The sequence below is a fragment of the Polaromonas sp. AET17H-212 genome, from assembly GCF_002379085.1.
Lineage (GTDB): Bacteria > Pseudomonadota > Gammaproteobacteria > Burkholderiales > Burkholderiaceae_C > Polaromonas.
Window position 1 is genome coordinate 57,672 of record NZ_NBZW01000009.1, and the last position, 81,171, is coordinate 138,842.

Annotated in this window: 70 protein-coding genes and 2 pseudogenes (1 of these 72 cut by a window edge); 37 read left to right on the forward strand and 35 right to left on the reverse strand. The window is 63.2% G+C overall.

The window, feature by feature from the left end:
- A protein-coding gene (locus tag B7G53_RS09335; RefSeq protein ID WP_096666894.1) for a CaiB/BaiF CoA transferase family protein crosses the window boundary here: on the forward strand, positions 1-1,080 show its 3' portion. Its footprint begins 63 nt before the window's first position; 1,080 of the gene's 1,143 nt are visible here — the last part of the coding sequence; its start codon lies off the left edge, out of view; it ends in the stop codon at positions 1,078-1,080.
- 387 nt (positions 1,081-1,467) lie between these two features.
- Here the strand turns inward: B7G53_RS09335 and B7G53_RS09345 are convergent.
- The 8 genes and pseudogenes from B7G53_RS09345 to B7G53_RS09380 form a co-directional block, all read right to left on the reverse strand.
- Positions 1,468-2,878: pseudogene (locus tag B7G53_RS09345) on the reverse strand (IS701 family transposase).
- 60 nt (positions 2,879-2,938) lie between these two features.
- Positions 2,939-3,700, reverse strand: a complete 762-nt coding sequence (locus B7G53_RS09350) for an IclR family transcriptional regulator (protein WP_096666896.1) — start codon at positions 3,698-3,700, stop codon at positions 2,939-2,941.
- A 268-nt stretch (positions 3,701-3,968) separates the two neighbouring features.
- Entirely contained in the window at positions 3,969-4,781 is an 813-nt protein-coding gene (locus tag B7G53_RS09355) for an alpha/beta fold hydrolase (protein WP_096666898.1), read from the reverse strand.
- Between the two features lie 44 nt (positions 4,782-4,825).
- The gene (locus B7G53_RS09360; protein ID WP_096666900.1) at positions 4,826-6,058 is read right to left on the reverse strand and encodes an acyl-CoA dehydrogenase family protein; all 1,233 of its coding nucleotides are present in this window, start codon (positions 6,056-6,058) and stop codon (positions 4,826-4,828) included.
- A gap of 16 nt (positions 6,059-6,074) precedes the next feature.
- Positions 6,075-6,476 carry a Zn-ribbon domain-containing OB-fold protein gene (locus tag B7G53_RS09365; protein WP_096667024.1) on the reverse strand — a complete coding sequence of 134 codons (402 nt, stop codon included), beginning with the start codon at positions 6,474-6,476 and terminating at the stop codon, positions 6,075-6,077.
- A gap of 5 nt (positions 6,477-6,481) precedes the next feature.
- Positions 6,482-7,651 (reverse strand): acetyl-CoA acetyltransferase, encoded by a 1,170-nt coding sequence (locus tag B7G53_RS09370; protein WP_096666902.1) that lies wholly within the window; start codon positions 7,649-7,651, stop codon positions 6,482-6,484.
- 20 nt (positions 7,652-7,671) lie between these two features.
- Positions 7,672-9,321 carry a cyclohexanecarboxylate-CoA ligase gene (locus B7G53_RS09375; RefSeq protein WP_096666904.1) on the reverse strand — a complete coding sequence of 550 codons (1,650 nt, stop codon included), beginning with the start codon at positions 9,319-9,321 and terminating at the stop codon, positions 7,672-7,674.
- 112 nt (positions 9,322-9,433) lie between these two features.
- A complete protein-coding gene (locus tag B7G53_RS09380; protein WP_096666905.1) occupies positions 9,434-9,919 on the reverse strand; it encodes a MaoC family dehydratase in 486 nt (161 codons plus the stop codon).
- Between the two features lie 128 nt (positions 9,920-10,047).
- On the opposite strand from B7G53_RS09380, the gene B7G53_RS09385 reads away from it, so the two are divergent.
- On the forward strand, positions 10,048-10,857 hold the full coding sequence (locus B7G53_RS09385; RefSeq protein WP_176491325.1) for an SDR family NAD(P)-dependent oxidoreductase: 810 nt from the start codon (positions 10,048-10,050) through the stop codon (positions 10,855-10,857).
- Positions 10,858-10,865: 8 nt separating this feature from the next.
- Here the strand turns inward: B7G53_RS09385 and B7G53_RS09390 are convergent, their stop codons facing one another.
- The 14 genes from B7G53_RS09390 to B7G53_RS09455 form a co-directional block, all read right to left on the reverse strand.
- The gene (locus B7G53_RS09390) at positions 10,866-12,374 is read right to left on the reverse strand and encodes an AMP-binding protein (RefSeq protein WP_096666909.1); all 1,509 of its coding nucleotides are present in this window, start codon (positions 12,372-12,374) and stop codon (positions 10,866-10,868) included.
- A 20-nt stretch (positions 12,375-12,394) separates the two neighbouring features.
- Complete coding sequence (locus B7G53_RS09395) at positions 12,395-13,261, reverse strand: alpha/beta fold hydrolase (RefSeq protein ID WP_096666911.1); 867 nt, start codon at positions 13,259-13,261, stop codon at positions 12,395-12,397.
- Positions 13,258-13,959, reverse strand: a complete 702-nt coding sequence (locus B7G53_RS09400; protein ID WP_096666913.1) for a transglutaminase-like domain-containing protein — start codon at positions 13,957-13,959, stop codon at positions 13,258-13,260. The genes B7G53_RS09395 and B7G53_RS09400 overlap by 4 nt, the downstream gene beginning before the upstream one ends.
- Position 13,960: 1 nt before the next feature.
- Positions 13,961-14,842 (reverse strand): SDR family oxidoreductase, encoded by an 882-nt coding sequence (locus B7G53_RS09405; protein ID WP_096666915.1) that lies wholly within the window; start codon positions 14,840-14,842, stop codon positions 13,961-13,963.
- Between the two features lie 24 nt (positions 14,843-14,866).
- On the reverse strand, positions 14,867-15,301 hold the full coding sequence (locus B7G53_RS09410; protein WP_096666917.1) for a PaaI family thioesterase: 435 nt from the start codon (positions 15,299-15,301) through the stop codon (positions 14,867-14,869).
- Positions 15,298-15,774, reverse strand: coding sequence for a PaaI family thioesterase (locus B7G53_RS09415; RefSeq protein WP_096666919.1), 477 nt, complete (start codon positions 15,772-15,774; stop codon positions 15,298-15,300). The genes B7G53_RS09410 and B7G53_RS09415 overlap by 4 nt, the downstream gene beginning before the upstream one ends.
- Positions 15,771-16,835 carry an MBL fold metallo-hydrolase gene (locus tag B7G53_RS09420; protein ID WP_096666921.1) on the reverse strand — a complete coding sequence of 355 codons (1,065 nt, stop codon included), beginning with the start codon at positions 16,833-16,835 and terminating at the stop codon, positions 15,771-15,773. The genes B7G53_RS09415 and B7G53_RS09420 overlap by 4 nt, the downstream gene beginning before the upstream one ends.
- A 2-nt stretch (positions 16,836-16,837) precedes the next feature.
- Positions 16,838-17,983 (reverse strand): acyl-CoA dehydrogenase family protein, encoded by a 1,146-nt coding sequence (locus B7G53_RS09425; RefSeq protein ID WP_096666923.1) that lies wholly within the window; start codon positions 17,981-17,983, stop codon positions 16,838-16,840.
- 89 nt (positions 17,984-18,072) lie between these two features.
- Positions 18,073-18,870 carry a crotonase/enoyl-CoA hydratase family protein gene (locus B7G53_RS09430; RefSeq protein ID WP_096666925.1) on the reverse strand — a complete coding sequence of 266 codons (798 nt, stop codon included), beginning with the start codon at positions 18,868-18,870 and terminating at the stop codon, positions 18,073-18,075.
- Between the two features lie 86 nt (positions 18,871-18,956).
- Positions 18,957-19,934, reverse strand: a complete 978-nt coding sequence (locus B7G53_RS09435; RefSeq protein ID WP_096666927.1) for a hydroxymethylglutaryl-CoA lyase — start codon at positions 19,932-19,934, stop codon at positions 18,957-18,959.
- 18 nt (positions 19,935-19,952) lie between these two features.
- Positions 19,953-21,950 carry an acetyl/propionyl/methylcrotonyl-CoA carboxylase subunit alpha gene (locus B7G53_RS09440; RefSeq protein WP_096666929.1) on the reverse strand — a complete coding sequence of 666 codons (1,998 nt, stop codon included), beginning with the start codon at positions 21,948-21,950 and terminating at the stop codon, positions 19,953-19,955.
- A gap of 66 nt (positions 21,951-22,016) precedes the next feature.
- The gene (locus tag B7G53_RS09445; protein WP_096666931.1) at positions 22,017-23,624 is read right to left on the reverse strand and encodes a carboxyl transferase domain-containing protein; all 1,608 of its coding nucleotides are present in this window, start codon (positions 23,622-23,624) and stop codon (positions 22,017-22,019) included.
- Between the two features lie 31 nt (positions 23,625-23,655).
- On the reverse strand, positions 23,656-24,447 hold the full coding sequence (locus tag B7G53_RS09450) for an enoyl-CoA hydratase/isomerase family protein (protein ID WP_096666933.1): 792 nt from the start codon (positions 24,445-24,447) through the stop codon (positions 23,656-23,658).
- Positions 24,444-25,610, reverse strand: a complete 1,167-nt coding sequence (locus B7G53_RS09455; protein ID WP_096667026.1) for an acyl-CoA dehydrogenase family protein — start codon at positions 25,608-25,610, stop codon at positions 24,444-24,446. Before B7G53_RS09455 ends, B7G53_RS09450 begins: the two co-directional genes overlap by 4 nt.
- Before the next feature lie 159 nt (positions 25,611-25,769).
- Between B7G53_RS09455 and B7G53_RS09460 the strand changes: the two genes are divergently transcribed.
- The 32 genes from B7G53_RS09460 (at position 25,770) to B7G53_RS09615 (ending at position 62,514) form a co-directional block, all read left to right on the forward strand.
- Positions 25,770-27,818 (forward strand): NADPH-dependent 2,4-dienoyl-CoA reductase, encoded by a 2,049-nt coding sequence (locus B7G53_RS09460; protein ID WP_096666935.1) that lies wholly within the window; start codon positions 25,770-25,772, stop codon positions 27,816-27,818.
- Positions 27,819-27,836: 18 nt separating this feature from the next.
- Positions 27,837-29,003: an acyl-CoA dehydrogenase family protein gene (locus B7G53_RS09465; protein WP_096666937.1), complete on the forward strand. Its 1,167-nt coding sequence runs from the start codon at positions 27,837-27,839 to the stop codon at positions 29,001-29,003.
- 93 nt (positions 29,004-29,096) lie between these two features.
- Positions 29,097-30,275: an acyl-CoA dehydrogenase family protein gene (locus B7G53_RS09470; RefSeq protein ID WP_096666939.1), complete on the forward strand. Its 1,179-nt coding sequence runs from the start codon at positions 29,097-29,099 to the stop codon at positions 30,273-30,275.
- A complete protein-coding gene (locus B7G53_RS09475) occupies positions 30,272-31,444 on the forward strand; it encodes an acyl-CoA dehydrogenase family protein (protein WP_096666941.1) in 1,173 nt (390 codons plus the stop codon). Before B7G53_RS09470 ends, B7G53_RS09475 begins: the two co-directional genes overlap by 4 nt.
- Positions 31,445-31,500: 56 nt before the next feature.
- Positions 31,501-32,421 (forward strand): SDR family oxidoreductase, encoded by a 921-nt coding sequence (locus tag B7G53_RS09480; protein ID WP_096666943.1) that lies wholly within the window; start codon positions 31,501-31,503, stop codon positions 32,419-32,421.
- Positions 32,422-32,519: 98 nt separating this feature from the next.
- Positions 32,520-33,377: a MaoC/PaaZ C-terminal domain-containing protein gene (locus B7G53_RS09485; RefSeq protein WP_096666945.1), complete on the forward strand. Its 858-nt coding sequence runs from the start codon at positions 32,520-32,522 to the stop codon at positions 33,375-33,377.
- A 63-nt stretch (positions 33,378-33,440) separates the two neighbouring features.
- Complete coding sequence (locus B7G53_RS09490; RefSeq protein WP_096666947.1) at positions 33,441-34,244, forward strand: enoyl-CoA hydratase/isomerase family protein; 804 nt, start codon at positions 33,441-33,443, stop codon at positions 34,242-34,244.
- Positions 34,245-34,262: 18 nt separating this feature from the next.
- Positions 34,263-35,429 carry an acyl-CoA dehydrogenase family protein gene (locus B7G53_RS09495; RefSeq protein ID WP_096666949.1) on the forward strand — a complete coding sequence of 389 codons (1,167 nt, stop codon included), beginning with the start codon at positions 34,263-34,265 and terminating at the stop codon, positions 35,427-35,429.
- An 8-nt stretch (positions 35,430-35,437) separates the two neighbouring features.
- Positions 35,438-36,655, forward strand: a complete 1,218-nt coding sequence (locus B7G53_RS09500) for a CaiB/BaiF CoA transferase family protein (RefSeq protein ID WP_096666951.1) — start codon at positions 35,438-35,440, stop codon at positions 36,653-36,655.
- A gap of 200 nt (positions 36,656-36,855) precedes the next feature.
- Entirely contained in the window at positions 36,856-37,653 is a 798-nt protein-coding gene (locus B7G53_RS09505; protein ID WP_096666953.1) for an ABC transporter ATP-binding protein, read from the forward strand.
- Positions 37,640-39,586: an AMP-dependent synthetase/ligase gene (locus B7G53_RS09510; RefSeq protein ID WP_096666955.1), complete on the forward strand. Its 1,947-nt coding sequence runs from the start codon at positions 37,640-37,642 to the stop codon at positions 39,584-39,586. Before B7G53_RS09505 ends, B7G53_RS09510 begins: the two co-directional genes overlap by 14 nt.
- A gap of 3 nt (positions 39,587-39,589) precedes the next feature.
- A complete protein-coding gene (locus tag B7G53_RS09515; RefSeq protein ID WP_096666957.1) occupies positions 39,590-40,477 on the forward strand; it encodes a branched-chain amino acid ABC transporter permease in 888 nt (295 codons plus the stop codon).
- A gap of 5 nt (positions 40,478-40,482) precedes the next feature.
- A complete protein-coding gene (locus B7G53_RS09520) occupies positions 40,483-41,556 on the forward strand; it encodes a branched-chain amino acid ABC transporter permease (protein WP_096666959.1) in 1,074 nt (357 codons plus the stop codon).
- Between the two features lie 49 nt (positions 41,557-41,605).
- Positions 41,606-42,421, forward strand: a complete 816-nt coding sequence (locus B7G53_RS09525) for an ABC transporter ATP-binding protein (protein ID WP_096667028.1) — start codon at positions 41,606-41,608, stop codon at positions 42,419-42,421.
- A 115-nt stretch (positions 42,422-42,536) separates the two neighbouring features.
- The gene (locus B7G53_RS09530) at positions 42,537-43,787 is read left to right on the forward strand and encodes an ABC transporter substrate-binding protein (protein ID WP_096666961.1); all 1,251 of its coding nucleotides are present in this window, start codon (positions 42,537-42,539) and stop codon (positions 43,785-43,787) included.
- 248 nt (positions 43,788-44,035) lie between these two features.
- Positions 44,036-44,833 carry an SDR family NAD(P)-dependent oxidoreductase gene (locus tag B7G53_RS09535; protein WP_096666963.1) on the forward strand — a complete coding sequence of 266 codons (798 nt, stop codon included), beginning with the start codon at positions 44,036-44,038 and terminating at the stop codon, positions 44,831-44,833.
- 59 nt (positions 44,834-44,892) lie between these two features.
- Positions 44,893-45,684: a 2-ketocyclohexanecarboxyl-CoA hydrolase gene (gene badI / locus B7G53_RS09540; RefSeq protein ID WP_096666965.1), complete on the forward strand. Its 792-nt coding sequence runs from the start codon at positions 44,893-44,895 to the stop codon at positions 45,682-45,684.
- Positions 45,685-45,795: 111 nt separating this feature from the next.
- Positions 45,796-46,428, forward strand: a complete 633-nt coding sequence (locus B7G53_RS09545) for a TetR/AcrR family transcriptional regulator (RefSeq protein WP_096666967.1) — start codon at positions 45,796-45,798, stop codon at positions 46,426-46,428.
- A gap of 144 nt (positions 46,429-46,572) precedes the next feature.
- Complete coding sequence (locus B7G53_RS09550; protein ID WP_096666969.1) at positions 46,573-47,082, forward strand: MaoC family dehydratase; 510 nt, start codon at positions 46,573-46,575, stop codon at positions 47,080-47,082.
- 58 nt (positions 47,083-47,140) lie between these two features.
- On the forward strand, positions 47,141-48,826 hold the full coding sequence (locus B7G53_RS09555) for an electron transfer flavoprotein-ubiquinone oxidoreductase (RefSeq protein WP_096666971.1): 1,686 nt from the start codon (positions 47,141-47,143) through the stop codon (positions 48,824-48,826).
- 425 nt (positions 48,827-49,251) lie between these two features.
- The gene (locus B7G53_RS09560) at positions 49,252-50,043 is read left to right on the forward strand and encodes an ABC transporter ATP-binding protein (RefSeq protein WP_096666973.1); all 792 of its coding nucleotides are present in this window, start codon (positions 49,252-49,254) and stop codon (positions 50,041-50,043) included.
- Positions 50,044-50,054: 11 nt separating this feature from the next.
- The gene (locus B7G53_RS09565; protein ID WP_096666975.1) at positions 50,055-50,837 is read left to right on the forward strand and encodes an ABC transporter ATP-binding protein; all 783 of its coding nucleotides are present in this window, start codon (positions 50,055-50,057) and stop codon (positions 50,835-50,837) included.
- Complete coding sequence (locus B7G53_RS09570; RefSeq protein WP_096666977.1) at positions 50,834-52,702, forward strand: AMP-dependent synthetase/ligase; 1,869 nt, start codon at positions 50,834-50,836, stop codon at positions 52,700-52,702. Before B7G53_RS09565 ends, B7G53_RS09570 begins: the two co-directional genes overlap by 4 nt.
- A complete protein-coding gene (locus B7G53_RS09575) occupies positions 52,702-53,574 on the forward strand; it encodes a branched-chain amino acid ABC transporter permease (RefSeq protein WP_096666978.1) in 873 nt (290 codons plus the stop codon). Before B7G53_RS09570 ends, B7G53_RS09575 begins: the two co-directional genes overlap by 1 nt.
- Positions 53,574-54,620, forward strand: coding sequence for a branched-chain amino acid ABC transporter permease (locus B7G53_RS09580; protein WP_096666980.1), 1,047 nt, complete (start codon positions 53,574-53,576; stop codon positions 54,618-54,620). Before B7G53_RS09575 ends, B7G53_RS09580 begins: the two co-directional genes overlap by 1 nt.
- A complete protein-coding gene (locus B7G53_RS09585) occupies positions 54,572-55,864 on the forward strand; it encodes an ABC transporter substrate-binding protein (RefSeq protein ID WP_255249958.1) in 1,293 nt (430 codons plus the stop codon). The genes B7G53_RS09580 and B7G53_RS09585 overlap by 49 nt, the downstream gene beginning before the upstream one ends.
- A gap of 55 nt (positions 55,865-55,919) precedes the next feature.
- On the forward strand, positions 55,920-57,128 hold the full coding sequence (locus B7G53_RS09590; RefSeq protein ID WP_096666985.1) for an ABC transporter substrate-binding protein: 1,209 nt from the start codon (positions 55,920-55,922) through the stop codon (positions 57,126-57,128).
- A 56-nt stretch (positions 57,129-57,184) separates the two neighbouring features.
- On the forward strand, positions 57,185-58,654 hold the full coding sequence (locus B7G53_RS09595) for an acetyl-CoA carboxylase biotin carboxylase subunit (RefSeq protein WP_096666987.1): 1,470 nt from the start codon (positions 57,185-57,187) through the stop codon (positions 58,652-58,654).
- 2 nt (positions 58,655-58,656) lie between these two features.
- The gene (locus B7G53_RS09600) at positions 58,657-59,157 is read left to right on the forward strand and encodes an acetyl-CoA carboxylase biotin carboxyl carrier protein subunit (RefSeq protein ID WP_205853031.1); all 501 of its coding nucleotides are present in this window, start codon (positions 58,657-58,659) and stop codon (positions 59,155-59,157) included.
- A 10-nt stretch (positions 59,158-59,167) separates the two neighbouring features.
- The gene (locus B7G53_RS09605) at positions 59,168-60,766 is read left to right on the forward strand and encodes an acyl-CoA carboxylase subunit beta (RefSeq protein WP_096666989.1); all 1,599 of its coding nucleotides are present in this window, start codon (positions 59,168-59,170) and stop codon (positions 60,764-60,766) included.
- 9 nt (positions 60,767-60,775) lie between these two features.
- A complete protein-coding gene (locus B7G53_RS09610) occupies positions 60,776-61,639 on the forward strand; it encodes an SDR family oxidoreductase (protein ID WP_096666991.1) in 864 nt (287 codons plus the stop codon).
- A complete protein-coding gene (locus B7G53_RS09615) occupies positions 61,636-62,514 on the forward strand; it encodes an SDR family oxidoreductase (protein ID WP_096666993.1) in 879 nt (292 codons plus the stop codon). Before B7G53_RS09610 ends, B7G53_RS09615 begins: the two co-directional genes overlap by 4 nt.
- Before the next feature lie 105 nt (positions 62,515-62,619).
- Here B7G53_RS09615 and B7G53_RS09620 read toward each other — a convergent pair whose 3' ends face one another.
- The 9 genes and pseudogenes from B7G53_RS09620 to panD all read right to left on the reverse strand — a co-directional run bounded on the left by B7G53_RS09620 (position 62,620) and on the right by panD (position 73,742).
- Complete coding sequence (locus B7G53_RS09620) at positions 62,620-62,958, reverse strand: hypothetical protein (RefSeq protein ID WP_141396314.1); 339 nt, start codon at positions 62,956-62,958, stop codon at positions 62,620-62,622.
- Between the two features lie 122 nt (positions 62,959-63,080).
- Positions 63,081-63,893, reverse strand: coding sequence for an ABC transporter ATP-binding protein (locus B7G53_RS09625; RefSeq protein WP_096666997.1), 813 nt, complete (start codon positions 63,891-63,893; stop codon positions 63,081-63,083).
- Between the two features lie 90 nt (positions 63,894-63,983).
- A complete protein-coding gene (locus tag B7G53_RS09630) occupies positions 63,984-67,088 on the reverse strand; it encodes a Tn3 family transposase (RefSeq protein WP_096666999.1) in 3,105 nt (1,034 codons plus the stop codon).
- A 232-nt stretch (positions 67,089-67,320) separates the two neighbouring features.
- Complete coding sequence (locus B7G53_RS09635; protein ID WP_096667001.1) at positions 67,321-68,637, reverse strand: site-specific integrase; 1,317 nt, start codon at positions 68,635-68,637, stop codon at positions 67,321-67,323.
- A 334-nt stretch (positions 68,638-68,971) separates the two neighbouring features.
- Positions 68,972-69,988 (reverse strand): biotin synthase BioB, encoded by a 1,017-nt coding sequence (gene bioB / locus B7G53_RS09640; RefSeq protein ID WP_096667031.1) that lies wholly within the window; start codon positions 69,986-69,988, stop codon positions 68,972-68,974.
- A gap of 111 nt (positions 69,989-70,099) precedes the next feature.
- Positions 70,100-71,320, reverse strand: a pseudogene (gene bioF / locus B7G53_RS09645) (8-amino-7-oxononanoate synthase); the annotation flags it as partial.
- Positions 71,311-71,997, reverse strand: coding sequence for a dethiobiotin synthase (gene bioD, locus B7G53_RS09650; RefSeq protein ID WP_096667003.1), 687 nt, complete (start codon positions 71,995-71,997; stop codon positions 71,311-71,313). The gene bioD and the pseudogene bioF, both read right to left, overlap by 10 nt.
- Entirely contained in the window at positions 71,994-73,328 is a 1,335-nt protein-coding gene (bioA, locus tag B7G53_RS09655) for an adenosylmethionine--8-amino-7-oxononanoate transaminase (protein ID WP_096667005.1), read from the reverse strand. Before bioA ends, bioD begins: the two co-directional genes overlap by 4 nt.
- A gap of 33 nt (positions 73,329-73,361) precedes the next feature.
- Positions 73,362-73,742 carry an aspartate 1-decarboxylase gene (panD, locus tag B7G53_RS09660; protein WP_096667007.1) on the reverse strand — a complete coding sequence of 127 codons (381 nt, stop codon included), beginning with the start codon at positions 73,740-73,742 and terminating at the stop codon, positions 73,362-73,364.
- Between the two features lie 369 nt (positions 73,743-74,111).
- On the opposite strand from panD, the gene nadC reads away from it, so the two are divergent.
- From nadC to B7G53_RS09675, 3 genes are read left to right on the forward strand one after another with little or no spacing between them, the layout of a single operon-like run.
- A complete protein-coding gene (nadC, locus tag B7G53_RS09665) occupies positions 74,112-74,981 on the forward strand; it encodes a carboxylating nicotinate-nucleotide diphosphorylase (RefSeq protein ID WP_096667009.1) in 870 nt (289 codons plus the stop codon).
- An 8-nt stretch (positions 74,982-74,989) separates the two neighbouring features.
- A complete protein-coding gene (nadA, locus tag B7G53_RS09670) occupies positions 74,990-76,108 on the forward strand; it encodes a quinolinate synthase NadA (RefSeq protein ID WP_096667011.1) in 1,119 nt (372 codons plus the stop codon).
- Positions 76,108-77,883, forward strand: a complete 1,776-nt coding sequence (locus B7G53_RS09675) for a chorismate-binding protein (protein ID WP_096667013.1) — start codon at positions 76,108-76,110, stop codon at positions 77,881-77,883. Before nadA ends, B7G53_RS09675 begins: the two co-directional genes overlap by 1 nt.
- Positions 77,884-77,893: 10 nt before the next feature.
- Here the strand turns inward: B7G53_RS09675 and nadB are convergent, their stop codons facing one another.
- The 4 genes from nadB to B7G53_RS09695 all read right to left on the reverse strand — a co-directional run.
- Positions 77,894-79,648: an L-aspartate oxidase gene (gene nadB / locus B7G53_RS09680; protein WP_096667015.1), complete on the reverse strand. Its 1,755-nt coding sequence runs from the start codon at positions 79,646-79,648 to the stop codon at positions 77,894-77,896.
- Positions 79,649-79,810: 162 nt separating this feature from the next.
- Positions 79,811-80,140, reverse strand: a complete 330-nt coding sequence (locus B7G53_RS09685; RefSeq protein WP_096667016.1) for a helix-turn-helix domain-containing protein — start codon at positions 80,138-80,140, stop codon at positions 79,811-79,813.
- Entirely contained in the window at positions 80,137-80,520 is a 384-nt protein-coding gene (locus B7G53_RS09690; RefSeq protein WP_096667018.1) for a type II toxin-antitoxin system RelE/ParE family toxin, read from the reverse strand. Before B7G53_RS09690 ends, B7G53_RS09685 begins: the two co-directional genes overlap by 4 nt.
- 279 nt (positions 80,521-80,799) lie before the next feature.
- Positions 80,800-81,171 (reverse strand): type II toxin-antitoxin system VapC family toxin (locus B7G53_RS09695; RefSeq protein ID WP_141396315.1); only part of this gene is annotated, 372 nt, incomplete at its 5' end.

Below are 81,171 nucleotides of genomic sequence, written 5' to 3' on the forward strand. Positions count from 1 at the left end.
GCTATGCTGCTGGCCGATCTCGGCGCGACCGTGATTCGCATCGACCGTCGCGAGCCGGTCGATCTCGGTATCAAGCGCCCGCTCAAATTCAATCTCCTGTTGCGCAATCGCAAGGCCATCGCGCTGGATCTGAAACAGCCGCGACACGTCGCGCTGGCGCTACGGTTGATCGACAAGGCCGATGCATTGATCGAAGGCTTCAGACCCGGCGTCACCGAACGCATGGGCCTGGGACCCGACATCTGCATCGCGCGCAATCCACGGCTGGTTTACGGCCGCATGACGGGCTGGGGCCAGGACGGGCCGCTGTCGCATGCTGCCGGCCACGATGTCAACTACATCGCACTGACCGGCGCGCTGCATGCCACGGGGCGCGCCGGTCAGCCGCCCACCGTGCCTGTCAATATCCTCGGCGACTATGCTGGCGGGTCGCTGTATCTCGCCTTCGGCATCCTCGCCGGCATCATCGAGGCACGCACCTCGGGCAAGGGCCAGGTGGTCGATGCCGCGATCATCGACGGCACGGCGCACCTACTGACCTCGTTCTACGGTCTACTGGGGATGGGATCGTTCCGCGAAGAACGCGGCACCAACATCGTCGACTCCGGCTCCTATTTCTACGAAGTCTACGAATGCGCCGACGGCAGGTGGGTCTCGGTAGGACCGATTGAAGGCCGCTTCCACGATGATCTACTCAAGAAACTCGGGATTGCCCCCGCCGAGATCGGCGCACAAATGAATCCGGACAACTGGCCCAGGGGCAAGGCAATCCTTGCGGCGAAGTTTAAAACCAGGACTCAGGCGCAATGGTGTGAACTTCTTGAGGGCAGCGACACCTGCTTCGCGCCGGTGCTTGCCATGTCGGAGGCGCCGCAACATCCACACATGAAGGCGCGCAATTCCTATGTCGAGGTCGACGGCGTCACCCAACCCGCCGCTGCACCACGATTTTCGCGCACACCGGCGGCAACACCCTTGCCGCCACAGGCGATCACTCCCGAAAACACCGACGCAGCCCTCGCCGACTGGCTGGACCAAGCGGCCATCGAGCAACTTCGCGCCGACGGTATCATCGTCTGACTATGGAACTGCGTTACACCCCGAAGAAATTGCACGGCGCGCGCCTTGGCGCGGACGAGCGAGGGTGTATTTCATCTGGTTCAGCGCGGAGGATCGGCATAGGGGGCAGCCGTTAGGCTGCGCCCCTGCCACACCACCCGGCATGCGGGTCCGCACCGGGCGGTTCGCGAAGTTGAGGTCATGTGAGTCTGGGTATGCCAATGCTGTCGAAGTAAGCCACTGTCAGCACGCGGTGTAAGTTGGATCGACTGCAGTGCCACCAACGCCTGCCCGCAGCAGCCACCCTCACGCAGTTGCGCTTCACTTCGCTCACTGTGGCCAGCTTGCGGGAGGACTTTCACCTCCAAGATAGCGCCCATGCTGGGCGCACTAATTTTACTGTGTCATTTAATTAATCTTCCCTGCTGTCGAAGGCAGCAAGGGCACCGTGGAAGGGTACGAGCCAGCAGTGCGCCGATACTATTCGCAAGCTCGTGATTGAGGATGGGACGTGGCGCTGCGTGCGCTGGGCTTCCCCGAGGCTTGTAATGCGTGGGTAGGGCAGGCACTTGGCGTTTGGCGCTGTTTTTTTTGCCCCCGACTTCATCGGGATGACTCAACCGCTGAGCGAGCAAGAAACCGTAGGCGGCAATGCTCAGGCTGGCGTGATGATGAAAGCCGCGCCAGCCCCGGCCCTCGTAGTGGCCCAGGCCGAGGTCCTGCTTGAGGTCCTGGTAGTCACGCTCGATACGCCAACGCATCTTGGCTTCAAACACCATGCGCTCCAGCGGTGTGTCCTCGGGCAGCGTCGACAGCCAGTACTTCAGCGGCTCGGCGTCCCCCTTGGGCCACTCGATGAGCAGCCACTCGGGTTCGCGCAGTTCCTCGCGCAGGTTGTCCCGGTGCGCTGCGCGCACCCGCACGCGGGCCAAGCGCGAATGCAGCTTGGCGTTCGTGCCTTCGCGCCAGGTGACGCTGTGCCAATGCTCGGGCCCAAGCTCCAGGGCGAGGTCCTTGATCGATTGCGGATGGTGTTGCGGCCAAGCGGCGCCGCCCAGACGCAGTCGCTTGGGCACTTGCCCGCGACCCCTGTAGGCTTGCGGCGGCAGAGGCTCGCGTCCGGACGGCCAGACCGTCACACTGCCGCTCACGCCCACCACATAGCGCAGGTCCAACTCGCTCAGGCGTTCTCGAAACGCCGTGTCCACGCCGTAGCCGGCATCGGCCAGCACGCAGTGCCGGGGCGCACCCTGGCCCATCAAATGCTCGATCTGCTGGAGCGCGATCTGCGGTTTGGTCGCAAACTGCAGTGCCTCGGGAACGCCGACCTTGGCGCGTCGCGCCGAATCGTCGGCCCACTCCTTGGGCAGGTACAACTGCGAGGCCACCGGCACGCTGGCCGCCTCGCTCGCCAGCGACACGCTCACCGCCACCTGGCAGTTGTCTTGCTTGCCCAGCATCCCGCAGTACTGGCGCGCCACGCCCACCGAATGCCGGCCCTGCTTGGGGAACCCCGTGTCGTCGATGATCCACCAGCCGCCGCCCGCGAAGTCCATCAGCGGCACGACCCATTGGCACACGCGCAGCAGCATCTGCTCGTCCGACCAAGCTGCATCGGCCACGAAGTGGTTCAGCGACTGGTGCCGCGAGCGCACCTTCAGCGGCTCCACCAGCGCGGCCATGGGCTCCACGCTCTTGCGCTGCAGCGGCGACATCAGCCCGGTGCAGTACCCCCGCGCAGTCCGGCGTGCCGGTCGGCATGGCCCAGCCCTTCGCTCAGATGGGCCATGTAGCGATCAAACTCTTGCAGTTCGTCCATCACGGCCCGCCTTTCACTTGAAGATGCTTGGATAATGCCTTGATTTATAACACAGTAAAACTAGGTCCGCTGCGCGCCCGAGGCGTCGGCGGCGACTTCGATCACAGCTTTGCGCAGCGCCGGGAGTTCTGTCTGGAAGCGCGCTGCCGGCGCCCCAACCAGCAGCGCATGGGTGGCGGTGCCGTCCGCGCCAAACACCGGCGCCGCGATGCCCGCCGCACCGTCTACGGCTTCGCCCACGGTGATCGCAACCCCCGCCTTGCGGATCGCCCCCAGTTCGCGGCGCAGCGCAGCGCGGTCAGTCACCGTCTTCGATGTCAGCGCCTTGAGCTTGATCGACTTCAGGTAGTGCTCGCGCCACGCATCGTCCTGGAAAGCCAGCAGAACCCGGCCCGCGGCCGAAGGGTACAACAGGCGCGTGGTTCCCACCGGTACCGCGTAGCGTACGGCCTGCGGGCTTTCGACACATTCGACGTAGGTGACGATTTTCGCGTCGCGATCCAGCACCGCCAGAAACACGCTCTCCCGTGTGCGCGCGACCAATTCTTCCATGTAGGGGCGGATCAGCTTGGGGAACTGGCGCGCCGAAAGAATCTCTGAAGCCATCCGGAACACGGCTGTGCCGAGCGTGTAGCGAGCGGACGCATGATAGAGATAACCCATCGAAACCAAGGGTTTGAGCAAAAGAAGCAGGCTGCTCTTGGGCGCCTCCAAGGTGGTACTTAATTGGGCCAGGGTGAGCCCGTCGTCCGACTTGGCGATGGTCCCGAAGAGCCTCAACACTCGAGTGAGCGAGCGCGGTGAATAGACCTCTTGTTCCATGCTTTCCCGATGGTGTTGTTAAATGAAAATAAGGGCTGCAGGCCAACCAGCCCCGTACTGCAACTTCTCCTAAGCCGGACGAGCCGGAACCAAACAGGCAAAGCGAGGCCTCGATTGTACGCAAGCTTTTTGGACGCTCAACTCCCATGAGTATTGTGTCGGGAGTATTGAGGCTGGCCCCCCCCCAGGCGTGCGGCTCCCGCACTGATGGCTGCTCGTTAAAGCTGGCGCGCCAGTTCGCTGGCAAGCATTGGTTGTGCAGTGTCAGTCATCCGCCTGTGTCCCCGCTGCCAGCCAGGGCGCCGTGCCCAATGCGGCCGAGCAAGCGCTGCAGCATGCCAATCGTCTCGCCACGCGCACGCTGCTGCGGGTGGTGGCCGACGCCCGGCAATGCAGTCACCTCAAGCGGCATCAGTCCGTGGCGGAACAAGGAAATCGCGCTGGGCCGCCAGCCATATTCATCGTCATTACCGAACAACACGGAGACCGGGCAACGCACGGCAGCGATCTCGGCGCTCATATTCCATTGCAGTGCCTGCGGGCTGGCCCAGGGCTCGTACCAGCCCCAGAACATCGCATCGGTGCTGTCGCCATGGTGGCGCTGAAGTTTTTCACGCAAGCCGTCTTGCTCAAACGCGCGCCGCGCGCCGGCCATGGCATCCACCATGAACGGATCGATGGCCATGGTTGGCGAGCAGGCAAGAACGCCGCATACCAGCTCAGGATGCGCCGCCGCAGCCAGCACCGACATGGCTCCTCCATCACTGTGGCCGAACATCAACGCCTTGTGGATTCCGAAGTGGCGCAACACCTCGCCAAGCACTGGCCCCGCCTCTTCACGCCGGTAACTGGGCTCACGCCCACCCACCAGACTCTCGGATCGCCCATAACCATACCGGTCATAGGCCAGCACCGGCCAGCCGCTGGCTTCGACCAACACCTGAGGCAGGTCTTTCCAGGTGGTGATGCAGTCCAGCCCGCCGTGCATCATCACGATGGTCGGCTGCCCGTTGCCCACATCACCCCAGGTGGTGGCGGCCAGCCGATGGCCTCCCGCAAACAGTTCGTGTTCTTTCATCATGTCAATCTGTCTCCTGGTTGTGCCTTGCAGGGGATCGGCACAGCCTACAGGTCGGCCTGTCCTGTCAGCAGTTGGCGCGCGATGGTGCGGCGCTGGATTTCGCCCGTGCCGTCGGGGATGCGCATCACGCGGGCGAAGCGGTAGCCCTCTTCCAGGCGCAGTTCGTTGGTCAGGCCCATGCCGCCGTGGATCTGGATGCTGCGGTCCATGACGCGCCCGAGCATTTCGGTGGAGAAGGCCTTGACCATGCTGACCTGCGCGGTGGCACTCTGACCGTTGTCAATGCGCCAGGCACAGTTCTGGATCATGGTCTTGGCGGCGTAGATGTCCATGGCGCTGTCGGCCAGCATGAGCTGGATCGCCTGGTGCTCGGCAATCGGCACGCCAAAGGTTTTGCGCACCTTGGCATATTCCACCGCCTGGTCCAGCGCCCAGCGGGCCAAGCCCAGGCAGGATGCCGCCATGCCCATGCGCCCGGCGTTGACGCCGTCCATCGCCACCGCCAGACCGCGCCCGACCTCGCCGAGCCGGTGGTCGTCGCGCACGCGCACGCCGTCGAGCACGATGACGCCGGTGTCGCCGCCCAGGTGGCCCATGGTGTTGATGATGCGCGGCACCGAGAAGCCTGGCGCGCGCGTGTCGACGAAGAAACCGGTGACGCCACCCTTGTGGCGCGCCGCGGCTTCGGGGTCGGTCAGCGCAAACACCATGGCGTAATCGGCGTAGGGCGAGTTGGTGATCCACTGCTTGGTGCCGGTGAGCACCCATTCGTCACCGTCGCGCACGGCGCGGGTTTTCATGCCGAAGGCGTCCGAACCCGCATCGGGCTCGCTCAGGGCGAAACACAGGGTCTTGTCGCCGCTGGCGATGCCGTCGCGGTAGTGCGCAAAGATGTCCGGCTTGAGGTGCCGCAGCACCGGCGACAGACCGTTGGTGAAGGGCGACGGCAGCACCACCGTCTGCACCAGCGGCTGGGGCGGACCGACGCGATGGTTGAGCACCTCTTGCACATGGGCCATGACCTGCGCGCCCTGCCCGCCACCGCCCAGTTTTTCGTCGCCGAACAGGGTGTAAAAGCCCAGCTCGGCCGAGCGCTTGCGCACCTGCTGGCGCAAAGCCAGCGCTTCGGGCACATAGCGGCCGCTGGCGTCGAACAGGGTCCGCTCGCTGCCCAGCAAGTGATGGTGGCGCTGCTGCAGCGGCAGCACTTCGCGCTCGACGAAGCGCAGCACCGCCTCGGAAATCGCCACGGTGTCGGGATCGATGGTGAAGTCCATGCGGGAAGCCTCGTTGTTACAAGAGCCGGAACTTCGGCAGCGTGACCTCGTCGGTCACGTCGTCGTAGTGCACCGTCACGCGCTGGCCGATGCGCACCGCCTCGACATCGTCGGTGACGATGTTGGTCATCATGCGTGCGCCTTCGTCGAGGTCGATCACCGCCACCACGTAGGGGGTGTCGGCCTTGAAGGCCGGGCCGGCCGGCCGGCGCGCGATGGTGAAGCTGTAGATGGTGCCGGTGCCGCAGGCATCGACCCATTCGACGGCATCGGAATGGCAGTGCGGGCACAGGACGCGCGGATAAAAATGGTGCTTGCCGCAGTCGTGGCAGCGCTTGAGTGTCAGGCGATGCTGCTTCAGGGCATCCCAATAGGGGCGGCTTTCGCCATCGATGACGGGCAGGGGTTTGTCGTACATGGTGCTCACCGGGTGGAAAGGATGCAAGTGGCACCGCTGGAGAGCGTGCCGCCGGTGCCGTGGACCAACGCGGTCACGGCGTTCGCGATCTGGCGCGGGCCGCATTCGCCGCGCAACTGGCGCACCGCCTCGATCAGCAGGAAGATGCCGTACATGCCGGGGTGCGCGTAGGACAGACCGCCGCCGTTGGTGTTGAGCGGAAACGCCCCGCCCGGCGCGGTGCGCTGGTTGGCAACGAAGGCGCCGCCCTCGCCACGCTTGCAAAAGCCCAGCGCTTCGAGCGTCAGCAGCACGGTGATGGTGAACGAGTCATAGACCTCGACCACGTCGATGGCGTCATGCCGGATGCCCGCCATGGCAAAGGCGTCGCGGCCCGCCACTTCGGCAGCGGTCAGGTGCGCCAGATCGGGCATGGCGGCAATCGTCCAATGGGTGTGTGATTCGCCATAACCGCGCACATGCACCGGTTTGCGCCCCAGCGCCTTGGCGTGCTCCGCCGTGGTCATGACCACGGCGCCGCCGCCGTCGGTCACCAGGCAGATATCGAGCAGGTGCAGCGGGTCGGCGATCATCGGGCTCTTGAGCACGTCCTCGATCGACAGCGGGTCGCGCATGGTGGCCGCCGGGTTGAGCGCGGCCCACTGGCGCGTGGCCACCGCAATCTCGGCCAGTTGCCCGGAGGTGGTACCGTATTCGTGCATATGGCGCTTGGCCGCCATGGCGTAGCCGCCCACCGGCGTGGGCATGCCCCAGGGCGTTTCGTACTGCATGGTCAGCACCGCCGGACGCCCGGCCAGGTTGCGGCTCATCTCGCTCTTTTGCAGGCTACCGTAAGTAATCAGCGCCACCTCGCAGCGGCCAGCCTCGATGGCGGTGGCGGCATGCGCCACGTGCGCCTCGAAGGCCGAGCCGCCGATGTTGGTGCCGTCGACGAAGCGCGGCGTAATCCCCAGATACTCCGACAGCGTCACGGTCGGCAACTGGCCCGGACCGGGCACCCCCCACAGGCCGGCGGTCAGCAAACCATCGACTTCGCGCATGGCGATGCCGGCGTCCTTGAGAGCGTCGCGGGCGACCAGCGCCTGGGCCTGAAGGACCGACATGGGCGCAAGGACCTTGCCGTCCTTCAGTGGCAGGTCGGCAACGCCGACGATCACAGCTTCTCGTTTTGTCATCTCTTGAATTTTCCTGGTGTTCAAACGGTTTTGTACTGCTCGCGCGCCATTTCGCGCAGACGGAACTTCTGGATCTTGCCGCTCGGGGTGCGCGGGAAGTCTTCGACCGCGGCAAGGAACTCGGGCCAGTACTGCTTGGCCATCTGCTGCTCTTCGAAGAAACGTTTCATGTCGTCGAGCGTAAGGGTCTGCCCGGGCCGCAGCATCACGTAGGCCACCGCGCGCTCGCCCATTCGTGCGTCCGGCACGCCCACCACGGCGGCCACCTGGATCGCCGGGTGTTTGTGCAACAGCTGCTCAACCTCGATCACCGGCACGTTCTCGCCGCCCCGGATGATGATGTCCTTGGCCCGGCCGGTGATGCGCACGTAGCCATCGGCGTCAATGCGCGCCAGGTCGCCGGTCTTGAACCAGCCCTGCGCATCCATGTCGTAACGCTCGGGGCGCTTGAGGTAGCCCACAAAGTGGCTTGCCCCCCGGGATTGCAGCTCGCCCTCCTGGTCCACGCCCAGCGCCTGCCCTGCGGCATCGACGACGCGGATCTCCATGCCCGGCACCGACAAGCCGTCCGTGCCGAACACTTTTTCCGGCACATCCAGCAGTCGCGTGCCGGTGACCAGCAGATTCTCCGTCATGCCCCAGCCAGAGACAATGTGCGCCTTGAGTCGCTCGGTCGCGCTCTGCACGAGGGCGCGCGGAATCGGGGCGCCGGCCGAAATGAAGATGTCAAGCGTGGAAATATCGAAGCGCGGCAGCGCCGGGTGGTCGGTCAGGTCGGCCAGGAAGGGCGTGGCGGCCATCATGAAGTGCACGCCTTCGTCCTGGACCCGCGTCAGCGCCACCTGAGCGTCCCAGACGTCCTGCAACACCATTTTGGCGCCCAGCATCAAGGGCAGTTCCATGCCAATCAGGAAGCCGGTCTGGTGCGCCATCGGCGAGGGCATGAAGATCACATGCTCGCTGCTCAAGCCACAGCGTTTCACCCACTCGACGATGTTGGCGAAATGGGTGTTGGAGGTGTGCAAGGCGCCCTTGGGCTCACCGGTGGTGCCGGAGGTGTAGAGCAACTGCAGCACCTCGTCGGGGCGCATGCGGCGCTCGGCGAACAACTGTTCGGCATGGGGCGTTTCCTGCTCCCAGCGGCGCTCGATGAAGTGCTTCTCGAACGACATGTCGCCTTCGCCGCCGATCGCAAAGATATGCTTGAGCTGCGGCAGCGCCGGCTGAATTTCGCTCAGCATCGCGGCATGGTCAAACCCCCGAAACTCGCGCGGCACGATCATGACCTTCGATTCGGCCAGCCCGAGCATGAAGGTCAACTCGCGGTGGCGGAAGATCGGCATCACCGGGTTGGTGACCGCGCCGATGTGCAAACAAGCCAGGTGCAGCGCCACAAACTGCCACCAGTTGGGCAACTGGTAGGACACCACGTCGCCACGCTCCACGCCCAGCGCCGCCAGACCGAGCGCGATGCGTTTGGACAGGCGCAGCAGTTGCCGGTACGACAGGGTGCTCGCCTGCCCGGTCATGCTGTTGAGATCCGTCACGGCCACTTTGTCGAGGCGGCTGGGCGCGACTTCGTCCAGAAAATCGAGCAGCGTCTTGTCGTGCCAGTGGCCGCCCGCCCTGGCTTGTTGAACCAGTTGGGGGCTCAGTTGAGATTCGATCATGGTGTCTAGTCGTTGTATTGAAATGGAATGAACTTAGCCGTGCCGGATGGCTTGCGACCGGGTCTGGGATCAGCGTGCGCCCTGTCGCGCCCGCGAACTTGGACCATCAGGGTCACCGGGTACCGACCTCCCTGGGCAAAAAAGTAATGGTTTCAGTGAAGTCCACCAGGGTCTCGCCCCGCTGGTTGATGACTAGGTGCTGCAACTCCATCAGGGTATAGCCGCGCGATGTCACAGGCAAGAGGCGCGCCTCTCCTTCGACGTGAATCGTGTCGCCCGGAAACAGCGCGCCGCGCAGGCGTGCCTGTACGCCGGTCATACCGCCGAACGGGCCAACCTCGCGCCCTTCTAGAACCTGCTTGATGATGCCGGACACATAGGTCGCCAGCAGCCCCATACCGAGCGAGATGACCATCGGGCCGGGCGCAAAGCGACTGCGATGCGATCCGGTCATGTTCTCTCGGATGTACTCCATGTCGATAAAAAATGGTTCATGCAAGCCGACCACATTGACGAAGGTGACGATATCGGTTTCGGTGATGGTGCGTCGGTGCGTCTTGAAATGATGCGACTTGGCGCTGTCGGTCAGGTTGGCCATTTTGAAGTCCGGTGATTGATGGGTGGTGATGGATGAAAGTGCTTCTCTGCGGGCAATCCCTCTATCGGCCTGGCCCGCTGTTTTGACACAATCAGGTTTTTATGTCGTCTAGCGCAGGAGAACAGCGGATGAACCCAGCACCCTTGCCTGGCGGTCAACTTCAAGGCCAGATCGCCCTCGTCACCGGTGCCACGGCCTTCATCGGTCGTGCCATTGCGCTGGAGTTGGCGCGGCGCGGCGCGCACGTGATCGTCAACGGCCGCAATCCCGAAGCCGGACAGGCGGTGATCAACGAGATCGCTTCGAACGGCTACAGCGCCACGTTTGAACAAGCCGACCTGACCAATAGCGACGCGGTTCGTGCCATGGTGGATCGAGTTGCCGAGCGCCACGGTCGCCTTGACATCCTGGTGGCCAGCGGCGCAGGTGCCAGTGCCGATTCGCCGTCCTTTCGCCTTTTCAAGGAAATGAGCGACGGCGACTTCGACAACTACATCCGCGCCCACTGGCTCACCCGCGCGTTTGCGATCCAGGCGGCCGCGCGCGTCATGGCACTGCACGGCCGCGGCAAGATCGTTGCGGTGGGTACCGACGCGGGCCGCGTGGCCACGGTGGGCGAATCGTTCATTGGCGGCGCGACCGCCGGCATGATGCAGATGTGCCGCGTGCTGGCACGTGAGCTGGGGCGCGACGGCATTCGCGTCAACTCGGTGGCGATGAGCTACATCTGGGATGCCGAGCCGCGCTGGGGCCCGGGCTCGCCGGCGCTCGAAGGCGGCCATGGCACGGGCATGATCGAGAACCTGCGCAAGCGCATGCTGTTTCCAGTACATTGCCAGGACATCGCCAACGCGGCGGCGTTCTTTGCCGGACCGGAGTCCGATGCCATCACCGGCCAGACGCTCAGCGTCAACGGCGGTTTGAGCACACCGGGCTGACATGGCCATCAGGCCCCGCCGTGAGCGGCCTTGACGGCCGCGCGGTCAATGCTATCGGCACTGCCCAAGGGGAGTGCCGATACAAACACCACATGCTTGGGTTTCTTGTAGCGCGCGATGCGAGCGCCCACGAACTCGATCAGGTCCTCGGCACTCAATATGTGTCCCGCCTTCAGCACGCAGACGGCCTTGACCGCCTCGCCCCACTGAACGTCCGGCACACCGACGACCACCGCCTGCGCCAGCGCCGGGTGCTCCAGAATGGCCCGCTCGACTTCAGCCGGATAGACGTTCTCGCCACCCGGCTTGATCAATTCCTTGGCCGGTGAACGCCCGCTGTACCAGAGGTAGCCCTCGGCATCGATGCGCCCCATGTCGCCCGTGTGGTGCCAGCCGTTGCGCAGCGTGAAGGCGTTGTCTGCTTCGCAGCGCCAGTAGCCCTGGAACACCATCGGACCGCGCACCACGATCTCGCCGGTGGCGCCCACAGGCAGCGGACGGTCCAGCTCGTCCACCACCGCGACCGTGTTCAGCGCGGTGGGACGCCCGGCGCTGCCGGGGCACTCGTCAAACGGCGCCAGACTGACCGAGCCCGAGGTCTCGGTCTGGCCGTAGGCACTCCAGAAGGTCGCATGGGGACAGGTAATGCGCAATCGCGCGATGGTCTCGGGCACATCAATCCCCGACACCACACGCAGCCTGGCCAGTGCAGAGCCTTGGGCTGCGGCGGCGTCCAGCAGGGCGCCCAGCATCGGCGGGAAGGTGCCGATCAGGCTGCCCCCGTCCTCGTCGATATGTTTGACCAGACTGGGCGGATCGAAACGTGTCATCAGCAGCGTGGCGCCGCCCGCCTGCTGCGTGGCCAGCAGGAAGCCGATGGCGGCCACGTGAAACAGCGGCAAGACCCCCAGATTGACATCGGCCGGCGTCAGGCTCCAGGCCAGTTGCGTCTGCAGGCTGGCAGAGATCAGGCCGCGGTGCGAGAGCAGTGCGCCGCGCGGCCGCCCGCCCACGGCGGCGGTGTGGATAATGACGATCCCCTCATCGTCGTTCAGATCAGCGGGCGGCACGGTGGTGCGATCGAGATACAGGGCGCTGACCGCTTGCCACGGTGCCTGTGCTGCCCCCAGCGTGTAGCGCTGCATGCCGTCCAGCCCTTGCTGCGGCAACAGCGCCTTGAATTCATCGGCCACGATCAATACCCTGGGCGCCGCGTCCTCGATGACGTAGGCCACCTCCTCGGCCGACAGCCGCCAGTTGATCGGCACCACGATCGCGCCCAGTTGGGCGGCGGCGCCGAACAAATCGACATATTCCAGGCCGTTGGGGGCCAGTATCGCCAGCCGGTCGCCCTGGCCCACGCCCGCGGCCGCCAGACCAGCGGCCAGGCGCGCCGTGCGCTCGGCGTACTGGGCGTGCGTGACCCGCTGATCGCCGAACACCAAGGCGGTGTTCGATCCGTACAATCGCGCGTTGCGGTTGATGAGATCGTGCAAGGTAAAAGATCGCAAACCCATTTCATGCTCCTCGTTCAGGTTCAGGTCCCGCTCGCCGGGGCCTTCGCCGGCGGCATCACTTCGTGCAGAAAGTTCGCCACGCTGGCGACAAAGGCATCGTTGGCATCACCGGCAATCATGTGGCCGGCGCCCTTCAGATCGACAAATCGCGCGCGCGGCAAGGTTTGCACCAGGGCGCGCGCATCTTCTTCGCTGATCACGTCGCTGCGCTGGCCGCGCAGCAGCAAGGTGGGCGCCTGCAGACCGCGCAAGGCGCGCTCGTAACCGTCGGCGTCGCGCCGGTGGTTGTGGTTGGCCTCGCTCATAATGAGCGGATCCCAGTGCCAGTTCCAGCGGCCCTGCGCATTGAGGCGCAGGTTTTTCTTCAGGCCCTCGATGGGACCCTCCATCGGCCGGCCACGGTAGGCGGCGATGTGCTGTGCGGCCTCTTCGAGCGACGCAAAGCCATCGGGCCGCGCCCGCATGAAGCGCACGATGCGCTCGACACCGGCTTCTTCCATGCGCGGCGCGATGTCCACCAGCACCAGCGCGTTGATCGGCGGCGCATGTGGGCGCCCGATGGCGGCCATGCTGGTCAAGCCCCCCATGGAGGCGCCGACCACCGCCAGCGGCGTTCCCAGCTCGCGCCAGATGCGGCACATGGTGTCGGCCAGCGTCTCGATGCGGTAGTCGCCATCCGTGGCCCAGGCGCTATCGCCATGCCCCGGCAGGTCCAGCGCAACGGTGTACCAGCCGGCATCGCCCAGCACTTGCCCGGCCTTGCCCCAGGCATGGCGGGTTTGTCCGCCACCGTGCAGCAGCAGCACCGTCGGTGCGCCGACCGGGCCGTAGACATCGGCCACCAGGGAGCCGCCAGCAAAGCCGGAAAATTCCCGGCGCGCCATCATGATGGCTTACCCACCTCTTGCGCGAAGTCGGCACCATTGCCTGCAACCTGACCCCAGTCGGCGAAGCTCTTGTAGTGCTCGCGCCATGTGGCCAGCAGTTCCTCGCGCGGCAAGTCGGCGTAGGTGCCGTGGTCGTGCACGTATTCCATGTGCCGGCGGCCACTGACATCGAATTCATGGAAGACAGAATCGGCGCTGCCGTCGAACTCCAACGGCCGGATACCGGCCTTCTCGCACAAGGAACGGTTGAAGGCGGGCGTAGCCTTGAGCCATTGACCGTCAACCCACAGCTCGGTATAGCCGTGAAAGACGAACAAGTCGGTGCCCATCATGTCGTACAGCCGCTTGCTGGTCAGGTGGTTACGAACGTCGGCATAGCCCAGCCGTGCCGGCACGCCCAGGGCGCGGGCCGCCGCCGCCAGCAGCGCCGCCTTGGGCACGCAAAAGCCACGCCCAGCCTCAATCACGTGGCTGCCCTTCAAGCCCTCGACCGTGGTGTCAAAGTAGTAGGGGTCGTAGAGAAACTCGTCGCGCACGGCGTAATAGAGCTTGACCGCGATCTCGCGCGGCGTCATCGCGAGGTCGGCCACCCGGCGCGCGAACGCGATCACCGCCGGGTGATCGCTGTCCACATAGCGCCCAGGCGCAAGATAGCCCGACGGATCGTTCGAATTTGTGGTTTGCATGGTCACGTCCATATCATTGATCCTTGACGCTCAGGCACTTTGGCGGTTCGGCCAACGCAAAGCCGTTGAAGGGTTTGGACCGATCATGGGCCTGCAATTTCCAGGTCGGACGGGCATTGGGCACACCACCATCGACCCGAATGCAAGAACCAGTAATGAAAGCCGCCGCCTCGCACAGCAAAAATACAATCGCTGCCGAAATCTCGGCCTCGGTGCCATAGCGTTGCAGCGGCACCTTGGTTTTCAGGCTGCGCAGTTCGGCCTGCATCTCGGGGCTGTAGGTGTCAAAGCCGCTGCTGGCAATCCAGCCCGGCGCCACGGCATTGACCCGCACGCCGGCGCAGGCCCATTCGCAGGCCGCCGTCTCGGTGAACGACAGCATGCCGGCGCGCGCCGCGCCGCTGTGCGCCATGGTCGGCATGCCGCCCCAGATGTCGGCGATGATGTTGACGATGGCGCCGCCGTTCGATGCCATGGACTGGTTGAAGGCTTCGCGCGCCACCAGGAAGCCGCCGGTGAGGTTGCTGCGCACCACCGCATCCCAGCCCTTCAGGCTGATGTCCTTGACCGGCTGCGGGTACTGGCCGCCGGCATTGTTGACCAGGCCATCGATCTTGCCGTGGCGGGCGATCACGTCGGCGATCATGGCCTTGACGCCCGGCTCGTCCCGGATGTCACAGGCATGAATGCTGGCCTGGCCGCCAGCCTGCGTGATTTCAGTTTGCACCGCTTCCAGTTTTTCGACGCGGCGCCCAACCAGCGCCACGCTGGCGCCCAGGTTGGCCAGCTCGTGCGCGGTGCAGCGGCCGATGCCACTGCCACCACCGGTGACGATAACGGTTTGACCTGCAAACAGGCCAGGACGGAACACGGAACGGTAGGTTGGTTGAGACATGATGGATGTTTCCTTTCTGTGCCCTCAGGCTCGCAGCATGAAATTGCCGTGGCCAAGAGCGATGGGCTTATCGGGGCTGGATTGCCATGCCTGGATGCGCAGGTTCGCCACCCGCTGACCCTGCTTGACCATAACGACGTTGGCATAGGTGTCCTGCGGCCGGCCCGAGCGCAGGTAATCAATGTTGAAATCGATGGTCTTGGGCAAGTCCTGGCTGTCCATGTGCCACAGCAGGTAGAACAGTCCGGCGCACTCCAGAAACCCACCGGTGGCACCGCCATGCAGAGCCGGCAGGATGGGGTTGCCTATCAGTTTTTCCTGGAATGGCAAGACGCAGGTGAACTCCTCGCCCTTGACATCAATGCGCAAGTCCAGAAAACGTGCAAAGGGCACAGCCTGGATCACTTCGCTCCAGTCACCCTGCGCGCGCGCATGGTTAATTTGTTCGGTCCAGTTCATCGTGGCACCTCCTCGTTGCGCAATACCGGTCGCCCGGAAGTAAACATGTAAATGCCGACTGCGGTGGCTATTGGGTCGTCCGACGTGTCGTGGTAGGCAGCGCCGCGAACGAACGCCAGTTCTGCAGTCAGCTTGTAGCAAACGGCCCCCCCCAGAATCGCACGCCCGGGCGTGGCAGGCTTGAGGTAGTCGATGCGCAGGTCCAGCGTGGCCATCGGCCGCATCTCCGGCAGCTTGACGAAAATCGCGAATCCGAATGCGGCGTCGAGCAGCGCAGTGATCACTCCGCCATGCAAAACCCTGGTCTGCGGATCGCCCACCAGCGCTTCCTGGTACTCGACCTTGAGCACGCACCAGTCGGTGCACACCGCGTGCGGCAACACGCCCAGTTCGCGGTTGTACGGCGACACATGGGCGAACTTCTGCCATCGCTTGGCGATTTCTTCTTCGTTGATGGTGTGTGTTTCTGTCATCTCGATACATCTCCAGACAAGGTGAGGGTGGGCTCTTCGCCGGCCGCCGTCACCGGATACCAGCGGGTCGTCACGGCTGGCGTTTCTTCACGGAGCACATGGCCGGAGCGCTCCAGCCACAGCAGGTGCGCCAGGGTTTCGCCCATGGCCAGGTAAGCATGCAAGGGGTCGCTCTGCGCGCCATAAACGGCGTAGCCGAGTTCGGTGGCATTCATGCCCCCCGCGCCCAGACGCGCCGTGAACTTGCGCAGCGCCCGCTGGTGGTGCGCCACCAGTCCATGCGCGCGCTCGACCCCGGCGTGGTAGACACGGTGGTGGGCCGGCAATACGTATTCGATGTCCAGCGCGGCAATGGTGCGCAGGCTGTCCAGGTAACGTGGCAGCGGATCGATTTCGCCATAGGGCCAGACACCAATGTTGGGTGTGATGCGCTCGAGCAACTGGTCGCCCGTGAGCAGCAACTTCAGCCTGGGCTCGTACAAGCAAATTTGTGCAATGCTGTGGCCGCCAAGCACCAGCACGTCGAAAACATGATCGCCGATGTGCAGCGTCTGGCCGGCTTCGAGCGGTTCGACGCGCGTCGGCACGGCACAGGCCATGTTGCTTTGCAACACCCCGCCCACCACCTGCTGCGCGTCCTCCGGCGCCGCCCCATGGCGACGCATGAAGTCGATACAGTACGCGCGGTCGCCGGCGCTGACCACGTGCGTCTGCCGCGCCACCGCCACCTCTTCCTCGCGCATCAGGATCGGCGCCCCGGTGCGCTCGTGCAGCCACACCGCCAGCCCGAGGTGGTCGGGGTGGTGGTGCGAGACGAGGATGCGCGTCAAGCCAGCTGCCAGCGGACCTGCCAATGCGCGCAGCCACAAGGCCCGCGCCGCCTCGCAATCGGCACCAGTGTCGAACAGACACCAGCCCTCGCTTTCTCGAATCAGGTAAATGTTGACGTGGTCGATGCCGTAGTCCACCGGCAGCGTGAACATCAGAATGCCGGGCAGGACCTCCTTCAGAGGCAGCCCGACCAACCCGTCAATGGCTGAAGTAGCCGGGGAGGTGCCCATGTTCACAACCGTTTCGCCACTTCTTCGAGCATCACCTCGGTGGCACCACCGCCGATGGCCTGGACGCGGGCGTCGCGCACCATGCGCTCGATCGCGGCCTCGCGCATGTAGCCGAAGCCGCCGTGGAACTGCTGGCAGTCATAGACCACGTCGTTGACCAGCTCGCCGCACAGCGCCTTGACCATTGACACCTCCTTGACGCATTCGCGCCCCTGCGCGTCGAGCCAGGCGGCGTGGTAAACGAGCTGGCGGCCGGCCTCGACCTGCGCCGCGCGCATTGCCAGGCGCTGGCGGATGGCCTGCTTGTCCCACAGCGTGGCGCCGAAGGCCTTGCGCTCGCGCACATAGGCCAGCGTCAGCTCGATCGCGCGCGCGGCCTCGCCCATCATCTGCGCACCCAGCACCATGCGTTCGTTCTGGAAGTTGCGCATGATCTGGTAAAAGCCCTTGTTCTCGCCGCCCAGCAGGTTGGCCGCCGGGATGCGACAGTTCTCGAACACCAGCTCGGCGGTGTCGCTGCACAGCCAGCCGCTCTTGTTGAGCGCGCGCCCGACACGAAAACCCGGCGTGCCCTTATCGACGATGAAGATCGAAATGCCGCGCGAGCCCTTGGCCGTCGGGTCGGTCTTGGCGGCGACGAAATACACATCGCCATGCACGCCGTTGGTGATGAACATCTTGCTGCCGTTGAGCACCCAGTGGTCACCGTCGCGCACCGCGCGGGTGCGGATGCCGGCCACGTCGGAGCCTGCATCGGGCTCGGTGACCGCCACGGCGCAAATCTTCTCGCCGCGGATGATGGTGGGCAGGTAGCGCTCGAGCTGTTCTGGCGTGCCAAAGTTGGCCAGGTGCGGCGAGGCCATGTCGGTATGCACCATCACCGTCACGGCAAAGCCGCCGTAGGTGGAGCGGCCGAGTTCTTCGGCCAGGATCGCGCTGTACACCGTGTCGAGCTTGGAGCCGCCGTGTTGCTCGGCGTAGCGCACGCCGAGGTAGCCGAGCTCACCCATTTTGCGCAGCACCGCGCGCGGCACCATGCCTTCCTCTTCCCATGGCGCTGCCTGTGGCACCACCTCCTGCTCGACAAAGCGGCGCAGGTTGTCCCGGAACTGTCGGTGCTGCTCGTCAAAATAAATCGGTTCGTTCATTACAGGTCCTTGGAGTCCATCACCACCATCAGATTGCCGGCGCGCGCTGCATTGTCAGGGTCTGCAGAACTGAGGCATTGCCGCTTGCCTCACGGCTGCCGCCAGGAGGGCGGCCTCTTGGCGAAGAAGGCGGCGATACCTTCGCGCCCTTCTTCGGTTTCCCAAGCATCGGCCAGCTTGTCGGCGGCATAGATCATGTTGGTGGCCAGATCGTGCGAGTTTGCATAGGCGACCAGTTTCTTGGTCGCGGCCACCGCACCAGGCGCGCACTGCAACAGGTCGGCCAGTTCACGCTCGACCGCTGCATCCAGCTGGTCGGCCGCTACCACTTCGGACACCAGGCCCAGACGCTTCGCCTCAAGCGCATCCATGCGCCGCCCGGTAAGGAAAGTGCGCCGCGCGTTCGCCTCGCCCATGCGCGCGACCACATAGGGTGCGATGTTGGCCGGCAACAAGCCCAGCCGCACCTCGGTCAGCGAGTAAACGCCGCTGTCCACCGCGATGGCGATGTCGCAGACCGAAATCATGCCGACACCGCCGCCATAGGCGGGGCCGTTAACGCGTCCGATCAGCGGCATCGGCAGGTCGTTGAGTGCGCGCAGCATAAGAGCTAGATCGGCGCTCTCGGCCACGCGTTCGGCGCGCGTCTTTAACATGTTCTGCTGCATCCAGCCGAGGTCGCCGCCGGCGCAGAAAGTCTTCCCGACGCCGGTGAGCACCACCGCGCGCACAGCAGCGGCGCGGCCAAGCCAGGCAGCAGCCTGGGACAGGTCCGAAATCAACTGCGCATTCAAGGCATTGTGGGTGTCTGGCCGGTTGAGCGTGAGGCAGGCCACGCCGCGGGCGTCGACGGCAAACTGCAAGGTCTGGAAGGAAGGCGTGTTCATGGTTGGGTTCTCACAGGCGATAAACAGGGCTTGCGGCAGAGCCAGCGCCGATCGGCGGCACCCGGGTTGAGACGGCGCGCAGTCATTCAGGGCAAGGCGATCTGCGCTGCAGGGCTGCGCAAGCCGGTCAGCGAGCCGCTGTGCATCACATGGCCGACCAGGGTTCGTCCGATGATGCGCTCGGCCAGACGGGCAGCCTCGATTAGGGCATCGAGATCGATACCGGTCTCGATCCCGAGTTCATGACACATGAACACCATGTCCTCAGTACAAATGTTGCCGGCGGCGCCGCCCTGCTTGTGCCCGGCAAAGGGACAGCCGCCCAAGCCGGCGACCGAGCTATCGAACAGTCGCACCCCCATTTGCAGCGCGGCATAGACGTTGGCACCACCGACACCGCGCGTGTCGTGCAGATGCAATCCAATGCTGGTATCCGGAACGATCTCGCGCACCGCGCCGATGCGGCGCTTGATGTCTTCGGGGTTGGCCCAACCCATGGTGTCGGCCAGGTACACCGCTGGCAACGGCACACCCCGATCGGCGCAGGCATCAACCAGCCAGCGGACCTGATCGGTCACGGCTGACAGCGGAACGTCGCCACCGAGATTGCAGCCAAAAGCCGTGATCACGTAGGCTTTCTCCACCGGAATGCCCAAGGCGATGTAGCGGTCCAGCCAGCCGAGCTGGCGTTCGCGCATCTCGGCCACGCTGCAATTGTTGTTGCGCTGCGAAAACGGCTCGGTGGTGTAGAACATCAGCTTGCCGTCCAGGTCCACCTGTTCGCAGGCGCGCGCCCGCTCGAAGCCGTTGTCGTTGAGCCAGAGCGCCGTGTAGCGGGTGCCGGGACGCTTGACGATGGCGGCAAACAACTCGGACGTGTCGGCCATCTGCGGCACCGCACGCGGACTGACGAAGGACGCCACCTGGATCTGCTTCAGGCCCGAGGCCGCCAACGCGTCAATCAGCGCGGCGCGATCTGCCAGCGGATAGGTTTGCTGCTCCATCTGGAAGCCCTCGCGCGGGCCCTCCTCATGGAACTCGACGGATGCCGGTAAATCACTCATGGTAAAACTCCTCGGAAATCAGGCAGCGGTGACTTCGGCCAGCACCTGGTGGCGCTCGACCATGTCGCCGACCCGGCAGCGCAGGCTGCTCACGCTGCCTTCAAACGGCGCCGTGACGTGCAGTTCCATCTTCATCGATTCAAGCACGATCACGGTCTGGCCGACGGAGACCGTCTCGCCGACCGCCGCCTTGACCGCGACCACCTTGCCCATCATCGGCGCGCCCAGTTGCCCGCTGGCCGCCGCGTCACCGGCGGCGCCGCCCAGATAGGGTTGCGCCGTTAACACGCTGCTGCCCAGCGCACTGGCGAGCTCGACCTGCCGCGCATCGCCCCGGATCGTCAGCTCCAGCGCCCGCCCGTCGCAATGCAACAGGGAGCGCCCGGCCGCCAGCGGCTGCAGCGAGGTGTTCACTTCCTGCTCGCCAATGACCAGGGTGCAGGCACCATGAACATCACGGGCCGAAAAGCGCACCGGCCACTCGGTCGCACCGACCTTTAGCACCAGGGTCGGCTGGGGCGCGGCCTGAATTGGCCCACTGCTCAGGCGCCAGCCGGTAAAGTTGTCCCACAGGGTCCAGCAGCCCAGCGCGGGCGACTCGGCGCGCCGCTGCGCCAGCCAGTGCAGCGCCGCCGCCGCCAGGTGCTCCAGTGGAGGCGCCGCGGGGGCCAGCACGCCGCGCTGCGCATGGCGCTCGTCAATCAGGCGGGTGTGGAAAGTGGCATCGCGGGTTTCCGGCCATTCCAGCAGTTCCTGCAGGAACTCCAGGTTGGTGACCAGGCCGATCACCGTGCTCTCGCGCAATCCGGCCACCAGCGCCCGGCGCGCCGAGTCGCGATCGCTCGCGTGCGCGATGAGCTTGGCGATCATCGAATCATAGTGCGGCGAGATTTCGTCGCCGCTGTCCACGCCGGACTCGATGCGCACGCCCGCGCGCGAAAAATCGACCACCTGCAGCCGCCCGGTGGCCGGCAAAAAGCCCGCGGCGGCGTCTTCGGCGCACAGCCGGGCTTCGAAAGCGTGGCCGGTGCACTTCACGTCAGCCTGCGCCAGTGGCAAGCGGCCGGTGTCGGCAATGCGCAGTTGCAGCTCGACCAGATCAAGGCCGGTCACTTCTTCGGTCACCGGGTGCTCGACCTGCAGGCGCGGATTGACCTCCAGGAAGTAGTGCTCCTCGCCCGTGACCACGAACTCCACCGTGCCCAGGCCGCGGTAGTTCACGCCGGCGGCCAGCTTCACCGCATCGGCCAGAAGGGCGGCGCGCAGTTGGGGGCTCAGGCCGCTCGACGGCGCCTCTTCGATCACTTTTTGGTGGCGCCGCTGCAAGGTGCATTCGCGCTCGAACAGGTGAATGGCATGGCCCTGGCCGTCACCGGCCACCTGCACTTCCAGGTGGCGCACCTGCGGCAGGTAGCGCTCGACGATCAATTCGCCGTTGCCGAAAGATTTTTCCGCCTCCCGCATGGCACTCTCGATGCGTCCTTCCAGCCCGTCCAGCGTGTCGATCACCGCCATGCCGCGGCCGCCGCCGCCGGCCACGGCCTTGAGCAGCACCGGCAGCGTCATGCCGCGCACCAGATTCAACACCTCGGCCGGGTCGGTCATGCCGCTTTCGCTGCCGGGGATGACCGGCACGCCCAGGCGGGCCGCCTCGCGCTTGGCGCTGGCTTTGCCACCGACACGTTCGATGGTCTCGGCCCGGGGGCCGATGAAAGTGAGTCCGGCGGCTTCGAGCGCGCGCACGAAGTCCGCGTTCTCCGAAACGAAGCCATAGCCCGGGTGCACGGCGTCGGCGCCGACGCGCCGGGCCGCCGCGATGATGGCCTCGATGTTCAGATAACTTTCGCTCGGCGCGGCGCCCCCGAGTTCGACCGATTCACCGATTTCGCGCACATGGCGGGCTAGACGGTCGGCACTGGAATGCACGGTGGCCACTTCCAGGCCGAGCTTGCGGCAGGTGCGGGCAATGCGGCAGGCGATCTCGCCGCGGTTGGCAATGAGGACTTTTTTAATCATGTCCGACTCCCGCGGCGAATTGGATCATCAAGACGGTAAGGATGCGTTGCATGGCTGGCGTCCTGGTTAGAAACGGAAGACACCGAACGGCGTCGGTTTGGCGGCAGTACGGGATGCGAGGTCGAGCAGCAGCCCCATGGCGTCGCGTGTTTCCACCGGATCGATGATGCCGTCCACCCACAAATTCGAGGAGAAGTTTTTCGCCGGCTGGAAGTCTTCGTAAATCTTGCGCACCGGGGCCTTGAACGCCTCTTCTTCCTCGGGCGTCCACTCTTTTCCCTCGGTCTTGTTGATCTGTTTGCGCACCAGCGCCATCACAGTGGCGGCCTGATCCGGACCCATGATGGCCGCGCGGCCGGTCGGCCAGGCAAACATCGCGGTCGGATTGAACGGGCGGCCGCACATCGCCAGGTAGCCGGCGCCGTAAGAGGCGCCCATGATGATGGTGTACTTGGGCACGTTGGCCGACGCCATGGCCGTGATCATCTTGGCGCCGGCCTTGGCGATGCCGGCCTGCTCGGCGGCGCGCCCGACCATGAAACCGGTCACATCGGCCATGAACAGCAGCGGGATGTCGCGCTGGCAGCACAAATCAATGAAGTGCGCCGCCTTCATCGCGCTGTCCGGGAACAGCACGCCCTGGTTGGCCAGGATGCCGACCTCGTGGCCATGGATGCGCGCAAAGCCGGTCAGCAGGGTGTCGCCGTACATCGGCTTGAATTCCTGAAACCGGCTGTCGTCGACAAAACGCGCCAGAATCTCGCGCGTGTCGGTCGGAATCTTGGTGTCGCGGCTGATGATGCCGTAAATCTCGCGCGGATCGAAGCGCGGCGGCAGCGACGGCTGGCGCGTCCAGCGTGGCTTGGGCTGCTCGCCCAGGTCCCGTACGATTTCACGCGTGATGGCCAGCGCGTGGCGGTCATCTTCGGCGATGTGGTCGGTGACGCCGCTGACACTGCAGTGCATCTTGGCGCCGCCCAGCGACTCGGCATCCACCGTCTCGCCGGTGGCGGCAAAGGTCAGCTCGGGACCGCCGAGGTACATATAGCCCTGCTCCTTAACAATCACCGCCTCGTCGCACAGCGCCGGGATGTAGGCGCCACCCGCCGTGCAGGGGCCCATCACCACGGCAATCTGCTGGATGCCTTCGGCCGACATGCGAACCTGGTTGTTGAAAATGCTGCCGAACTGCCCCACATCGGGAAAGATGTTGGCCATTTCCGGCAGGAAGGCGCCACCACTGTCCACCAGCGTGATGCAGGGCAAGCGGTGTGCCCAGGCAATCTGCTGCGCCCGCACATGCTTCTTGCAGGTCATGCCGTAGTAGGTGCCGCCCTTCACGGTGGCGTCGTTGGCGATGATCATGCACGCTCGACCCTGCACCAGGCCGATGCCGGTGATGATGCTGGCGCCCGGCGGCACGCCGTCGTACATGCCTTCGCCGGCCAGCATGCCGACCTCCAGGAAAGGCGAACCCGGATCGAGCAGCACTTCGACGCGATGCCGCGGCAGGATCTTGTTGCGCGCCAGGTGTTTTTCCCGCGCTTTCAGGGGGCCACCGGCCAGCGCCTGTTGGCGACGACTCTGCAGGTTCGCGATCACGGCCTCGTAGGCTTGGCGGTTGAGCCGAAACTCGTCGTCAGAAGTCGACACACGTGAAGAAAGAATGGTCATAGTCGCTCTTGCGTCGGTTCGTAAAAAAGTATCAGGGCTTGAACACGGGGGTGCGGCGGGCTTCGAACGCCGCCAGGCCCTCGCTGACGTCGTCGTCCATCAGGGCGGCACTGGCCAGGTCTTCTTCCAGCTGGAGGCCGACCTCCAATGAGCCCTCCATGCCCTGGCGCGCCAGGCGCTTCATGGTCGCCATGCCGATGCGGCTGCGCGTGGCGATCTTGGTGCAGTACGCCAGCGCCTCTTCGTGCAGCTTGTCGGGCTCGACCACGTAATTGACCAAGCCCCACTGTTCGGCAGTGGCGGCATCGATCCAGCGCGCCGAGAAAAACATGTCCAAGCCGCGGCGCAGGCCAACGATGCGCGCAAAGCGCTGGCTGCCGCCCCAGCCGGGAATCAGGCCGAACTGGGCATGCTGGTCGCCAAAGCGCGCGTCCCTGGCCGCAAAGATGATGTCGCAGGCCAGCATCAGTTCACTGCCACCGGCCAGGGTCAGGCCCTGGCAGGCCGCCACCACCGGCAGATCGCTGCGCTCCAGGCGCTTGAGCACGCTGTGGCCATAGCTGATGAACTGCTTGAGTTTGGCCGGGTCAGCGCGCAGCAACTTCACCTCGTCGAGGTCGGCGCCGGTGCAGAAATGCTTGCCTTGCGAGCGGATCAAGATGGCGCGCACACCGGAGCCGGGTTTCTCGAATTCGTCAACCGCCGCCTCGATGCCCGCATGAACGGACATCGACAGACAATTGAATTTCTCGGGGCGTGCCAACTCGATGATGCCGACCGCACCGGAACAAGTGACGACGACAGGAGGGGGAACCTGACTCATTTCTTGCTCTCCTTGGCATACTGCACGGCGGCGCGGCCCACGCGCTCGCGGGCAACGATCAGCTTCATGATTTGCGCCGTGCCGTCGCCGATTTCCAGGCCCATCACATCGCGCAGGCGCTGCTGGTGCGGCAGGTCCATCGACCAGCCGTAGTGACCAAACGTGAGCAGGCACTGGTGGATCGTGTCAAACGCCGTTTTGGGGCCCATCCACTTGACCATGGCGGCTTCCGCGGTGTGCGGCTGGCCGGCGTCGCGCAAGGCCAGACCGTGGTAACAAAGCTGGCGGCAGGCGGCGATCAGGGTCTCGAATTCGACAATCGGAAAACTCACGCCCTGGTACTGCGCCAGCGGTGCACCAAAGGTGTGACGCTCCTTCACGTACTCCCAGGTCTCGTCGATCGACGCCTGCGCGGCGGCCACGCATTGGAGCGCGATCAGGATGCGGCTGAAGTCAAAGCCCTGCATCACCTGCGTGAAGCCCTTGCCCTCCGCGCCCAGCCGGTTCTCGACCGGCACCCGCACGTCGTCGAAAAACACCGAGCCACGGCCGATGATCTTGCTGCCGACGTCGTTGAAGCGCGTGCGCTGCACGCCTTTCTGGTTCAGGTCCACCAGGAACGCGCTGATGCCGCGCGCGCCCTCCTCGGGCTTGCCGGTGCGCGCGAACAACACAATGGCATCGGCCTGATCGGCAAAGGTGATAGAGGTCTTCTCGCCGGAAAGCACGTACTCGTCGCCAACGCGACGCGCCTTGAGTTGCAGATTGGCGGCATCCGAGCCGCCCCGCGGTTCGGTCAAACCCAGAGCGACGATGGCCTCGCCCGCCACGATCCGGCTGTTCCAGGTGCGCGCCAGCTCGGGGGACGCATTGGCATGAATGATGGCACCCATCAGCGAACTGAGCAACTGCATGTAGCTGACGTTGAAGTCGCCATAGGCAATTTCCTCGGTGATGATGCCGGCCGTGACACCACTCAAGCCCAAGCCGCCATATTCCTCGGGCAGATCAACGCCGATCAGACCGAGTGAACCCATTTCCTTGAACAGCGCACGGTCGATGCCCGGTTGCGATTCGCGCTTCTGGTAATCGGGCCTGAGCCTCTCTCTCGCAAAGCGGCGCGCCACGTCACGCAGCGCAATCTGGTCGTCATCGAACATCATGGGTAATACCTCCTTGCTGACTGTTGTCGAAATCGCCGCCTGCATCACACCGTCAATCCGGACGAAGAATTTGAGGTGCTCGCCAATTGCATGGCTGGTCGACGCCGTATGATATATCATCGAACAGGTGTTAGTTAGATTTTCAAGGAAACTTTCTCGATGTCCACCGAAGCTACTGTTTTCTTTCCGACGCTACTCTCCACCCTGAAGGTCGGCGCGCACACCCTTGGCAACCGGACGCTGATGGGCTCGATGCACACACGTCTGGAGTCGCTGGACCGCTCCATCGACCGGCTGTCCCTGTTCTATGCCGAGCGGGCACGCGGTGGTGCGGGCCTGATCGTCACCGGCGGCTATGCCCCCTGCCAGGATGGCCTGCTGGATGAAACCGGCCCCCTGCTTGTCACGACGGAGCAGGCCGATGCGCTCAAACCGATTCCGCAGGCGGTGCATGCCGAGGGCGGCAAGATCATTCTGCAAATCCTGCATACAGGCCGCTACGCAAAAGTCGCCAGGCCCGTCGGAGCCTCCGAAATTCCCTCTCCCATCAACCCGCGCGCGCCGCGCGCCCTGAGCACGGCCGAAGTCTGGCAAACGATTGAGGACTATGTGCGCTGCGCCGAACTCGCGCAACGCGCCGGCTTCGATGGCGTCGAGATCATGGGCTCGGAGGGCTACCTGCTCAACCAGTTCACCGTCACGCGCACCAACAAGCGCGGCGACGAATTTGGCGGCAGCATGGAAAACCGCCATCGCCTGCCGGTGGAGATCGTTCGTCGCACGCGTGCCCGGGTGGGTCCAGAGTTTCTGCTGATGTTCCGGGTCTCGGCGCTTGATCTGGTCGAGGGCGGCGCCCCGGCTGACGAAATCGCCCATCTCGCCCAGGCGGTGCAGGCTGCTGGCGCCGATATTATTAACACCGGCATCGGCTGGCACGAAGCCCGCATCCCGACCATTGCCTACGTTGTACCGCGTGCCGCCTGGCGCTTCGCCGCGGCCCGCATCAAAAAAGCGGTGACGATTCCCGTCATCGTCTCCAACCGCATCAACACCCCGGAAGTGGCCGAAGACATTCTGGCCAGCGGCGACGCCGACATGGTGTCGATGGCCCGCCCCTTCCTGGCCGACGCCGACTTCGTGCGCAAGGCGGCCGAGGGTCGCGCCGACGAGATCAACACCTGCATCGCCTGCAACCAGGCCTGTCTCGACTACATCTTCTCCGAGCGCCCGGCCACCTGCCTGGTCAACCCGCGCGCCGGGCGTGAGCTGGAGTTTTCACTATTGCCGCCACGGGCCGTGCCGCGCACGGTGGCGGTGATCGGCGCCGGCGCGGCCGGGTTGGCCTGCGCGCTGACCGCCGCCGAGCGCGGCCACGCGGTCACCCTGTTCGAAGCCGGTCCCGAGATCGGCGGCCAGTTGAACCTGGCCCGGGCCGTGCCGGGCAAGCAGGAGTTCAATGAACTGCTGCGCTACTTCAAGCAAGGCGTGGCGCGGCATGGCGTGACGCTCAAGCTCAATACCCGGGCGGATGCCCCCGCTCTCGTCAACGGCCACTACGACCGCATCGTGGTGGCCACCGGCGTGCGCCCGCGCACGCCGCAGATCCCGGGCATAGCTCACCCGAAAGTGGTGAGCTATGCCGACCTGCTGTCGGGCCGGGCACAGGCCGGCCGCAAGGTGGCCGTGATCGGCGCCGGCGGCATCGGCTTCGACGTGGCAACGTTCCTGCTGCACGAAACGCCGCCCGATGGCCCCCGGCCGCAGACGGTCGCGCAGTTTCAGTCCGAATGGGGTGTCGACACCTCGCCCACAGCCGCAGGCGGCCTCAAACCGATGCAGTCCGTCAGCTCGCCACGCGAAGTCACCCTGTTGCAGCGCAAGCCGGAAAAACCCGGGCGCAGCCTGGGCATGACCACCGGCTGGGCGATCAAGGCCGAGCTGGCGCGGCGCGGCCTGCGCACGCTCTCGGGCTGCAGCTATGAACGCATCGACGACGCCGGATTGCATCTGAGCGTCAACGGCGTGCCACAGACGCTGGAGGTGGACACCATCGTCCTGTGCGCCGGTCAGGACAGCGAGAACGCATTGCTTGCCGAACTGCGCGCGCTCGGCCTCACGCCCGATCTGATCGGCGGGGCCGAGCTGGCCACCGAACTCGATGCCTTGCGCGCCATTGACCAGGGCACGCGCCTCGGTCTGGCCCTCTGAACCCACTCGAGCATCCCCATGGATTTCACACCCAACCCAGAGCACGAATCCATCCGCGAGGCCATCGGTAAAATCTGCGCCCGCTTCGACGACGGCTACTGGCTCGAACGCGACAGGGTTGGCGGCTTTCCGCACGAGCTGCACCGCGCCCTGGCCGATGGCGGCTGGCTCGGCATTTGCCTGCCGCAGGAATATGGCGGCGGCGGGCTGGGCATCAGTGAAGCCACCGTGATGATGCAGGCCATCTCGCAGTCGGGCGCCGGGCTGTCGGGCGCATCGGCGGTGCACATGAACATTTTCGGCCTGCAGCCGGTGGCCGTGTTCGGCAACGAGGCGCAGAAACGCCGCATGCTGCCGCCGCTGATCCAGGGCAAGGAAAAAGCCTGCTTCGCCGTCACCGAGCCCAACACCGGGCTGAACACGACCCGTCTGAAAACCCGAGCCGAACGGGCAGGCGACCACTATGTGCTGTCCGGCCAGAAGGTCTGGATCTCGACCGCCCAGGTGGCCGAGAAGATGCTCATTCTGGCGCGCACCACGCCGATCGAGGACTGCAAGAAACCGACCTTCGGCCTGAGCCTGTTCTACACCGACCTGGACCGCCGTTTTGTCGAGGTGCGTGAAATCGACAAGATGGGGCGCAAGGCGGTGGATTCGAACCAGGTCTTCATCGACGGGCTGCGGGTGCCGCTGGAAGACCGCATTGGTGAAGAGGGGCGCGGCTTCGAATACATCCTGCATGGCATGAACCCCGAACGGGTGCTGATCGCCGGCGAAGCGGTCGGCCTGGGCCGCAAGGCGCTGGAAGTGGCCGTCAAGTACGCCGGTGAACGCGTGGTCTTTGACCGGCCCATCGGGCAGAACCAGTCGATCCAGCATCCGCTGGCGCAATCATGGATGGAGCTTGAGGCCGCCGAGATGATGGCGATGCGCGCGGCCTGGAAATACGACAATGGCCTGCCCTGCGGCGCCGATGCCAATGCCGCCAAGTACATGGCGGCCGAGGCCGGTTTCAACGCCTGCCAGCGCGCCATGGCCACGCTCGGCGGTTATGGCTACGCGAAGGAGTACCACGTCGAACGCTACCTGCGCGAAATGATGATCCCGCGCGTTGCGCCGATCAGCCCGCAACTCATCCTGTGCTTCATCGCCGAGAAGGTGCTGGGCCTGCCCAAATCCTATTGACATTCACGAGCCCACGACCGATTTTCTTTCTGCCAAGGCCAGCAATGCCCTCGTCAATACCCTCTTTTAACCCATGACACCACCCACCCCATCATGACCACCACTCCCGACAGCGAACACGCTGAACAACTGAATGAACAACTGAACATGCTGCGCGAGAGCGCGCTGAGTTTCGCCACCAAGGAATCTCCACTGACTCGCGCCCGCGCCCTGCGCCGGCAGACGCCGGGCTTCGAACGCCGCTTCTGGGGCGCCCTGGCCGAGCAAGGCTGGACCGGGCTGCTGGTACCCGAAGCCATGGGCGGCTACGAGCAAGGCTTCGCCGAAATGGCCGAGGTGGTCGCCGCGCTCGCCACGCAGGTCGCGCCCGAGCCGGTGGTACCGGTGCTGGTCTTCGCGGGCCGCCTGCTGGCCCATGCGGGCAGCACCGAAACCGCCACCCGCCTGCTCACCGAAATGGCCGAAGGCCGCACCCTGCCCGCCGTGGCCTGGCAGGAAGACGTCACCGGCGCCAAAGACCGGCCAGGCCAGGCGACCACCCGGCTGGAGCGCCAGGCCGACGCCCTGCTGTTAAATGGCAACAAGCGCCATGTGCGCCCCGGCGCCGGCGCCGACGGCTATATCGTCAGCGCCACCGGTCCCCAAGGCCTGGCCCTGGTGTGGGTGCCTGCCGATGCGGCCGGCCTCGCCGTGAGCAGCCAGCCGCTGGCCGACGGCAGCTATGCCGCCCAGCTCGACCTCAACAAGGTTCGCCTGCCCGCCAACCACCTGCTGGCCGAAGGGCCCACGGCCGTGGCCGCCCTAACCCGTGCCTACGACGAAACCCTGATCATGACCAGCGTCGAACTGCTGGCCCTGGTGCGCAGCATGCTGGCCATGACGCAGGACTACCTGCGCACGCGCATCCAGTTCGGCAAGCCGATTGGCACTTTCCAGTCGCTGCAGCACCGCGCCGTCGACCTGCTGATCCAGCAGGAACTGACCGCCAGCATCGTGACCCAGGCCCTGGCCCTGCTCGACGCCCCGGACGGCGACGCCAGCGCGCGCTCGGCCCTGGCCAGCCGCGTCAAGTCGCGCGCATCGGACGCCGGCTTGCAGGTGGCGCGCGAAGCCGTGCAACTGCACGGCGCCATCGGCGTGACCGACGAGTACGACCTGGGCCTGTACCTGCAGCGCGCCCTGGTGCTGGCTGCCTGGCTGGGCAACGGCACCCAGCAACGCCGCCGCTACGCCAGCCTCACCCGCAACACCACCGCGCAGGAACACGCATGAACACCATCTCATCCACCACCAGCACCGACTGGAATGCGCTGGACAACGACAGCTTCCGCGCCACCGTGCGCGAATTTTTCGAAACCCGGTATCCGGGCGAACTGCGTTACCCCAAACGGCGGCTGCGCTGGTCCGAAATCGGGCACTGGTACCTGACGCTCTCGAAAAAAGGCTGGGTTGCGCCGAGCTGGCCCACGCAATACGGCGGCATGGGCCTGAGTCCCGAGAAGCTCATCATCTTCATTGAAGAGCAGGAGCGCTGGGGCGTGGCGCGCGCGCCCGACATGGGCATCACCATGGTCGGCCCGCTGCTGATCAACCACGGTGACGAGGCGCAGCGCAGCTCTTATCTGCCCAAGATCATCGCTGGCGAGCACATCTGGTGCCAGGGTTACTCGGAACCCAATTCGGGCTCCGACCTGGCCAGCCTGCGCACCGAAGCCGTGGCCGATGGCGACGACTTCATCGTCAACGGGCAAAAGACCTGGACCACGCTGGCGCAGGACGCCACCCACATCTTCCTGCTGGTGCGTACCGACAAATCAGCCAAGAAGCAGGAGGGCATCAGCTTCCTGCTGGCCGACATGAAAACGCCAGGCATCACGGTGCGCCCCATCCGCAACATCGCGGGCGCCGAAGATTTCTGCGAGGTTTTCCTGGAGAACGTGCGCGTGCCGCGCAGCAGCATCGTGGGTGAGTTGAACAAGGGCTGGACCATCGCCAAGGCGCTGCTCGGCTTCGAGCGCATCTTCCTGGGCAGCCCCAAGCAAAGCCAGTACGCGCTGGCGCGGGTGCAGGAAGCCGCGCAGCGCCTCGGCCTGTTCGAGGACACCGGCTTCGTGGACCGATACATCAAACTGGCACTGGACGTGGCCGACCTGGGCGCGCTCTACGGCCGCTTCATCGAGCAGGTCAAGCGCGGCGAAACCCTGGGCCCCGATGTCTCCATGCTCAAGCTCTTCGCCACCGAAACCTATTCGCGCCTGGCCGACCTGCTGGTGGATGTCATGGGCTCGAGCGGCGGCACGCCCGGCTCCATTGACCTACCGGGTGGCGCGGTCGATGCCCTCACCACCTTCTACAACGCGCGCCCGGCCACCATCTACGGCGGCAGCAACGAAGTGCAGCGCAACATCCTGGCCGCCAGCGTGCTGAAGCTGCCGTCATGAGCGCCGCACGGCCGCCACCGTCTGACTTATCTACATCAACAACCAGGAGTCATTTCATGAACAAAGGCATCATGCTGCAAGACAAGGTGGCCGTGGTCACCGGCGCGGGCCGGGGCATCGGCCGCGACATCGCATTGATGATGGCGGCGCAGGGCGCCAAGGTGGTGGTCAACGACATCGGCGCCTCGGTCGGCGGCGAAGGCAGCGACGCCAGCCCCGGCCAGCAAGTGGTCAACGAGATCAAGGCTGCTGGCGGCCAGGCCGTGCTCAGCACCGACAGCGTCTCGACCTGGCCCACGGCCAACCGCATCATCGAGTGCGCGGCCGACACCTTCGGGCGCATCGACATTGTGGTCAACAACGCCGGTATCCTGCGCGACCGCCTGTTCTTCAACATGTCACCCGAGGAGTGGAGCGCCGTGATCGACGTGCACCTCAACGGCAGCTTCTTCACCTCGCGCGCGGCCGCCCCGCACTTCAAGACGCAAAAATCGGGCGCCTACGTGCACATGACCTCGACCTCGGGCCTGATCGGCAACCTGGGCCAGGCCAACTATGCCGCCGCCAAGCTGGGCATCGTGGCCATGTCGCGCCACATCGCCGGCGACATGCAGCGCTACAACGTGCGCTCCAACTGCATCTCGCCTTTTGCCTGGAGCCGCATGATAGGCGCCATCCCCACCGACACGCCCGAGCAGCAGGCCCGCGTGGAAAAACTGAAAAAACTCGGCACCGAGCAGATTGCGCCCATGGCCACCTTTCTGGCCAGCGATGCCGCGGCCGACGTCACGGCCCAGATCTTCGCCGTGCGCGGCAACGAGATCTTCCTCATGAGCCAGTCGCGCCCGATCCGCGGCATGCACACCAGCGAAGGCTGGACACCCGAGACCATCGCCGAGCGCGTGCTGCCCGCGATGAAGCAGAACTTCTATCCACTGGAGAGCTCGAACATCGTGTTCTCCTGGGACCCGGTCTGAGATGCGCGCCCCGACGTTTGCGGCTTTGCCGCTGCACTGCCCCCCGGGGGGGACTTGCCCTTCTTGGGGCGACCCGGCGAAGTGCGGCGCCTAGCATCATGGCGATCAACTACGAGCACCTGATGGCATGGCCGTTCGAGGACGTGCGCCATCGCTACACGCAACGCGACACCATGCTGTATGCGCTGGGCATCGGCCTGGGCAGCGACCCGACCAACGAGACCGAGCTGCGCTTTGTCTATGAAAAGGACCTGCTGGCGCTGCCCACGCTGCCGGTGGTGCTGGGCTACCCGGGCATGTGGCTCAAGGACCCGGCCACCGGCGTTGACTGGGTGCGGCTGGTGCATGGCGAACAGGGCCTGCGCCTGCACCGGCCGGTGCCACCCGAGGGCGAGGTGATCGGGCGCACGCGGGTGAGCCAGATCATCGACAAGGGGCCTGGCAAGGGCTCGCTGATTTACACCGAGCGCGCGGTGACTGACGCCGCCAGCGGCGCGCTACTGGCGACGCTGAGCTCGACCACCTTCTGCCGCGCCGACGGCGGCTTTGGTGGCCCGGCCGGCCCCGTCAAAGCCGTGCACGAGCTGCCCGCGCGCGCGGCCGACCACAGCACCGATTTCGCCACACAGCCACGCGCCGCGCTGATCTACCGGCTCTCGGGCGACTACAACCCGCTGCATGCGGAGCCGGCAGTGGCGCGCGCGGCCGGCTTCGAGCGGCCCATCCTGCACGGCCTGGCCACCTATGGCATTGCCGGTTGGGCCCTCACCCAAAGCGTGTGCGGCGGCGACCCGAGCGCCCTGCAGTCGCTGGATGTGCGCTTTTCGTCACCGGTTTATCCCGGCGAAACGATACGCACCGAGATCTGGGTGGATGGCAAGGTCGTGTCGTTCCGCGCCCGCGCCGTCGAACGCGACATCGTCGTGCTGAACAACGGCCGCGCCGAGCTGCGCTGACATTCACTGATCTTTCTTCTCCCCTTTTTCCCAACTTTCCCATTTTTTTCAAGGAGCCTCAAGATGAACTACGCTGACTTTCAATTCCTCAAGTTCGAAAACAAGCCCAATGGCGTGCTGTTGATCACCATCAACCGCCCCGAGGTGATGAACGCCACCAATGCCCGCCTGCATTGGGAACTGACCAAGGTCTGGGGCGTCGTCAATGACGATCCAAAAACCAAGGTGGCGGTCATCACCGGTGCCGGCGACCAGGCCTTCTCGGCTGGTGGCGACCTGGATTGGGTAGGCAACATGGTCGGCAACCCCAAGGAAATCGCCAACACCATGACCGAGGCTGCGGACGTGGTCTACAACATGATGGCCTGCGACAAGCCCATCATCTCGGCCATCAATGGCGTGGCCGTGGGTGCCGGTCTGGCGGTGGCCTTCCTGGCCGACATCAGCATCATGGCCGAGGAGGCCAAGGTCACCGACGGCCACGTCAAGATCGGTGTCGCCGCCGGCGACCACGCCGCGATCCTGTGGCCGCTGCTGTGCGGCATGGCCAAGGCCAAGTACTACCTGCTGACAGCCGATTTCGTAACCGGCAAGGAAGCCGAGCGCATCGGCCTGGTCAGCCTGTGCGTGCCGCGCGCCGAGCTGATGGACAAGGCGATGGCCGTGGCCAACAAGCTGGCCAATGGCAGCCAGCAGGCGATCCGCTTCACCAAGCGCTCCCTGAACGGCTGGATGAACCTGGCGCGCCCGATTTTCGAGAGTTCACTGGCGATGGAGATGCTGTGCTTCCTGGGTGAGGACGCCAAGGAAGGCGTGGCCTCGGTACGCGAGAAGCGCGCGCCCAAGTTCCCTTCCGCCCAACTGTAAATTAAGAAAGGAGTCCCCATGGATTTCAACCTGACCCAGGAACAACGGATGATCTACGAGTACGGCGACCGTATCTCGAAGCAGTTCGACCACAACTACTGGAGAGGCTACGCCGAGAAGAACGAGCGCCCGACCGAACTGTACAAACAGATCACCGACGATGGCTTTCTCGGCATCATGGTGCCCGAGGCCTATGGCGGTGCCGGCCAGGGCATGACCGAGATGCTGCTGTTCATGGAAGGACTTTCCAACAACGGCATTCCGCTGCTGAATCTGGTGGTCGGCCCCACCATGACCATGGGCCTGCTGGCCAAGCATGCCAGCGAGGACATGAAGCGCCGCTTTCTGCCGGGCGGCTGCACCGGCGAGATCAAGTTCTGCTTCGCCATCACCGAACCCAACGCCGGCTCGAACTCGATCGAGATCACCAGCATCGCCAAGTCCGACGGCAAGGGCGGCTTCAAGCTCAACGGCCAGAAGGTCTTCATCACCGATGCCAATTGCGCCGACTACGCCATGGTCGTCACCCGCACCACGGCGCGCGCCGACGTGAAGAAGAAGACCGACGGCTTCACCATCTTCATGGTCGACATGAAGAAGAAGGGCATCAGCAAGACGCTGATTCCGATTGCGTTCCCGGTGCCCGAGACGCAGTGGCAGGTGTTCTTTGACGACGTGGCGCTGACCGAAGCCGACGTGCTGGGTGAGGTCGGCAAGGGCTTCAACATCCTGTTCGACACCCTCAACCCCGAGCGCATCATCCTGTCGGGCCTGTGCACCGGCGTCGGCCGCTTCGCACTGAAGAAGGCCGTGGCCTACGCCAACGACCGCAAGGTGTTCAACAATACCCCCATCGGCGCCTACCAGGGCGTGCAGCACCCGCTGGCGATGGCGCGCAGCGAGATCGAGATGGCTTCGCTGATGGCGCTCAAGGCCGCTTGGGCTTTCGACCAGGGCCTGCCCGCCGGCGAATTTGCCAACATGGCCAAGTACGCCGCCGCCGAGGCCGGCATTCACGCCGTCGACAGCGCGATCCAGTGCTTCGGCGGCAACGGTTTCACCAAGGAATACGGCATGTACGATCTGTACGGCCTGGTGCGCCTGCTGCGCACCGCGCCGCTGAACCGTGAAATGGTGCTCAACCACATTGCCGAGCACGTGATGGGCCTGCCGCGCTCGTACTGACAGCCGCCATGAGTACCAATGCTCCCCTGCCCGCCTTCGGCGCCCTGGCCGGCCTGAAGGTGATCGACCTGTCGCGCGTGCTCGGCGGGCCCTACAGCGGCCAGATCCTGGCCGACCACGGCGCGCAGGTCATCAAGGTCGAGCCGCCCGCCGGCGACGAAACCCGCGCCTGGGGCCCACCCTTTGCCGACGACGGCACGGCGGCCTACTACAACGGGCTGAACCGCAACAAGCGCGATATCGTGATCGACTTGTCGAAGCCCGAGGGTCGCGAGATCGTGCTCAAGCTGCTGGAAGACGCCGACGTGCTGATCGAGAACTTCAAGATCGGCACGCTGGAGCGCTGGGGCATCGGCTATGAGCAGACGCTGCGCGAACGCTTCCCGCGCTTGATCCACTGCCGGGTCAGCGGCTTTGGCGCCGATGGACCGCTCGGCGGCGCACCGGGCTACGACGCGGTGGCACAGGCACTGGGCGGCCTGATGAGCGTCAACGGCACGCCGGACACCGGAGCGCTGCGGGTCGGGGTCCCGGTGGTGGACATCGCCACCGGCCTGTCGGCCGTGATCGGCGTGCTGCTGGCGGTGATCGAGCGGCAGCGCTCCGGGCGCGGGCAGTTCGTCGAGGCCACGCTCTACGACACAGCCGTGTCGCTGCTGCACCCGCAAAGCGCCAACTGGCTGCAGTCGGGCCAGACACCCAAGCTCAGCGGCAATGCGCACTCCAACATCGTGCCCTACGACAAGTTTGCCACCCAGACCTGCGAGGTCTTCCTGGGGATCGGCAACAACGGACAGTGGAAAAAGCTGTGCGAGTTCCTCGGCCGTCCCGAAATGGCCGACGAGCCGCGCTTTGCCACCAACGCCGAGCGTTTTCGGCACCGTGATGCGCTACGCGCCCTGCTCGAGGAGCACCTGCTGAAGGTGGATGGCGAGTGGCTGTGCCAAGAACTGCTGGCAGCCGGCATTCCGGCCGGTGCCGTCAGGACCGTTCCTCAGGTACTGACCGACCCCCACACCCTGCACCGGGACATGGTCGTGCAGGTGGAGGGCGTGGCGGGCATCGGCATCCCGGTCAAGCTGTCACGCACACCGGGCCGGGCGCACAGCGCCCCGCCGCGCTTTGGCCAGCACACGCGCGAGCTGCTCATTGAACACGGCTACGGCGCCGCCACCGTTGACGCAATGATCGCGCGGGAAACCATCGTGGAACACGTTGAGGAATGAACCCTGCCTGTCAGAGAGTAGGGAAACCCCCAGATACCTAACTAATGTTAGGCTCTAAAATAAAAATCTTTTATGCAGAACAGAAATCGAGTCGGCAAGCTGCGCACAGGCAGATGGTCGACCGTGCAATGTCATAGGCACCTTCAGTGATCAACACCATCAGTACCAATAGCAGTACCAGAGAGCAGGGGTCGGCTCCGATGCAAGCCAGCAACGAGGCACCAGCACCCGTCCTTGAATGCCGGGGGCTGGAGCGGCGGTTCGGCGGTCTGGTCGCGTTGACCGGGGTCAATCTGCGCATCGAGCGCGGGGAGATCTTTGGCCTGGTCGGGCCCAACGGCAGCGGCAAGACGACCATGACCAACGCCATCACCGGCTTCTTCCCACCCCAGGTCGGCAGCATATGGCTCAATGGCCGCGACATCACCGGCATGGCGCCCCACAAGGTCGCCGCCCTGGGCGTGGCGCGCACCTTCCAGAACCTGGCGCTCTTCAACGGCATGAGCGTGCTTGACAACATCCTGCTGGGCCGCCACATCCACATGAAGCCCGGCGTGGCAAAAACCGCCCTGTATTGGTGGCTGGGTCGCAAGGACGAGATGGCGCACCGCCTCAAGGTCGAGGAAATCATCGATTTCCTGCAGCTTCAGAGCGTGCGTGACGAACTGGTGGACAGCATTCCGATCGGGCTGAAAAAACGCGTCGAACTGGCGCGCGCGCTGGTGGCCGAGCCCAGCTTCCTGGTTCTTGACGAACCCATGGCCGGCATGAACCAGGAGGAAAAGGAATACATGGCGCGCTTTATTCTCGATGCGCGCGACGAGCGCCATGTCACCGTGCTGCTGATCGAGCACCACATGGACGTGATCACCGGCATCTGTGATCGCATGATGGTGCTCAGCTATGGTGAAACCATAGGAACCGGAATTCCTGCCGAGGTGATGACGGATGAGCGCGTGATCAAGGCCTACCTGGGAGGTGCGCATGCAACGCACTGACATTGACATCGCCAAGGGCGGTAGCACCACAACCTGGGACCTGGGCACCGACACCACCCTCATCCGCATCCTGGCCCGCAACGCCGAGTTGCTGGGCCATCGCGTGGCCATGCGCGAAAAAAACCTGGGAATATGGCAGGAGACCACCTGGTCGCAAATGCTGGATGCCACGCTCGCCTGCGCGGCCGGCATGGAAAGTCTCGGGTTTGGCGCCGAGGATGCCTTGCTGGTGCTGGGCGACAACCGGCCCCGGCTTTACATGGGCATGCTCGCGGCTGGCATGTTGGGCGGCTACGCGATGCCGGTCTACCCCGACGCCACGCATGACGAAATCCATCACTTCATGCATGAGGCGAATGTCCGCTTTGTCCTGGCCGAAGATCAGGAACAGGTCGACAAGGTGCTCGATCTGGGTGATCGGGGCGCGACGATCACCAGCATCATCTACGACGAACCACGCGGCTTGGCCAGCTATCCGAATCCCGGGCTGGTGTCGTGGGAAAAGTTGCAGGCCATTGGTGCGGATCGCCTGCGTGCCGAACCGAAACTGCGAAATACCTTGATCGAACGGGCACGGCCCGAAGGACCAGCCGTGTTCGTGCACTCGTCGGGAACCACGGGCAAACCGAAGGGCGTGGTGCTGAGCCACAGGAATTTGCTCGCCGGGGTTGGCAACGCCCATCGCGGTGGCGCCTTCACCTTTGGCGAGGACATCCTCGCCTATCTGCCCATGGCCTGGGTGGGTGACTTTGCGATCACGGTCGGCGCCGGTGTTGCGCTGCACTTCACCATCAACATTCCCGAGCGGCAGGAAACGGTGCTGCATGACCTGCGCGAGGTCGCGCCCACTTTCTATCTGGCGGCACCCCGAAGCTGGGACAACATGCTGACCACCATCCAGGTGCGCATGGAGGATTCGACGCCGCTCAAAAAATGGTTTTACGATGTTTTCATGAACTCCGCGCTGGCCGCTGAACGACGCAAACTCGAGGGAAAACCGCCCCACCTGAAAGAGCGATTGATGCGGCAGCTGGGCGAGTGGCTGATCTTCGGGCCGATCAAGGACCAGTTGGGGCTGACCCGCCTGCGCAATGCCTTCACCGGCGGCGAGGCCATTGGAGAGGATACTTTCGTGTTTTACCGCGCGCTGGGCGTGAAACTGCGACAGTTCTATGGTCAAACCGAAAGCAGCGCTTTCAATGCCTTGCAGGACACCGAAGAAGTACGCCTGCACACGGTCGGCAGGCCATTGCCGGGGGTTGAGGTCAAAATCGGCGACAACGGCGAGATCATGGTTCGATCCGGGAGTGTGTTTTCCGGTTACTACAAACTTGAAAATGCCACCCGGGAAGCACTGGAGGATGGCTGGCTGCGCACGGGTGATGCCGGTTATGTCGAGCCTGACGGGCATATGGTGGTGCTCGGACGTTTGTCGGAGGTGGTGCATACCGCCAAAGGCGAACGCTACATCCCGAACTACATCGAAAACCGCCTCAAGTTCAGCCCGTACATCAAGGATGTGGCGGTGCTCGGGAGCGGTCGCGACACGCTGGCGGCCATCATCTGCATCGACAAGGAACCGGTCGGTCACTGGGCCGAAGTACGGGGCATTTCCTACATGTCCTATGCCGACCTGTCGCAAAACCCCGAGGTGATCGCACTGGTCACGGCAGCGGTCAAACGCGTCAACAGCATCCTGCCAGACGGACTGAAACTGCATCACTTCGTGTCGCTGCACAAGGAGTTCGACCCCGATGATGGGGAGGTCACACGGACCCGCAAGTTGCGCCGCAACGTGGTGGAAGAGCGTTATGCACCCATCATTGATGCGATCTACGGCGGCCAGAAGACGGTCACGATGAAGGCGCAGATCACGTACGAATCCGGTGAGGTCGGCACCATCGAGCGCCAACTCTCGGTGCAGGAGATTTAAATCATGGACTTTTCACTGTTTGCCGAGTTGGCCATCAATGGCGCACTGTCGGGGTTGATGTACTCATTGGTGGCCCTGGGCATCGTGCTCATCTACAAGTCGTCCTCCGTGCCCAACCTGGCGCAAGGTGCGATGACCATGCTCGGTGCCTATGTGGTGCTGGCCATCGCCAATGGCCTCGGCCTGCCCATGTGGACGGCCATTCCACTGGCCATGGGGACGATGTTCTTTATAGGCATGGGCATCGAGCGGGTGGCGTTGCGCCGGCTGGCGGGCCGTCCCATCATCATGATTCTGATGATGACGCTGGGACTGGACATCTTCATACGCGCGACAACCATGGCCATCTGGGGCGGCTCAAGCCGTCCGATGTCCATCGGCATCAGCGACGAACCGCTGTTCCTGGGACCGCTGCTGCTCAATCGCTCCTACGTGGTGGGGGCCATGGTTGCCGCGGCACTGTTTGCAATCTTCTTTTTCTTCTTTCGCACGCGCAGGGGCATTGTCCTGCGCGCCATCTCCGATGACTACATCGCATCCTGGTCAATCGGCATATCGGTTGAGCGCGGGGTGGCTTTTTCCTGGGCCATGTCCTCGGTTCTGGCCACAACGGCCGGCGTGTTGTGGGGCTCGGTTCAAGGGGTCAATCAGGGGCTGGCGCTGCTATTGCTCAAGGGCCTGACCGTCGCCGTTCTGGGCGGTCTTGACAGCATTGGCGGTGCCATTCTGGCCGGCTTGCTGCTGGGCCTTCTTGAAGGTGTTGCGTCAGGCTATCTCGACCCATTGGTGGGTGGTGGCAGCCGCGACCTGGTGGTTGCCGCGACGCTGATTCTGACCATCCTGATTCGGCCCCACGGTCTGTTCGGGCGCCACGACATTGAAAGGATCTGAAGGTCATGCTATTTCGTCAATCAGGAATTTTTCACACCAGTTACGCGGACGCGCGGGCACTTTTTCCGCTGCCTGCTGATCGCTGGATGATCGGCTTGCTGCTGGCCTTTGCAATCACCGCGCCACTCACCATGAGCTCGCTCGTCCTCAGCACCCACCTGCTGCCCTGGCTGGTGTGGACTGCGGCTGTGCTCGGCTTGAACCTGATCCTGGGCTGGGCCGGTCAGTTCCACTTCGGCTACGCCGCCATCATGGGCATCGGCGCCTACACGGCGGTGCATGGCGCGCGCAACGGCATTCCCTGGGAGATCGCGGTGGTGCTCGGCGGCGTGATGGCCGCGGTCATCGGCATCGTTTTCGCTTTCGCGGCGCTGCGCGTGAAGGGCCTGTATCTGGCGCTCAGCACGCTGGCCTTGCAGTTCGTGATGGACTGGGTGATCTCCCATGTTCCGGCCATCAGCGGTGGCTCCCAGGCCACGCTGCAAGCACCAGCGATGCGCCTGCTCGGTCAGGCCGTCACGTCGGAAACCGGCCTCTATTACGTGGCGCTGGGCTGGTGCCTGCTCGTGACGGTCTTCATGCTCAATCTGCGCCGCAGCGCGCTGGGCCGCGCGCTCGTCGCCGTGCGTGAAAAGGACTTCGCCGCGGCAGTCATCGGCGTGCACAGCCTGTATTACAAGCTGGTGGCTTTCGCGACCTCGTCCTTCATTGGCGGCGTCAGCGGCGCCATCCTGATTTTCACCTTCTACCGGGCGGCCACACCGGAGCAGTTTGCCGTCAATGTATCCATCGAGTTGCTGGCCATGGTGATTGTCGGCGGGTTGGGCAGCATCATCGGCAGCTATTTTGGGGCCGCCTTCATTCTGTTGATGCCCGGCCTGATGAACAGTCTGATCGGCTGGCTGGCGCAGCTCGCAGGTGCCTCGCTCGGCGTTGAAACGCTGGCCCACATCCCGCATGCGGTTTATGGTGCCTTGATCATTGTGTTCCTGCTGGTTGAGCCGATGGGTCTGGGCAAGATGTACACGAACCTGCGCAACTATCTGCTGGTCTGGCCCTTCGGCTACGCCCGAAAGTAAAGATGACATCATGCACGCGACTGACAACTTGACTTCCACCCCGACGCTGATGCACAACCCCGCAGCGAGCCCTGCACCGGTGCTGTCGCTGAACAACGTCGAGGTCATCTACGACCATGTGTCGCTCGCCATCAAGGGCGTGTCGATTGATGTGCCCCAAGGCGGTATGGTGGCGCTGCTGGGGGCCAACGGCGCCGGCAAAAGCACAACGCTGAAGTCGATCAGCGGTTTGCTACGCCCCGAGCGGGGCCTGGTAACCCGCGGTGAGGTACGTTTCATGGGACATAACATCGATGCGCTGGCGCCTCAGGAGCGCGTCAAACTCGGTATCGTTCATGTGCTGGAAGGGCGGCGCGTGTTTGAACACATGACGCCTGACGAGAACCTGATCGCGGCCTCCGCCGTTCGCGGTAGCCGCCAGGACATGCTGCGAAACAAAGACATGGTTTACACCTACTTCCCGCGCTTGCACCAGCGGCGTACCGCGCAGTCCGGCTACCTGTCAGGCGGCGAGCAGCAGATGCTGGCCATCGGTCGCGCCCTGATGACGCAGCCCAAGCTGTTGATGCTCGATGAGCCCAGCCTGGGACTGGCGCCCTTTCTCGTGGCCGAGATTTTCGACATTGTCCGGCGCATCAACAAGGAAGAAGGTCTGTCCGTTCTGCTGGTGGAGCAAAACGCCATTGCCGCTCTGGACGTGGTCTCGCATGGCTACATGATCGAGAACGGCCGCGTGGTGATGCATGACAGCGCAGAAGCCATGAAGAAAAATCCGGACATCCAGGAGTTTTACCTCGGAGGCGCTGAAGGCCACAATTTCCATGACATCAAGCACTATCGCCGGCGCAAGCGCTGGCTGACCTGACCGAGGGTAAAACCCTGTCTACGTCGATATCCGGTTTCGCGTTCAGTCTTGGGGCGTACTGTACGGCGTGCCCATCGGACTTCTTTTAACCCGTACGATTCTTAGGAGAACAGACATGAGATCCAAGTTACTTTCTATCGTGGCAGGTCTGGGATTGGCGCTTGCCGGTCTGCAGTCTGCACAGGCGCAAGCCCAGCCCATCAAATTCGCGCTTTGTTATGACCTGAGCAAGTCCTACGGCTTTGTCACGCCGCAAATTACCCAGGCGGTGAACGACTATGCCAAGATATTGAACCAGAAAGGCGGCATCGAAGGCCACCCCATCGAGATCCTGGTTCAAGACCATGGCAACGAGCCGCAGCGCGGCATCGAGTGCTACGAAAAGATGAAACGCGAAGGCGCCATTGCCTTCGATTTCCTGTCCACGCCGGTTTCCCGCGCCGTTCTGCCTCGCGCCATGGCGGATGGCAATGTGATGGTGCAATCTTTCGTAGGCCGTGGCGATGCGGTCGATGGTGATGTGTTCAAGTGGATTTTCCCCATTGGGCCAACCTATTGGGGCCAAATGGCCAACAATATTCACTACATCAAAACCAAGGCCAACGGCAACCTCAAGGGCGTGAAGATCGCATTCATCTACCCCGACTATCCGTTCGGGCAGGAGCCGATCGGCGTGCTGAAGACGCTCGCGGCCAAGGAAGGTTTTGATTTGCAACTCATTCCCAACCCGATGCCGGGCAATGACCAATCCGCAGCCTGGACTCAGATCCGCCGTATCAACCCCGATTGGGTGATCAGTTGGAATCTGGCCAGCATGCATGTTGTCGCAGCGCGCGAGATGAAGCGCAACGGCATTTCGATGGACAAATACCTTTCCGTCAACTGGCTCAACGAAGTTGACCTCGCCAACATCGGTCTGGAAAACGCAAAAGGCCTCAAGCGCGGCACCAACGTGGTGGGTGGACAGAGCCACCCGCTGATCCAGCAAATCATCAAGGACCTGTATGAGAAAGGCAAGGGCAGCGGTGACCGCAAGCATCTCAGCGATATTTACTACAACACCGGTCTGGCCATCTATGCCAGCGTTTTCGAGGGCGCTCGCCTGGCCATCAAACAAAATGGCTGGCCCATCACGCCTGACAAAATGAAGCGCGGTATGGAAAGCCTGAAAAACTTTGATGCCGAAGCCCTGATCGCCCCCGTAACGGTGACCGCCAAGGACCATGGCGGCGGAGGCAAGACGCGCATCGACATGTGGGATGGCGCCAAGTGGGTGCCCCAGACTGACTGGTTCTCGGCGTATGACGACGTGATCCAGGACATCGTGAAGAAAGAATCCGGCGAGTTCGCCAAGAACAAACAGTAATTGCCATCCCTTGGGAGGGGCACGGTCAGGCGTGTTGCGCACCGATCATGCCCTTCCCATCCTGTTTTTCGGATTTTCATCCATCTCTTGAATCGACCGGTGGCAACTTATGCCACAGCGAATTGCCATGGTAGCTGCAAAGCCCACGACCAAACACAGGAAAATCCGGCCACTTTACCTAACTACCGTTTGACAGCTATAATATCAACCACACAAATGTGGCGCCAAAAGCGCAAGGAGTAATAAATATGGATCTCGATCTAAAAGGTAAATCGGTCATCGTCACTGGTGGCGGCTCGAACATTGGCCGCGGCATCGTGCTCGGCTTCGCTGCGGAAGGCGCCAACATCACCATCGGGGACATCGACGACAAGCAAGCGCAAAAAACGGCGGAACTCGCGTTGGCGAGCGGTGCGGCGTCGGCGCAGGTTGTCAAGACCGATGTCACCAAGCTCGACCAGGTGCAGGCCATGTTCAAGGCTGCGACTGACAAGTTCGGCGGCGTCGATGTCCTCGTCAATAACGTGGGCTGGGACCAGTTGATGTTCTTCACGCAGACGACCCCCGACCTGTGGCAAAAGATCATCAACATCAACTACCTCGGCGTTCTCAACTGCACCAAGACCGCGCTTGAAGTCATGGTTCCTCGCAACGCCGGCTCCATCGTCTCCATCAGTTCCGATGCCAGCCGACAAGGTGAGCCACGCGAAGCGGTGTACGGGGGCGTCAAGGCCGCCATCAACAGCTTCATGAAAACGATCGCCAAGGAAAACGGGCGTTACGGCATCCGCTGCAACGTGGTATGCCCCGGCGTCACGATCCCGAGCACCACCGACGAAGTGGGCGGAAGCAGCATGTGGATCGATGCCGGCAGCATGTTCACGCCCGAGCAACTGGAAAAAGTCGCCAAGGCGCTGCCGCTGCGCAAGGTGGGACGGCCGCAGGATATTGCCAATGCAGTCGTCTTCCTGTCTTCAGCGAAGGCTGCGGGTCATGTCACCGGGCAGGTTCTTTCAGTGTCTGGTGGTTACAGCATGATTGGGTAAACGCCTGGGCATGGTCGGCAGGCATGCGACGTTGAAATACCAAACAAAAAGGAAAATTCATGGAATTCAAGGACATCATCTACGAAGAACGCGACTCGGTTGCCTACATCGCGATCAATCGCCCCGAGGTGATGAATGCGTTTCGCGGCCAGACAGTCGAGGAACTGCTGCAGGCATTCATGAAAGCAGGCTGGGACAAGCGAATCGCCGCCATTGTGCTCACGGGTACGGGTGACCGTGCTTTCTGCACCGGCGGCGATCAGTCGGCCCATGCCGGCCAGTACGACGGCCGGGGCACCATCGGCATTCCTGTGGAAGAGTTTCACAGCGCCATTCGTGACGTACCCAAGCCCGTGATCGCCCGCGTGCAGGGCTACGCCATTGGCGGCGGCAATGTCTTGGCCACCTTGTGCGACATGACCATTGCCTCGGAAAAGGCCGTGTTTGGCCAGGTCGGCCCGAAGGTTGGCTCGGTCGATCCTGGCTGGGGCACGGCCTACCTGAGCCATGTGGTTGGCGAAAAGAAAGCACGCGAGATCTGGTACATGTGCCGCCGCTACAATGCGCAGGAGGCCTTGGCCATGGGTCTGTGCAACACCGTCGTGCCCCACGACCAGCTCGACGCCGAAGTCGCCCGCTGGTGCAAGGAAATTGTCGAAAAGAGCCCGACCGCGCTGGCCATCGCCAAGCGTTCGTTCAACGCATCCACCGAGCACATTCGCGGCATCGGCAGCCTGGGACTTCAAGCGCTGAGCCTGTACTATGACACTGCAGAATCAAAAGAAGGCGTGAGCGCTTTCCTGGAAAAGCGTAGGCCTGATTTCAGGCAGTGGGCCAATGGCGGCAAGTGAGCAAATGCAAGCCCTGAATAACCCCATGCGACGCGCCCATGCACGAGGCCGCCCCTTCGACAAAAGCTAGGTTTGATACGATTTGTATTTTGAATCTACCTAACGGTCAATATGAAGTCAAATACAGACGCAAAACCCAGCAAAAATGACGTAGATGGCCCCGCTACACGCGAACGGGTGCTGCTCGAAGCTGCACGCCTATTCAGGCATCATGGCTATGCCGCAACTACTTTGCGCGAGGTAGCGGATGCTGCCGGCGTCAAAGCCGGCAGCATCTACTATCACTTCGAATCGAAAGAGCAGATCCTGGGCGAAGTACTGGACAAAGGCATCACCATCGTAGCGGATGCCGTGCGCACCCGTATTGGGGCTCTTCCCGAAAGTGCACTCTGGCGAGACCGAATCGCCGCTGGCATTGAAGGCCATCTCTGGGGAATGCTGCATTATGGCGACTTCACGTCGGCCAACATCCGCATCTATGGCCAAATCCCGACCAGCGCAAAAAATCGCCACCGGGTCGTGCGGCGGGCTTACGCAGACTACTGGGATCGGCTGTTCGAATCAGCGCTCGCCAGCGGCGAATTGCGCCCGGACACCAGCACGGCCATGATTCGGCTTTTCGTGATTGGCGCATTGAACTGGACCGTCGAATGGTACAACCCCCAGCGCGGCTCTTTTCAGGACTTCTCACGCCAAATCACAGCGATCGTGTTCGATGGAATCCTCACGCATGACAAAGCATAACCGCGATGCATTGCCGGCAACTTCGACAGGCCGGGCCGAGGGACTGACGGCAATAGTCCTCATGTCGCCTATGTGGCTCAGTGGCACGCTGACCGGCTGCGTCTGGGGACTCTCAAATTGGACAACCCGCCGCAGGAGCAACCAATGACTGTCAAGGAAGGCTGGCGCGGCCGGTTCTATGAAGACTTCGAGGTCGGCGACGAGTATCGGCATGCCCTCGGCCGCACCCTGACCCAGAACGACAACATCTGGTTCACGCTGTTGACGCAAAACACGGCTCCGCTGCACTTCGACGCCCACTACGCCGCGCAGACGGAGTTCGGCCGCCCGCTTGTCAACTCCTGCCTCACACTGGCCCTCGTAACGGGCCAGACGGTGAGCGATGTCTCGCAAAACGTCATGGCCAACCTTGGGTGGGACGAAGTCCGTCTGCCGCATCCGGTGTTCGAGGGCGACACGATCTATTCACGTTCCACGGTGCTGGACAAGCGCGAGTCACGGTCGCGTCCCAATGTTGGCGTCGTGACGGTACGAACCGAAGGCTACAACCAGAGCGGCGTCATTGTCTGCACGTTCAAGCGCACGGTCATGGTCTACAAACGTGACGGCGCTCCGCGCACCGCACCACCGCTGCCGGCCGACAACAGCCCCTGAACCGCCCCCTTTCGTCAACTTCGGCCCCAGGGCCGCCAACTTTTTTGATTCTCTCCGCATGAAGCCCACCTCCCTGCTCGATCAATACGGCCCCCGCGAAGCGATGGAATATGACGTGGTGGTGGTGGGCGCCGGCCCCGGCGGTTTGGCCACGGCCATCCACCTCAAGCAGCTCGCGGCAGAAAAGGGCGAGGACGTCTCGGTGGTGCTGCTGGAAAAAGGCTCCGCGCCCGGTGCTCACATCCTCTCCGGCGCGGTCATGGATCCGATCGCGCTGAACGAACTCTTCCCCAACTGGAAGGAGCTGGGCGCACCGCTGAACCAACCCGTCACCGGTGACGACGTGCTTTTCCTAAGCGAAACCGGTGCCAGGCGCACGCCCAACTTCCTGGTGCCCGACTGCTTCCACAACGAGGGCAACTACGTCATCAGCCTGGGCGCCCTGACCCAATGGCTGGGCGAGCAGGCTGAAGGCTTGGGCGTGGAAATCTTCCCCGGCTTCACAGCCGCCGAGGTGCTGTACAACGACAACGGTTCGGTCAAAGGTGTAGCCACCGGCAACCTTGGCATTGGCAAGGACGGCCAGCCGCACGACGGCTTCCAGCCCGGCATGGAGTTGCACGCCAAGTACACCATCTTTGCCGAAGGCGCGCGCGGCCACCTGGGCAAGCAGCTCATCGCAAAATACAAGCTCGACGAAGGCCGCGATCCGCAAAGCCATGCCATCGGCATCAAGGAACTGTGGGAGATCGACCCGGCCCGCGCCCAACCCGGCCGGGTGGTGCACACGGCCGGCTGGCCGATGGACAGCCAGACCTACGGCGGCGGCTTTCTCTACCACTTGGAAGGAAGCAAGGTCACGCTTGGCTTCGTCACCGGACTCGACTACAAAAACCCTTGGCTCAGCCCCTTTGAGGAAATGCAGCGCTGGAAGGCCCACCCGGCCATTCGCGCCCACATCGAAGGCGGCAAGCGCATCGGCTACGGCGCGCGCGCCATCACCGCCGGCGGCCTGCTCAGCCTGCCCAAGACCGTGTTCCCGGGCGGCGCGCTGATCGGCTGCGATGCCGGCTACCTGAACGCCGCACGCATCAAGGGCAGCCACGCCGCCATCAAGAGCGGCATGCTGGCCGCCGAAGCCGCGTTTGAAGCCCTGGCCGCCGGACGCAGCAGCGACGAACTCAGCGCCTACCCCGCTGCGTTCGAAAACAGCTGGCTGCACACCGAACTCGACCAGTCGCGCAACTTCAAGCAGTGGTTCAAGAAGGGCAGCCTCGTCGGCGCCCTGATGACCGGCATTGAACAGTGGCTGTTGCCCAGGCTCGGCATCAAGCGTCCGCCCTGGACGATTCACCGCACCCAGGCCGACCACGCCACCCTGCGCCCGGCCGCCGAGATGCCGCAGATCAGCTACCCCAAGCCCGACGGCAAGCTCACCTTCGACCGGCTCTCCAGCGTATTCGTCAGCAACACCAACCACGAAGAAAACCAGCCCGCGCACCTGACGCTCAAGGACGCCAGCGTGCCGGTGCAGATCAACCTGGCGAAATACGCCGGCCCCGAGAGCCGCTACTGCCCGGCCGGCGTCTACGAGTTCGTGAAGAACGACGACGGCTCGGACCGGCTGCAGATCAACGCCCAGAACTGCGTGCACTGCAAGACCTGCGACATCAAGGACCCGACGCAGAACATCGTCTGGGTCACGCCCGAAGGCGGCGGCGGGCCGAACTACGCGGGGATGTAGCCGAGAGACGCTGAATCACCGGCTCCCATTCGGAAGCGAGCCTGGGCAGAAGTTGCCGCTCGCACTCGCAACCGGAGTCGTCGGCACCGGCATAGGGATTTCCCGAGTTGACGCAAACCTAACTATCGTTAGATTAATACCCTATAAACAAGGCACGATGCATACCTCGCAGAACGGCAAGGCACAAGGCAGGCAAGCCGCCTACCCAACACGGCCAACACGGGACAAACTTTGAGAAAATTCACTGCCCCCCCGACCGGTACCCTGGAAACCAGAGGCCATGGTCGCGCCCATGAATCCGGCCCATCCGAGCCGAAGGTCTGCACGACTGCGGCTGCCATCCTGGCGCACCCCTCCACTACGCTCGACCGGCAGACCCGTTCAATGGTTGAGCCCCTGCAGCACGGCGCAAGGAACGGCCTGTCATGCTGAATCTCACCAATGTCCAGATCGTTTACGACAACACCATCGAGGCGGTGCGAGAGGCCTCATTGGCCGTCGGCAAAGGTCGCATCGTCGCCCTGCTCGGTTCCAACGGGGCCGGAAAATCAACCACGCTCAAAGGCATTTCGGGCGTGCTGTATCCGGAAGACGGTGAGATCAAGGGTGGCCAGATCACGTTTGAAAACCGCCAGCTGACCGGCCTGGCGCCGGACGAAATCGTGCGCGCCGGCGTGGTCATGGTGCCCGAGGGGCGCCGCCTGTTCGACCAGTTGACGGTCGAGGAAAACCTCGTGATGGGCGGCTACACGCGCAGTCTGACCGACGCCAGGCGCCAGATGGAGATGGTGTATGGGCTGTTCCCGCGTCTGGTGCAAAAACGCAGCACGGTGTCGGGCTACCTGTCGGGCGGCGAACAGCAGATGGTGGCCATCGGCCGCGCGCTGATGTCGTCCCCGAAACTGCTGATGCTCGACGAGCCCACGCTCGGGCTGGCGCCACAGATCAGCGAAGAGATTTTCGAAATCATCACCCGCCTGTGCCGTCAAGAAGGCATGGGCATTCTCCTGGTGGAGCAGAACGCGCAGATGGCGCTGGCCATTGCCGACTATGGCTACATCATGGAAAACGGCCGCGTGGTGCTCGACGGTGAGGCCGACAAGATGCTGCGCAACGACGACGTGCGCGAGTTCTACCTCGGCTTCGGCGAAGGCGGATCGCGCAAGAACATGCGCGACGTGAAGCACTACAAGCGGCGCAAGCGCTGGCTGTCCTGAGAGAAAAAAACATGAACGACACATTGTTAAGGGTCGAAACCCTGTCCAAGCGCTTCGGCGGCGTCGAAGCCGTTGCCGGTGTCAGTTTTCACGTCCGGCGCGGTGAAATCTATTCCCTGATCGGCCCCAACGGGGCCGGCAAGACGACCACCTTCAACATGATCAGCGGCGTCGTCAAGCCCAGCAGCGGCACCGTGCATTTCGATGGCCGCGACATCACCGGCATGCCGGCGCACCGCCTGGCCGCCATCGGCATCGGTCGGACCTTCCAGAACCTGGCGGTGTTCAAACATGCCAGCGTGGTGGACAACCTGCTGGTCGGCCGCCACTGCCACATGGCCACCAACGTGCTGGATGCCTCGTGGTTCTTCGGACGGGCGCGGCGCGAAGAGCTCGAACACCGTCGCAAGGTGGAAGAGATCATCGACTTTCTCGAAATCGAGGAAATTCGCGACATGCCGGTGGGCACCCTGTCCTATGGCCTGCAAAAGCGGGTCGAGCTGGGGCGCGCACTGGCCACCGAGCCCAAGTTGCTGCTGCTGGACGAAATGGTATCAGGCATGAACAACGAGGAGACCGAAGACATTGCCCGCTTCGTGCTTGACATCCGCGACGAACTCGGCATTTCGGTCCTCATGGTCGAGCATGACATGGGCATCGTGATGGACATCTCCGACCGCGTCTGCGTGCTCAACTTCGGCCGCAAGATCGGCGAGGGCACGCCGGCCGAGATATCGGCCAACCCGGCCGTGATCGACGCCTACCTGGGCAGCAAAACCAAGGAGGCCGCGTGATCGACAACCTGGGCGCCTCGCTGCGCGACGGCAACACCACCCTGCCCAAGCTGCTCAAGCATTGGGCTCAGAGCTTTCCGGATGCGCTCGCGTTTCGCGAGAAGGACTACGGCATCTGGAACCGCATGAGCTGGCAGCACTATCTGGAGACCGCTCGCCGCTTCGCTCACGGCCTGAAGGCCCTCGGATTCGAAAAGGGGGACCGCCTGGCCATTGCCAGCGAGGACAGCCCCCACTGGATGTTCTCCGATCTGGCGACGCAGGCCATCGGTGGCATTGTGGTCGGCATCTACCCCACCAACCCGTGGCCGGAGCTGCAATACATCGTGCACCACTCGAACAGCAAGTTCGTGGTCTGCGGCGACCAGGAGCAGGTCGACAAGGTGCTCGACGCCATGGACAAGCACGCCACCGGCCTGCCCGACCTGGTGAAGATCATCTGCGCCGACATGAAGGGGATGCGCGGCTACAAGCACGACCAGCTGATGTCGTTCGACGACGTGCTCGAGCTTGGCGACCAATACGCTGCGGCATCGGCCCAGCACGCGGGCACCTTTGATCGCGCCATCGAGGACACCCAGCCCGACGACACCTGCATGCTGGTCTATACCTCGGGCACTACCGGCCCCCCTAAGGGGGCGATGCTCTCGCACCGCAACCTGATCGTCACCGTTGACAAGCTCAAAACCCATTTCAAACTGGACCGCCAAAACTACGAGGTGGTCTGCTACCTGCCGTTGTGCCACGTGGCCGAGCGTGCCTTCTCGACGGTCTTGCACCTGCTCACCGGCGGTGTGGTCAACTACGCCGAATCGATCGACACGGTGGCCGTCAATCTGCGCGAGATCGCACCCACGGTGTTTTTGGGTGTGCCGCGCATCTGGGAAAAGCTGCAGCAAGGCATTTTGATCCGCATGCAGGACGCCTCGCGCTTTCAGCGCTGGGCTTTCAAGCATTGCCTCGATGCCGGGCGTCGTCTGTTCGAAAAGGTCGAGGCGCAAGGGGGCCAGCGCAGCCTGTCGGATCGCCTGCACTTCTTCGTGCTGTGGTTGCTGATGTTTCGCAATCTGCAGAAATTCATCGGCCTGGACCGCATGCAGTGCGGCTTCTGTGGCGGCGCCAGCGTCTCGCCCGAGGTACTGAAGTTCTTCCGTATTCTAGGCATTCCGGTGTACCAGGTCTACGGCATGACCGAGTCCGGCGGCGTGATCTTCTTCCAGCATGAAAAAGCTGTCAAACTGGGCGCCACAGGCCTGCCCATCGACGGCCTGAACTGGAAGATCGCCGACGACGGCGAGCTCATCGTCAAGCACCCCGCCGTGTTCAAGGGCTATCTCCACGACGAGAGCGCCACCGCCAAAACCGTGATCGACGGCTGGCTGCACACGGGCGACATCGTGGCGCTGGCTGACAACGGCGAGCTGATGATCGTCGACCGCAAGAAAGCCATCATCATCACCAGTGGCGGCAAGAACATCGCACCGTCCGAGATCGAAAACGCGCTCAAGGACAGCCTGTATGTGCGCGAAGCCATCGTTCTGGGCGACGGGCGTCACTACCTGTCTGCATTGCTCCAGATCGACTTTGACACGGTGGGCAAGTGGGCACAGGAGCGCAAGCTGGCATACACCACCTACAAGAGCCTGGCCTTGCTGCCCGAGGTGCGCGAACTGATTGACGAGGACGTCAAGCGCGTGAACAAGCTGTTTGCCCGGGTCGAAAACATCCGCAAGTTCCTGATTCTGGAGAAGGAACTCGACCACGACGACGGCGAACTCACCGCCACCCAGAAGGTGCGCCGCAACGTCATCGAAAAAACCTTCGCGAAAGAGATCGCGATCATCTACGGTGGAGGGGCGGGCTGATGGACTATTTTCTGCAACTGGTCATTTCCGGCATCGCCGTCGGCCTGGTCTACGGCTTCATCGGCATGGGCTTTGCCATGATCTACCGCGCCACCGGCGTGGTGAACTTCGCCCAGGGCGAGCTGATGATGCTGGTGTCCTACATCGCCTTCACCCTGGCCGGCACCTTCCAATTTGGCTTCTGGCCCATGCTGGCAGCAACTGTCGCGGCCTCGGTGCTGATCGGCCTGCTGATCGAGGTCTTGCTGATCCGTCCGATGCTCGGTCAGCCGGTGTTTTCCACGGTGATGGTGACCATTGGCCTAGCCGTGATCCTGCGCTCGGTGGTGGTGCTGATCTGGGGCGCAGACCCCATGCCGCTCAATTCCGGCCTGCCAACGGAGGTCATCAAGATCGGCCCGGCCGGCCTGTACCCGGCGCAGCTGTATTCCGTTGGGCTGATGGCGGCCGTACTGCTCGGCCTGTGGACCTTCTTTCGCTATTCACGGGTCGGTATCGCCATGCGTGCCACCGCCAACGTGCAAACTGCAGCCCTGCTGATGGGCATCAATGTCAAGCGCATCTTCGCTTTGTCCTGGGCCCTGTCGGCCGGTCTCGCCGCCATTGCCGGCGTGTTGATCGGCGTGATCTACGATGTCAACCCCGGCATGTGGACGACCGGTCTGCGCAGCTTTCCGGCGGTCATTTTGGGCGGGCTGGACTCGGTATTCGGTGCCGCACTCGGCGGCATCCTGATCGGGGTGGTCGAGAACCTGTCGGAAGGCTATATCGGCCGCGGCATGAAGGAGATCGCCGGTTTTGTTTTGATCCTCGTCGTCCTTATGGTCAGACCCTATGGCCTGTTCGGCAAACCTGATATCGAGCGTGTCTGATGCGTAGCGGAAATTTCAAACAAAACTATCGTCAACTGCTGGCACTGACCGACTCGGTTCCTGTCATCGTCTGGTCGTGTCTGCTGGTGGCGCTGCTGGCGGCCGCGCCACTGCTGCTGTCCAAGTACTATGTCTCCGTCATTTTGCTGCTCCTGATCACAGCGGTGGGGGTGTTGGGCCTGAACCTGCTGACCGGGACCACCGGGCTGATCTCGCTCGGGCACTCGGGCTTTCTGGCGGTCGGCGCCTACACGGCCGGTATCGTGGCCGGCAAACTTGGCTGGCCGATGCTGGCGGCCATCTTCGCCGGCGGCGTGAGCGCTGCCGTCGCCGGGATCATCGTGGGCATACCGTCGCTGCGCCTCAAGGGCCTGTATCTCGCCATCACGACGATGGCGTTCGCCGTGATCATCAACCACCTGATCCTCAACGGCGGCAGTCTCACCGGCGGCTCGGAGGGCCTGACGGTGCCGCAGCCCTCCCTGTTCGGCCAGGCGCTGGGGGCCGAGCGTGGCTACTATTACGTGGTGCTGTCCTTTGTGGTGGTGTTCACCTTCATCACCCTGAACATCCTGCGCAGCCGCATTGGCCGGGCGTTCCTGGCGATTCGGGAGCACGACATCGCCGCCAAGGCCATGGGCGTCAACCTGGTGCGCTACAAGTTGCTGGCGTTCATGGTCAGCGCCTTCTACACCGGCATCGCCGGGGGCTTGCTGGCCTACTACACACGCTACCTGAACGTGGACAGCTTCAGCCTGCTGATATCGATCGAGGCGCTCTCCATGCTCATCGTGGGTGGCCTGGGTTCGGTGGCCGGAGCCTTGCTCGGCACGGCTTTCATCGTCCTGCTCAATGAGAGCCTGGGCTTCGTATTCGGCATGATCGGCGCCAGCTTCGGCGGGTCGGGCTCCACTGCCGCCTATGAGATCAAAGGCGTCATTTATGGGCTCGCGATTGTGTTGTTCCTGCGTTTTGAGCCCGATGGCCTCATGGGGCGATGGCGCGACATCAAGCATTACTGGACCCACTGGCCCTTCCGTTTCTGACCCCGCAGCACACGCGCTGCTTATTCCACAGGAGACCTGAGATGCGAACACTACAGAAGCTGACCCAGCGCCTTTGCCTCAGCGCACTCGCCACACTGACCTTCGGCAGCGCACAGGCGGCAGACCCCGGGGTCACGAACGACAAACTCGTGCTCGGTGCCGTGATGCCGCTCAGCGGCCCGCCCAGCATCATCGGCAAGGCAATTGCCACGACCTTGAAAGTCTGGGAACAAGACGTCAATGCGCGCGGCGGCATCGGCGGACGCAAGGTCGACATTCGCATCGAGGACGACGGCTATGTGCCGCAGCGCGCCGTCCAGGGCCTCAAAAAGCTGATTGATGTTGATCATATCTTTGGCTTGATCGGAGTCTCCGGCTCATCGCAGTTGCTGGCCATGCTGCCCATCATCGACGAGCAGAAGATCCCCGCGATCAACCACATCGCGGTCAACAGCGCCCACTTCAACCCACCGCACAAGACGCTGTTCAATATCGGTGCAACTTACTGCCAGGAGGTCTCTGCCAGCATGAAGCATCTGGTGACATCCCAGAAGCTGCAGGGCTCCAAGTTCGGCCTGATATTTCAGGAGGATGATTATGGCGTCGATGTCAAGTGTGGCTACGACCAGGCCCTGAAAGAGCTCGGTTTGAAAAGCAGCATCGAAGTTGCCTACAAACGCGGGGCGAAGGATTTTTCCGCCGAGGTGTTGAGCGTGCAGCGCGCCGGCGCCACCTTTGTGCTGACCGGCGGCATCATCACCGAAACCGCCGCAATGCTCAAAGAGATCGCGAAGAACCAGATGCAAGTCGTGCGCCTGGCCGCTCACCCTTCGCATCTGCCTGCGGTGCTGGCCCTGGCCGGCCCGGCAGCGGACGGCATGTACGTCGCCGAGTATGTGCCTCCAGTGACCGACACTGAAACCCAGGGCATCGGCAAACTCACAGCACTGACCTACAAATACTTTTCAGCCAATGAGGTCAAGGGCATGAACCGGTATTCATTGACCGCCTATGTGGGTGTCCAGTTGCTCGAATCAGCGCTCAACGCCTGTGCCAAAAACCTCACGCGTGCCTGCGTGGTCGAAAAGCTCGAACAGACCAAGAATTTCACTAGCGACGGCATCATGGCCCCCTTGACCTTCGGGCCCAATGTTCGACAGTCGGGCACCCGCCCCATTTTGCTGAAGGCGAATGCCAGCGCCGGGAAATTCGAGCGAGCCTCTGAATTTCTGAGCGCCAAGTGATCCTGACGACGCGCCACTAGCCCCACCCCCATTTCTCAACCAGGAGTGCCTTTTCATGACACGCAAATACTTTCGATATGCCGCCACCAGTCTGCTCAGCATGGTCATCGGTCTGACGGCCACGACCGCCGCCGCTGCCGACCCCGGCGTGACCGACACCAAAATCGTCCTCGGCTCGGTGACGCCCGTCAGCGGCCCCCCTAGCCTGCTGGGCAAGGCCCACATGCTTGCCTTGCGGGTATGGGAGCAGGATGTCAACGCCCGCGGTGGCATCAACGGCCGCAAGTTGGAAATTCGCCAGGACGACGACGGCTATGTGCCCCAGCGTGCCGTGCAGGGCGTCAAGCGACTGGTCGACGTGGAAGGCATCTTCGGCCTGATCGGCACCTCGGGTTCAGCCATGCTGCAAGCCATGCTGCCCTACATCAACGAGCAGCGCTTGCCAACCATCAACGCCATGGCCGTGGCAGCGGCGCACTTCACGCCACCGAACAAAACGGTATTCGTGGTGGGGCCAACCTATTGTCAGGAGTTGAGCTCCGCCATGAAGTACATGGTGGCGAGCAAGAAGCTGCAAAAGGAGAAGTTTGCACTGGTCTATCAGGATGACGAGTTTGGCAGCGACGTGCGTTGCGGCTACCAGAAGGCGATCAAGGAGCTGGGGCTCAACAGCGTGTCCGAGATCTCCTTCAAGCGTGGCACCAAGGACTTCTCGGCCGAGATGCTGAGTCTGAAGCAGGTGGGTGCGACCTTTCTCGCGTCGGGCGGCGTGGTGGCCGAGCATTCGATGCTGATGAAGGAAGCCGCCAAAAACCAGATGCCGCTGACCATCCTTGCGGTGCACTCGGCCCACCTGACCCCTGTTCAGGCGCTCGCCGGCGCCGCGGGCGACGGCTACTTCGTCGCCGACTATGTCCCGCCTCTGACCGACCTGTCGGTGCCAGGCATGGCCAAGTTCATGGGGTTGGCACAGAAGTATCTGTCAGCCGACGAGCAGAAGATGCTCAACCGCTATTCGATCACAGCCTACGTCGGTGCGCTGCTGATGGAAGACGCGATCCGCCGCTGTGGCAAGGCGCTGACCCGCGCCTGTGTCGTCGAGAAGCTGGAAACAACCAAGAACTTCAGCACCGATGGGCTGGCTTCTCCAATCAGTTTTGGCCCCAATGACCGGCACTCGCCGAGCAGCGTGCTCGTGTTGCGTTCGGACGCCAAAAACTCCCGCTTCGAGCGCGTGTCCGACCCCATCCCCGTGCTCGATTGACACCAGACGCCGTTGCATGCATTGACCGTCACCCGCCGTACAGCTGGGTCCCGCCCGTGTTTCAAAAAGTTCTGATCGCCAACCGTGGCGAGATCGCGCTGCGGATCCTGCGCACACTCAAGGGCATGGGGCTCGCCACCGTGGTGGCCTACCACGCGGTGGACGCCGATAGCCCGGCCGTGCTGGAGGCTGACGAGTCGGTCGAATTGCACGGCTCGACACCCGTGGCTGCCTACCTCGATATCGCGCAGCTGGTCGAAGCGTGTCGGCACAGCGGGGCACAGGCGGTGCATCCCGGTTACGGCTTCCTGTCTGAAAACGCTGCGTTTGCGCGTGCGCTAGACGCTGCTGGCATCGTCTTCATTGGCCCGCGTTCGGACACCATCGAACTGATGGGCGACAAGGTGCGCGCGCGCAACTTCGTCGCCAAACGCGGCTTTCCGGTAGCGCCGAGCGCCATCGAGGACGATGACCCGGCCAGCTTCGTCGAGCGCGCCAGGGCGCTCGGCGCGCCGCTGCTGATCAAGCCTTCAGCCGGCGGTGGCGGCAAGGGCATGCGCATCGTGCGTGACCTGTCCGTTTTGGATCGCGAGATCGAGACCGCACGGCGCGAAGGTGAGCGCTATTTTGGCGACGGTCGGCTGTTTGTCGAACGCTATGTGGAGCGCCCGCGACACATCGAGGTGCAGGTGATGGGCGACGCGCATGGCCAGTTGGTGCATTTCTGGGAGCGTGAATGTTCAGTGCAGCGGCGCTTCCAGAAAATCATTGAAGAAACCCCCTCCCCGGCCCTTTCACCGGCGCAGCGCCACGATATCTGCGAAGCCGCGGCCGGCATTGCCCGCGCCGCCAACTATCGCGGCGCAGGCACCGTGGAGTTCATCTACGGCGCCGGTGGCGAGTTTTACTTTCTTGAGATGAACACGCGTCTGCAGGTCGAACACCCGGTCACCGAAATGGTCACGGGCTTTGACCTCGTTCGCGAACAGGTGCGCGTTGCCCAGGGTGAGCCGCTCGGCTACGCCCAGGCGGACATCGTGCGGCTTGGTCACGCCATCGAATGCAGGCTTTACGCCGAAGATGCCGAGCATGATTTCCGCCCCGCCACCGGTGACATCCTGTGCTGGCGGCCGCCATCCGGTCCCGGCGTGCGGGTTGATGCCGGCGTGCGCGAAGGTCAGGCGGTGAGCACTGCATTTGACCCCATGATCGCCAAAATTATTTGCCATGGCAACACGCGTGCACAGGCTATCGAACGCTCCATCCTGGCGCTTGAGCAATCGGTGCTGTTGGGTCTGACCACCAACGCACGCTACCTCACGCGGGTACTGCGCCATGCCGAGTTCCGTGCTGGCCAGGCCGACACCGGCATGCTGGCACGCTGTGCCGACGAGCTGCGCGAGTCTCTCACACCCGATGACATCGACCTGGTACTGGCATCGGCGGTGCTCGCCGACCGCGAACTGTTGCGCGCCGTGCACGCCATTCCCGCGATGCACGCCGCCATGGGACCCTGGAGGAATTGACGATGCGCCGCCGCTATGTCATCAATGGCCAGGTCCATGACCTCGTGGTAACACGTGGAGCGAATGGCGTGTTCCACGTCAGCCATGGCGAACGCAAATTCGAGATGCAGGGAAAGGCGCTGACTGATGGCCGTTGGCGGGTAGCCGTGGATCAGCGCTCGCAAGCCGTCTGGATCGCCACACGGGGCGACAGCCGATTCGTGCATAGCGCGGCCACCGGCGCCCTCGAGGTCGAGGTGATCGATCTCAGCGCAGCCTCCGGCGGCGACCGGGCCGGTGCCGCTTCCGACTTGCTGCAGGCACCGATGCCCGGCACGGTGATCGCGGTTCATGTGGCCGTCGGTGATGCCGTGCACGTTGGTCAACCGCTCATCGTGATCGAAAGCATGAAGCTGGAAACCACGCTGACGGCACCGCGCGATGCCCGGGTCAAGGCGGTGCACTTTGCCATCGGCAACACCTTCGCTCTCAAGTCCACCCTCGTGACGCTGCAAGACCTCTGAGAACTGATTGATGAAACGCATCGACTCCCGCATCGACACCGCATCCGAAGCGTTCCGGCGAAACCATCAAGCCATGAGCGCTATCGTCGCGAATTTTCGCGAGCGCATGGAAATCACGCGCCACCAACGTCCGCCGCATGAGATCAAGCGCGTGCGCGCGCAGGGAAAACTGCTAGTGCGTGAACGGCTGGACTTGCTACTCGATCCCGGTACGCCCTTTCTTGAGTTCTCGGCGCTGGCTGCTTGCGAGGACTACAACGGCGAGGTACCGGGTGCCAACGTGGTCACCGGTCTCGGCGTGGTCAGTGGCCGCGAGGTGCTGATCCACGCCGACGATTCCAGCGTCAAAGGCGGTGTCTGGTACACATTGACACCGCGCAAGCTGGCACGCCTGCTGGACATCGCGCTGGAGAACCAGTTGCCGGTCCTGCATCTGTGCGACAGCGGCGGCGCCTTCCTTGAAGAACTGTCAGGCGTGTACATCGAAGGTGGCCGGGTGTTCCGCAACCAATGCCTGCTGTCCAAGGCCGGCGTGCCGCAGGTCGCGATGGTGTTCGGCCACTGCACCGCCGGCGGTGCCTACATCCCGGCGCTGTGCGATTACAGCATCATCGTGCGTGGCGCCGGCGGCGTGTTCCTCGGCGGGCCACCGCTCGTCAAGGCCGCCACCGGTGAGGAGCACACTGCCGACGAGATCGGAGGCTGTGATTTACACACCCAGGTATCCGGCACGGTCGATTACCCGGCCGACAACGAAGCCCACGCCATCGAGATTTGCCGCGAGATCGTCGCGCAGTTCAAGCCAGCGACGAAGAGCTATCTGCCCGAGCGCGATGCCGAGCCACCCTACTACGACCCCGACGAAATGCTGGGCATCGTCTCGCCCGACCACCGGGTGCAGTTTGACCAGCGCGAACTCATCGCCCGCATCGTGGACGGCAGCCGCTTCCACGAATACCAGCCCGCCTACGGCACGACGCTGGTCTGCGGCTACGCCTACATTTGGGGCTACCGCGTCGGCATCCTGGCCAACAACGGCGTGTTGTTCAGCGATAGCTCCAAGAAGGCGGCGCACTTCATTTCGCTATGCAACCAGAACCGCACGCCGCTCGTGTTCCTGCAAAACACCACCGGCTACATGATAGGCCGTAGCTACGAGATGGAAGGCATCACCAAGGACGGTGCCAAGATGCTGATGGCACAGGCCGGCAGCGAGGTGCCCAAGTTCACCGTGATCACCAGCGCGGCATTCGGTGCGGGCTACTACGGCATGTGCGGCCGGGCCTGGGACCCGCGCATGATCTGGGCCTGGCCGAACGTGCACATGGGCGTGATGGGCCCGGACCAGGCGGCCAACACCCTGGTCGATGTGAAAATCGCCCAACTGCGCCGCAACGGCCACACGCCCAACGAGGCCGAAATGGCGCAATTGCGCCAGCGCGTGTACGAAAAGGCCGAGCGCGAATCCAACGCCTACTTTGCCACCTCGCGCTTGTGGGACGACGGTCTGCTGGCGCCCACTGACACCCGCAACGCACTGGGCATGGCGCTCTCAGCCGCCGCCCACGCCCCGATCGCCGACCCGCATTACGGAATTTTCCGATTCTGAAGGGACAACATGACAGAAGACACTACCTTCGGCTTCGACGACGAAGCCCTCGCAACCCGACCCACCGTCTACCAGCCCGGACTCTTCGATGGGCAGGTGGTGATTGTCAGCGGCGCCGGCAGCGGCATCGGCAAGGGAATCGCCTTTCTGTACGCGCGCCTGGGCGCCAGGCTGGTCATCTGCGGGCGCGATCAGGAAAAGCTCGAAGCCAGCGCCGAATGGCTGCGCCGGCTCGGCAGCTCTGACGTGCTGGTGCAACCCATGACGATCCGCGAGCCCGAGCAGGTGGAACAGTTGATCGACGTGGCGTGGCTGCACTTCGGACGCATAGACGTGCTCGTCAACAACGCCGGCGGGCAATTCCCGCAGCGGGCGCTGGACTACAGCGTCAAGGGCTGGAAGGCGGTGATAGACACCAACCTGAACGGCACCTGGTACATGATGCAGACACTGGCGCGCCGCTGGCGCGATACCGGCACGCAGGGCAACATCGTCAACATCGTCGCCACCTTCCAGCGCGGCATGCCGGGCGTGGCGCACACCTGCGCGGCGCGCGCCGCCGTGACCCACCTGTCCAAAACCGTTGCCGTGGAGTGGGCGCAGCATGGCATCCGCGTCAATTGCATCGCGCCGGGGGCGATCGCCAGCACCGGCTTCCGTCAGTATTCCCCCGAGGCGGTGAAAGCCTTCGCAGGTGCCAACCCGATGAAGCATGTCGGTGACGTGCAGGACGTGGCCGAGGCCGCGGTCTACCTCAGCGCACCCAGCGGCAAGTTCATCACCGGCGAGCTGCTCACGGTGGACGGCGGCGGCGTGCTCTGGGGCGAAGTCTGGACCATCGCCAAACCCGATTACTTCAAGGTGAGCGCATGAACTCGGCTGAGACGCAACACCCCAAGTTCGGCCCGGGCGACGAAGCCCTGGCCGCGCTCCCGACGGTCTACCGCGATGACCTGTTCGCCGGCAAGGTGGTACTGGTGTCGGGCGCCGGCAGCGGCATCGGCAAGGCGATCGCCTTTCTGTTTGCCCGGCTGGGTGCCACGCTCGCGATTTGCGGGCGCAAGGCCGACAAGCTCGATGACTGCGCCGAAAAACTACGCGCGCTATCGGGCCGCGAGGTATTGACCTACCCGATGACCATCCGCGAGCCCGAGCAGGTGGACGCCATGCTCAGCGCCGTGTGGGAACGCTTCGGCGGCGTCGACGTGCTGGTCAACAACGCCGGCGGCCAGTTTGCCGCCCATGCGATGGACTTCAGCGTCAAGGGCTGGAACGCGGTGATCGACACCAACCTCAACGGCAGTTGGTACATGATGCAGGGAGCGGCCAAACGCTGGGTGGAACAGGGCCGACCCGGCAACATCGTCAACATCACCGCAGCCATCGACCGCGGCCTCACCGGCATGGCGCACACCACCGCCTCGCGCGCGGGCGTCATCGCGCTGTCGCGCACGCTGGCCATCGAGTGGGCAGAGCACGGCATCCGCCTGAACTGCATTGGCGCCGGCGCCATCGAGAGCAACGGTTTCAACAACTACCGCGAGGAAAACGTCGCCACTTTCTACCAGTGCAACCCGATGAAGCGGGCCGGCGACGTGCAGGACATCGCCGAGGCGGTGGTCTACCTCGCCGCTCCCTCGGGCAAGTTCATCACCGGCGAGGTGCTCAACGTCGAAGGCGGGATGCTGCTGTGGGGCGAGTTCTGGCCTGCTGGCAAGCCGGACTACTTCAAGGTCGATCAGCCATGAGAGCGCAGGGCCTGGCCTCGTCGGCAGCCTTACGCGCATGCGTTCCGTCTCCCGAGACTGCGGGGCCGCAGTCTCGGGTATCTCCGGTTAATCTTGCTTTCTTGGTCAGTCAATTTCCAATTTTTCCGTCGCTTCCATGTTGGGTAATTGGCTGAGAGGCAATGCGCTGGATTGGAAGCTTACCTGGATACGATTGACCGAAGAGATCATCAAGCAGCGCACTGCGATATCGGACGATTCCGCTGCCACCCTCTCGCAGTATTCCCATTGTTCTTTAGTCACAGACGCCTTGACCTCGACAGCCTTTGCCAACCGGATGACTGCCAACCGGCGGTGACCAAATTTGATGCTACGCGTCAACAACGCGAGCGCAGCTTCTCGGGATCGCTCTTGATCATCGGAGGGCGCGTATGGCATAACGCCTCGTCGGACTAATCGTTTCATGTCTCGCACTGCTTTACGCGTCATCCGTCAGGGTTCCCAGGTTGTCATGTCGCTAATATCGCACCGACTATGTGACGTCTCGCATTCGGTCGCCGGAATCAATGTCTTCTGCGCCATCTCGCTCACGCCAACCAGCGTTTCCTGCGCTTGTAGCTCTTCACATCCCTGAAGCTCTTGCGGTCGCCGCTGCCCACGCCAAGGTAAAATTCCTTGACGTCCTCGTTCTCCCGCAGCGAAACGGCTTCGCCGTCCATCACGATGCGCCCGTTCTCCAGGATGTAGCCGTAGTCCGAGTAGCGCAACGCCATGTTGGTGTTCTGCTCGGCGAGCAGAAAGGTCACGCGCTCCTTGGCATTCAAGTCCTTGACGATCTCGAACACCTCTTCGACGATTTGCGGCGCCAAGCCCATCGACGGCTCGTCGAGCAGCATCATCTTAGGGTTCGCCATCAGCGCGCGACCGATGGCGCACATCTGCTGCTCGCCGCCCGAGGTGTAGGCGGCCTGCGAGGTGCGGCGCATTTTCAGGCGAGGAAAGTAGGCGTAGACCTTCTCTAGTGTCGCCGCCACTGCGGCGCGTCCGTCGCGGCGAGTGTAGGCACCGGTCATCAGATTGTCCTCGATGGTCAGGTGGGCGAAGCAGCGGCGGCCTTCCATCACCTGGATCACGCCACGCTCGACCATGTCGGACGCGTTCAAGCGTTCAATGCGTTCGCCGCGCAACTCGATGCGGCCCTTGGTCACCGCGCCGCGTTCGCCGGCCAGCAGGTTGCTCACCGCGCGCAGCGTGGTCGTCTTGCCCGCCCCGTTGCCACCCATCAGGGCAACGATGCGGCCCTCAGGCACCTGCAGCGACACGCCCTTCAGTACGAGGATCACGTGGTTGTAGATGACCTCGATGCCGTTGACGTTGAGAAGGATGTTTTTGGAGTCCATGGATTCTTTCTTTTACCAATCTGGCTAAATGAGCCCATCCCCTCGAAAAGGTAAAACGAGCGGTTTTCCCCTCTGAAAGAGGATTAGCTTTCAGTCAAAAAGATCCCCTTGCCCCGGCTGCGTGGCGTTGCTCCAGAACACCGAGTCGGCATATTGTGCCGCCAAGGCATCCAGATCAATATCCCGCTCATCGTCGCTGAACTCGAACGACCCGAACATGTTCACGTGCTGCCACGCCACTGGCGACATGCCCTGGATGAACGCGATGGCGTCCAGATCGCCGGCCGCCACCTTCTGTTCGTACACCTTGGACAGCAAGGCCGTGTTGTAGTAAATGACCGCGTTGGCAATCAGCCGCGCGCAATCGTTCCAGACCTGCTGCTCGGTTTCAGTCTGTACCTTGAACTTCCCGCCATTGATGAAGGACACCGCCCGGCGGAACCGGTGATAGGCCTCGCCCCGATTGAGAGCCTTTTGCACGCTCTGGCGCAGTTCGACATCGTCAATGAAGTCCAGAATATAGATGGTGCGAAGGATGTTGTCCAACTCCCACAGGGCCTTTTTGGTGTTGTTTTGCCGGGCGTAGCTGCTGAGTTTGCGTACCACGGTGGCCTGGGTCGTGTCTTTTTGCGCAAGGGATGCCAAGATACGCTGGATATTGGGCCATTCGCTGATGATCAACTCTTCGTTGGCCCTATTGGTTGGCCGAATCAGCATGTCGGCCGGATACTGACTTGGCAGCTTGAACCCGACCAAGGCCGCGGTTTTCTTTTGCACGGTCTTATAGCGCGGGGCAAAGCTGTAGCCGCTGGCATATAGGCACAAATAATTGACCTGGTTGGTGCCATGCGTATCGGTCGAGTGGCGCGTTGGCTTGATCTCCGACGTGTTGTTGTAGAGCAGATCGAATACGAAATGGCTCTCATGCTCGTGCGTACCGATGATCTTGGCGTTGATGGGCACGTGGTTGGCAACCACGGTGCACGCGCTCACCCCCTTGTCCCAGCCGAAATACTTGGGCGAATAGCGGGAGTTGAAGGTGTTGATCTGGGTTTCAAAGCGCTGACCGTCGCTGCTGGAATGCAGCTCGTCGCGGATGTTGAAGAGCTTGAAAGCCGGCAGCGCCGCCGTGGCATTGCTGATGGCGTCATTGGCCGCGTGTACGGTTTCCGGCCGCAGATAACTTCTGGCAGTGGTGATCAGGGATGCATGGCTCAAGCCGGAGACCTCGGCCATCTTGCCCAATCCCATGTTGGTACCGTAGGCCACCACGCAAGCCAGGATCTGGCGCAGATCCGGCGCGTGCTTGACGGATCGATTCAGAACATGTTCGAAGGCATCCAGAAAATGCGTCTCTTTGTTCACGAAGCGCAACAGGTCGGCAACAGGGATTCCGGGCAGCTGGCTGTAGAACGGGGTATTACTGGTCTCTGGCGCAGTTGGGTAAATCAGGGACCAACGCTTCTTATCACCTTGGCCCACGACCTTGATGTTGGTGTTGACGCAGGCGGCCACACGCTGATTGACGGTTACCAGGCGGTCTTCGAGTTTGGCGCGCAAAGTCGCCAGCGTCTCTTCGATGGGCGTGGTCAAGAAGGGCTGTCCGATTTCAGCGAGCACGGCGTCTTTGTGCGCCCAGCGGGCATCGCTGATCAGGTCATCTTCAAACTGGCGAAATTCGTTGCTGTGATGGACATACAAGTCCCCGGATTCCAGTGCATTGCGCAACAGCCGGTAGACCAGAAATTCGTATCGATCGACATCCAGGGTTTTGCGTTTCTCCCCGTCTTCGATAGACTCGACATACAGGTGCTTTTTGAGAGCCGGTGGGATCACGGTCTCAGGAAACTTTGAGGAATCTGCCTGGCGCAGTGACTTGCTCCGGCGCAACAGGTCTTGCATCATGGCGATCGCGGTGACCAAAGGGGCGTTCTCCAAGCGACCGGCAAAATCGATATCGCAAAAGAGGTGTCGCAAGTTGCGTTTGATGGTTGGCGACAGCATGGTGAAGTAAGTCCACTCGTAGTCCAGCTTGTCAAAGGCCACATTGCGCAGGAAGTTGGACACCGATGGAAAGGCAGCCGGCTCCAGCAAGCCGAACGCGCGCTCTTTGACCGTCGAAAACGGGCAATCACTTGCGATTGACTCATCCACAAAGAGGCCCAACACCTCACCGGCAGCTTTCAAATTACTGTTGGCCTCGTCGGAGGCCTGCTGCATGGCCACTTTCGCCGCCAGTTTGGCGTGCTTATCAAATTGCCCGACCAGGTGGATGAACGCTTCAATCAGGTTGTCGTTGATTTGGCGGAACCGGTGGAAGGCAAAGCACAATAGATACAGACGTACCGTGGAGATATCCATGCGGCGCAGCTTGTAAATCGTGTAGAACTGGACCAGCCCGGCGTAATACTTGATGCTCTCCCTGGACAGGGTGGCATCCATCAAAAATGTTTGGGCGAAGGCATGCAAGGGGGCCAGTTGTTTGCGCCGACCGACCTCCTGGCGCAGCTCCTTGTTGCTGAAATCACTCGCCTCGTGTTTCAGGACATTGATCAGATGGATTTTGTCGTCCGCATGCAGCAGGGTATTGAGCGATTGCTGCAGGTCGGCGGGCAAGGTGGCATCCAGCTTTCGGGTAACACGCTTGCGCTCGTCGGTGACAGCCTGGCTTACAAGGTCCTGCAAAGACGTGTATCCCGGTGCCACGATGCGCTGGCTTGAGAGATGCTCCAGCACCTCACGCAAAATGAATTTCGGCTGGGTTGACAACATCGCCGCCCGCTGCGCGAAAGCAAACAGCGCTTGCCTCCCCTCGCTCCCACACAGGCGATAGTCCAACAGCTCAAGAATGATTCGTTGTTGGGCCAGCCGGGTGGGCTTTGATAAAGATCTCACCTCGACCATAAGCCTGCCTGGAAAATAGCGCGTCAGAATGTGATCAATGTCGGGCCGAACATGGTCAAGACTGACAACGAAGAACTGTGCCTTGGCCTTGAAGTAGCCCAGTTGCAGTACGAGATGAACGCCCGCCGTGATTGTGCGTGCAGCATCGATGGTCTCTCGCTCTTCGGGACTCAAATCAAAATGGATTTGGCGTTCACCCTCGGTGAAGTGCGGCAAGCCATACAGGCTGTCAACTTCTTCGGTTGACAGAATGGAAAGGCGCCGAGAGGCTTCGGATTTATTGCTTGGCAAGGCTGACGTGCTCCGACGGCTGGCTCAGTCGCACGCTGAGCTCATAAAAGTGAAATGGGGATGAAGGGGCGCTTGCCGACGCCGGCAGCCAGGAGTTGTTCATTCTCGGTCGGCGTGTAAAGCTCCGCCAGCTCACGCGGTGTCGGATCGGTTTCAGGCCGGGATAGGTCGTCTCATGGAGCGTGGTCATTCGCGGGGACTACCCCGCCCGGCGGCTTTGCTACCCATCGCTTCAGTCCCAGTAGGTGTCGGTGGCGGGTTCGTGAAACGCGGTTTCCAGCAGGCACTGGTTGTCCTCGGCGATGCGGTACATGTCATCAAGCAGCGTGGCGATCACCTCGTCCAGCAAGTCGCGAGACAGATAGGGAACTGCCAGCTCGTAGAGCGTCCCCTCGGTGTTCAGGCGTTGCATGGCAAAACGCTCGAAGCAGGTCTGCTCGATCAGCCGGTGGCCACGGGCCAGACCGCGCGACTGCTTGCTGGAGCGGGCCAGCACCATCGTGACGCGCAGGACCGCCACGGGCGTCGTTCCTTCTGCCAGCAGGCGGGGGCCTTCGACCTGTTCGGTCAGCAACAACAAAGGCGGCGGTGGCTGCGGAACTGCCGGGACCAGGGCTGTCAGACCCTGCTCGAACCGGGCTTGCAGGTTTGAATCCGACGCATCAAGGTAACGCATAGCCGATTTGACGTCCTTCCAGCCGACGTATTCCATCAGTTCCTTGATGTCCCAGCCGCTGGCGCGGGCCCAGCCGGCAAAGCCGCGGCGCATGGAGTGGCTGCTGTATTCCTCGGGGGCCACGACGCCAGCCTCCGAAAGCAGGTTCCGCAGCAAAGCAATCAGGCTGTGGGCATGCAGGGCGTCCTCGGCGACATGTCCCCAGCGGTTGATCTTGCGGAACACCGGACCCTCGGTCAAGCCGGCCAGGCTGACCCAGGCATTGAAGGCGATCACGGGGCACAAACGGGACAGAGCCGGGCATTTGAAGACCCGGCCCTGCAGCTGCCTGTCGCCTTTGCTGCGGCCCAGGTAGCAGGTCAGGCCCTCGCCGGGCTTGACCTCGACGTTTTCGACGCGCAGGTTGACCAGCTCGTCAGAGCGAAAGCCACGCCAGAACCCCAGCAGTAACACGCTGCGGTTACGGGTGTGGCGAAGCAAGGCCTGAGCGTCGCCCATCTGCGCGGCGTTGCTGATCGCGGTATCGAGCCATTGAGCGACCCGCTCGAGGACCGCCAGTTCCAGCGGGCGAGCACGCTTTTCTGGCACGGCGTGAACCGAACGAATGCCCTTGAGGACCTGGCGCACCAAGACTGATTTGCTGGGATCAGGAAAGCCTTGGTCTGTATGCCAGCGGGACAGCGCCGCCAGCCGCTGGCGCAGCGTGTTGATGGCCAGGGTAGTCGCATGGTCGGCCAAGTAGCGGGCGATAGCATCGGCAGTGGAAGGCAGCAAGCCTTTCCATTCGATTTCAAAATGGCGTATGGCCGAAGCATAGCTCCGGCGCGTGTTCTCACGCTCGGCAGCCTCAATGTACTGGGCAAGGCGGGTCATGTCACTGTCGTTACGGCGGGCTTCTTTGATCGGTCTGAAGGCAGGGATGCTGGACGCCGCAGTAAGCGGCGCCGGGGGTTCTCAGCGAGAGAACACGATTTGGGATAAATCTGGAACGTCTGTCAGCATCGCACCTAGGGCAATGCTGATCAAGATCCCGTGCAATGTGGGTGACGTTGTCGCCGGGTGGCTTCACCGCTTCACGTTTGAATTCGCCCGTGAGGCTCCTTCTCATCTTCGTCATCTCTCTCCTGAGCACATCATGTCATTGGATATGTCCGAAGAACGGGAAGGAGCCCAGTAAGACTAGCGCCATTGCTTGCTGGTGGAGACTTCATGCTTGCACCTCAGGCGCAGAACGCATCATGCCCAGGCGCTCCAGCAAGGCGACATCGGCGCCTGTGTCGGGGTTGCCGGTGGTCAGCAGCTTGTCGCCGTAAAAGATCGAATTGGCGCCGGCGAGGAAACACAGTGCCTGCACCGCATCGCCCATCTGCTGGCGGCCCGCCGACAGGCGCACACGTGCCTTGGGCATGGTGATGCGCGCGACGGCAATCGTGCGCACGAATTCAAACGGGTCCAGGTCTTCCTGGCCGGCCAGCGGCGTGCCCTCGACCTTCACCAGGTTGTTGATCGGCACTGATTCGGGGTAGGGCGACAGGTTCGCGAGTTCGGCCACCAGGCCGGCGCGCTGGCGCCGGCTTTCGCCCATGCCGACGATGCCGCCGCAGCAGACCTTGACGCCTGCACTGCGCACGCGCGCCAGCGTGTCGAGCCGGTCCTGGTAGTCGCGCGTGGTGATGATGTCGCCGTAGAAGTCGGGCGCGCTGTCGAGGTTGTGGTTGTAGTAATCCAGCCCGGCGCCCTGCAGGGTTTGCGCATGGCCGTCTTCCAGCATGCCCAGGGTGGCGCAGGTTTCCAGCCCGAGCGCCTTGACCGTGCGCACCAGCTCGGCCACTTTTTCAATATCACGGTCTTTCGGCGCGCGCCAGGCGGCACCCATGCAGAAACGGGTGGCGCCGGCGTCCTTGGCGCGCTGCGCAGCGATTTTCACCTCATGCGGCTCCATCAGCTTGGTGGCTTCCACGCCGGTGTCAAAGCGTGCCGCCTGCGGGCAATAGTTGCAGTCTTCCGGGCAGCCGCCGGTTTTGACCGACAGCAGCGTGGCGAATTCAACGCGTGAAGGGTCGAAGTTTTCACGGTGCACGGTTTGGGCCTGGTGCATCAGTTCTGGAAAAGGCAGGTCAAACAAGGCCTCGATGGCATCAACACTCCAGCGGGCCTCGGGGCGGGCCGGGACGCTCTGGCGCGGGCGGTGCAGGGTGACGGGTTGTTCAAAAACGCTGGACATGTCGTTGTTCCTTGAAGCGATACACATTTCGTATCTGGTATCTAGGTTGCGGGATGCTGCTGCAATCTGAATGGCGTTGAAAGGGTGTGAAGTCTGGCCGAGCGCATCCGCTGGCTGCCGGGCGACGGCCAGTTCACTCAAGGCCTGGACCAATTCGTCGATATCGGCCTCTGTGTGGGCTGCCGACAGCGCGATACGCAGCCGCGCTGTGCCGTCGGGCACGGTGGGCGGGCGAATCGCTGGAACCCACAGACCGCGTTCGCGCAGGCCCTCCATGACGGCCAACGCTTCATCATTGCGGCCAATCAGCAGCGGCTGAATGGCCGTGAGCGAGGCGCCGAGCTGCCAGGCGCTACCTTGCAGGCGCTCGGCAAGGCCGTGTCGCAGACGCGTGATGAGCTGGATCAGATGGGCTCGCCGCCATTCGTCTTGCTCTATCAATTGCAGACTGGTGAGCAAAGCGCTGGCCAGCAGCGCAGGCGCGGCGGTAGCAAAAATATAGCTGCGCGTTTTTTGCAGCAGCCATTCGACCAGGGCATCGCTGCCCGCCACAAAGGCTCCCGCCACGCCGGCTGCCTTGCCCAGTGTGGCCATATAAAGTACGCGCGGCGAGGCGCTTGCCCCGCTCAGCCCGAAGTGGGCCAGGCAACCACGACCTTGCGGACCCAGCACGCCAAAACCGTGCGCATCATCCAGCAGCAGCAACGCGTCGTGGCGCTCGCAAAGTGCCAGCAGGGCCGGAACGTCGGCGAGATCACCGTCCATGCTGAACACCGCGTCGCTGATGACCAGTTTTCGTCGAGCCGGACTCTGCATCAGCGCTTCGTCCAGCGCTGTGAGGTCGGCGTGTGCGTAACGGTGAATCTGTGCACGCGAGAGCCGCGCGCCGTCGATCAGGCAGGCATGGTTGAGTGCGTCGGAAAAAATAGCATCGCCCTGGCCCACCAATGCGGGGATGATGCCGATGTTGGTGGCGTAACCGGCATAGAAGTACAGCGCGCGGGGCAGACCGACAAAAGCAGCCAGTGCCTGCTCCAATGCCTCGTTGGCAGCGCTGTGGCCGCTGACCAACGGCGAAGACGCCGCCCCCACGCCAAAACGCTGCGCCCCCGTGCAGGCTGCTTCTATGAGCGCCGGATGGTTGGCCAAGCCCAGGTAGTCGTTGCTGCAAAACGCCAGCATGCTCTGGCCATCGACCTGCAGGCGGGCGCCGCTTTCCGGCAGCACCACGCGCCGGCGGCGGCGCAGGTGGCTTTCGTCCAGCGCAGCCAAACGTGCAGGAAATTCGTCAAGCCAGGAAGAGGTCTGCGGAGAACAAGTGCTTATCGCCATGCCAGGGGGAGCTCCATCGTGATTGTTCGGGCATCAGGCACGCACTGCCAGGCCAAGCGGGCCAGCAAAGGCGCGTTCAGGTGTTGCTGCAAAAAGCTGATGTTGTCGTCTTGCGCCAGCATGGCCGGATCGACGTGGTTGGCAACCCAGCCGGCCAGGCTCAAGCCGCGCGCGCGTATGGCCTCGAGCGTCAATAACGCGTGGTTCAGGCAGCCCAGCCGCAGGCCGACGACCAGAACCACCGGCAGGCCCAGTGCCTGGGCCAGGTCCGCGCCGGTCTCGCTTGCCGAGAGTGGTACCAGAAAGCCTCCCGCGCCTTCCACCACCACCGCATCGGCCAGCTGCAACAGCTGCCGGTGGCAGGCGACGATGTGGGCAATGTCAATGGTGCGGGCGGCCCGGGCGGCGGCTACATGCGGCGACACCGCGTCGGGCAGCAGCACCGGGTTGTCCAGCGCTGCGGGCACTGCGAGGGTGGAGGCCGCGCGCAGCGCCAGCACGTCTTCGTTGACTTCGCTGCGGTGGATCAGCGTGGTCCCTGCTGCTACCGGCTTCATGCCGACGACGTGCTTGTGGTGGCGTGCCAGTGCATGCAGCAGCGCCGTGCTGACCAGGGTTTTGCCGACACCGGTATCGGTGCCGGTGACAAAGCAGGAGATGGTGCGTTGCCCGGTCATCGCCAGCTTGTTTCTTCAGCCAGCGTGGCCTGCAGTGCGGCAAGCGCACCGCGCGCCAGGTGCGTGCCGCTTTCTTCGTCGATCACGTAGGGCGGCATGGCGTAAATGGTGCGGCCTATAGGGCGAAGCAGAACGCCGTGCGCCATTGCGTGCTGGTGGTAACGCTGCGCAAAGTGAGGCAGCGAGGTGTCCACATCCCAGGCCCAGATCATCCCCAGGTGGCGCGCGTGCCGGATGCGTGGATGGCTGCTCAGAGGGGCAAAAGACTGATCCAGCGTCCGGGCCAGAACAAGGTTGTTGGCCAGCACATCGGTTTGCGCAAACAGCGCCAGGGTTGCCAGCGCGGCCCGGCAGGCCAGCGGATTGCCGGTGTAGGAGTGTGAATGCAGAAAGCCGCGCGCCACTTCGTCGTCGTAAAAGGCCTCGTACACCGCGTCGGTGGTCAAAACTGCGGACAGAGGCAGTGTGCCGCCGGTCAGACCTTTTGACAGGCAAATGAAGTCGGGCAGGATGCCTGCCTGCTGGTGCGCGAACATGGTGCCGGTACGGCCAAAGCCTGTGGCAATTTCATCCACCACCAGATGAACCTCGTAGCGATCACACAGCGCGCGAATCCGGCGCAGGTAGCTTGCGTCGTGCATGGCCATGCCGGCTGCGCATTGCACAAGGGGTTCAACGATCAGCGCCGCGGTTTCCTGGTGGTGTTCATCCAGCCAGGCCTCCAGCGCGGCGGCGGCGCGCTGCGCCACGTCGGCGGCGCTTTCGCCGGACTGGGCGGCGCGTGCATCCGGGCTGGGTACGGTGGCGGCCAGCCGCACCAGTGGTGCATAGGCTTCGCGGAAGATGGCGATGTCGGTCACGGCCAGCGCGCCCACGGTTTCTCCGTGGTAGCCCCCGGACAGGCCTACAAAACGGCACTTGCCGGGGCGTCCGGTGTTGCGCCAGTAGTGCGCGCTCATCTTCAGCGCAATCTCGGTTGCCGAGGCGCCGTCGCTGCCATAAAAGGCATGGCCCAGTCCGGTCAGCGCGGCCAGTTGTTCTGACAGCTCCACCACCGGCTGGTGTGTGAAGCCTGCCAGCATGACGTGGTCGAGTCGGCCCAGCTGGTCCACCAGGGCCGCCTGAATGGCCGGATGGTTGTGCCCGAACAGGTTGACCCACCATGAACTGATGCCGTCCAGGTAACGATTGCCTTCAAAGTCATGCAGCCAGACACCTTCGGCACGTGACACAGGTACCAGGGGCACGGCTTGCGAGGCGTGCTGCTTCATCTGCGTGCAGGGGTGCCACACATGCCGCAGGCTGCGCTGGCTCATGGTCTGGTTGTCCATTGCGTTCGCCGGGAAGTCAGGAGAAAGACGGTTTCAGCGGACCTGCACCGGAATGCCGGAGCGCGCGTCCTTGATGCGGTTGCTCTCGTCGACAAACACCAGCTTAGGCTCGAAGCTCGCTACCCGGTCGGCTGGCAGCTGGCCAAAAGCCGCAATGATGATCAGGTCGCCAACAGCGGCCTGGCGTGCCGCCGAACCGTTGACCGAGATGGTGCCGCTACCGCGCTGCGCCCGTATGGCGTAAGTCACAAAACGCGCGCCGTTGTTGATGTTCCAGATGTGGATCTGCTCGAACTCGGCAATGCCCGAAGCATCCAGCAAGTCGTCGTCAATGGCGCATGAACCCTCGTAATGCAGTTCGCACTGGGTGACAGTGGCACGGTGGATTTTTCCAGCTAAAAGGGTACGTTGCATAGCGTCTCCAGCCTCGAGGCTTGGTGAGAGTGTGGGCTTGGAAAAACGGGGCTTCCTTCGTCCGCGCAGGTATCGAAATGTTCCGAAGATGTGGCCAATACCTCACTGAGGTGTTGACTGGCTAGCAGGGGATCGGCGGCAGTCAGGTCAACTTACTGCGTCGGTACGAACCGAGTCAAGTCCACGGCTTTGGGTGCTGTCCATCCCAGATATCCGACCACAATGTGCCAGCAGGACCTCGGAACGGATTCTAGTACAGCCGGCTGAGGGCTCACCCTCTCTCCTATTCCTCCGATAGCGTGCTAACCACAGGATAGTTCGCGAAGCAGCTATGCTTGCCGCCAACATTTGTATGAGACAACGAAAAAAATGAATAGTCTGCACTTTTGCGATGCCATCATGGCACTTCCTGCGCACGCCGATGCAGGCCGGGCGCTAGACGAAGACCTCGGGACAGGAGACTTGACTGCCGGCCTGGTGGACCCAGTGCAACGCAGCCAGGCCCGCGTGCTGGCGCGTGAAGCTGCAGTGATTTGCGGTCGGCCCTGGGTGGAGGCGACTTTGCAGCGACTGGACCCGCAGGCCGACCTGGTCTGGCATGTGCGTGATGGCCAGTCCTGCAGTGCCAACCAGGTCATTCTGGAAATCCAGGGAAATTCGCGCGCGCTGCTCAGCGGCGAGCGCACCTTGCTTAATTTCCTGCAGTTGCTCAGCGCCGTGGCCACGCAGACGGCGGCCTATGTGCGGGCCGTGCAGGCGGTAGCGGGCAACCGGGCCCGCATTGTGGACACCCGCAAAACCCTGCCCGGTTTGCGGCTGGCCCAAAAATACGCGGTGCGCTGCGGCGGCGGCAGCAACCACCGCATCGGCCTGTACGACGCGGTGCTGATCAAGGAAAACCATATCGCGGCCGCCGGTGGCGTCACGGCTGTTTTGCAGCGTGCTGCCGACGTGGCGGCCCGGGCAACTTTTGTCGAGATCGAGGTCGAGACCCTGACCCAACTGGAAGAAGCGCTCGCTGCCGGTGCCCAAATGGTTTTGCTCGACAACATGGACCTGGCGCAGCTCCGCGAGGCGGTGCGTATCACGGCGGGCCGGGCGATTCTGGAAGTGTCGGGCGGCGTCGGGTTGGACACGGTGGCCGGCATTGCCGCCACCGGGGTGGACCGCATTTCCATCGGAGCCCTGACCAAAGACATCAAGGCGATTGATTTTTCCATGCGGTTTACGCAGCTGTGAGGCCCGCCATGAGTGACGCCGCAACCACTGTCCAGTCCCTGGTGCGCATTGACTACGAGCAGCCCTCCTGCCCGACGCGCCATGCCTGGGCGCGCGTGCCGGTGGAGCCGGCGCAGGATGAACGCGCTGTGCTCAAGGACCGGATTCGCCGCCTGCTGAAGGAGCGCAACGCTGTCATGGTGTCGCACTACTACGTGCATCCCGACCTGCAGGACCTGGCCGAGGAAACCGGCGGGCTGGTCAGCGATTCGCTGGAAATGGCGCGTTTCGGGCGTGACCATGCGGCAACCACATTGGTGGTATCAGGCGTGCGTTTCATGGGTGAGACCGCGAAAATTCTCTCACCGGAAAAACGCGTGCTGATGCCCGACGTCGACGCCACCTGCTCGCTGGATCTCGGTTGCCCGGTGGACGAGTTCAGCGCCTTCTGCGATGCCCACCCCGACCGCACCGTGGTGGTTTATGCCAACACCAGCGCCGCGGTAAAAGCACGTGCCGACTGGCTGGTGACCTCCAGCTGCGCGCTGGACATCGTCAGGGCATTGAAGGAGCAGGGCCAGAAAATTCTGTGGGCACCCGACCGGCACCTGGGCGACTACATCCAGCGTGAAACCGGCGCCGACATGTTGATGTGGAACGGCAGCTGCATCGTGCATGACGAGTTCAAGTCCTTTGAACTGGAGGCGCTGAAGAAGGAACACCCGAAAGCGAAGGTACTGGTGCATCCGGAATCACCGGCGGACGTGATCGCGCTCGCCGACGCGGTGGGTTCGACCTCGGGCATCCTCAAGGCGGCGAGCGAGATGGATGCCCGCGAATTCATAGTCGCCACCGACAACGGCATGATGCACAAGCTGCGCACGCTGAACCCCGGCAAGGTGTTTATCGAAGCCCCGACAGCCGGTGACAGCGCCACCTGCAAAAGCTGCGCGCATTGCCCCTGGATGGCGATGAACGGCCTGGCCGGCCTGGCGCAGGTGTTGCAGACCTTGAGTCCGGAAGTGAACGTGGACCCTGCCCTGGGCGTGCGGGCCCGCCTGCCAATAGACCGCATGCTGGCGTTCACCGCGGCGCAGCGCGCCGGGCGGCCGGTGGGCGGGCTGGTGCCGCGCATCGGTGCGGCCTGATGCCTGCCTCGTCGGCGCGCATCGATTTTTCCGACCCCTACCTGCCGGACGGGCCGCGCCTGCGGCACGTGTTTAGTCGCCCTCGCCAAATACTGGCAGCGCATGAAGCTGCGCAGGTGCGGCCGGTGCTTGATGCCGTGCAAGCCGCAGCCGCACAAGGTTTCTGGTGCGTGGGCTATCTTCGCTACGAAGCCGCACCGGCCTTTGACGCGGCGCTGGCCGTGCATGCGGCGCAAGGTCCATTGGCCTGGTTTGCGGTTTATGACGAAGCATTGCCCTGGCCAGTGGACAACAATGATACTGACTCCGCGCAGGTGCAATGGCAGGCCGCCTGCTCGCGTGCCGTGTTTGACGCCGCGCTGGACAGCATTCACCGGGCCATCGTGGCCGGTGCGCTGTACCAGGTGAATTTCACCGCGCCCCTGCACGGCGTTTTACGCGGCGAGCCGGAGGACGGCGCGGCATCGGCCCTGTTTGCCGCGCTGCAGCGCGCCCAGCCGGGAGGCTACGCAGCCTTTCTCGACACCGGCGATGAGCAACTGCTCTCGGTGTCACCCGAGCTTTTTTTTGACTGGCACAACGGCTGCATCCTGACCCGGCCCATGAAAGGCACCGCGCCGCGTGGCGCCACACCCGCCGAAGACGCGGCACGGGCGCTGGCCCTGCGCACGTCGGCCAAGGAGCGCGCCGAAAACGTGATGATCGTGGACCTGCTGCGCAACGACCTGTCGCGCGTCGCCGAGCCGTTCAGCGTGCAGGTCCCGCGCCTGTTCCATACCGAAGCTTTGCCCACTGTGTGGCAGATGACGTCGGATGTGGTGGCAAGCACGCGCGCCGGTTGTTCACTGGCCGACGTGTTTGCGGCGCTGTTCCCCTGTGGCTCGGTCACCGGGGCGCCCAAGGTCAGCGCCATGCAGATGATCCAGGCGCTGGAGCCCGAGCCGCGCGGTGTTTATTGCGGCGCTTTCGGCGTGGTGTATCCGGGTGAAAAAGGAATACGCGCCACCTTCAATGTGCCCATTCGCACCGTGACCTTGCGCGGCAGCGCGGCAACCTGCGGCATTGGCAGCGGCATCACTTCCGGTGCCTTGGCCGGGGCAGAATGGCAGGAGTGGCGCCACAAGCGCGCCTTTGTGGAGCGCGCGAGCATGCCGTTTGAATTACTGGAAACCCTGGCACTGGAAGACGGTCAATTGCGCGATGCACCGGCGCATCTGGCGCGCATGGCGGCAGCAGCAGCCCACTTCGCTTACCCCTGGTCGCTGCAGCAGGTGCAGCAGTGCCTGCAGCAGCTGGTGCAGACTCACGAGAAGGGCGTCTGGCGCGTGCGATTGCTGCTGGATTCCAGGGGGCAGGCGCGGGCCGAGGCCTTTGTCTTGCCGCCATCGCCGCAGCGCGTGCGGCTACAGCTGGCCGGTCGAGCCCTGGACGACGCGCACAGCGAGTTCGTGCGTTTCAAGACCACACGGCGCGCCCATTACGACGCCTTCATGCCGGCGGAGGAAGGCATCTTCGACACCCTGCTGTGGAACGCTGAAGGTGAAATCACCGAATGCACGCGCGGCAACATCGCGCTGCTGCTCGATGGCCGCTGGCTGACCCCGTCGCTCGATTGCGGCCTGCTGGGCGGTATCGGCCGCGCAAACGCGCTGCGAGCTGGCCGGCTCAGCGAAGGCGTTGTGCGCCTGGAAGACCTGCCGGGGGTGCAGGCGGTGGCGTTTGTGAACAGCCTGCGCGGTTGGCTGGACGCAGACCTGGAGCCGCGCCGCGGGTGACAGTCAGGGCTCAGGCCCCGGGCGGCACCAGCACGGTAGGCACGGCCACCGCATCGGTCTGCGGGTAGTCACGGCTGAAGTGCAGGCCGCGGCTTTCGTGGCGTGACTGCGCCGAACGCACGATCAGCTCGGCCACCTGGACCAGGTTGCGCAGCTCCAGCAGGTCGCGCGTGACGCGGAAGTGGGCGTAAAACTCGTCAATTTCCGACTGCAGCAGTGCGATGCGGTGCGCGGCGCGCTCCAGCCGCTTGTTGGTGCGGACTATGCCCACGTAATTCCACATCAGCCGGCGCAGCTCGTCCCAGTTGTGGGCAATCACCACCTGCTCGTCGGCATCGGTCACCTGGCTCTCGTCCCAGGCGGGCAACGAAACTTTGGAGTCATTTTTGCCTCCGGCCCTTATGGAGCGGGCGTGAGCAGCTTCCGATTTGATAGCACTCGCGACTTCCTGCGCGAACACCACACACTCCACCAGCGAGTTGCTGGCCAGCCGGTTGGCGCCGTGCAGGCCGGTGCAGGCGGTTTCGCCCGCGGCGTAAAGGTTGGCGATGTCGGTGCGGCCGGCCAGGTCGGTCAGCACGCCGCCGCAGGTGTAGTGGGCGGCCGGCACCACGGGAATCGGCTGGCGCGCGATGTCGATGCCGAGCGCCAAGCAGCGTGCGTGGATGGTCGGGAAGTGTTCGCGCACAAAGGCCTCGCCCTTGTGCGAGATGTCCAGGTAGACGCAGTCCACACCGTGTTTTTTCATCTCGAAATCAATCGCGCGAGCCACCACATCGCGCGGGGCCAGCTCGGCGCGTTCATCGTGTTCCGGCATGAAGCGGGCACCGCCTGCCGATTCCGGCAGGCGCAATAAGCCGCCTTCGCCGCGCACCGCTTCGCTGATCAGGAAGGACTTGGCTTCGGGGTGGTACAGGCAGGTCGGGTGGAACTGGATGAACTCCATGTTACCGATGCGGCAGCCGGCACGCCAGGCGGCGGCAATGCCGTCGCCGGTGGCAGTGTCGGGGTTGCTGGTATAGAGGTAGACCTTGCCGGCGCCGCCGGTGGCCAGCAGGACATCACGTGCGGCAAAGGTATGCACCGTGCCGCCGCTGCCGGTTCCCTCGTCGCGGCTGTCCAGCGCATAAAGGCCCACGCAGCGCGGCCTGCCCGTGGCGGTGTCGTTCTGGACGATCAGGTCGACGAGCGTGGTCTGTTCAAACACGTCGATGGCAGGGTGCGCCCGCACGGCCGCAATCAGGCTTTCCTGCACGACGGCACCTGTGGCGTCGGTCGCGTGCACGATGCGCCTGTGGCTGTGCCCGCCTTCGCGGGTGAGGTGCAGCGCCGGTGCGACACCCGGCTCCTGTGTGAAAGCCACACCCTGGGCCTGCAGCCAGGCAATCGCTGCCGGCGCGCCTTCCACCACCTGCGCGGTGGCCGCTTTGTCGGACAGCCAGGCGCCCGCGACCTGCGTATCGGCAATGTGGGCTGCAAAACTGTCGCCTTCCTCGCCACGCTCCAGCACGGCCGCAATGCCGCCCTGGGCCCAGCCGCTGGATCCGTCGGCGAGAGACCCCTTCGTCAGGATGGCGATGCGAAACCGCGCGTGGCCGGATGAACCGGCTTCCTGGTCTTCCAGCAGCTTCAGCGCCGTGCTGAGTCCGGCCAAACCGCTGCCAACAATCAGCACATCAAACGTGTTTGGTGAGGCCTCGGACGGCGTGCTGCCGACCAAGAGCGGTACGCGTTCGATGTGGGGCGCGACAGTAAGATGTTTCATGAGAAGCCGCTTAGCTTTGCGGAGTGGGCTCGTGCGGCGCCGGCAACCGTCTTGTAACGGGGGACAGCCTGAAGTCCTATGCGCTGCCAAATCATCATTTTTTGTGACACAGTAAGACTAAGAGGGCGCAAACCAGGATGGCGCTGGAGAGGACAGACGTGTTCAGGCAAACTGTAGCTCGATTTTGCCGGCGCGGCGCCGCACCGGGCCGACCACGATCTTTACATCGTGGCCCAGCCTGGCCACCAGCTCGAGCAGCTTGGCTTCGCTGACGCCGCGGAACTGGCCGCGGGTGATGCGCGACACCTTGGACTGGTCGATCCCCAGCAGCGCAGCGGCATCTTCCTGCGTCAGGCGGCGCGCCTTGATCGCACGGGCGATCTCGCCGGCGAGCTGGGACTTGCGTTGCATCTCGGCCGCGTCGGTGTAGCCCAGGTCGGCGTAGACGTTGGTGCTGCCTTCTTCAATGGTGATGCTTGCGTGGTCATTCATTTCTTTGCTCCTTGCTGTGCTTGCCAAACTTCGAAATCCTGTTTTGCGGCCTTCAGGCGGGTGTTGATCAAATCCAGATCTGGCTTCGGCGTCGCGATACCGCTTTTGGACTTCTTCTGGAAGCAGTGCAGGACATAGACCCAGCCGGCGAACTTGACGGTGTAGACCGCCCGATAGGTGTCGCCCTGGTGGTCCTCGACCACCTCCAGCACGCCGGCGGAACCAAAACCCGTCATCACCTTGGCATCCTGGTGCTTGCCTCCGGCCTGGGCCAGGTCGATAGCATGGCCAAAAACGTCTTTGACATCTTCTGGCATCGCATCCAGATCTCTCTTGGCGGAACTGACCCATTTGATGGGTTTGCGGGTTTGCTTCGACATCGCCTCAATTATGCCTGTTTGGACATATTTTCGCCAACTCGCCGGGGCCAGGCTTCTTTGGGAGGTGAGTTTTTTTCCGCTTGAGCCATAAGCGCGCTTATGGCGCCAAATCGACTTTAGGCTGGCCCCGTACCAGCACCACGGCAGAAACCATCAAAAATCGGCCTCACATTGGATAATCTGCCATTATTAAATGTGACAAATCAAAATTCACCGGTTTTGTTGAGGCGCCGACGGTATGGAATTACGTATTACATACCACGGTACGATTGCCATCGCTCACGCAATCCAAGGGTTGACGAGTGTTACGCCCGTATCGACAAAGTCCGACACGTTGCGTGTCACCACTGTAAAGCCGTGCTCAATCGCCGTTGCAGCGATCATTGCGTCACGCTCTGAGCGTGGGTCCGGTACATGCAGTGAAGCGCACACCGGCGCAGTGTTCTCGGTGAATGGCAGGATTCGGCCAGCGAACGCCACACGCACCCCCGCAAGCCAGGCGCGCAGCGCACTACCCTGAGGCGGCATGCGTCGCTCCAGCGCCTGGATGCCTATTTCCAACTCAAGGAGGGTGATGGCGGACAGGAAAAGCTTGCTGCTCGGCTGCCCTGCGGCCCAGGCCCGCACCTCGGCAGATTGATGGGGCTTGCC

Excerpts from the sequence above, each read along its gene's own strand:
- B7G53_RS09350 (WP_096666896.1), bottom strand. The coding sequence starts at position 3,700 with ATGGAACAAGAGGTCTATTCACCGCGCTCGCTCACTCGAGTGTTGAGG.
- B7G53_RS09355 (WP_096666898.1), bottom strand. The coding sequence starts at position 4,781 with ATGATGAAAGAACACGAACTGTTTGCGGGAGGCCATCGGCTGGCCGCC.
- B7G53_RS09360 (WP_096666900.1), bottom strand. The coding sequence starts at position 6,058 with ATGGACTTCACCATCGATCCCGACACCGTGGCGATTTCCGAGGCGGTG.
- B7G53_RS09365 (WP_096667024.1), bottom strand. The coding sequence starts at position 6,476 with ATGTACGACAAACCCCTGCCCGTCATCGATGGCGAAAGCCGCCCCTAT.
- B7G53_RS09370 (WP_096666902.1), bottom strand. The coding sequence starts at position 7,651 with ATGACAAAACGAGAAGCTGTGATCGTCGGCGTTGCCGACCTGCCACTG.
- B7G53_RS09375 (WP_096666904.1), bottom strand. The coding sequence starts at position 9,321 with ATGATCGAATCTCAACTGAGCCCCCAACTGGTTCAACAAGCCAGGGCG.
- B7G53_RS09380 (WP_096666905.1), bottom strand. The coding sequence starts at position 9,919 with ATGGCCAACCTGACCGACAGCGCCAAGTCGCATCATTTCAAGACGCAC.
- B7G53_RS09385 (WP_176491325.1), top strand. The coding sequence starts at position 10,048 with ATGAACCCAGCACCCTTGCCTGGCGGTCAACTTCAAGGCCAGATCGCC.
- B7G53_RS09390 (WP_096666909.1), bottom strand. The coding sequence starts at position 12,374 with ATGGGTTTGCGATCTTTTACCTTGCACGATCTCATCAACCGCAACGCG.
- B7G53_RS09395 (WP_096666911.1), bottom strand. The coding sequence starts at position 13,261 with ATGATGGCGCGCCGGGAATTTTCCGGCTTTGCTGGCGGCTCCCTGGTG.
- B7G53_RS09400 (WP_096666913.1), bottom strand. The coding sequence starts at position 13,959 with ATGGACGTGACCATGCAAACCACAAATTCGAACGATCCGTCGGGCTAT.
- B7G53_RS09405 (WP_096666915.1), bottom strand. The coding sequence starts at position 14,842 with ATGTCTCAACCAACCTACCGTTCCGTGTTCCGTCCTGGCCTGTTTGCA.
- B7G53_RS09410 (WP_096666917.1), bottom strand. The coding sequence starts at position 15,301 with ATGAACTGGACCGAACAAATTAACCATGCGCGCGCGCAGGGTGACTGG.
- B7G53_RS09415 (WP_096666919.1), bottom strand. The coding sequence starts at position 15,774 with ATGACAGAAACACACACCATCAACGAAGAAGAAATCGCCAAGCGATGG.
- B7G53_RS09420 (WP_096666921.1), bottom strand. The coding sequence starts at position 16,835 with ATGGGCACCTCCCCGGCTACTTCAGCCATTGACGGGTTGGTCGGGCTG.
- B7G53_RS09425 (WP_096666923.1), bottom strand. The coding sequence starts at position 17,983 with ATGAACGAACCGATTTATTTTGACGAGCAGCACCGACAGTTCCGGGAC.
- B7G53_RS09430 (WP_096666925.1), bottom strand. The coding sequence starts at position 18,870 with ATGAACACGCCTTCCTTCCAGACCTTGCAGTTTGCCGTCGACGCCCGC.
- B7G53_RS09435 (WP_096666927.1), bottom strand. The coding sequence starts at position 19,934 with ATGAGTGATTTACCGGCATCCGTCGAGTTCCATGAGGAGGGCCCGCGC.
- B7G53_RS09440 (WP_096666929.1), bottom strand. The coding sequence starts at position 21,950 with ATGATTAAAAAAGTCCTCATTGCCAACCGCGGCGAGATCGCCTGCCGC.
- B7G53_RS09445 (WP_096666931.1), bottom strand. The coding sequence starts at position 23,624 with ATGACCATTCTTTCTTCACGTGTGTCGACTTCTGACGACGAGTTTCGG.
- B7G53_RS09450 (WP_096666933.1), bottom strand. The coding sequence starts at position 24,447 with ATGAGTCAGGTTCCCCCTCCTGTCGTCGTCACTTGTTCCGGTGCGGTC.
- B7G53_RS09455 (WP_096667026.1), bottom strand. The coding sequence starts at position 25,610 with ATGATGTTCGATGACGACCAGATTGCGCTGCGTGACGTGGCGCGCCGC.
- B7G53_RS09460 (WP_096666935.1), top strand. The coding sequence starts at position 25,770 with ATGTCCACCGAAGCTACTGTTTTCTTTCCGACGCTACTCTCCACCCTG.
- B7G53_RS09465 (WP_096666937.1), top strand. The coding sequence starts at position 27,837 with ATGGATTTCACACCCAACCCAGAGCACGAATCCATCCGCGAGGCCATC.
- B7G53_RS09470 (WP_096666939.1), top strand. The coding sequence starts at position 29,097 with ATGACCACCACTCCCGACAGCGAACACGCTGAACAACTGAATGAACAA.
- B7G53_RS09475 (WP_096666941.1), top strand. The coding sequence starts at position 30,272 with ATGAACACCATCTCATCCACCACCAGCACCGACTGGAATGCGCTGGAC.
- B7G53_RS09480 (WP_096666943.1), top strand. The coding sequence starts at position 31,501 with ATGAACAAAGGCATCATGCTGCAAGACAAGGTGGCCGTGGTCACCGGC.
- B7G53_RS09485 (WP_096666945.1), top strand. The coding sequence starts at position 32,520 with ATGGCGATCAACTACGAGCACCTGATGGCATGGCCGTTCGAGGACGTG.
- B7G53_RS09490 (WP_096666947.1), top strand. The coding sequence starts at position 33,441 with ATGAACTACGCTGACTTTCAATTCCTCAAGTTCGAAAACAAGCCCAAT.
- B7G53_RS09495 (WP_096666949.1), top strand. The coding sequence starts at position 34,263 with ATGGATTTCAACCTGACCCAGGAACAACGGATGATCTACGAGTACGGC.
- B7G53_RS09500 (WP_096666951.1), top strand. The coding sequence starts at position 35,438 with ATGAGTACCAATGCTCCCCTGCCCGCCTTCGGCGCCCTGGCCGGCCTG.
- B7G53_RS09505 (WP_096666953.1), top strand. The coding sequence starts at position 36,856 with ATGCAAGCCAGCAACGAGGCACCAGCACCCGTCCTTGAATGCCGGGGG.
- B7G53_RS09510 (WP_096666955.1), top strand. The coding sequence starts at position 37,640 with ATGCAACGCACTGACATTGACATCGCCAAGGGCGGTAGCACCACAACC.
- B7G53_RS09515 (WP_096666957.1), top strand. The coding sequence starts at position 39,590 with ATGGACTTTTCACTGTTTGCCGAGTTGGCCATCAATGGCGCACTGTCG.
- B7G53_RS09520 (WP_096666959.1), top strand. The coding sequence starts at position 40,483 with ATGCTATTTCGTCAATCAGGAATTTTTCACACCAGTTACGCGGACGCG.
- B7G53_RS09525 (WP_096667028.1), top strand. The coding sequence starts at position 41,606 with ATGCACAACCCCGCAGCGAGCCCTGCACCGGTGCTGTCGCTGAACAAC.
- B7G53_RS09530 (WP_096666961.1), top strand. The coding sequence starts at position 42,537 with ATGAGATCCAAGTTACTTTCTATCGTGGCAGGTCTGGGATTGGCGCTT.
- B7G53_RS09535 (WP_096666963.1), top strand. The coding sequence starts at position 44,036 with ATGGATCTCGATCTAAAAGGTAAATCGGTCATCGTCACTGGTGGCGGC.
- badI (WP_096666965.1), top strand. The coding sequence starts at position 44,893 with ATGGAATTCAAGGACATCATCTACGAAGAACGCGACTCGGTTGCCTAC.
- B7G53_RS09545 (WP_096666967.1), top strand. The coding sequence starts at position 45,796 with ATGAAGTCAAATACAGACGCAAAACCCAGCAAAAATGACGTAGATGGC.
- B7G53_RS09550 (WP_096666969.1), top strand. The coding sequence starts at position 46,573 with ATGACTGTCAAGGAAGGCTGGCGCGGCCGGTTCTATGAAGACTTCGAG.
- B7G53_RS09555 (WP_096666971.1), top strand. The coding sequence starts at position 47,141 with ATGAAGCCCACCTCCCTGCTCGATCAATACGGCCCCCGCGAAGCGATG.
- B7G53_RS09560 (WP_096666973.1), top strand. The coding sequence starts at position 49,252 with ATGCTGAATCTCACCAATGTCCAGATCGTTTACGACAACACCATCGAG.
- B7G53_RS09565 (WP_096666975.1), top strand. The coding sequence starts at position 50,055 with ATGAACGACACATTGTTAAGGGTCGAAACCCTGTCCAAGCGCTTCGGC.
- B7G53_RS09575 (WP_096666978.1), top strand. The coding sequence starts at position 52,702 with ATGGACTATTTTCTGCAACTGGTCATTTCCGGCATCGCCGTCGGCCTG.
- B7G53_RS09580 (WP_096666980.1), top strand. The coding sequence starts at position 53,574 with ATGCGTAGCGGAAATTTCAAACAAAACTATCGTCAACTGCTGGCACTG.
- B7G53_RS09585 (WP_255249958.1), top strand. The coding sequence starts at position 54,572 with ATGGCGCGACATCAAGCATTACTGGACCCACTGGCCCTTCCGTTTCTG.
- B7G53_RS09590 (WP_096666985.1), top strand. The coding sequence starts at position 55,920 with ATGACACGCAAATACTTTCGATATGCCGCCACCAGTCTGCTCAGCATG.
- B7G53_RS09600 (WP_205853031.1), top strand. The coding sequence starts at position 58,657 with ATGCGCCGCCGCTATGTCATCAATGGCCAGGTCCATGACCTCGTGGTA.
- B7G53_RS09605 (WP_096666989.1), top strand. The coding sequence starts at position 59,168 with ATGAAACGCATCGACTCCCGCATCGACACCGCATCCGAAGCGTTCCGG.
- B7G53_RS09610 (WP_096666991.1), top strand. The coding sequence starts at position 60,776 with ATGACAGAAGACACTACCTTCGGCTTCGACGACGAAGCCCTCGCAACC.
- B7G53_RS09615 (WP_096666993.1), top strand. The coding sequence starts at position 61,636 with ATGAACTCGGCTGAGACGCAACACCCCAAGTTCGGCCCGGGCGACGAA.
- B7G53_RS09620 (WP_141396314.1), bottom strand. The coding sequence starts at position 62,958 with ATGAAACGATTAGTCCGACGAGGCGTTATGCCATACGCGCCCTCCGAT.
- B7G53_RS09625 (WP_096666997.1), bottom strand. The coding sequence starts at position 63,893 with ATGGACTCCAAAAACATCCTTCTCAACGTCAACGGCATCGAGGTCATC.
- B7G53_RS09635 (WP_096667001.1), bottom strand. The coding sequence starts at position 68,637 with ATGACCCGCCTTGCCCAGTACATTGAGGCTGCCGAGCGTGAGAACACG.
- bioB (WP_096667031.1), bottom strand. The coding sequence starts at position 69,988 with ATGTCCAGCGTTTTTGAACAACCCGTCACCCTGCACCGCCCGCGCCAG.
- bioD (WP_096667003.1), bottom strand. The coding sequence starts at position 71,997 with ATGACCGGGCAACGCACCATCTCCTGCTTTGTCACCGGCACCGATACC.
- bioA (WP_096667005.1), bottom strand. The coding sequence starts at position 73,328 with ATGGACAACCAGACCATGAGCCAGCGCAGCCTGCGGCATGTGTGGCAC.
- panD (WP_096667007.1), bottom strand. The coding sequence starts at position 73,742 with ATGCAACGTACCCTTTTAGCTGGAAAAATCCACCGTGCCACTGTCACC.
- nadC (WP_096667009.1), top strand. The coding sequence starts at position 74,112 with ATGAATAGTCTGCACTTTTGCGATGCCATCATGGCACTTCCTGCGCAC.
- nadA (WP_096667011.1), top strand. The coding sequence starts at position 74,990 with ATGAGTGACGCCGCAACCACTGTCCAGTCCCTGGTGCGCATTGACTAC.
- B7G53_RS09675 (WP_096667013.1), top strand. The coding sequence starts at position 76,108 with ATGCCTGCCTCGTCGGCGCGCATCGATTTTTCCGACCCCTACCTGCCG.
- nadB (WP_096667015.1), bottom strand. The coding sequence starts at position 79,648 with ATGAAACATCTTACTGTCGCGCCCCACATCGAACGCGTACCGCTCTTG.
- B7G53_RS09685 (WP_096667016.1), bottom strand. The coding sequence starts at position 80,140 with ATGAATGACCACGCAAGCATCACCATTGAAGAAGGCAGCACCAACGTC.
- B7G53_RS09690 (WP_096667018.1), bottom strand. The coding sequence starts at position 80,520 with ATGTCGAAGCAAACCCGCAAACCCATCAAATGGGTCAGTTCCGCCAAG.